Source organism: Arthrobacter terricola, assembly GCF_004354015.1.
GTDB classification, from domain to species: Bacteria; Actinomycetota; Actinomycetes; order Actinomycetales; family Micrococcaceae; genus Arthrobacter; species Arthrobacter terricola.
The window spans coordinates 170,245-278,878 of the sequence record NZ_SMRU01000002.1 but is presented as its reverse complement, the minus strand read 5'-3'; the positions used below and the strand labels follow the sequence as shown (position 1 = coordinate 278,878).

Annotated in this window: 91 protein-coding genes, 7 tRNA genes, 2 pseudogenes and 1 riboswitch (1 of these 101 cut by a window edge); of the genes and pseudogenes, 56 read left to right on the top strand and 44 right to left on the bottom strand. The window is 64.3% G+C overall.

Features of this window, described 5'->3' with window-relative positions; all coding sequences use genetic code 11:
* Positions 1-300, bottom strand: a pseudogene (locus E1809_RS02975) (lipoyl synthase); the annotation flags it as partial.
* Entirely contained in the window at positions 297-965 is a 669-nt protein-coding gene (gene lipB / locus E1809_RS02970; RefSeq protein WP_133202723.1) for a lipoyl(octanoyl) transferase LipB, read from the bottom strand. The gene lipB and the pseudogene E1809_RS02975, both read right to left, overlap by 4 nt.
* Positions 966-1,160: 195 nt before the next feature.
* Between lipB and E1809_RS02965 the strand changes: the two genes are divergently transcribed.
* Positions 1,161-2,849, top strand: coding sequence for a serine/threonine-protein kinase (locus E1809_RS02965; protein ID WP_165962192.1), 1,689 nt, complete (start codon positions 1,161-1,163; stop codon positions 2,847-2,849).
* A 16-nt stretch (positions 2,850-2,865) separates the two neighbouring features.
* Here the strand turns inward: E1809_RS02965 and E1809_RS02960 are convergent, their stop codons facing one another.
* Positions 2,866-3,765, bottom strand: coding sequence for a TIGR01777 family oxidoreductase (locus E1809_RS02960; protein WP_133202721.1), 900 nt, complete (start codon positions 3,763-3,765; stop codon positions 2,866-2,868).
* Between the two features lie 83 nt (positions 3,766-3,848).
* On the opposite strand from E1809_RS02960, the gene E1809_RS02955 reads away from it, so the two are divergent.
* The gene (locus tag E1809_RS02955) at positions 3,849-7,367 is read left to right on the top strand and encodes a S41 family peptidase (RefSeq protein WP_133202720.1); all 3,519 of its coding nucleotides are present in this window, start codon (positions 3,849-3,851) and stop codon (positions 7,365-7,367) included.
* Positions 7,368-7,442: 75 nt separating this feature from the next.
* Here E1809_RS02955 and E1809_RS02950 read toward each other — a convergent pair whose 3' ends face one another.
* The 5 genes from E1809_RS02950 to E1809_RS02930 all read right to left on the bottom strand — a co-directional run bounded on the left by E1809_RS02950 (position 7,443) and on the right by E1809_RS02930 (position 13,498).
* Positions 7,443-7,871 (bottom strand): OsmC family peroxiredoxin, encoded by a 429-nt coding sequence (locus tag E1809_RS02950; RefSeq protein WP_133202719.1) that lies wholly within the window; start codon positions 7,869-7,871, stop codon positions 7,443-7,445.
* A 140-nt stretch (positions 7,872-8,011) separates the two neighbouring features.
* Positions 8,012-8,383: a hypothetical protein gene (locus E1809_RS02945; RefSeq protein ID WP_133202718.1), complete on the bottom strand. Its 372-nt coding sequence runs from the start codon at positions 8,381-8,383 to the stop codon at positions 8,012-8,014.
* A gap of 123 nt (positions 8,384-8,506) precedes the next feature.
* On the bottom strand, positions 8,507-10,252 hold the full coding sequence (sucB, locus tag E1809_RS02940) for a 2-oxoglutarate dehydrogenase, E2 component, dihydrolipoamide succinyltransferase (protein ID WP_133202717.1): 1,746 nt from the start codon (positions 10,250-10,252) through the stop codon (positions 8,507-8,509).
* Between the two features lie 108 nt (positions 10,253-10,360).
* The gene (lpdA, locus tag E1809_RS02935) at positions 10,361-11,743 is read right to left on the bottom strand and encodes a dihydrolipoyl dehydrogenase (RefSeq protein WP_133202716.1); all 1,383 of its coding nucleotides are present in this window, start codon (positions 11,741-11,743) and stop codon (positions 10,361-10,363) included.
* Positions 11,744-11,977: 234 nt separating this feature from the next.
* Positions 11,978-13,498, bottom strand: coding sequence for a leucyl aminopeptidase (locus E1809_RS02930; protein ID WP_133202715.1), 1,521 nt, complete (start codon positions 13,496-13,498; stop codon positions 11,978-11,980).
* Between the two features lie 319 nt (positions 13,499-13,817).
* On the opposite strand from E1809_RS02930, the gene E1809_RS02925 reads away from it, so the two are divergent.
* The 4 genes from E1809_RS02925 to E1809_RS02910 all read left to right on the top strand — a co-directional run bounded on the left by E1809_RS02925 (position 13,818) and on the right by E1809_RS02910 (position 19,181).
* Positions 13,818-14,756 carry a proteasome assembly chaperone family protein gene (locus E1809_RS02925; RefSeq protein WP_133202714.1) on the top strand — a complete coding sequence of 313 codons (939 nt, stop codon included), beginning with the start codon at positions 13,818-13,820 and terminating at the stop codon, positions 14,754-14,756.
* 35 nt (positions 14,757-14,791) lie between these two features.
* Entirely contained in the window at positions 14,792-16,150 is a 1,359-nt protein-coding gene (locus E1809_RS02920) for an MFS transporter (RefSeq protein WP_133202713.1), read from the top strand.
* Between the two features lie 145 nt (positions 16,151-16,295).
* Positions 16,296-17,564, top strand: coding sequence for a DUF4192 domain-containing protein (locus E1809_RS02915; protein WP_133202712.1), 1,269 nt, complete (start codon positions 16,296-16,298; stop codon positions 17,562-17,564).
* Between the two features lie 300 nt (positions 17,565-17,864).
* On the top strand, positions 17,865-19,181 hold the full coding sequence (locus tag E1809_RS02910; protein ID WP_133202711.1) for an RNA polymerase sigma factor: 1,317 nt from the start codon (positions 17,865-17,867) through the stop codon (positions 19,179-19,181).
* Positions 19,182-19,520: 339 nt separating this feature from the next.
* Here the strand turns inward: E1809_RS02910 and E1809_RS02905 are convergent, their stop codons facing one another.
* A complete protein-coding gene (locus tag E1809_RS02905; protein WP_133202710.1) occupies positions 19,521-19,742 on the bottom strand; it encodes a DUF7455 domain-containing protein in 222 nt (73 codons plus the stop codon).
* Positions 19,743-19,964: 222 nt separating this feature from the next.
* Between E1809_RS02905 and E1809_RS02900 the strand changes: the two genes are divergently transcribed.
* Positions 19,965-22,073, top strand: a complete 2,109-nt coding sequence (locus tag E1809_RS02900) for a DNA gyrase/topoisomerase IV subunit B (protein WP_133202709.1) — start codon at positions 19,965-19,967, stop codon at positions 22,071-22,073.
* Positions 22,074-22,163: 90 nt separating this feature from the next.
* On the opposite strand, the gene E1809_RS02895 is transcribed toward E1809_RS02900, so the two are convergent.
* Together E1809_RS02895 and E1809_RS02890 are read right to left on the bottom strand one after the other, a co-directional pair.
* Entirely contained in the window at positions 22,164-23,153 is a 990-nt protein-coding gene (locus E1809_RS02895; protein WP_133202708.1) for a M56 family metallopeptidase, read from the bottom strand.
* Positions 23,154-23,159: 6 nt separating this feature from the next.
* Positions 23,160-23,546, bottom strand: a complete 387-nt coding sequence (locus E1809_RS02890) for a BlaI/MecI/CopY family transcriptional regulator (protein ID WP_133202707.1) — start codon at positions 23,544-23,546, stop codon at positions 23,160-23,162.
* Between the two features lie 274 nt (positions 23,547-23,820).
* Here E1809_RS02890 and E1809_RS02885 point away from each other — a divergent pair, with 274 nt between their 5' ends.
* Genes E1809_RS02885 through cydD form a run of 3 tightly spaced genes read left to right on the top strand, consistent with a single transcriptional unit; the run spans position 23,821 to position 30,026 of the window.
* Positions 23,821-25,422 (top strand): cytochrome ubiquinol oxidase subunit I, encoded by a 1,602-nt coding sequence (locus E1809_RS02885; protein WP_133202706.1) that lies wholly within the window; start codon positions 23,821-23,823, stop codon positions 25,420-25,422.
* A 20-nt stretch (positions 25,423-25,442) separates the two neighbouring features.
* Positions 25,443-26,534 carry a cytochrome d ubiquinol oxidase subunit II gene (cydB, locus tag E1809_RS02880; protein WP_133202705.1) on the top strand — a complete coding sequence of 364 codons (1,092 nt, stop codon included), beginning with the start codon at positions 25,443-25,445 and terminating at the stop codon, positions 26,532-26,534.
* Positions 26,535-26,537: 3 nt separating this feature from the next.
* Complete coding sequence (gene cydD / locus E1809_RS02875) at positions 26,538-30,026, top strand: thiol reductant ABC exporter subunit CydD (protein WP_133202704.1); 3,489 nt, start codon at positions 26,538-26,540, stop codon at positions 30,024-30,026.
* A 58-nt stretch (positions 30,027-30,084) separates the two neighbouring features.
* Here cydD and E1809_RS02870 read toward each other — a convergent pair whose 3' ends face one another.
* Genes E1809_RS02870 through E1809_RS02865 form a run of 3 tightly spaced genes read right to left on the bottom strand, consistent with a single transcriptional unit; the run spans position 30,085 to position 31,693 of the window.
* The gene (locus tag E1809_RS02870) at positions 30,085-30,927 is read right to left on the bottom strand and encodes an NAD(P)H-dependent flavin oxidoreductase (RefSeq protein WP_308166748.1); all 843 of its coding nucleotides are present in this window, start codon (positions 30,925-30,927) and stop codon (positions 30,085-30,087) included.
* Between the two features lie 26 nt (positions 30,928-30,953).
* Positions 30,954-31,166, bottom strand: coding sequence for a hypothetical protein (locus E1809_RS27860; protein ID WP_308166749.1), 213 nt, complete (start codon positions 31,164-31,166; stop codon positions 30,954-30,956).
* A gap of 8 nt (positions 31,167-31,174) precedes the next feature.
* Positions 31,175-31,693 carry a DinB family protein gene (locus tag E1809_RS02865; protein ID WP_133202703.1) on the bottom strand — a complete coding sequence of 173 codons (519 nt, stop codon included), beginning with the start codon at positions 31,691-31,693 and terminating at the stop codon, positions 31,175-31,177.
* A 125-nt stretch (positions 31,694-31,818) separates the two neighbouring features.
* Here E1809_RS02865 and E1809_RS02860 point away from each other — a divergent pair, with 125 nt between their 5' ends.
* A complete protein-coding gene (locus tag E1809_RS02860) occupies positions 31,819-32,199 on the top strand; it encodes a VOC family protein (RefSeq protein WP_133202702.1) in 381 nt (126 codons plus the stop codon).
* Between the two features lie 15 nt (positions 32,200-32,214).
* On the opposite strand, the gene E1809_RS02855 is transcribed toward E1809_RS02860, so the two are convergent.
* Entirely contained in the window at positions 32,215-34,761 is a 2,547-nt protein-coding gene (locus E1809_RS02855; protein ID WP_133202701.1) for a DNA gyrase/topoisomerase IV subunit A, read from the bottom strand.
* Positions 34,762-34,815: 54 nt separating this feature from the next.
* Between E1809_RS02855 and E1809_RS02850 the strand changes: the two genes are divergently transcribed.
* Genes E1809_RS02850 through E1809_RS02835 form a run of 4 tightly spaced genes read left to right on the top strand, consistent with a single transcriptional unit; the run spans position 34,816 to position 40,211 of the window.
* Positions 34,816-37,509 carry a bifunctional acetate--CoA ligase family protein/GNAT family N-acetyltransferase gene (locus E1809_RS02850; protein WP_133202700.1) on the top strand — a complete coding sequence of 898 codons (2,694 nt, stop codon included), beginning with the start codon at positions 34,816-34,818 and terminating at the stop codon, positions 37,507-37,509.
* A gap of 44 nt (positions 37,510-37,553) precedes the next feature.
* Positions 37,554-38,282, top strand: a complete 729-nt coding sequence (locus tag E1809_RS02845) for a DUF5998 family protein (RefSeq protein ID WP_133202699.1) — start codon at positions 37,554-37,556, stop codon at positions 38,280-38,282.
* Positions 38,282-39,508, top strand: coding sequence for an alkaline phosphatase family protein (locus E1809_RS02840; RefSeq protein ID WP_133202698.1), 1,227 nt, complete (start codon positions 38,282-38,284; stop codon positions 39,506-39,508). Before E1809_RS02845 ends, E1809_RS02840 begins: the two co-directional genes overlap by 1 nt.
* Positions 39,501-40,211, top strand: coding sequence for a thymidine kinase (locus E1809_RS02835; protein ID WP_133202697.1), 711 nt, complete (start codon positions 39,501-39,503; stop codon positions 40,209-40,211). Before E1809_RS02840 ends, E1809_RS02835 begins: the two co-directional genes overlap by 8 nt.
* Before the next feature lie 7 nt (positions 40,212-40,218).
* Here the strand turns inward: E1809_RS02835 and sepH are convergent, their stop codons facing one another.
* Entirely contained in the window at positions 40,219-41,757 is a 1,539-nt protein-coding gene (sepH, locus tag E1809_RS02830; RefSeq protein WP_165962191.1) for a septation protein SepH, read from the bottom strand.
* 296 nt (positions 41,758-42,053) lie between these two features.
* Between sepH and E1809_RS02825 the strand changes: the two genes are divergently transcribed.
* Entirely contained in the window at positions 42,054-42,353 is a 300-nt protein-coding gene (locus tag E1809_RS02825) for a DUF4193 domain-containing protein (protein ID WP_133202696.1), read from the top strand.
* Between the two features lie 14 nt (positions 42,354-42,367).
* On the opposite strand, the gene E1809_RS02820 is transcribed toward E1809_RS02825, so the two are convergent.
* Positions 42,368-42,865: a DUF3093 domain-containing protein gene (locus E1809_RS02820; RefSeq protein ID WP_133202695.1), complete on the bottom strand. Its 498-nt coding sequence runs from the start codon at positions 42,863-42,865 to the stop codon at positions 42,368-42,370.
* Positions 42,866-42,960: 95 nt separating this feature from the next.
* Here E1809_RS02820 and dut point away from each other — a divergent pair, with 95 nt between their 5' ends.
* The 4 genes from dut to E1809_RS02800 all read left to right on the top strand — a co-directional run bounded on the left by dut (position 42,961) and on the right by E1809_RS02800 (position 45,448).
* On the top strand, positions 42,961-43,473 hold the full coding sequence (gene dut / locus E1809_RS02815; protein WP_133202694.1) for a dUTP diphosphatase: 513 nt from the start codon (positions 42,961-42,963) through the stop codon (positions 43,471-43,473).
* A gap of 109 nt (positions 43,474-43,582) precedes the next feature.
* A complete protein-coding gene (locus E1809_RS02810) occupies positions 43,583-44,326 on the top strand; it encodes a DUF3710 domain-containing protein (RefSeq protein ID WP_133202693.1) in 744 nt (247 codons plus the stop codon).
* Entirely contained in the window at positions 44,319-44,672 is a 354-nt protein-coding gene (locus E1809_RS02805; RefSeq protein WP_235835403.1) for a single stranded DNA-binding domain-containing protein, read from the top strand. Before E1809_RS02810 ends, E1809_RS02805 begins: the two co-directional genes overlap by 8 nt.
* Positions 44,669-45,448 carry a DUF3159 domain-containing protein gene (locus E1809_RS02800; RefSeq protein ID WP_133202692.1) on the top strand — a complete coding sequence of 260 codons (780 nt, stop codon included), beginning with the start codon at positions 44,669-44,671 and terminating at the stop codon, positions 45,446-45,448. The genes E1809_RS02805 and E1809_RS02800 overlap by 4 nt, the downstream gene beginning before the upstream one ends.
* Here E1809_RS02800 and E1809_RS02795 read toward each other — a convergent pair.
* Together E1809_RS02795 and E1809_RS02790 are read right to left on the bottom strand one after the other, a co-directional pair.
* A complete protein-coding gene (locus E1809_RS02795; protein WP_133202691.1) occupies positions 45,421-46,149 on the bottom strand; it encodes a potassium channel family protein in 729 nt (242 codons plus the stop codon). The two genes, E1809_RS02800 and E1809_RS02795, sit on opposite strands and share 28 nt — an antisense overlap.
* On the bottom strand, positions 46,146-46,820 hold the full coding sequence (locus E1809_RS02790) for a potassium channel family protein (RefSeq protein WP_133202690.1): 675 nt from the start codon (positions 46,818-46,820) through the stop codon (positions 46,146-46,148). The genes E1809_RS02795 and E1809_RS02790 overlap by 4 nt, the downstream gene beginning before the upstream one ends.
* A 109-nt stretch (positions 46,821-46,929) precedes the next feature.
* On the opposite strand from E1809_RS02790, the gene E1809_RS02785 reads away from it, so the two are divergent.
* From E1809_RS02785 to E1809_RS02750, 8 genes are all read left to right on the top strand, one after another.
* Positions 46,930-48,906, top strand: a complete 1,977-nt coding sequence (locus E1809_RS02785) for an APC family permease (RefSeq protein ID WP_133202689.1) — start codon at positions 46,930-46,932, stop codon at positions 48,904-48,906.
* The gene (locus E1809_RS02780) at positions 48,903-50,291 is read left to right on the top strand and encodes a class I SAM-dependent RNA methyltransferase (protein ID WP_133202688.1); all 1,389 of its coding nucleotides are present in this window, start codon (positions 48,903-48,905) and stop codon (positions 50,289-50,291) included. Before E1809_RS02785 ends, E1809_RS02780 begins: the two co-directional genes overlap by 4 nt.
* A gap of 142 nt (positions 50,292-50,433) precedes the next feature.
* The gene (locus E1809_RS02775) at positions 50,434-53,247 is read left to right on the top strand and encodes an aconitate hydratase (protein WP_133202687.1); all 2,814 of its coding nucleotides are present in this window, start codon (positions 50,434-50,436) and stop codon (positions 53,245-53,247) included.
* 148 nt (positions 53,248-53,395) lie between these two features.
* A complete protein-coding gene (dxs, locus tag E1809_RS02770) occupies positions 53,396-55,369 on the top strand; it encodes a 1-deoxy-D-xylulose-5-phosphate synthase (RefSeq protein WP_133202686.1) in 1,974 nt (657 codons plus the stop codon).
* A 32-nt stretch (positions 55,370-55,401) separates the two neighbouring features.
* Positions 55,402-55,962 (top strand): hypothetical protein, encoded by a 561-nt coding sequence (locus E1809_RS02765; protein ID WP_133202685.1) that lies wholly within the window; start codon positions 55,402-55,404, stop codon positions 55,960-55,962.
* Positions 55,963-55,992: 30 nt separating this feature from the next.
* Positions 55,993-56,208 carry a helix-hairpin-helix domain-containing protein gene (locus E1809_RS02760; RefSeq protein ID WP_133202684.1) on the top strand — a complete coding sequence of 72 codons (216 nt, stop codon included), beginning with the start codon at positions 55,993-55,995 and terminating at the stop codon, positions 56,206-56,208.
* Positions 56,209-56,247: 39 nt separating this feature from the next.
* Positions 56,248-57,225, top strand: coding sequence for an aldo/keto reductase (locus tag E1809_RS02755; RefSeq protein ID WP_133202683.1), 978 nt, complete (start codon positions 56,248-56,250; stop codon positions 57,223-57,225).
* Positions 57,222-58,292: a nucleoside hydrolase gene (locus E1809_RS02750; protein WP_235835402.1), complete on the top strand. Its 1,071-nt coding sequence runs from the start codon at positions 57,222-57,224 to the stop codon at positions 58,290-58,292. Before E1809_RS02755 ends, E1809_RS02750 begins: the two co-directional genes overlap by 4 nt.
* 42 nt (positions 58,293-58,334) lie before the next feature.
* Here the strand turns inward: E1809_RS02750 and E1809_RS02745 are convergent, their stop codons facing one another.
* The 9 genes from E1809_RS02745 to E1809_RS02705 all read right to left on the bottom strand — a co-directional run bounded on the left by E1809_RS02745 (position 58,335) and on the right by E1809_RS02705 (position 68,394).
* Positions 58,335-60,485, bottom strand: coding sequence for a 3-hydroxyacyl-CoA dehydrogenase NAD-binding domain-containing protein (locus E1809_RS02745; RefSeq protein ID WP_133202682.1), 2,151 nt, complete (start codon positions 60,483-60,485; stop codon positions 58,335-58,337).
* Complete coding sequence (locus E1809_RS02740) at positions 60,482-61,726, bottom strand: thiolase family protein (RefSeq protein WP_133202681.1); 1,245 nt, start codon at positions 61,724-61,726, stop codon at positions 60,482-60,484. The genes E1809_RS02745 and E1809_RS02740 overlap by 4 nt, the downstream gene beginning before the upstream one ends.
* A 138-nt stretch (positions 61,727-61,864) precedes the next feature.
* The gene (locus tag E1809_RS02735; protein ID WP_133202680.1) at positions 61,865-63,193 is read right to left on the bottom strand and encodes an HRDC domain-containing protein; all 1,329 of its coding nucleotides are present in this window, start codon (positions 63,191-63,193) and stop codon (positions 61,865-61,867) included.
* 69 nt (positions 63,194-63,262) lie between these two features.
* Positions 63,263-63,931 carry a DUF3000 domain-containing protein gene (locus E1809_RS02730; RefSeq protein ID WP_133202679.1) on the bottom strand — a complete coding sequence of 223 codons (669 nt, stop codon included), beginning with the start codon at positions 63,929-63,931 and terminating at the stop codon, positions 63,263-63,265.
* A 58-nt stretch (positions 63,932-63,989) separates the two neighbouring features.
* Entirely contained in the window at positions 63,990-65,102 is a 1,113-nt protein-coding gene (locus tag E1809_RS02725; RefSeq protein ID WP_133202678.1) for a threonine aldolase family protein, read from the bottom strand.
* 9 nt (positions 65,103-65,111) lie between these two features.
* Complete coding sequence (locus E1809_RS02720) at positions 65,112-65,855, bottom strand: SDR family NAD(P)-dependent oxidoreductase (RefSeq protein ID WP_133202677.1); 744 nt, start codon at positions 65,853-65,855, stop codon at positions 65,112-65,114.
* A gap of 2 nt (positions 65,856-65,857) precedes the next feature.
* Entirely contained in the window at positions 65,858-67,222 is a 1,365-nt protein-coding gene (locus tag E1809_RS02715) for a DUF6421 family protein (protein ID WP_133202676.1), read from the bottom strand.
* A 175-nt stretch (positions 67,223-67,397) separates the two neighbouring features.
* Positions 67,398-67,889 carry a peptide-methionine (R)-S-oxide reductase MsrB gene (gene msrB, locus E1809_RS02710; RefSeq protein WP_235835401.1) on the bottom strand — a complete coding sequence of 164 codons (492 nt, stop codon included), beginning with the start codon at positions 67,887-67,889 and terminating at the stop codon, positions 67,398-67,400.
* Positions 67,890-67,902: 13 nt separating this feature from the next.
* Positions 67,903-68,394 (bottom strand): hypothetical protein, encoded by a 492-nt coding sequence (locus E1809_RS02705; RefSeq protein WP_133202675.1) that lies wholly within the window; start codon positions 68,392-68,394, stop codon positions 67,903-67,905.
* 80 nt (positions 68,395-68,474) lie between these two features.
* Between E1809_RS02705 and E1809_RS02700 the strand changes: the two genes are divergently transcribed.
* Positions 68,475-69,764, top strand: a complete 1,290-nt coding sequence (locus E1809_RS02700) for an alpha/beta hydrolase family protein (protein WP_133202674.1) — start codon at positions 68,475-68,477, stop codon at positions 69,762-69,764.
* A gap of 60 nt (positions 69,765-69,824) precedes the next feature.
* Here the strand turns inward: E1809_RS02700 and ybaK are convergent, their stop codons facing one another.
* From ybaK to E1809_RS02685, 3 genes are all read right to left on the bottom strand, one after another.
* Entirely contained in the window at positions 69,825-70,319 is a 495-nt protein-coding gene (ybaK, locus tag E1809_RS02695) for a Cys-tRNA(Pro) deacylase (RefSeq protein ID WP_133202673.1), read from the bottom strand.
* A gap of 16 nt (positions 70,320-70,335) precedes the next feature.
* Positions 70,336-70,791 carry a SufE family protein gene (locus tag E1809_RS02690; protein WP_205754078.1) on the bottom strand — a complete coding sequence of 152 codons (456 nt, stop codon included), beginning with the start codon at positions 70,789-70,791 and terminating at the stop codon, positions 70,336-70,338.
* A gap of 75 nt (positions 70,792-70,866) precedes the next feature.
* Entirely contained in the window at positions 70,867-71,790 is a 924-nt protein-coding gene (locus E1809_RS02685) for a sulfurtransferase (protein ID WP_133202671.1), read from the bottom strand.
* Positions 71,791-71,994: 204 nt separating this feature from the next.
* Between E1809_RS02685 and zapE the strand changes: the two genes are divergently transcribed.
* Entirely contained in the window at positions 71,995-73,032 is a 1,038-nt protein-coding gene (zapE, locus tag E1809_RS02680) for a cell division protein ZapE (RefSeq protein WP_133202670.1), read from the top strand.
* 29 nt (positions 73,033-73,061) lie between these two features.
* On the opposite strand, the gene E1809_RS02675 is transcribed toward zapE, so the two are convergent.
* The 8 genes and pseudogenes from E1809_RS02675 to E1809_RS02640 form a co-directional block, all read right to left on the bottom strand.
* A complete protein-coding gene (locus E1809_RS02675; protein ID WP_133202669.1) occupies positions 73,062-74,276 on the bottom strand; it encodes a benzoate/H(+) symporter BenE family transporter in 1,215 nt (404 codons plus the stop codon).
* 172 nt (positions 74,277-74,448) lie between these two features.
* Positions 74,449-74,661, bottom strand: a pseudogene (locus E1809_RS27955) (antitoxin).
* A gap of 272 nt (positions 74,662-74,933) precedes the next feature.
* Positions 74,934-75,009, bottom strand: a tRNA-Gly gene (locus E1809_RS02665).
* 54 nt (positions 75,010-75,063) lie between these two features.
* A tRNA-Val gene (locus E1809_RS02660) sits at positions 75,064-75,138 on the bottom strand.
* 85 nt (positions 75,139-75,223) lie between these two features.
* Positions 75,224-75,296, bottom strand: a tRNA-Gly gene (locus E1809_RS02655).
* A 54-nt stretch (positions 75,297-75,350) separates the two neighbouring features.
* Positions 75,351-75,425, bottom strand: a tRNA-Val gene (locus E1809_RS02650).
* Positions 75,426-75,465: 40 nt separating this feature from the next.
* Positions 75,466-75,536: transfer RNA gene (locus E1809_RS02645), tRNA-Cys, on the bottom strand.
* 56 nt (positions 75,537-75,592) lie between these two features.
* Positions 75,593-75,665, bottom strand: a tRNA-Gly gene (locus E1809_RS02640).
* A gap of 262 nt (positions 75,666-75,927) precedes the next feature.
* On the opposite strand from E1809_RS02640, the gene E1809_RS02635 reads away from it, so the two are divergent.
* Positions 75,928-75,999 (top strand) — tRNA-Val (locus E1809_RS02635).
* 71 nt (positions 76,000-76,070) lie between these two features.
* Here the strand turns inward: E1809_RS02635 and acs are convergent.
* From acs to E1809_RS02620, 3 genes are all read right to left on the bottom strand, one after another.
* Positions 76,071-78,050, bottom strand: coding sequence for an acetate--CoA ligase (gene acs / locus E1809_RS02630; protein WP_133202668.1), 1,980 nt, complete (start codon positions 78,048-78,050; stop codon positions 76,071-76,073).
* 6 nt (positions 78,051-78,056) lie between these two features.
* A complete protein-coding gene (locus E1809_RS02625) occupies positions 78,057-78,779 on the bottom strand; it encodes an acetate uptake transporter (protein ID WP_133202667.1) in 723 nt (240 codons plus the stop codon).
* A 172-nt stretch (positions 78,780-78,951) separates the two neighbouring features.
* Positions 78,952-80,100, bottom strand: a complete 1,149-nt coding sequence (locus E1809_RS02620) for a GGDEF domain-containing protein (protein ID WP_133202666.1) — start codon at positions 80,098-80,100, stop codon at positions 78,952-78,954.
* Positions 80,101-80,252: 152 nt separating this feature from the next.
* On the opposite strand from E1809_RS02620, the gene E1809_RS02615 reads away from it, so the two are divergent.
* The 14 genes from E1809_RS02615 (at position 80,253) to hisF (ending at position 91,930) form a co-directional block, all read left to right on the top strand.
* Complete coding sequence (locus tag E1809_RS02615; protein ID WP_133202665.1) at positions 80,253-81,134, top strand: cytochrome; 882 nt, start codon at positions 80,253-80,255, stop codon at positions 81,132-81,134.
* A 51-nt stretch (positions 81,135-81,185) separates the two neighbouring features.
* Positions 81,186-81,752: a peptide deformylase gene (gene def / locus E1809_RS02610; RefSeq protein ID WP_133202664.1), complete on the top strand. Its 567-nt coding sequence runs from the start codon at positions 81,186-81,188 to the stop codon at positions 81,750-81,752.
* Positions 81,749-82,669, top strand: a complete 921-nt coding sequence (fmt, locus tag E1809_RS02605) for a methionyl-tRNA formyltransferase (protein WP_133202663.1) — start codon at positions 81,749-81,751, stop codon at positions 82,667-82,669. Before def ends, fmt begins: the two co-directional genes overlap by 4 nt.
* Complete coding sequence (locus E1809_RS02600) at positions 82,666-84,213, top strand: RsmB/NOP family class I SAM-dependent RNA methyltransferase (RefSeq protein ID WP_133202662.1); 1,548 nt, start codon at positions 82,666-82,668, stop codon at positions 84,211-84,213. Before fmt ends, E1809_RS02600 begins: the two co-directional genes overlap by 4 nt.
* A gap of 82 nt (positions 84,214-84,295) precedes the next feature.
* Positions 84,296-84,958: a ribulose-phosphate 3-epimerase gene (gene rpe / locus E1809_RS02595; protein WP_133202661.1), complete on the top strand. Its 663-nt coding sequence runs from the start codon at positions 84,296-84,298 to the stop codon at positions 84,956-84,958.
* Between the two features lie 81 nt (positions 84,959-85,039).
* A riboswitch (FMN riboswitch) is annotated at positions 85,040-85,194 on the top strand.
* Between the two features lie 84 nt (positions 85,195-85,278).
* A complete protein-coding gene (gene pnuC / locus E1809_RS02590; protein ID WP_133202660.1) occupies positions 85,279-85,977 on the top strand; it encodes a nicotinamide riboside transporter PnuC in 699 nt (232 codons plus the stop codon).
* On the top strand, positions 85,974-87,122 hold the full coding sequence (gene ribD / locus E1809_RS02585; RefSeq protein ID WP_133202659.1) for a bifunctional diaminohydroxyphosphoribosylaminopyrimidine deaminase/5-amino-6-(5-phosphoribosylamino)uracil reductase RibD: 1,149 nt from the start codon (positions 85,974-85,976) through the stop codon (positions 87,120-87,122). Before pnuC ends, ribD begins: the two co-directional genes overlap by 4 nt.
* Positions 87,122-87,760: a riboflavin synthase gene (locus tag E1809_RS02580; RefSeq protein WP_133202658.1), complete on the top strand. Its 639-nt coding sequence runs from the start codon at positions 87,122-87,124 to the stop codon at positions 87,758-87,760. Before ribD ends, E1809_RS02580 begins: the two co-directional genes overlap by 1 nt.
* On the top strand, positions 87,757-88,452 hold the full coding sequence (gene ribB / locus E1809_RS02575) for a 3,4-dihydroxy-2-butanone-4-phosphate synthase (RefSeq protein ID WP_133202657.1): 696 nt from the start codon (positions 87,757-87,759) through the stop codon (positions 88,450-88,452). The genes E1809_RS02580 and ribB overlap by 4 nt, the downstream gene beginning before the upstream one ends.
* Positions 88,449-89,150, top strand: a complete 702-nt coding sequence (ribA, locus tag E1809_RS02570; RefSeq protein ID WP_133202656.1) for a GTP cyclohydrolase II — start codon at positions 88,449-88,451, stop codon at positions 89,148-89,150. The genes ribB and ribA overlap by 4 nt, the downstream gene beginning before the upstream one ends.
* 55 nt (positions 89,151-89,205) lie before the next feature.
* A complete protein-coding gene (ribH, locus tag E1809_RS02565) occupies positions 89,206-89,691 on the top strand; it encodes a 6,7-dimethyl-8-ribityllumazine synthase (protein WP_133202655.1) in 486 nt (161 codons plus the stop codon).
* A 157-nt stretch (positions 89,692-89,848) separates the two neighbouring features.
* Positions 89,849-90,112, top strand: a complete 264-nt coding sequence (locus E1809_RS02560; RefSeq protein ID WP_018778638.1) for a phosphoribosyl-ATP diphosphatase — start codon at positions 89,849-89,851, stop codon at positions 90,110-90,112.
* Positions 90,113-90,229: 117 nt separating this feature from the next.
* Positions 90,230-91,090 carry an ATP phosphoribosyltransferase gene (hisG, locus tag E1809_RS02555; RefSeq protein ID WP_133202654.1) on the top strand — a complete coding sequence of 287 codons (861 nt, stop codon included), beginning with the start codon at positions 90,230-90,232 and terminating at the stop codon, positions 91,088-91,090.
* Between the two features lie 63 nt (positions 91,091-91,153).
* Positions 91,154-91,930, top strand: coding sequence for an imidazole glycerol phosphate synthase subunit HisF (gene hisF, locus E1809_RS02550; RefSeq protein ID WP_133202653.1), 777 nt, complete (start codon positions 91,154-91,156; stop codon positions 91,928-91,930).
* Between the two features lie 124 nt (positions 91,931-92,054).
* Here the strand turns inward: hisF and E1809_RS02545 are convergent, their stop codons facing one another.
* A complete protein-coding gene (locus tag E1809_RS02545; RefSeq protein WP_133202743.1) occupies positions 92,055-92,699 on the bottom strand; it encodes a TIGR03085 family metal-binding protein in 645 nt (214 codons plus the stop codon).
* Between the two features lie 89 nt (positions 92,700-92,788).
* Between E1809_RS02545 and hisI the strand changes: the two genes are divergently transcribed.
* The 11 genes from hisI (at position 92,789) to pyk (ending at position 108,096) form a co-directional block, all read left to right on the top strand.
* Entirely contained in the window at positions 92,789-93,229 is a 441-nt protein-coding gene (gene hisI / locus E1809_RS02540; protein ID WP_235835400.1) for a phosphoribosyl-AMP cyclohydrolase, read from the top strand.
* Between the two features lie 60 nt (positions 93,230-93,289).
* Positions 93,290-94,870 carry an anthranilate synthase component I gene (locus tag E1809_RS02535; RefSeq protein WP_133202652.1) on the top strand — a complete coding sequence of 527 codons (1,581 nt, stop codon included), beginning with the start codon at positions 93,290-93,292 and terminating at the stop codon, positions 94,868-94,870.
* Positions 94,867-95,472, top strand: coding sequence for a Trp biosynthesis-associated membrane protein (locus tag E1809_RS02530; protein ID WP_133202651.1), 606 nt, complete (start codon positions 94,867-94,869; stop codon positions 95,470-95,472). The genes E1809_RS02535 and E1809_RS02530 overlap by 4 nt, the downstream gene beginning before the upstream one ends.
* A 90-nt stretch (positions 95,473-95,562) precedes the next feature.
* Positions 95,563-95,835, top strand: a complete 273-nt coding sequence (locus E1809_RS02525) for an HGxxPAAW family protein (protein WP_133202650.1) — start codon at positions 95,563-95,565, stop codon at positions 95,833-95,835.
* Between the two features lie 2 nt (positions 95,836-95,837).
* Positions 95,838-96,656 (top strand): indole-3-glycerol phosphate synthase TrpC, encoded by an 819-nt coding sequence (gene trpC, locus E1809_RS02520; RefSeq protein WP_133202649.1) that lies wholly within the window; start codon positions 95,838-95,840, stop codon positions 96,654-96,656.
* A gap of 111 nt (positions 96,657-96,767) precedes the next feature.
* Entirely contained in the window at positions 96,768-98,180 is a 1,413-nt protein-coding gene (trpB, locus tag E1809_RS02515) for a tryptophan synthase subunit beta (RefSeq protein WP_133202648.1), read from the top strand.
* Entirely contained in the window at positions 98,180-99,004 is an 825-nt protein-coding gene (trpA, locus tag E1809_RS02510) for a tryptophan synthase subunit alpha (protein ID WP_133202647.1), read from the top strand. Before trpB ends, trpA begins: the two co-directional genes overlap by 1 nt.
* 19 nt (positions 99,005-99,023) lie before the next feature.
* Positions 99,024-100,211: a prolipoprotein diacylglyceryl transferase gene (lgt, locus tag E1809_RS02505; protein ID WP_133202646.1), complete on the top strand. Its 1,188-nt coding sequence runs from the start codon at positions 99,024-99,026 to the stop codon at positions 100,209-100,211.
* A gap of 261 nt (positions 100,212-100,472) precedes the next feature.
* Positions 100,473-105,086 carry a glutamate synthase large subunit gene (gltB, locus tag E1809_RS02500; protein ID WP_133202645.1) on the top strand — a complete coding sequence of 1,538 codons (4,614 nt, stop codon included), beginning with the start codon at positions 100,473-100,475 and terminating at the stop codon, positions 105,084-105,086.
* Complete coding sequence (locus E1809_RS02495) at positions 105,079-106,536, top strand: glutamate synthase subunit beta (RefSeq protein ID WP_133202644.1); 1,458 nt, start codon at positions 105,079-105,081, stop codon at positions 106,534-106,536. The genes gltB and E1809_RS02495 overlap by 8 nt, the downstream gene beginning before the upstream one ends.
* A gap of 57 nt (positions 106,537-106,593) precedes the next feature.
* Positions 106,594-108,096: a pyruvate kinase gene (gene pyk / locus E1809_RS02490; protein ID WP_133202643.1), complete on the top strand. Its 1,503-nt coding sequence runs from the start codon at positions 106,594-106,596 to the stop codon at positions 108,094-108,096.
* Between the two features lie 173 nt (positions 108,097-108,269).
* On the opposite strand, the gene E1809_RS02485 is transcribed toward pyk, so the two are convergent.
* Positions 108,270-108,634: the 3' portion of an ANTAR domain-containing response regulator gene (locus tag E1809_RS02485; protein WP_133202642.1), read on the bottom strand. The gene runs 241 nt beyond the window's last position; the window shows 365 of its 606 coding nt (coding positions 242-606); its start codon lies beyond the right edge, outside the window; it ends in the stop codon at positions 108,270-108,272.

The window sequence follows — 108,634 nt, the reverse complement described above, 5'->3', positions numbered from 1 at the left end:
GCGGTCCAGGGGGGAGGGTTTGCCGGTGTCGATCTGGCAGAAGTCGCAGCGGCGGGTGCATTCGGAGCCGCCGATCAGGAAGGTCGCTTCCTTGTCTTCCCAGCATTCGAAGATGTTCGGGCAGCCGGCTTCCTCGCACACGGTGTGCAGGCCTTCTTTTTTCACCAGGTTCTTCAGGCCCACGAATTCCGGGCCCATCTGGACCTTGGCCTTGATCCACTCGGGCTTGCGTTCAACCGGGACGGCCTTGTTGCGCTGCTCAACACGCAGCAACTTACGGCCTTCAGGTGCCAGGGTCACTGGATTGCTCCTTCGGGGCTGGAGACGAGTGCTTCTTCGTGCTTGTTGAACTCCTCTTTGAAGCGTTCAACAATATCGGCCGGGTTGATGGTCCGGCCGGTTTCGATGGACATGGTGGTGACGCTCGCGTCGGTAATGCCGCACGCGATGATCTGCGCGTAGGGGGCGAGGTCGTTGCTGCAGTTGATTGCCACTCCGTGCATCGTGACGCCGTCCAGGACGCGGATGCCGATCGCGGCGATCTTGCGGTCCGGGCCTTTCTCGTCGGCAAGGACCCATACGCCGGCCCGGCCCTTGACCCTCGTGGCCTTGATTCCGTAGTCCTCCATGATGGCGATCATGACGGCTTCGAGGCGCTCGACGTAGTCGCGGATTCCGGCGCGGTTCTTCAGCTTGACGATGGGATAGGCGATCAACTGCCCAGGCCCGTGCCATGTCAGCTTGCCGCCCCGGTCCACGGGCACCACGGGCGTGCCGTCAAACGGGCGCTCGTGGTCTTCCGTGAGCTTGCCGGCAGTGTAGACCGCAGCGTGCTCGAGGAGCAGGACAGTGCTGGGTTTCTCGCCGGCAACAACCTTGTTGCGGAGTTCGCGCTGGATGTCCCAGCCCTGCATGTAATCAACGAAATCCGGGGCAAGACCCAGCTGTGAAAACTCAAGAGTCATGGGGACAAGCTTAGACCCCGGCGGACGCAGGCCATGATTTTGTGGTCAAGCTCTCAGTCGTACTCGGCTGGATGGCGGCCCCCGATCACGGCCTGTGGATAACTTCTGCGCCAATTCGGGAATTCCGGTATCTCTTGAGGCATGGATACTCTTTCGCCGGGTCCGAATGGTCACGACCACGCAGGAAGCTCCTCAATGCCAGGGGAGACGCCCCAGCCTGAAATACCAGGCTTTGTCCTGGTTCGGGAACTTGGGCGGGGAGGCCATGCCACCGTATGGCTCGCTACCCGGCAGCGCACGGGAAAGAACTTCGCTGTGAAGTGCCCATCCAGCGGAGGGATCGAACGCATGGATGGTCCGGACCTGCCGGAAACCGAATCGCCGATGTTGCGGGAAGTCGGACTTCTGTCCCGGCTGGACCACGAGCACCTCGTGAAAGTGCATGGCACAGTGCAGCTGGCCGGGGCCTTCGACGGCGCTTTGGGCTTGGTCATGGACTACGCCGGTGGGGGTTCGCTGGGTCAGCTGGTGTCCAGCAGGGGACACTTGACCGTGGGGGAGACAGTGACGATCCTGACTCCGATAGCGCAGGCCTTGTCATACCTTCATCGCCAGGGTTTGACCCATTCCGATGTCGCACCCGGGAACGTCCTCTTTACTGCCCAAGGCAAGCCGCTCCTGGCGGACCTGGGACTGTCCCGCATGTTGGGTGACGCCACCGGCATTCCGGACGCGGGCACGCCTGGATTTTCAGATCCAGCCCCCTCTGCCGAAGGACGCCCCGAGCTGGAACCCGAAAGGGATACCTACGCCCTCGCCGCGCTTGGCTGGTATTGCCTTACGGGCTCCGCCCCTGATGTTGCCGACAAGCGGCCACCGCTGACCCTGCTCGTGCCGGAGGTGCCCGCAGCGCTCTCGGCGGCTTTGGAGGCCGGCCTGCATCCGGACCGGCAGCAACGTCCCACAGCCGCAGAGCTGGCCGTCGCGGTCTACAGGAGCGCTGCCGCGATGCCGGTGGACTTATCCAACTCGGTACACGAGACCGTGATTCCGGATCTGATAACGCGCCGGGCGACGTCGAACCGCGAGGGAGCGTGCCGCACGATGCTCCGCCGGATGCGGATCCCGCTACGAAGAAGACAAAGGAATCCTGCCCGAAGCCCGTTGACCCGTAGATCCCGGGACTCAGCCCCCGGCCGCCGACGGTTCGGTCCTGCGGCATTGGGTCATGGGGCGATGGGTCGTGGGTTACTGGGTCGCGGGGTGCTTGGCCTTGGGGTGCTCGTCGCGCTCGGGACTGCGATCCTGTGGTGGACCGCGGAAGAGGGAACTGAGGCGGGGAATCCAGGGCAAGGCCCGACGTCGGCCCCCGCCTCTGCGGGGCGACCGGCGGAGAAGCCGCTACCGGACCATGGTTCGGAGAACAGCGACGGCCCGGCAGCAAGCGCCGAGCCGCCACCAGGCATCATCGAACGGATTCGAGGGGAGGACCCCGTGGAAGCCCTCCGCGCCCTGTCTGAGGCCCGCGATGCGGCGTTCAGCACCGGAAGGCCTGATCTGCTCGAACACGTCAATGTGGAGGGATCTGCCGCTGCCGCCGCGGACCGGAAGATCGCGGACGGGTTGGAAGGCGCGGGCCTGGTCCTTGCAGGGTTCTCGTCGACTCTGCTGTCCATCCAGGCGGAAAATTCTCCAGTCCCGGATCGCGCAAGCCTTGCCGTGACCGTTGAAACCTCCGCCTACGAAGAACGGGACGCGGCAGGAAAAGCCATGCGCTCGGTTCCGCCCGGCAAACGGCAAGAGCTCAAAGTGGTGTTGGTCCGTGTCTCGGGCGCGTGGCGCATCAGCGAGATCCTGGCCAGCGAGATCCTGGACAAGCACTGACAGCCGTCGGCGGCGTTTACTTGCTATTGCCAACCACCCAGCGTGCAGCGTCCGCCAGTGCCGGATGCTCCCAGGTGAACCCGGAATCGGCCAGCCGCGCCGGTTCCATGCGCTGGTTGGCAAGGACCAGTTCTTCGGCCAGATGGGCACCCAAGGCAAGCTTGAGGGCGGGCGCGGGAACCCGCAGGAAAGCCGGGCGGTGGAAGGCCGCGGCAAGCTGGGCGACGATCGCATTTACGTCCGCGCTTTCGGGAGCGCAGACATTGACCGGTCCTTCGATCGACGAGACGAGCAGGTGTTCGAGGGCGGCGACTTCATCCACGAGGGAGATCCACGGCCAGTATTGGCGGCCGTTGCCCAACGGCCCGCCCACGCCCCACTTGAGGAGGGGCAGGAGCGGTCCCAATGCTCCGCCGTCGGCGCTCAGTACGACGCCCGTCCGGGGAGTTACCACCCGGACCCCCGCGGGGGCCGTGTGGGCGGCGGCCTCCCAGTCGACGCACAATGCCGCCAGCATCCCCTTGCCGGCTCCGGAATCCTCGCGAAGTTGAGTGGTGCGTGAGCCGCCGTAATATCCGGAAGCGGACTGGCTCAGGAATGTGCTGGGCGGAGTATCGAGGCGTCCCATGGCGGCGGTCAGGGTCTTGGTGGCCATCAAACGCGAATCCTTGATTTCCCGGATGCGCTCTTTCGTCCAGCGGCGGTCGCCTATGCCCGCGCCGGAGAGGTTGATGACGGCGTCGGCTCCGTCCAACACGGCCTCATCCAATCGTCCGGCAGCAGGATCCCAACTCGCTTCTCCCGGGTCCGCCGCCGGACGGCGAACCAGCCGGACGACGTCGTGCCCGCGCGCAAGCAGGTGTCCTGACAATGCGGTCCCGATAAATCCCGAAGCACCCGACATCACGATTCGCATGCCTCATCTCATCATGGCAAGAGTCACTTCGGCACTCCGGCAGGCCTCAAAAGCCTTGCTTCTCGTTTGGTTATGATCAATCAATGACCTCCTCCAGCTACTTCCGTTTCCCGCACGTGCACGGTGATTTGATCACTTTCGTTGCCGAAGACGACGTTTGGATCGCACCCGTGGCCGGAGGCCGCGCGTGGCGGATTTCAGCCCAGCAGTTGCCTGCCCGCAATCCGCGGTTCAGCCCGGACGGTACGAAGCTCGTCTGGACCACCGTTGTCGGCGCGGCGCCCGAAGTGGTGGTGGCAGACGTCGACGGCGGCGGGTACCGGCAGTTGAGCTACTTCGGCCACAGCACCACTCGCGTCAAGGGATTCACCGCATCGGGGGACGTGGTAGTCACAACGGCGTTCGAACAGGCCGAAAGCCGCCACACGCACGCCTACGCTTTGCCCCTCGAGGGAGGTCCCGCCGTCGAACTTCCCTTCGGGCCCGTGGAGTCAGTGGCGTTCGGCCCGGAAGTGGGGGACGAGCGCCCGGTTGTCCTGGCAAGCGTCCTGTCCCGCGAACCTGCCTGGTGGAAGCGCTACCGTGGCGGTACGGCCGGAAAACTGTGGATCGATGCCGATGGCAATGGCGAATTTGCGCGCCTCCTTGCCGATGTCGACGGGAATCTCGCGGACCCGATGTGGGTGGGTGACCGTATCGCGTTCCTTTCGGACCACGAGGGCCATGGGAACCTTTACTCGGTTCGCCCGGACGGACAAGTGCTGCGCCGTCACACCGACCACGAAGATTTCTATGTACGCCATGCCGCGAGCGACGGTAAACGGGTCATTTTCGAATCCGCCGGCGAGCTGTGGATGCTTCCCTCGCTGGATGCCGACGCCGAAGCGGTTCGTGTGGAGGTCACGCTCGGATCAGCGTCGCAGTCGCGCCGCCCGACCCCGCTGAAGGTGGCAACCCACCTCGGGGACGTAATCCCCAACGCTGCCGGCTCGGCCAGCGCCGTGGAGTCCCACGGAACGATCCACTGGCTGCGTCACAAGGACGGCCCGTCGCGGGTCGTTGAAGCGACTCCCGGCGTGCGTGCACGGTTGCCGCGGCCTCTTGGTGACGGCAGGATCGCCTACGTGGCCGACCAGGACGGCGTCGAGTCCATCTATGTCAAGAGGATCGTGCCGGGCGCCGCGCAAACCGCGGCCCCTGCTGCTCCCCGGAAGCCCGTCGACGGGCCCGTCGATGGTGCACAGCAGGAAGCGGACGAGGCTTCCGCGAACCCCCTGCCCCGCCCCGTCTCGGCCTCGGCGATCGCGGGCCACGCGGCAAGCACTGCACTCCCGGAGACGCAGTCGGGGCCCGAGTCGCGGCCCGACGACTCCACGGAGGCTCCGGCAGCACCTGTGACCCCGGAACCGGCTGCAGCCGCAGCGGTTCCCGCGGATGAGGTGCGGATCGGCTTCCCTAAGCCCGTCCGAGCGAGCACCCTCGAGGCCAGCCCCGACGGTCGATGGCTCGCTGTGGGAACCGCCTTCGGGGATGTCTACCTGGCGGACACGGTCGAAGGTACCTTGGTGCCCGTTGTCAGCGTCGGGGACGGCAGCATCGAGAACGTAGCGTGGTCGCCCGATTCGCAATGGCTTGCCTGGTCCGAGCCCGTGACATCCTTTGGTTCGCGCAGCAAACTGCGCCTGGCGAATGCGGCCCGGCCCAGCGACGTCGTCGATGTCACCGACGGCAGGTTCTGCGATGAATCGCCGGCCTTCACTCCGGACGGGAAGTTCCTCGCGTTCTTGTCGAACCGCAGCTTTGACCCCGTCTATGACGGTCATGCCTTCGACTTGTCCTTCCCCAGCCCCATCAAGCCGTACCTCGTGGCCCTCGCGGCAGATACGCCGTCTCCGTTCGGTCCCGCGGTGGACCGCTTGGAAGAGGACGACGCCGGAGCTTCCGCCGACGCGAACGCCGATACTAGCGCTGTGGCACCGGTCCGGGTGGACCTGGACGGATTGTCCTTGCGGGTAGTCAGCGTACCGGTGCCGCAAGGAAATTACTCGGCGCTTTCGGCGACGCCGGGCGCGCTGTTGTGGCTCGACACCCCGCTCTCCGGAGTCACTGGCGATGGGCGGGGTACAGTGCAGGACAAGGCGCCGGCTCCGTCCTTGGTCCGCTACGACCTTTCGAAGCTGAAGCAGTCCACCTTGGTCACGGCACTCGAACGCTACCGTGTCTCCGGAGACGGCAAGAAGCTCGTCTATGTCAACGACAAGCAGGTAGTGGCGGTGCCCGCAGCCGCGAAGGCCGACGAGGATTCGGGCGAGCTCATCAAGGTTGAACTGAACCGGATCAGGGTCATCATGGATCCGCTGGCCGTCTGGGGCCAGGCATTCGACGAGGCGTGGCGGCTGCAGCGGGACTTCTTCTGGACCGCGGACATGGCAGGGCAGGACTGGGAATCGGTCTACCGGCGGTACCGTCCCGTCGTCGAACGCCTCGGCTCGCACGACGACCTGGTTGACCTCCTGTGGGAGCTCCACGGCGAACTGGGCACCTCGCACGCCTACGTGCGGCCGAAGGCCGTGGGTGAGCCGGGCAGCAACGGCCAGGGCCGCCTCGGTGCCGACCTCACGTTCACGGACGCAGGATGGGAGATATCGCGGGTCCTGGCCGGAGATACTTCGGACCCGCTGGCCAACTCACCCCTCACGCGGCCTGGAGCCGACGCGAAGGTGGGCGACGTCATCCTGGCGATCGACGGCGTCGGGCTCTCTGCGGAACGGACACCCGCCAAGCAGTTGGTGGGGGCCGCCGGCCGCACGGTGGAACTCACCATCCTGAACGGAACCGGACACGGCGCGGCGGCAGGCAAGCAGCGCCGGATCGCCGTGGTTCCCGTGAAGGACGAAGAACGCCTGCGCTACCAGGAATGGGTCCACGCGAATCGACGCACCGTGCGGGAAGCCTCGGACGGAAAGTTCGGATACCTGCACGTGCCGGACATGATGGCCAATGGTTGGGCGCAGCTCCACCGGGACCTCGATACAGAGACCGCCCTGGACGGGTTGATCGTGGACGTACGCCGCAACCGGGGTGGACACACGTCCCAACTGGTGGCCGAATTGATCGGGCGCAAAGTGACCGGATGGAGCATGCCGCGCGGCGAAAAGCCGCGCACTTATCCGCATCACGCGCCACGAGGACCGGTCATCGTCCTTGCCGACGAATTCGCCGGTTCGGACGGAGACATCATTACCCAGGTGTCCAAGCTGCGGGGGATCGGTCCCGTGATCGGCACGCGCACCTGGGGCGGCGTCGTGGGCATTGACAACCGCTTCTCGCTGGCCGACGGCACCGGCGTGACCCAGCCGCGGTACGCCACCTGGTTCTCCGGCGGTATCGGCTGGAGCGTCGAGAACTTCGGGGTCGAGCCCGATATTGAAGTAGTGTTCCCGCCCCACGCCTATGCGGCAGGCACCGATCCCCAGCTTGAATACGGCATCGGCGCGCTCAAGGAGATGGTCCAGGAACTGCCCACCGACCGGCCGCCCCTGAGGCAGGGCTACCGCACGGTGCGCCCGGACGCCTTGCCGGCCCGGCCGCAAAACCGCTGATTCTGCGGTCCACGTAAAAAGTCCCCGCCATTCCGGAAGGAATGGCGGGGACTTCGTGCTTCTGGAGTTGTGTCGCTAGGAAGCGAGCGTTGCGTCCAGGGTGATCGGAGTTGCCTTCAAGGCTGCGGAAACCGGGCAGTTGACCTTCGCGTCGGCAGCAAGTGCCTGGAACTCTTCCTCGGTGACGCCGGCAATCTTGGCGACGAGGGTCAGGTGGATGCCGGTGATGCCTTCGCCGGGCTGGAAGGTGACGTCGGCCTTGGTGTTGACCTCTTCAGGGGTGAAGCCAGCGCCCGCGACGCCGTTGCTGAAGGCCATCGAGAAGCATGCGGAGTGTGCTGCCGCAATCAGTTCTTCCGGGCTGGTCTTGCCTTCTGCCGACTCTGCGCGAGCCTTCCAGGTGACGTCGAAGGTTCCGAGGCCCGAGCTGTCCAGCGTCGTGTTGCCGGCGCCTTCGATCAGGTTGCCGTTCCATACGGTGTGTGCGGTGCGTGTTGTAGCCATGTCCACTCCTCAGCGTCGTTGCGAATCGGCATCCGGATGCCGGATGCCACCGGGTTCAATCCTAGGGATTAGACGGCGGCCCTGCACGGCTTGTCCGCTCTCAGAGGATTATGACCGTCGGCTCGCCGGGTTGCCCGAAATTACTGCCAGATCGTGGCGATGGCGATGTTGATGAGGGCCAGCCCGCCGACGCCGTGGGCCAAGCCGGTGGAGACTGCTTCGCCCTTCTTGACCTTGCGGGAGCCGATGATGGCCAGGATGGCTACGACGACGCCAATGAGGAACTTGATGCCCAGTTTGACGTAGTTGGGTTCGCCAAAATCGCTCGGGTCTTGGTTGTGCAGTACGGGCAGGACACCCATCATGGCAATACCGGTGATCAGCTGGACGAATGCGCCGTCGCGCTGGCGGGGATGGACGGTGGGTTGCTTCATCGTGGCGATCCAGTAACCCACGATCATGGCCGCGCCAACGATGTGCAGGAACAGCAGGACGCTAAAGAGAATACTCATGGCTTTAGCTTAGCCAGAATCTTCTACGTGCTGTAGCAAAGCCACGGTTGAACATGCGCAGACGAAAGGGGCGCGCCTCGGCGGTTACCCACCGAGGCGCGCCCCTCGTCGTTGTCAAGCGGACTAGAGACCCAGGTCCGCTTCGAAAGCACCTTCCTCCAGGCGGGCCCGGAGGGTCTGCAGGAAGCGGCCTGCGTCGGCGCCATCGACCAAGCGGTGGTCGTAGGTCAGCGAGAGGTACATCATGGAGCGGATGGCGATCGAGTCGTCACCGTTCGCGTCGGAGACCACGACCGGGCGCTTGACGATCGCACCCGTGCCCAGGATGCCCACCTGCGGCTGGTTGATGATCGGAGTGTCGAACAGCGCGCCTACGGAGCCGATGTTCGTGATGCTGAACGTTCCGCCGGACAGCTCGTCGGGACCGATCTTGCCCTGGCGGGTGCGGCCCGCGACGTCGGCAATCTTGCCGGCGAGGCCCGCGAGGTTCAGGTTTCCGGCGTCGGAGATGACGGGAACCAGAAGGCCCTTGTCGGTATCAACCGCAATCGCGAGGTGTTCCGCGTTGTGGTAGGTGATTTCCTGCTTGTCCTCGTCGTAGGCCGCGTTCAGCTTGGGGTGCTGCTTCAGCGCTTCGGCAACAGCCTTGGCGATGAACGGCAGGAACGTGAGCTTGACGCCGTTCTGGGCTTCGAAGGTGCCCTTCGCCTTGAGGCGAAGCTTGGCGATCTTGGTCATGTCGACCTCGTGCACCTGGGTCAGCTGCGTCGAGGTTTCGAGGGATTCGCGCATGCGGCGGGCGATTACCTGGCGGATGCGCGGAGCCTTCTCCACGGTTCCGCGCAACGAGGAAGCTGCGACGGGGGCGGCAGCCTTAGCCTGGGTTGCCTGGCCGGCGGGAGCTGCGGCAGGGGCCGCTGCTGCCTTCTTTGCCTCAGCGGCAGCCAGAACGTCCTGCTTGCGGATTCGGCCGCCGACGCCGGTGCCGGTCACGGTGCTGATGTCCACACCGTTTTGGTTGGCGAGCTTGCGGACAATCGGAGTGACGTAACCGGACTCGGAGGAGGTCGAAGCAGCGGCAGGCGCGGCTGCGGGAGCCGGGGCTGCTGCTGCCGGAGCCGCGGCGGGGGCCGGTGCAGCGGGGGCCGGTGCAGCAGGAGCTGGTGCCGGTGCGGCCGGGGCTGCCGGCGCAGGAGCGGCTGCTGCCGGTGCTGCGGGAGCCGCTTCTGGTGCCGGTGCCGCAGCGGGGGAGCTCGAGCCGATGACCGCGAGAACGGAGCCAACCTCGGCGGTATCGTCTTCGTTGACGCGGATTTCCAGGAGCGTTCCGGCGACGGGGGAAGGAATCTCGGTGTCTACCTTGTCGGTGGACACTTCGAGGAGCGGCTCGTCAACTTCGACGGTGTCGCCGACGGCCTTGAGCCAGCGGGTGACCGTGCCTTCGGTGACGCTTTCGCCGAGTGCCGGGAGAGTTACGTCGTGGCCCTCGGCCGGAGCGGAAGCTGCGGCGGGAGCAGGGGCTGCCTCAGGTGCGGGAGCGGCTTCGGGTGCAGGCGCTGCTTCCGGTGCCGGTGCGGGGGCCGCAGGTGCTGCTTCAGCCGGTGCGGCTGCTGGAGCCGCAGCGCCGTTGCTGCCGCTGCCGATTCGAACCAAGGGAGCGCCGACCTCAGCGGTCTCGTCTTCGGCTACGAGGATTTCCTCGATGATGCCGGCGATCGGAGACGGGATTTCGGTGTCTACTTTGTCGGTGGAAACTTCGAGCAGGGGCTCGTCGACTTCCACTCGATCACCAACCTGCTTGAGCCAGCGAGTGACGGTGCCTTCGGTGACGCTTTCACCGAGGGCGGGCAAGTTAACGGATTCAGACATGTCGTCCCCGTTCTCCTTATTGATCTTTAGTGCGGATGAGTATTGCCTGCTGGGTCCTGTGCCCGCAGTTCGTGCGGGCACAGGACAGGTGTATCGAGTGCGGGAACCTTAGCCGTGCAGCGGCTTGCCCGCGAGGGCAAGGTGGACTTCGCCGAGGGTCTCGTTCTGGGTCGGGTGCGCGTGGATGAACTGCGCGACGTCCTCCGGGTGTGCTTCCCAGTTGACGATGAGCTGCGCTTCACCGATCTGCTCGCCCATGCGGGACCCGATCATGTGGATGCCGACGACGGGGCCGTCCTTCTGACGGACAACCTTGACGATGCCGCCGGTGCCCAGGATGGAGCTCTTGCCGTTTCCGGCGAGGTTGTATTCCTGCGTCTGGACCTGGTCCTCGCCGAACTTTTCCTTGGCACCCTTTTCGGTGTAGCCGACCGTGGCGATTTCAGGCTCGCAGAAAGTCACCTTCGGGATGTTGACGTCTTCGACGACCACAGGCTTCAGGCCGGCGATCTCTTCGGCGACGAAAATGCCCTGCTGGTATCCGCGGTGGGCCAGCTGGACGCCGGGAACGATGTCGCCCACTGCGTAGATGTTGCCGACGCCGGTGTGCAGGCGCTCGTTGGTGATGACGAAGCCGCGGTCGATGGTGATGCCGGCTTCTTCGTAGCCGAGGTTCGCGGTGACCGGGCCGCGGCCGACGGCGACCAGGAGGAGGTCGGCTTCGAACGTCTGGCCGTCAACCAGGGTGACCTTGACGCCGTTCTCGTTCTGCTCGACGCCCTGGAAGAAGACGCCAGTGCTGAACTTGATGCCGCGCTTCTTGAAGGCGCGCTCCAGGTTCTTGACGATTGCTGCGTCTTCGTTGGGGACGAGGGAAGGCAATCCCTCGACGATGGTGACGTCAACGCCAAAGGACTTCCAGACTGAAGCGAATTCGACGCCGATCACGCCGCCGCCGAGGACGATGACGCTCTTGGGAATGTAGTCCATGGTGAGGGCTTCGTCGGAGGTGATCACGCGGCCGCCGATCTCCAGGCCAGGCAGGGAGCGCGAGTACGAGCCGGTGGCCAGGACGATGTTCTTGCCCTTGTATGCAGTGCCGTTCACGACGACAGTGTCAGTGCCCTGCAGCTTGCCTTCGCCTTCGATGACCGTGATGCCCTTGGACTTGATGAGTCCCTGCAGGCCCTTGTACTTGCCGGCGACGATTCCGTCTTTGTAAGTGTTGACAGCGTTGATGTCGATGCTGTCGAGCGTGATGTTCACGCCGTACTTCGAGGCGTCACGTGCGTGGTCGGCCAGCTCTGCCGAGTGCAGGAGTGCCTTGGTGGGGATACACCCGTTGTGCAGGCAGGTACCGCCAAGCTTGGCCTTCTCAACGAGGCCGACGGTGAAGCCAAGCTGAACGGCACGCAGAGCTGTGGCGTAGCCGCCGCTGCCGCCGCCGAGTACCAGGATGTCGAATTCTTGCGCAGTTGCCTGATCGGCCACTAGGACGCTCCCTCGCGTGAGCGATGACACGCGATTACGCGTCATCTGGTCTTGAAACTTGTACTGCCGCGATTATGTCAGCACCCAAGTTCCCTTGCATTTGTGACTACCGTGGTTCACCTTAGCGAACCACCTATCCATGCTCCACCCTGCCGAGGCTTTTGTGGGGCGCTTGTGGCCAGACTCACGTCGGACCGTGGGGCCGGTCATGGAACGGCCCCTTGGCAGGCCGGTTCAGGCCGTCGCCAGGACGTCTTCGACGTACGCGAGCAGTGTCCTGACCGTGCAGCCGGTCCCTTGCTTCGGCGTGTAGCCATACGCGCTGCCGTTGTTGAACGACGGACCGGCGATGTCCACGTGGGCCCAGGGGATTTGCTTGCCTTCGTTGTCCTTACCCACGAACTCGCGCAGGAAGACCGCGGCGGTCATCATGCCGCCGTGCCGTTCGCCGATGTTGGCGATGTCGGCAACCTGGGAGTCGAGGCTCGCGCGCAACTCTTCAGGTAGCGGCATCGGCCATACGAGTTCGCCTGCACGGTCGGCGGCGGACTTGAGGGCGGCGGTCAGGGAGTCCGAACCCATGACGCCCGCAGTGCGGTTGCCGAGTGCGATCAGCTGGGCACCCGTAAGCGTGGCGACGTCGATGATGGCGTCGGGTTGCTCGAGGCTCGCCGCCACAATCCCGTCGGCCATGACCAGGCGGCCTTCCGCGTCGGTGTTGAGGACTTCGACGGTCTTGCCGCCGTAGACGGTGAGGACGTCAGCGGGGCGCTGGGCCGCGCCGGACGGCATGTTTTCCGCGATGCAGAGCCATGCGGTCACCTTGGCCGGCAGGCCAAGTCCCGCGACGGCCAGCACCGTATTAAGTACGACGGCGGCGCCCGCCATATCGCTCTTCATGTCGCCCATGCCAAGGGCCGGCTTGATCGAAATGCCGCCGGTGTCAAAGGTGATGCCCTTGCCCACGAGCGCAATCTTCTTCGTGGCCTTCGCGGGCGCATATTCCACTTTGACCAGTCGCGGCTGGCGTGACGAACCCTTTCCGACGCCGAGGATGCCGCCGAAGCCCTCCTTTTCGAGGCGCTTTTCGTCCCAGACGGTCACCTTGACCGGAAGGCCTTTGGCGAGTTCTTTGGCTGCATCGGCAAAGGACTCGGGGTACAGGTGGCTCGGCGGCTGGTTGACGAGGGTGCGCGTCGCGTTGACGGCGCGTCCAACGAGGAGCGCCCGGTCCAGGACGGGCTGGACCGCGCTGCCATCGAACTCGGTGTAAATCCGGACTTTCCCGACCGGGTCCTTGAGGCCGTCCTTGCTCGAACGGTGCTCAGTGTAGGAATAGGAACCAAGGGTGGCACCCTCGGCGACTGCCGCGACGTCGGCGAGGGACGCCGTCGGGAGCGCGAGCGTCACGGAGTCCAAGCCGGCCAGTTGGCGGACCGCGGATCCTGCCGCCCGCCGGAGGGCCTCTTCGGAGAGGGGCGCGTCGTCGGCGACCTTGCCGACGCCGGCCAGTACCAGTACGCCCGCGCCGGTCTCCGGAAGGCCCGGGAGGCGGTGCACCTGGTCGGCCGCGCCCGTGATGCCGAGGATCGACAGCGACGCCGAGAGGGACTCCGCGGTTTTCGCGCTCAGCGGGTTCCTCAGCAGGACCGGCCCGTCAGCGCCCTGTCCGACGCCCACTACTAGTGCGTCGCTCGGCGACTTTTTCAGGTCCCGGGCAATCGTGCCAAGGGTAATATCTGTAGTCTTCACCACGAGGATCCGTCCTCATTTCTCTCTGCATGGCTTTGCCGGGCTGCATGTTCGGCGCCCGGCCCGGTACCCCGCCGCCTGTCCGCTTGCGACAACGACGGCGGTTGCTTGGGTCCGCACACGGCGGCACGTCTCGATCGTAGTCTGTCCGCCGCCGCGGAAAGCAATTAAATGAGAGTTGCAGCACATAAGCGGCAGGAATGTGCGGCTGGCTTCCCGCGTTGTACCAATACATGGACCGTAGCCGGCCGCCCATGGCGCCTGCCGTGGCGTGCAGCCCCGCGATCCTCCTGGAATTTTGCAACTGCGAAAGGAACATGCCGTGTTTGAACGGATTTCCGGCTCACTCCTTGACCCCGAGTCGCTCTACGCGAGCAACATCGAGCTCTTCCACAGTCCCGACACCAAGGGACTCAACATGCTCATGGGGTTCACCGGGTTCGCCGATGCGGGCCATGTCGTCCAGCAGATCAACCGGGAGCTGCTCGATACCCTCGACGTCGAAACCGTGGCTGTATTCGATGCCGACCAACTCATCGACTACCGGACTCGGCGGCCGCACATCACCTTCGTCGAAGACCACCTGGAGGATTACAAAGCTCCCCAGTTGGCACTTTACAAATTGAGGGACGGCCTGGGTGAACCGTTCCTGCTGCTCGCCGGATTCGAACCCGACCTCCAGTGGGAGCGCTTCGCGCGGGCCGTCGTCGGGATCGTGGAAGAACTCGACGTCAACCTCGTCGCGTGGATCCACTCCATCCCCATGCCGGTTCCGCACACACGTCCCGTCGGCGTCACTGTCCACGGCAACCGCCCGGAACTGATCGAAGGCATTTCAACCTGGAAACCCACGGTCCAGGTTCCCTCGGCCATCGGCCACATCCTCGAATTGCGTCTCAGCGAAGCCCAGCGCAAGGTAGCCGGATACGTCATCCACGTTCCGCATTACCTCGCCGACGCCGAGTACCCGCAGGCAGCCGTAGCTGGCCTCGAATACCTCGGCGCCGCAACATCCCTGATGCTGCCGACGGACCGCCTCCGGGAGGCGGGCAGGGAAGTCGGCCGGCAGATCGCCGAACAGGTCGAGGCGTCCGAGGACGTCCAGGAAGTGGTGTCGAAGCTGGAATCGCGGTACGACGACAAGGCAGAAGGGACAGTCCGCCGCTCGTTGCTCGCCGACGAAAACGATGAACTTCCCAACGCCGAGGACCTCGGAGCGGCCGTTGAGGCGTATCTCGCACGAAAAGATGCGCGTCCATAAAGCAGCTTTAATCGTGCGCCGGGCATAATGGAGGGGTGAACGCACCCCGCGCCTGGCTTATTTGGACGATTGGGGTGCTCGCCTATCTGGTGGCGGTCGCCCAGCGCACATCCTTTGGTGTTTCAGGACTTGAAGCAACCGAACGGTTCCATGCCAGCGCCGCCGCGATCTCCTTCTTCACGGTGCTGCAGTTGCTCGTTTACGCGGGGCTCCAGATTCCTGTCGGCCTCCTCGTGGACCGCCTCGGCTCACGTGTGATGATTTCCTGCGGTGCGGTGCTGATGGGCCTCGGCCAGCTCCAATTGGCCTTCGCCGATGCCGTCCCAGGCGGCGTACTCGGCAGGGTCCTCGTCGGGGCCGGCGACGCCATGACCTTCGTCTCGGTGATCCGGCTCGTGCCGATCTGGTTCGCTCCCGGCCGGGTCCCGCTCGTCACCCAGCTGACCGGTATGTCGGGCCAACTCGGCCAGCTCATCAGTGTGGTGCCGTTCGCGCTGGTCCTTCACACCGCCGGATGGACTACCGCCTTCCTCTCGTTGAGCTCCTTGTCCGCGCTCGCCGTCGTGCTCGTAGTCGCCCTGCTGAGGGACGCTCCGCCGGGCCACCCGCCGCGTGAGAGTGCACAAGGACTAAGGGCGACCGGCGTGACCTTGGCGCGCGCTTGGCAGCAGCCCGGCACGCGGCTTGGCCTCTGGAGCCACTTCACTGTGCAGTTCAGCGGAAACGTCTTCGCCATGTCATGGGGATACCCGTTCCTTGTCTCGGCACAGGGCCTGAACGCAACCACGGTTTCCGCCCTGATGGGTTTGTTCGTCGTGACGAGCATTTTAGTGGGACCGCTCTTCGGTACTTTCGTCGCACGGCACCCCATGCGGCGATCGGCCATGGTCCTCCTGATTGCGGCAGCGACCGCCATCGCGTGGGCGGCCGTTTTGCTGTTGCCCACCCGGGCTCCTTTGTGGCTGTTGGCTCTGCTTGTGGTGGTCCTGGCGGTCGGCGGTCCGGGATCGATGATCGGCTTTGACTTCGCCCGGACCTTCAACCCCTCGCATCGGATCGGCACCGCGACCGGGATCGTCAACGTGGGTGGTTTTCTCGCAGCGCTCCTGACGATCTATTTGGTTGGCGTGATCCTCGACGTCCTCCACACGAGCGGTTTCTCTGGCGGGGAACTGTATGGACTGGCGCCGTTCCGCGTTGCCCTGAGCGTGCAGTTCCTGTTCCTGCTGGTAGGTGCCGTCCTGATTTTGGTGACACGTCGAAAGGTCCGCCGGCAGATGGCGGCCCAAGGCGTCCATGTACCTCCTCTGCTCGTTTCCTTGGCACAGCAGCGACGACGCCGCATCGAACTGCGTCGGGAACGCCTGGCAAAGCAGCGAAGCACTACTCCGTAGCGCGGACCAGGCGGATTCCGCCGTTGCCGTTCGGCCGCGCGCGGCTGGCTTGCGCTTTTCCTCCACACCACCGCGTTTTCTGACTTTGTCCACATAGGGCAATCGGGGACTGACGGCAGCGGTGTTCGTTTCGGATGCTGGAACCATGACAACAGACAACCGCGTGACTATTGCCCGGGCAGAGGACATCCTGGGCTTCATTCCACACGTTCTGGGGCGCTGGCCCAAGGAGAGCCTCGTGGCTCTTACTTTGCGCGGCCGGATACTCGGTGCCACGCTTCGCGTGGACCTTCCGAGCGACACTTCCGACGACGTACTCCAGGCCTACACGCGGAAGATCACTGAGTACCTTGAAACCGACCACGAAGCTGACGGCGCACTCCTTGCGGTCTTTACAGATGATGGCTGGGACGAGGGTACGGTCGTCCGCCGACATCGTCCAGTACTGGAAGCCCTTGAGCTGAGCCTTGCCCGCCACGGCCTGCCCTTGCGGGATGCCTGGCTGATCGGTGCCGAATTCTGGCGCAGCGCATTCTGCAATGACGAGGAATGCTGTCCCTCTCCCGGACGCCCGATAGACGAGATCCGCGACAGCAGGCTCAACGCGGAGATGGTCTTCCGAGGCAGCAACGTGAACACGCCCCCTCTCCACGGACCGGGGGAGCAGCCAGCAAATAATCCGGAGTTCATGGCGTTGGAAGAGGAAGCGCTTGAGGCCATGATGAAAATCTGGCAGGACGAGAAAGCTTTCGAAGATGTCCTGGATGCCTGGACGCTTGTCCTCGATGCCGGCGTATCCGAACATTTGGAAGCCGATATTGCGGTGTTCCTTCGTGCGTCCCTTCGCGTTCCTGCCTGGCGTGACGCAGTAGTTGTCCTGGCCGCTGCCGGTCGGAGTGCGGCCCGCGGGGGTGCCCAGGCCTTCAGGTTCTTCCAGAACCAAGGCGAAGACGGCGAGCCGCTGGCCATTCCTCCGGCACTGCGTCCCTTGCCGGCGTCGACCGGGAATGCCCCTCGCACACCCGGATTGCCGCACACCTCGACGGCCGCCCGCGGTCCGAAGCGCTCCCGGACGGTTGATATAGACGCATTGCGTTACGGAGAGGTGCTTCTGGGGACATATCCCGAGAGTCCCTTGTGGCACCGTTTGACTACCCTGGACCAGGCTCTCGCGGTCCTAGCCAGGCATGGTGGCGGTGAGGCGCGGGCAGCTGCACTCACTCTTCGGGGATGGATCCAGTGGTGCCGGGGCAGCGGCTCGTTCGCGGTCGAGTTCCTGTCGCAGGCTGACCTCGAACATCCCGGCTACCGTTTGGCCGAGCTTCTCAATGAGGTGGTGCGGCGTGGAACTGTATGCGGGTGGGCCAAGAAACAGGCATCCGCATGGCCGAAGTTTGGTGGGGCCGTCGCGTGACTGGCGGGTTGGCCCGCCGTTCCCGACGACGAATCCAACGCGACACCATGGCCCGCAAGGCGACCGCTAACGACGCCGGGAAGGCAAAACCGTGAGACAATGGATGCCGAGACCCGGTTGGGTCCGCGTTTTAAGTGTTCGAAGTGTCCTCTGTTTCAGGGAACAATAAGGCGTCACCGGGAGTTTTACCTAAAGACTCTGCGGTCGGCGATGGCACTTGATGGTGATCGCGGACTTGACAGGGTCATAGTGGTGTTACCCCCATGGTGATTCCACAGACCGCCGCTAGAAAGGTTTTCTGTGACCCCGTCTCCCGCCGAGAAGGAACCCGCCGCCCAGGCTGAATTGACCGCCGAAGAGAAGCAGGCGGCGACCACTGCAAAGCGTGCGGCAACACGTGTTGCCGGAACTTCGTCTGCAGGTGCAGACAAGCCGGCACCCAAGAAGCGCGGGCCCAAGCCCGGCGCCAAGGCCGCTGCCGAAGCCGCCAACAAGTCGGCCGGCGTCGACGACGACTCCGAAGATGATGAGGACGTCGAGGAGGATTTCGACTCCGTCACTCCGGACGAAGCGGAACTCACCGAGGAAGTCGAAGAGGCGGACGAAAGCGAAGAAACCAAGAAGCCGGCTGCCAGCGGTTCCGGTTTCGTCTACTCCGACGCCGACGACGACGACGCTCCCGTCCAGCAGGTCATGTCGGCTGGCGCCACGGCGGACCCCGTCAAGGACTATCTGAAGCAGATCGGCAAGGTCGCCTTGTTGAACGCGGAGCAGGAAGTCGACCTCGCCCTCCGCATCGAAGCCGGTCTCTTCGCTGAAGAGAAGATCAACGCCGACGACGGATCGATGGATGCCAAGCTCAAGCGCGAGCTGGAATTCATCATCCACGACGGCAAGCGGGCCAAGAACCACCTCCTCGAAGCCAACCTGCGCCTCGTGGTGTCCCTGGCCAAGCGCTACACCGGACGCGGAATGCTGTTCCTGGACCTCATCCAGGAAGGCAACCTGGGCCTGATCCGTGCGGTCGAGAAGTTCGACTACACCAAGGGCTTCAAGTTCTCCACCTACGCCACGTGGTGGATCCGCCAGGCCATTACCCGTGCCATGGCAGACCAAGCCCGCACCATCCGCATCCCCGTGCACATGGTGGAAGTCATCAACAAGCTGGCCCGCGTCCAGCGGCAGATGCTTCAGGACCTTGGCCGCGAACCTACGCCTGAAGAGCTCGCCCTCGAGCTGGACATGACGCCTGAAAAGGTCGTCGAAGTCCAGAAGTACGGACGTGAGCCCATCTCCCTGCACACCCCGCTTGGTGAAGACGGCGACTCCGAGTTCGGTGACCTCATCGAAGACTCCGAGGCCGTCGTTCCTGCCGACGCGGTGAGCTTCACCTTGCTGCAGGAGCAGTTGCACTCCGTTCTGGACACGCTCTCCGAGCGCGAAGCGGGCGTGGTTGCGATGCGCTTCGGCCTCACGGACGGCCAGCCGAAGACTTTAGACGAAATCGGCAAGGTCTACGGAGTCACCCGCGAACGTATTCGTCAGATCGAATCGAAGACGATGTCCAAGCTGCGCCACCCCTCGCGGTCGCAGGTTCTGCGGGACTACCTCGACTAAAGCAACACCGGCGCGTCCCCATGGGCATGCGTAGGTGATCCGGGCCCCCGGACGAACTGAGAGCAATCCAGATCGTCCGGGGGTTCTTTGCGTCCAAGCGTTTATTGTTTCCAGGGTCTCTTTGGTTTCAGGGCCCCTTTGCGCTGTGCCCGGCCCGGGGGCGGTGCATCTAGCCATGGCCTGCTGCTTGCCTATGAAAACGGCTTGCCTGCGCAAATGGCTTGCCTATACAAAAGCGGCTGGACCCTCTCCATCCGGAGGGGGTCCAGCCGCATTGCTGCAAACTTGTCGCTGTGAGGTTGTGTCAGCCAGACAATCGTCCTGGCAAGCCGCGAACGGCTAGTCTGCCAGGACGGCTTCCTTCTCCTGAAGGCGGCTGGTTTCGTCGTGCCAGTCCGAGGCCAGGGGACGCAGTTTGGCTTCAACTGCACGGGCGTGGTGGCCACAGAAAAGCAGCTCGCCGCCGGAGGACTCGAGTACAACGCGGACATATGCCTGGGCCCCGCAACGGTCGCACCGGTCGAGTGCATTGAGTGTGCGGTCTGCAACTGCTGTTGTCATGTTCGGCCTCCTTAGTAGTTCTGTGTACCCATATAACCAGCATTCGAACCAAAACCATGGCAAAGACGGGTCACGTTCGCTGTCCGCGTATCACATCTAGGTAACACGGGGAAGTGGCGTCCAGCACGGTTGGGAGTGGCAGCACGCCTCATGGTCTTCATGCCACTAACCTAGGAGGAGCTTTGTTTTACCCGTGTTACACCCCGAAGGAGCGCCCAGCCCGTGGCACCGAGTTCTGAATACAACGCCCGGCACCTTTCAGTCCTGGAAGGCCTGGAAGCGGTCCGCAAGCGCCCGGGCATGTATATCGGATCCACCGACTCCCGTGGACTCATGCATTGCCTTTGGGAAATCATCGACAACTCGGTGGACGAAGCGCTTGCGGGGTTCGGGCACGATATCCAGATCATCCTGCACGCGGACAACTCGGTGGAAATCCACGACGACGGCCGCGGCATTCCCGTGGACGTCGAACCGAAAACGGGACTCACCGGCGTCGAAGTGGTCTTCACCAAGCTGCACGCCGGCGGTAAGTTCGGCGGCGGGTCCTACACCGCGTCGGGCGGCCTCCACGGCGTCGGCGCTTCAGTGGTCAATGCACTCTCGTCCCGGCTCGATGTGCAGGTGGACCGTGGAGGCAAGACCTACCAAATGTCGTTCCGGCGTGGCGAGCCGGGCCGGTTCAAGGACACGTCACCCAAGCCGAGCCCAAGTTCCGTGTTCGAACCGTTCGTCGAGAACTCTGTCCTGGACGTCGTCGGAAAGGCCAAGCGGGGCGTGACCGGAACCCGGATCCGGTACTGGGCGGACCGCCAGATCTTCACTCCCGACGCGAAGTTCTCCTACGAGGATCTGACAGCGCGTGCACGCCAGACATCGTTCCTGGTGCCCGGCCTCAAGCTCACAGTGCGCGATGAGCGCCGGCTTCACGGCACGCCCGGTGAAGCCGGGCCGCACGAAGAGGTTTTCCACCACGACGGCGGCATTTCCGAGTTCGTCGACTTCCTTGCGGTCGACGCCGGAGTCACCGATGTCTGGCGGCTCCATGGGGCCGGCAAATTCAAGGAAACAGTACCGGTGCTGGACGAAAACGGCCATAGCAAGATCGCCGACGTCGAACGCGACTGCGAAGTGGACATCGCCCTCCGGTGGGGGATCGGCTACGAAACCACCACGCGCAGCTTCGTCAACATCATCGCCACGCCCAAAGGCGGAACCCACCAGTCCGGCTTCGAACAAGCGCTCCTGAAAACGTTCCGCAAAGCAGTGGAAACCAATGCCCGTAAGCTCAAGGCCGGCAACGACAAGATCGAAAAGGACGACATCCTCGCCGGCTTGACTGCGGTCTTGACGGTCCGCTTGGCCGAACCCCAGTTCGAAGGCCAGACCAAGGAAATCCTGGGCACATCCGCGGTCAGGGGAATTGTCGCCAAGGTGGTCGAGGAAGAAATCACCGCCCGACTGAACTCGGCCAACCGCAACGACAAAGCCCAGTCCACCCTCCTGCTCGAAAAAATGGTCAGCGAGATGAAGTCGCGCATCTCGGCCCGCGTCCACAAGGAGACGCAGCGCCGGAAGAATGCGCTCGAAACCTCGTCCATGCCGACCAAGCTGGCCGATTGCCGCACCGACGACGTCAAGCGCTCCGAACTGTTCATCGTGGAAGGCGACTCGGCCCTCGGCACGGCCAAGCTGGCACGCTCGTCGGACTTCCAGGCGCTGTTGCCGATCCGAGGGAAAATCCTGAACGTGCAGAAGGCTTCCGTGGGGGACATGCTCTCCAACGCGGAGTGCGCTGCGCTCATCCAGGTGGTGGGCGCAGGTTCGGGTCGAAGCTTCGACATCGACGCTGCACGCTACGGCAAGGTCATCCTGATGACGGACGCAGACGTCGACGGCGCGCACATCCGCACGCTGCTGCTCACCCTGTTTTTCCGGTACATGCGCCCGATGATCGATGAGGGCCGGGTATACGCGGCCGTCCCGCCATTGCACCGTGTCGAGGTCATCAATGCCGGCCAGAAGGCCAACGAGATGATCTACACCTACTCCGAGGCCGAACTCCATGTCCTGCTTGCACGGCTTGCGAAGGAAGGCAAGCGGTACAAGGAACCCATCCAGAGGTACAAGGGCCTCGGCGAAATGGACGCCGAGCAGTTGGCTGAAACCACGATGGATCCGCGGCACCGGACGCTTCGCAAGGTGGGGATCGAAAACGCGAAGCAAGCGGAGGAGATCTTCGACTTGCTCATGGGGTCCGATGTGGCGCCCCGCAAGGACTTCATCATCGCCGGAGCCTCGGAGCTCGACAGGGAACGCATCGACGCCTGACCCCGCGGACCCTGAGCCCGGAGGCCCGGAGGTCCGCAGTCCGGGACGCCCGGAGTCCGGGGATTCTGGCCGCGGGACGCTGGGCAGGCCTCAGCCCAGCAGGCCAGGCACGATCAGTAGTCCGGTCGGTACCGCCAGCAGCAGGGCCGAAGCTGCGAGCACCACGGCGCGCAGCCCGGACGGAAGCGGGGGCTTGGGTGAGAGCAGGCGGCTGACGCGTGACGCCGTCGTGCGCGGCGAGTCGGCACCGCCGGTTCCGCTCATGTTGCGGTCCTCGGACGCCATGCCGGCGGCCCTGGATCCGGGCAAGGCGGCCTCCGCCGGACGGGCAGAGCCGCTGGCAACGATCGCGATCGCCTTGATGAGGGTTACTTTGCTCTCGGTGCGCAGGGCGGCGTCGTCGGCGAGCATCTCGATCAAGGAGTTCACGGCGACCTGGGCGAGCCGGGTGGTGGGGAACCACGGGAGTGCTTGGCGCCAAGCGGCGAACGCCCACAGCAAGAGGTCGTGCCGTTGGCTCAGATGGGCGTTTTCGTGGATCAGGACAGCCCGCAGTTCGTCGGGTTCCAGGGCCGCCATCAAGCCGTCGGACAGCACGGTGACGGAGCGAGCACCACCGGGAAGACAGTACGCCACGGGGGAGTCGTGATTGATGACCACTGTGCCCGGGCCGTCGTCGGACGGCGAGGCGAGAAGCATGAGGAGTTCCCGGTGGCGCCGCCGTTGCCGTTCGATCTTCACATACGTCAGGAGAAGGGTGAAGACGAGGTGGGCGCCAAGGAGCGCCGCCGCGGACAAGGCGAACAAGTGCCAGAAGCCAAGGGCCGTGGTGGGCTCATTGTGGAGCACGATGCCGGTGAGGGCACGCACGCCAGCAATGAGGTTGTCTCCGATCGGCTCAAGTCCGTAGACAAGCATTGCCCCGATCATCGAAAGGCCACCGGCAAGCGCGATCGCCTGCCACAGGACCATTGCCATGAATGGGGCCCGCGCCGGCCATTCCGCGCGCGACAACAGGACTGGAACCGGCCACGCCAGTACCAATGCAAGGACCGCCAAAAAATATGAGGTCCAGAACATGGGTGGTTAGTTTTTACCGAGCAGTTTGCGTAACGTGGCGGCTTCGCTTTCGCTGACGGAACCAATGAACCTGGCCAGCACCGCTTCGCGGTCCGGCGCGGATCCGAGTGCCTCATGCATGAGGTCGGCTGTGTGGTCCGCGCGGCTCGAAACGGCTTGGTAGCGGTGCGGGCGGGTGCCGCGCTCGCGCTCCACGAGGCCCTTCTTCTCGAGGCGGGACAGGACGGTCAGGACCGTGGTGACCGCGAGGTCCTTGCCTTGGTGTCCTGCAATGCCGTCGGTGGCAGCAGAATCCTGTGCCAGGAGGTCGCGAAGTGTATTGGCTGTAGCAGCCCCCTGGCCTGCCCAGAGCAAGTCCATGACTGCCCGTTCCAGTTCACCAAGACTTGCCATCAATGCATCCCTTACTTTCCGCAAGTCCCGCTTTCTCCGCGGGCTGGAGGGAGTGCGACGATCCAACATTCCACGTTCAATCTACCGCTTTTCCGCCCGTGATTCTACGTGAGGTAGAACAAGGCGCGCGGCGTGTCGTTGCGGGTTTGCTACGCCGCTGGAAGAGTGGGGAAAACACTGCCCGGGGTTTGTTCTACACTGTGTAGAACAAATAGTTTCTACGCAGCGTAGAAAATGGACGCCGCGAGCGGGCGGCGGAATGACGAGGACAGCCATGGACGCCTTGGAAATCGCACGTTGGCAATTTGGAATAACGACGGTCTACCACTTCATGATGGTGCCGTTGACAATCGGGCTGGGACTTGTTGTCGCGGTCATCCAGACCCTCTGGTACCGGACTGGCAAGGAGGAGTACCTCCGGATGACCAAGTTCTGGGGCAAGCTCTTCCTCATCAACTTCATCATGGGCGTCGCCACCGGCATCGTGCAGGAATTCCAGTTCGGCATGGCCTGGAGCGAGTACAGCCGCTTCGTTGGCGATGTCTTCGGGGCCCCCTTGGCGTTGGAGGCGCTCCTGGCGTTCTTCGTGGAGTCAACATTCCTTGGGCTCTGGATTTTTGGTTGGAAGCAGCTCAAGCGCGGCGTCCACCTCGCGTGTCTTTGGATCGCAGTGGTCGGTTCCTTCCTCTCCGCCTACTTCATCATCGTGGCCAACTCCTGGATGCAACACCCGGTGGGCGTGCAGATGGTCAACGGACGTCCCGTCATGACCGATGCATGGGCGGTCTTCACAAACAACACAGCCCTGGTTGCCGTGCCCCACACCCTCTTCGGAGCCTTGGCGGTGGCCGGCGGGTTCCTGCTGGGAATCGCCTGGTACCACTTGTGGCGGCGCCGCCACGACGGCATCGACACGGTGGACGCTGACGGACGGGCGGTTGCGGGCGGAGCGAACATTCCCGGCCGGGACAAAGTGGATTACAAAGTGTGGATCCGCTCGCTCCGGATTGGCGCGGTGGTTGCCATGATCTCCTTCGCCGGAACCGCTGTCACCGGCGACCTGCAGGGAAAACTGATGTTCCAACAGCAACCGATGAAAATGGCCGCGGCCGAAGCTGCTTGCCATGACGGCACCGGCTTCTCCGTCCTGAGCGTAGGCAACCTTGGTTCCAAGAACTGCAACGACATCGTCGCCGTCATCGAGGTTCCGGGCCTCCTGTCATTCCTGGCCAAGGGTGACTTCACCACCGAGGTCAAGGGCGTTAATAGCCTGCTGGACGAATACAAAGCCAAGTACGGCACGCACGTGCCGAACGATCCCATCTACGGCGACCGCGCCGGACAGCAAATCCAGTATGTACCCGTCATGGAAGTGACCTACTGGGGCTTCCGGATGATGATCGGATTCGGTGGTCTTGCCGCCTTCGCCGCTTTGCTTGCCTTGTGGGTGACCCGCAAGGGCGTGGTGCCGCAGTCCCGCTGGATCATGCGGCTGGCGGTCTTCGGGATCCTCGCCCCCTTCGGTGCCAACGCGGCCGGGTGGATCTTCACTGAAATGGGACGGCAACCGTTCGTGGTGGCCCCCAACCCGGACGCCAGCGGCATCGACCAGGTCTTCATGTTCACCGCAGCTGCGGTTTCGCCGGGCGTCTCCGCGGGCGAAATCATCACCTCGCTGGTGGTCCTCGGTTCCATCTACGCAGTTCTGCTGGTGGTCGAAGTCCGGCTCTTGGTCAAGTACACAAGGGGCGGCGTAGTCTCCGCGATGCCCGAACTCGCCCAAGCGCATGAAAGCAAGAAGAGGGACGACGACGGCACACCGGGTGCCCCGGGCGAGCCCGGCGGTACCGACGACGTCCTGGCATTCGCCTACTAGGAAGCAGAGGGATCTTTCGAATGGAACTGTTGCCTACTATTTGGTTCATCGCCATCGCCGTCCTCTGGACGGGCTACCTCTTCCTTGAAGGCTTCGACCTCGGCGTCGGAATGCTGATGAAGCTGTTCGCCCGGAACAACACGGACCGGCGTGTGCTCCTCAACACGATCGGTCCCGTGTGGGACGGGAACGAAGTCTGGCTGCTGACCGCCGGTGGCGCTACCTTCGCCGCGTTCCCGCGCTGGTACGCCTCGCTGTTCTCAACCCTTTATCTGCCCCTCCTGCTTGTCCTGGTGGCTTTGATCTTCCGGGCAGTAGCCTTCGAATACCGCGGCAAGGTGGACACCGAGCGCTGGCGCACAGTGTGGGACTGGGCCATCGCCCTGGGCTCGTTCGTCGCGTCCTTCGGTGTGGGCGCGGCCCTCGCGTTGACCACCACCGGCCTTCCGATCAACGCGAACGGCGACCGCCAAGGCGGTCCCTTCTCTTGGTTCAACGGTTACGCCGTGCTTGGCGGCCTCGCTGTTGCGGCGTTCGCGCTGGTGCACTCATTGGCGTTCCTGGCACTCAAGACCGACGGCGAGGTGCGGCACCGCGCGCGCCGCTGGTTCGTCCGCCTGGTACCGTTCGCCCTCCTCCCGTTCCTTGCCTGGATGGTGGCAGTCCAACTGCTTTCGGGCAAGCCATGGACCTGGCTCCTCGTTGTCCTGGGAATCGTGGCCGCCGGCGCTGCCTGGGTCCTTGCCCGCCAAGGATCCGAGGGCAAGGCCTTCGGAGCCCTCGGTGCGTTCCTGGTGTGCGGAACGGCGTCCATCTTTGGAGCGGCTTTCCCGGTGGTCATTCCCTCGGCCGTTGACCCGGCCTTCGACCTCACCGTTTCCAATGCTTCGTCTTCCGCCTACACCCTGGGGCTGATGAGCGTCGTCGCGGCGATCGGCTTGCCGCTCGTGATCGCCTACCAGGCCTGGACCTACTGGGTGTTCCGGCGGCGGGTCAGCGCTGCGCACATTCCGGCCGCGCACGGCTTCCTTCCGGCGATTGCCGCCAAGGTACTGGTCGACAAGGGCGCACCGGGGGCTGCTGGCGGCGCCTCGGCTGGCTCCGGCGAGTAAATCATGAAACCCGAACTGCCCGCCGGTCCGGCCAACCGATCCGCGCTGTACCTCCTCGGCCTGCTCTCGACGCTGAAGGCCCTGTCCCTGATCCTGATCGCCCAGTCCATCGCAGGCATGCTGACCGGACTGGCAGCTGGCTCTACCGGCTGGCGGGAGGGCCTTATCTGGGGCGCTGCGGGTGCGGTCCTGCGATCCTTGACGGTGTGGGGCCAGGGCGTGGCGGCTCGACGGGCGGCGCTGGGAGTCAAGGAGGAGCTGCGCTCGCGGCTTCTTCAGCGCGCCCTCGGCACGGGCGCTGCGGGCAGGGTCGGAGACGTGAACGACGGCGGCCTCGCGGTCCTTGCGACCCGCGGACTTGATGCGCTCGACAACTATTACACCCAGTACCTGCCGGCCTTGGTCAATTGCGCGGCCATACCCCTGCTGCTGGGCGTGCGGATCCTCTTCGCGGACTGGGTCAGCGCAGTGGTGGTGGTCTTGACGCTTCCCTTGGTCCCGTTGTTCATGGTCCTGATCGGCCGCCACACCGAGGACCGCGTCCATGAAGCCCAAGCAACGCTGAGGAGGCTGTCGGGACACATCCTGGAGTTGGCCAAGGGGCTTCCCGTGCTGGTGGGACTGGGTAGGGCACGCGAACAGCGGCAAGCCCTCGAGGACCTCTCTGAGGAATACCGTTCACGGACCATGGGAACCCTGAGGATTGCCTTCATGTCGGCCCTCGCGTTGGAGCTGATCGCCACGATCTCCGTGGCCGTGGTGGCCGTCTTCATCGGCGTCCGCCTCGTCGCTGGCGACATGGGGCTCGAAGCCGGAATGCTGGCCCTCATCCTGGCACCGGATTGCTACCTTCCGCTGCGCGAGTTGGGGACCGCCCATCACGCCAGCGACGACGGACGTGAGGCACTGAGCGCCGCCAACTCTGTCTTGGACGCGCCGGCGGGACGGGAACTCAGCGCTTCGGACAGTGGAAGCACGAACCGGACGGACGGCGTCGTGGTCAGTGGACTATCGGTGACATACGCAGGGAGGGAAGTTGCCGCCGTCGGGCCCGTGGACTTCCACGCGCCGGCGGGGGAGATCACCGCCCTGGACGGCCGGAGCGGTTCCGGTAAGAGCACGATCCTGGGCGTCCTGGCGGGCACGATCGCCGACGGGCCGCAGGCCGGCATCAGCGGTTCCGTTGCGGGACTCGGTATCGGCGCCGTCGCGTGGGTTCCGCAGCATCCGGTCATGGTGGCCGACACGGTGCTCGATGAAGTCACCCTGTACCTCAACGGCGGCAGGACGGCGTTTTCGTCCGAGGACGGGCCGTCGACGCAGGCGCCGGGGACGGCCGTCGCGATGGATTGCCTGCGGCGCGCAGCGGCGGACCACTTGGCGTCCAAGCATCCTGCCGAGCTGAGTCCCGGCGAATTGCGAAGAGTGGCCATCGCCCGTGCTTTGGCGCGCCTCAACGCGGGCGCGACGATCCTGCTCCTTGATGAACCGACCGCGCACCTTGATGCCGCCTCCGCCGAGGCGATCCGGGAAACGCTCGCAGGGCTCCGCGGAGCGGCTACCGTCATTCTGGTCGCGCACGACGCCGGCACGAGGAGACTTGCCGACCACATCGTGGAGCTCGACGGCGGTACGGCGAAGGCCGCAGGCGTTCGGGCTGCGGCAGCCAGCGGCCCGCCGGGCACAAGCGATGACGCCGGCACATCCGCGAGCCCGGACGGTAACGCAGCCGAGGAAACGCACCAGCACGGTTCCCGGGAACGGCAAGGAGTCCCTTCGGCACACGGCACCCTCGCCAGCGTGCTCTCTCCCGTCCGGTACAAGTTCGTCGGGGCCGTACTGATCGCGGCGCTCGCGTCCATGTTCGCTGTCGCCTTGTCCGGCCTCTCCGGCTGGCTGATCATCAGAGCAAGCGAGCAACCACCCATCCTGTACTTGCTCGCCGCCATGGTGGGCGTGCGCTTCTTCGGCATCGGCCGGGCGGCACTGCGGTACTGTGAGCGCCTGCTCGTCCATGACGCGGCCTTTGCCGCGATGACGAGGCTGCGCGGCGCACTGTGGGCGGCCCTGAGCGCGCGGGCACTGTCGGTCCGGAGGCTCCTGCAAGGGGGCAATGTGCTCGGGGCGATAGTTGACGACGTCGACACCCTGCGCGATCTCCTGCCCCGCGTTGTGGTGCCGCCGCTCACCGCGCTCGCCGTCGCTGTCTCGGGCGTCGTAGCCACTGCGCTGCTGGTTCCGGAGGCGGTTCCGGCCGTAGTCGCGGCCGCGCTGGTCGGGCTTGTCGTGGCCCCGGCGCTCGCCGTCCTGGCCGACCGGAATTCGGCCCGGGCAGAGCAGGAATTGCGGTCTCTGGTCCTTCATGATGTCGCGTCAGCCCTCGACGCGCGAGCCGAGCTGAGCGCCAACGGAGTGGGCGGTGCGGTTCTGTCGTCGGTGACCCGGCGTGACAACGCCGCAACCGCGGCGGCGCAGCGTTCCGCCTGGGCGGAGGGAGTCGGCCAGGGGGCGACGGTGCTCGCTTGCACTCTCGCGGCCTTGGCGGCGGGCATGCTCGGCGCTTCCCCGGTGCAGTCCGGCACCATCGCACCCGCGGTGCTCGCCGTCGTCGTGCTCTTGCAGTTGGCGCTCGTTGAGCCCTACGGCGCCGTGGTGTCGGCAGTCCGCCAGGCGCCCGCCCTGGCTTCGGTGCTGCGGCGCGTGGCTATCGTCGACACTCCGGCGCAGCCGGCTAGCGCCTCAGACCCCGACGGCGGTGTGCCCGGCGACGGCCTGATCGCCCTGCCCGACCGCCCGGACGGCGCGCCGGGGCTGTTGCTGGATTCCCTCGAAGCGTCGTGGCCGGGAACCGGGCCGGTGTTCAGCGGGCTGAGCGCCGAGGCGGTTCCCGGACGCTGGCTTTCCGTCACCGGTCCGTCCGGCTCGGGCAAGACCACGCTCTTGTCGGTTCTGCTTGGGTTCCTGCCGGCTTCTTCCGGGGCTGCGTACTTGAGCGGGAACGCTGCGTGGTGTCCGCAAGAAGCCCATCTCTTCGACTCCACGATCCGCGGCAATTTGCTGCTCGCCCGCCCGGCCGGCCGCAAGCCGAACGAGGAGGACATGTGGCAGGTCCTTGATGCGGTGGGTCTTTCCGGATTGGTGAAGGGCCTTCCCGCCGGGCTCGATAGCCGTATCGGTCCTTCCGGTTCGTTCCTCAGCGGGGGCGAGCGCCAACGGTTGGCCATGGCCCGCACGCTCCTGAGCGGGGCGACCGTGCTGCTCCTTGATGAGCCCACGGCGCATCTCGACGCCGAAGCCGCGAGCCTCCTCATGGCGGAACTTCGCCAAGGACTTCGGCACGTCACGGTGGTCCTCGTGACGCACAACCCGGCGGACATCAGCCCTGACGACAACCGGCTCGACCTTGCCATGTACAAGCCCGCGGCTGGCGAAAAAACCGCCGACGGCGATGCTCACGTTCACGAGCTCACGGCTCCGGCGCGCTTGCCATAAGCAAGGAACTGCCTGGCGCAGCAGCGTTCCCGGCACGGCAGCTACCCGAACGCCGCGATCAGCTGCCGAGCCGCCCGAACACTTCGTCCACGGAGGCGACCAGGGTGTCCATCAACCCGCGTGCGTCGTCCTCCCGTATGAGCGGCGACGACTGACCAGCCCAGAGCGACATCAGTTCAGGCATGCCCGCCGCCGTCGCGGCTGCCCGGAATTTGCCGGTGAGCCAATTCTGGACCGGGAAGGGGGCGTGCGCCCGGGGATCGGTGAGTTCGGACGTGACCCGGTTGGGAACACCGCGAGCCAGGCGGCCACTGAAGGCCCGGGTCAAAACTGTATGGCCGGCGTCGGGACCGCGAAGTGCCTCACGGTGCACGGGACTCGCCGCGGACTGTTGCGTCGCGAGGAAAGCAGAACCGATCTGGACAGCATCCGCGCCCAAAGTCAACGCGGCGGCCACACCGCGGCCATCGGAAATACCCCCGGCGGCGATCACCGGAACAGACACGGCATCCACAACCTGTGGCACAAGTGCCATCGTCCCCACGAGGGAGTCCTCCGGCGCACGCAGGAAGGAAACCCGGTGACCGCCGGCTTCCAGGCCGGTAGCAACGATGGCATCGACTCCGCCGGCGTCAAGCGCGACCGCCTCCTCCACCGTCGTCGCTGTTCCGACCACCACGATGCCATTCCGCCGCGCCTCTTCAATGACGGAGGCGGCTGGAACACCGAAGACGAAGCTCAACACGGCCGGTTCGGCGTCTATCGCGGCCTGGATCTGTTCAGCCGGGTCCGGAAGGTAGGTGGCCGGCTGGGCGGGAGGCTCCACGCCCACGAGCTCGAAGTACGGCCGGAGGACGTCCACGTAGGCAGCGAAAGCAGCGGCGTCCACTGCCGGCGGCACTTCGCCCTCGATCGGAAGCCAGACGTTCAGTCCGAACGGCTTCCCTGTGGCCCCCTGAGCTCTCGGGCCGTTTCGCTGATCCGTTCGGGCTCATATCCGTAGAGGCCATAGGAACCGAGTCCGCCGGAATTGCTGACAGTAGCCGTGAGCTCTATGGATGACAGGCCGCCGAACGGGCCAAGGACAATCGGCAGTTCGACGTTGAAAAGGCGGGTTGCCCGCGTGTTCTTCCAAGGCATCGGTGCTCCTAACCGTCGACGTCGTGCAGGTGGTGCACGACGTCGTGCAGGAAGTACTGCGAAAACGTCAAGACGGTGAACGTGGAACCGTTGCTCCGGACACCGGTCCGGGGCCACTCGCTTTCCGAAACTCTCGCGAACGATGCCGCGATTTGTTCGCCCTCTGCAAGCAATTGGGTAGAAACTTCCGCGGGATCCGCGGTGGAGTAGTTGCCGTCGATCGCGGCCTTGTCCTGGTCCCAATCCGCGAAACGGGCGTCCTCCTCGCACAGCATGAGGCCCAAGCGCTGGTCGAAGAGGGTGAAGACGTCCCGCACGTGGCACGCGTACTCCAACGGAGACCATGTGTGCTCGTTCGGGCGGATATCTACGTCTTGCCGGCGGAGCACCGCCCGCCAACGCGGCAGCATGTTCAACACTGATCCCGGCACGGTCGCCGGGGTGACGGTGGCGGCGTCGAAGCCACATTCGGGGCAAGGCGTGGACAGGACCCAGGTCCAGTCTTTGTCATCGGGAATGATCGGCATGGAAGTAGTCTAGGGCCCTCGTTGACGATCCATTCCTGGGACCGACAAGCATCCGCCACCCCATTACCACGCGAGGCATCAGGAGTAAAGTTAGGTGCTGGGGAAGCCTGGAAAGTGGGATTGCCATGATTAAGGATCTAAACGTCGCTGGAGTGCTCCCGGCCAGTGACCTCGCGCGCGCCCGCGATTTCTACCGGGACAAGCTCGGCCTCGAGCCTGAGAACCCGGAGGCCTCGGACAACCTGATGTACAAGTGCGCAAACGGAACTGCCTTCTTGCTCTACGAGACACCCAACGCCGGAACAGCGAAGAACACCCAATTGGGATGGCAGAGCACCGACCTTGACCAGGACATGGCCGACCTCAGGGCACGCGGAGTCGTTTTCGAAGAATATGACTTCCCGGGCCTGAAGACCGAGAACGGCGTGGCCACCATGCCAACCGGCGAAAGGGGAGCCTGGTTCCTCGATACCGAGGGAAATATCCTCAGCATCTCCACGATGTAGCTGGGGAAGTCGTCATCACTCGCTAGCGACGGCTTCGGAGTCCTGTCCTTCGCCCCACGCCATGCTCGGTCCAATGGCTTCCACGGGTTGGGAGAGGGGAACGCCGGAGCCGTCACGACGGCCATGCTCATGCGGGAGGGCCCGCGCCACTCCTGCGCTGGACGCTGCCTTCGCAGGTCCGTGGCCCACCCATCCGAGCAGCAAGGTGTCTTCGCCCTTCAGGAAGCGGTGCGCACGCACTCCACCTGTTGCACGGCCCTTCGCCGGGTACTCGTCGAACGGCGTGACTTTCGCCGTGCCCGGTGCCGTCCCCGGCAACGCCCCGTTGCTGCCTGCTATCGTCACGACGACGGCGGCGGGGTCGTCGGCGCGAACCACGCCGAAGTGGATGACGTCGTCGCCCGCGCCCAGCTTGATTCCCGCCATCCCGCCGGCGGTGCGGCCCTGCGGGCGGACAGCCGAAGCACTGAAGCGCAAAAGCTGGGCCGAGCGGGTCAAGAAGACGAGGTCGACGTCGTCATTCACGGCAGGCTCGACGCCCAGCACGGCGTCGTTGTCCTTGAGCGAAATGATTTCCCAATCCTCGCGGTTCAACGGATAGTCCGGCTGGACGCGCTTGACGACTCCCTGGACTGTCCCGATGCCCAGGATGGTATCCAGCGGGACCAAGGCGACCAGCGCCTCGCCCTTGAGCAACGTGATGAAATCCTTCGCCGCCACGCCACCGGCGAGGTTGGGCAGGCCGGACACCGGCGGCAATACCGGCATGTCCATGACCTGCACGCGCAGCATGCGGCCCAGGGAGGTGACCGCGCCGATCTCGCCCCGGGCGCTCGTCTTGACGACCGAACGGTAGACATCGTGCTTGCTTCGCGGGCCGGATTCGGCGAGCGGCTCCTGGTGCGGAGTGCGGGCGATCTGCCCCGAGGTGCTCAGAATGGCCCAGCAAGGATCATCCGCGATTTCGAGGGGGAGGGCTGCAGTCTTGCCCTTGCCCGCGGGCACAGCGGCAGCCAGCGCCGCCGCAACGGTCGGGGAGACGGCCTCGGACTCGAGCAGGACGGTCCGGCGCGGGGTGCCGTATTTTTCGGCGATCTCTGCCAATTCACCGGAAACAAGTTCGCGCAACAGGACATCGGACGCGAGGATCGCTTCGAGTTCCCCGATTTCGCGGCGCAGTTCTTCCTGCTCTTTTTCAAGTTCGATGCGCGAGTACTTGGTCAGCTGCCGCAGGCGAAGTTCGAGGATGTAGTTCGCCTGGATTTCGGAGAGATCGTAGATGGACATCAGGCGTTCGCGGGCCGCGGACGCTTCGTCCGAGGACCGGATGATCTGGATGACTTCGTCGATGTCCACGATCGCGATGAGCAAGCCCTCCACGAGGTGGAGTCGGTCCTTTTTCTTGCCAAGGCGGAACGCGGTACGCCGGCGCACCACGGACAAGCGGTGGCCGACATAGACCTGGAGGAGCTGGAGCAGGCCCAAAGTCTGCGGCTGGCCGTCCACCAAGGTGACGTTGTTGATGCCGAACGAATCTTCCATCGGCGTGAAGCGGTAGAGCTGTTGCAGGACCGCGTTGGGATTGAAGCCGTTCTTGATCTCGATGACGAGGCGCAAGCCGTGCTTGCGGTCCGTCAGGTCGATGACGTCGCTGATGCCGCTGAGTTTCTTGGCGTTGACGGCATCCTTGATCTTCTCGATCACTTTTTCGGGGCCGACCATGTAGGGCAGTTCAGTGACCACGAGCCCGGTGCGGCGGGCCGTCAGCTGCTCGATCTCCGCTTTGGCCCGGGTCTTGAACGAACCGCGTCCCGTGGCATACGCGTCCCGGATCCCGTCCAAACCGACGATGCGGCCGCCTGTCGGGAGGTCCGGTCCCGGGACAAAACGCATGACGTCTTCCAGCGTGGCGTCGGGATTGGCAATGAGGTGCCGTGCGGCAGCGATGACCTCCACGAGGTTGTGGGGGGCCATGTTCGTGGCCATGCCTACCGCGATTCCGGTTGTTCCATTGACAAGCAGGTTGGGGAACGCTGCAGGAAGGACATCGGGCTGGGTGAGCTGGTTGTCGTAGTTGGGGACAAAGTCCACGACGTCTTCGTCGAGGTGCTCGGTCATCGTCAACGCGGCCGCTGCGAGCCGGGCTTCCGTGTAACGCGGTGCCGCCGGACCGTCGTCGAGCGAACCGAAGTTGCCGTGCCCGTCGATCAAAGGCAAGCGAAGGGAAAAGTCCTGCGCCATGCGCACCATGGCGTCATAGATGGCGGCGTCGCCGTGCGGGTGCAGCTTTCCCATGACTTCGCCCACCACGCGTGCACTCTTCACGTGCCCGCGGTCCGGACGCAGGCCCATGTCGCTCATCATGTAAAGGATGCGCCGCTGCACGGGCTTCAGGCCGTCGCGCGCATCGGGAAGCGCCCGCGAATAGATCACCGAATACGCGTACTCCAGGAAGGAGCCTTCCATTTCGGAGGTGACGTCGATATCGATGATGTTCTCAGTGAAGTCCCCGTCCACGGCTGGAGCCGTGCTTGTACGGGAAGGACTTTGGCTGCGTGCCATGGAGTCGGTGGATCCTTAAAACGTGTACTGCGGAAGTCTTAGTAGGCTAAGCCTATGGTGGATCAGCCTGGCGCCAGTGTATATCCGGAATATTGGGAGGCCGATGTCGTTCTGCGCGATGGCGGAACTGCCCACCTGCGGCCCATCTCCCCGGACGACTCCGACGCCCTCCAAGCATTCCATACCGCGCAGTCCGAGACGTCCATCTACATGCGCTTCTTCACTTTCAAGTCCAAGCTGACAAGCAAGGAGCTACGCCGGTTCACCGAGGTGGACCATAGGGACCGCGTCGCATTCGTCATCACCGTGGGTGGCGAAATCATCGGCGTCGGCCGCTACGACCGCTTGGACAATCCCACCGAAGCCGAAGTGGCTTTCAACATTTCGGACAACCAGCAGGGCCGGGGCATCGGCTCCATCCTCCTTGAACACCTCGCGGCGGCCGCGCGGGAGAACGGCATCCGCCGCTTCACGGCGGAGGTCCTGCCGGAAAACCGCAAAATGCTCAGGGTCTTCGCCGACGCCGGCTACGAACTCGCCCGCAAGTTCGACGACGGCGTCGTCAGCGTCGACTTCAACATCGACCCAACCGAAAAATCCCTGGCGGTCATGGAATCGCGGGAACACCGCGCCGAGGCGCGCAGCGTGCGGGACTTGCTGGCGCCGTCGTCGATCGCTGTTGTGGGGGCGAGCCGCCGGTGGGGGACAATCGGGCACCAACTGCTCGAGCACATCCTCGAATGCGGGTTCAAAGGCGCCGTCTACGCGGTCAACCCCGAGGCATTCGAGCTGGGCGGAATGAAGTCCTTTGCCAAGATTGCCGACGTCCCGGGTCCGGTCCAGCTTGCCGTCATCGCCGTCCCGTACGAGGAAGTGCCGATCGTCGTTGACGAGTGCGGTGCTGCCGGCGTCAAGGGCGTTGTGGTCGCGACCGCGGGATACGCAGACGACGGCGAACAAGGCTTGCAGAGGCAACGCGCCTTGGTGCGCCGCGCCCGGTCCTTCGGGATGAGGGTGATCGGTCCGGAATCGCTCGGCATAGTCAACACAAATCCGGACGTGTCGCTCAACGCTTCCATGGCGCCCGGGCTTCCCCGCCGCGGGGGATTGGGCCTGTTTTCGCAATCCGCGGCAATCGGCGTCTCCGTGTATGCCTCCGCGATCCGCAGGGGCCTGGGCCTCTCCTCCTTCCTGTCGGCCGGAAACCGGGCCGACGTTTCCGGCAACGACGCCATGCAGTTCTGGGAAGATGATCCGGACACGGCCGCGGTGGGCCTGTATTTGGAGTCGATCGGCAACCCGCGCAAGTTCTCGCGGCTGGCGCGGCGGCTATCACGCAGCAAGCCCGTCATTGTCGCCAAATCGGACGTCACGGGCCTCAGGCTTCCTCCGGGACACGTGGTCAGGACAACGCAAGCGCCGGCCGCGGCCCTGGACTCGATGCTGCGCCAAGCCGGCGTCATCGCGGTCGAAACCATCGAACAACTCATGGACGTGGCCCAGATCGTTTCCAGCCAACCCCTGCCGAAAGGCCCGGCGCTCGCGGTCTACAGCAACTCTGCGGCATTCGGGAAAGTGGTGGCGGACAACGCAGCCCCTCATGGCCTCGTCGTCGACCGGATCGTGACTGACGGCGGGCTCTACTCCGGAAAATCCGTAGCCCGCGAGCGGTTGCGGCGAAGCCTCCAGGAGAATCTGGGCGAGAAATCGGTTGACGCGGTCGTGGCGGCGATGGTGCCTTCCCGCAGCCTCACCATGGAGGAGATCGCGGATGTCCTCGTCGAGTGCGCAGCGGAGGCAGGAAAGCCCGTGGTGGCGGCTTTCACCGGAATCCTCGAGCCTTCGGTGCAGCTTGATTGCTTGCTTGCGCCCGCGGGAGGCTCCGGGCCGCCGCTCCCGTGCTATTCGAGTGCCGGCAGTGCCGTGGCCGCCTTGGCTGCCGTGGTGCGCTACGCGAAGTGGCTGGACCGCGACCAAGGCATGTTCGTGGAACCGCGCGGCTGCGACCGCGAGGGAACGCGGGCGCAAATCGAGAGGCTCCTCGCTTCGGTGCGGGGAGAACAACTGGTGCGGCTCGACGACGGCGAGTCGGCCGAACTGCTGGCCCGCTACGGCATAGCGGTGGTGCCGTCGGTCGTGTTCGGCGACGACGATGACGCCGTGGCTGCCGCCGAGCGGCTCGGTTGGCCGGTGGTGCTCAAGACAACCGATCCAGCACTGCGGCATCGCCTGGACTTGGGAGGCGTGCGCCTCGACATTGAAGACGCCGATTCCCTGCGGCGGGGGATCGCGCAGATGCGGAGGGCCCTTGAACCCTATGGCTCTCCGGCCATGGAAGTGCAGGCCATGGCGCCGGTAGGGCAGGCGTGCACCTTCCGTGCCATCGAGGATCCGCTCTTGGGCCCCGTGGTCTCGTTCGGCCTCGCGGGGGATGCGGTGAACCTGCTGGACGACTGGGCCCACTGGGTTCCGCCGCTGTCCGTGACCGACCTCCACGACTTCATCCGAGCACCCCGCGCGTCGCTGAAACTGTTCGGTTACCAGGGCCTTCCCGCCGTCGACGTCGCGGCCCTCGAGGACCTCGCGGCGCGACTCGTCAAGCTCAAGGACGAACACCCCGAAATCGCGCTGGCGGAATTCAACCCGGTCCTGGCCGGCCCCCAGGGCGCCAAAATCCTCGCTACGGAGGTGTGGATCGGAAACGCCGCCCAGCGCACTGACAGCGCCCGCCGGGCAATGCTTGGCTGACCACACAGTTATGAAGTGCCCGGCCGATCTGTGAAAATGGGGTAATGAGCTCGAAGTCCCCGACGCCTCCGTCCGGCCCGGCTGCCACCGGGCACCATGCAGCACACAACCACAGCTCGCAGGGGCAGAGCCTGGACCAGGCACTTCAGCGCGCAGGGTTCTACCCCGTCCTCGTTGCGGACGTGGTCGCCGACGCATTGGACGGGCGGGATTGCCTCGCCCACCTTGTGCACCTGGAAACCCATTTCGACCGCGCCGAGGTCAGGCGCCACATCACGGTCCTGGTCCTCACCGAGGACATGCTGGTGATCACGCACGTCGACGACCAGCAACTGGACGAGGCCGGCGAGCAGATCGTCGCCCAGATCTCCACCGAATCCGTGCCTGTCGCACAGATCCGCTCGGTTGTCTTGAGCTACATGTACGCGCAGCCGCAAAACTACACGCCGAGCGACCCCGTCAGGGAACTGACCCTCTCCATCGCATGGTCCGGCGGCCAGCGCGTCGACGTCGGCCCGGCCAGTTGCGGCGACCCGCAATGCGAAGCCGACCACGGCTACACCGGCACTATTTCCCAGGAAGACATCGTGCTGCGGATCAGCTCGGAGGCCGATGGTCCCCGGGCTGTCCAGGACGCCAAGATCTTCGCCAGGGCTTTGCGGGCCGTCAACACCGGCACTCCCGCTCCTTCAGCCCACACAGGCACCATCTCCGCGCCGCGACTCCGTTCAGGCGTGTTCGGCAACCGGCAGAACCGGGGACACCAGCGCTGATGGCGAATCCGCACGCGGCACAGGAAGCCGCGCCAGTCGACGCTGCCCTTTCCGAACTTCCAGCCGCGCCGCTGTACGGCAGCAGGACAATTGCCGAGGTCCTGGGCAGTGCCGCAGCAAGCATGGGTGTGCAAGGCTTCCAAAACACGTTGGATCTGCCCTCTTCGCAGCGCGTCTGCGTCGTTCTGGCCGATGGACTGGGCCGTAACCTCCTCAAACAAAAGGCCGCGCACACGCCGTTCCTGAGGTCCATCGTGAATTCGGGGCAGGGGTCCGTCCCAGTGTGGCTCGACTCGGCGTTCCCCTCCACTACGGCGTCTTCCCTTGCCAGCCTCGGAACGGGGCGCACGCCCGGTGAACACGGAATGGTGGGGTACGACGTCCTGGATCCGGCCCAGGACAAGGTGGTCAATCTCCTCGGCAATTGGGATGCCGGCGTGGATCCCCTTGAGTGGCAGCCGTTCCCGACGATCTTCGAACGGGTGGCCGCGGAAGCCGACGCAATCACTGTCAGCTTGCCGCAATTCGGCGATTCGCCCATGACGCGGGCGGCGCTTCGGGGAAGCCGTTTCGTGGGCGGCAACTCCTTGCATGCCCGGACTGCCGCGGCCGGGGAAGCCATGGCCGCCGGCTCGCGTTCCCTCATGTACTTCTACGTCAATGAGCTCGACAAGGCCGGACACCGTTACGGGTGCCAGTCCGAGCGGTGGGAACACCAGCTCGAGGAAGTCGATTCAACCGTCAAGAGGCTCTCATCCTCGCTCCCTGCGGGCACCACCATCCTCCTCACCGGCGACCACGGAATGCTCGACGTTCCGGAGTCCCAGCGGATTGATTACTCGGCTGATGCCTCACTCATCGCGGGAGTACGGCACACGGCGGGCGAACCGCGCATGGTCCACCTTTATTTGGAACCCGATGCCGGCGAAGCGCACAGGTCGGCACTGATCGAAGCCTGGCGTGGCCGATTCGGTGAGCGCATTTGGGCCTTCACCCGGGAGCAGGCAGTGGCCGCGGGATTGTTCGGGGCCTTGCGCCCGGAAGTCTTCCCACGGATCGGTGACGTGATGATCGCCACCAGGGACACCCTGGCGCTCTACGACGTCCGCCGCGTCCGCCCCACAGCCATGGAGGTCGTCGGCCAGCACGGATCGTTGACGAAGGCCGAGCGGGAGGTACCGCTGATCTGCTTCCAGGCGGGAGGACGCAAAGGCCGCCGTGGCTGAACTGATCTTCTTTTCCGGAACCATGGACTGCGGAAAGTCCACGCTCGCGCTCCAGATGGACCACAACCACAAAGCCCGGGGCCGGGGCGGAGTCCGCTTCAGCCGCAACGACAGGGCCGGAGATTCCGTGATCTCGAGCCGGCTTGGCCTCCAGACGGACGCCGTGGAAGTCGATGACACTACCGATTTCTGGGATGAGGTGGTCCGGCGCCGTACGAAGGGCCTCCGCGTGGACTACCTCATTTGTGACGAGGCACAGTTCTATTCGCCGGTCCAGGTTGACCAGCTGGCCCGCGTGGTCGACGAGATGGACGTCGATGTGTTCGCCTTCGGAATCACCTCGGACTTCCGGACCAGGTTGTTCCCCGGCTCGCAGCGCCTCGTCGAGCTCGCCGACAGGGTGCAGGTCCTGCAGGTCGAAGCTCTCTGCTGGTGCGGCCGCCGTGCCACCCACAACGCGCGCACCGTGGACGGCATCATGGTGGTTGAAGGCGAACAGGTAGTGGTGGGCGACGTCGCAATGGATGGAAGCCCGAGCGAGGAGCCATCGTTGGAAACGACGGCTCCCGTGGTGGGGTATGAAACGCTGTGCCGCCGCCACTACATGCGGCGCGTGACGGCGCACGGGGCGAACCTCATGGCGAGCCGGGACCAGTTGCTGCCGTTCGACGTCGACGCCTGCCTATGGCGCGGGACGCACTGAAAGCCGCTTAGTCTCCGCGGGTTCCGAAAACGATCTCGTCCCAGCTGGGGATGCTCGAGCGCTTTGGGCGTGACGGCTGGCGTTCTGCAGCAGGGGCATCGGAAGGCTCGTCGCCGTGGCTTGCGCCCGGCGTAGATTGTTCCGCGGTGTTGTGGCTAGTGGCAGGGGAGGCTTTCAGCCAGGAATCGCCAAGACCGCTACGGGCAGGCCGGGCATCGTCACGCTCGCGACGGGGGGCGCCGCCCAGCAGTTCGTCCAGCCCTGCCCGCTGCGACGATTCCGGAGCTTCGTCGGCGTCGTGGTCGGCGTCGTGCGAAGGGGCGTCGTTGGCTGGCGTTTCCTGGGCAGGCTTTTCGTGGGCGGATCGTCCGGCGGCGGCTTGGGCTGCGTCCTCCCGCTTTCCCCGCAAGACGGTCACGGGACGCAGGGGACCCGGAATGACGGTGACTTCCCGGGTGTCGGTGCTAACGCCGTCGTGCAGGTGCAAGGAATTGCCGTCATTGTCCTGATGCCGGGGCGCCAGGCTCAGCCTCGATAACATGGCTGCCCGTGCGTCGCGGCGGGTCTGCGCGGGGTCCGCTTGTGCGGGTTTGGTCTTCCCTGCATCGACAGGGCCCTCATCGGCAGCATCCTTGTCCGCGGCCGAGGTCTCCAGGGCCGGCTTTTCCGAGGGTGCCTCGTCGTCGTCGGATCGCGGATGGGCTGCCGGCACGCCGCTGCTCAGGAGCAGGGCCAAAGCGTCATCGCTGTCTTCGTCAAGGCCCAGCCGCTGCCCGCGGCGGGAACGCAGCATGTCGAGGAGCCCGTCAGCTTCCCTCGAGGCCGCCGCGGCGGTTGCAAGCGCGGTGGTCTCGGCGTCGACCTCGAAATCGAACGGACGATCCACGACGGCGGTGAGGCGCCTGGCGGGAACGGGTCCGTCCAGGGGCTCGAGCTCACTGAGCTGCTGCGCCCAGCGGTTGGCGTTCTGGAGGGACTTGCGTGCCGGATTGAAAGTCCACATGGCCGGCGGTTCTTCGCCGATGCTTTCAAGCTCGCCCGGCTTGGTATCAAAGCGCGCGACGACGGTCCACGTGCCGTCCGTGCGACGCCACGAATCCCACTCGACGGATGAGGAATCGATGCCGTGTGCAGTCAGGCGGTGCGCCACCATGGCACCAAGGCTTGCGGGTTCGTCGCCAAAAGCGGCGCGGTACGCATCGTGGCCGGGTGCGGGGGCTGCGACTTCGACTTTGCGGGCTTGCTCGGCGATGTATTCCCGTTCGGCGAGCACGGGGCCTTCATAGCGTTGCACGTTGGCCAGGAGCATCCCGGACATATCCGCGACTTCTGCCGCTGTTGCGCCGCTGCGGATGCGTGATTGGATATCGCGCGGTGACATGGCGACAGGCGTGATGGATGCACGGGCGGCCACCTGGGCAGGTGTACGGCTCGCGGCAACGCGCAGTGCCTCGTCGATCGGAAGCTGGAACATCTCGCCGCCGGTTCCGCTCAACAGGAGATGTCCGCCGTCATCATGGACGCCAACCAGCCGTAGATCCCGCATAAAACCCTCCACCATGGCATATCTGACATTCGAAACTCTGCCACCCGGTGGAGCCTTTTCCTACTAGGACAAAGGGCGTGCCGCGAATTTCCGCGATTTTCCGGTTGCCGGCCGGTAGAGGGGGCTCCGCGGACTATGGACTTTCGCATCGGCCGGGAGGACAATCTGGCCGTTGCCGGGCACAAAAAGACGGCCTGTGACGTTACATCCTTAGATCGGAGCAGGCTCCGGTCTACCCGACTGCGGGCCCCGCAATCAACAGCAGCACCCATCAAGGGAGAACGAAGAAGAGGACCATGGCAACGGACTACGATGCCCCTCGGAAGACGGAAGAGGACGCCAGCGAGGACTCGATCGAGGAACTCAAGACGCGTCGGACCGAGAAGCAGTCATCGGCGGTCGACATCGACGAGACCGATCTCGCCGATGCCTATGAGCTTCCCGGTGCGGACCTGTCGAGCGAAGAGCTCCTGGTCCGCGTCCTGCCGGCACAGGCGGATGAGTTCACCTGTTACAGCTGCTTCCTCGTCAAGCACCGCTCACAGATAGCGCGGGAAAAGGACGGGCACCTTTACTGCAAGGAATGCGAAAGCTGAAGCGGGCGCAAGTCCTAGGCGGATGCCTTGTCCGAGAGGGCCTTCAAGAGTTCATCGGGCCGACGGGTGGAAGCGAGCCAGTAGGGAGTGCGGTCGGCGGGGTCTGTGATTTCGATCCGTACTACGGGGTCGATCCATCCGCGGAGGCAAAGGTAGGCAAGCCCATTCAGCCGGGTGCCGCGCTCTGCCGTGGCTTCGTCTTTGCGGAATACCGCGACGGAGCCCACGAATTCCCGCTGGATGCTGGCGCGGCCTACTTGGACAGTGTCCTTGTCTACCTTGATTAACGGAGTGGACAACACCAGCAGGGAGGTCATGACCGCGAAGAGGACCAGGGCGGCAATGATTCCGGCGGTGATGCTGATGGGCGCAAGGATGAGGATGCCCGCGGAGGACAAGCAAACCACGACGATCCAGATCCAGGCAGACGGCCACAACTTCTCCGTAAATGGCGCGTCCGCTCCATTCGAAGAATGGTTGGAGGCGGGTGCGGCTGGAATCGATTCAGGCATGCATCAAGCTTATCGGGAACGGGAGCCTCCCAATGACGCTTCCCCGCACAGGCGGGAATCCGGACAGCAATCAGCGGACGATAGAATAAGGGACTGTGAGTCACGAGACAGCAGTAGCAAGCCCAGCAGCCCCCGCCGTCGAGTACGGCGCCCCGACCCTTCAGGTCCAACTGAAAATGCTCGACGCCGGACTGGAAGTTCCGTCGTACGCGCACCCGGGCGACGCTGGAGCGGACCTCCGAGCACGAGAGGACGTCACGCTGGCTCCCGGGGAACGGAAGCTTGTCCCGACCGGTGTCTCGATCGCGTTGCCCAACGGATTTGTGGCCTTGATCCATCCGCGTTCGGGACTGGCCACCAAGCACGGACTCACGGTAGTCAACGCCCCCGGGACGGTGGATGCAGGCTATCGAGGTGAAATCTCCGTGACGCTTTTGAACACGGACCAAAACCACGCCATCGAGCTCAAGCGCGGCGATAGAATTGCACAAATGGTGATCCAGCGTGTCGAATATGCGCTGTTCGTCGCCGTGGAGGAACTTTCCGACACGGCGCGCGGCACCGGCGGCTTTGGATCCACAGGCGGCTTCGCGCCGCCCGCGAGTTAACCACGCCCTCGGCAATCGACCCGCAAGGAGCAGGTTGCCATGCTGCCCGCGCGTTACGGGGCGGCCTGCGGTTTACTGGGGGATGGACCACTACTAAGGAGACAAACCGATGCTTTTTGGGCGCGGAAAGAAGTCCAAGGCCAAGCAGCCCGAAGACAACGGTGCCGGAGATAACGGTACTAAGCAGGCGGCCGAAACGGTTGAAAGCGGAGCTACCAAGGGCGATTTCCGCCTGTCGAAGGGACCGCTGGATGCGAGTGAAATCGACAGCCACGACGGCTACGTGGATCTCGGCTCCCTGCTGATCGAACCTTCAGAGGGCCTTCAATTGCGCCTTGAGGTAGAGGAAGCAACCCAACGGGTTGTCGCGGTCACCATGGATCTCGACGGCTCAAGCCTCCAGCTCCAGGCGTTCGCGGCCCCCCGTTCGGAGGGCCTTTGGGACGAGATCCGAGAGCAGATCGGCCAGTCCGTCGCGAGCCAAGGCGGCGAGGTGGAAGAAGTCCCCGGCGCCTTCGGCACGGAACTCGTTGCCAAGCTTCCCACTGAAGCAGCCGACGGCGGCAGGGGCTTCCGGGCCGCCAGGTTCATGGGAGTGGACGGGCCCCGCTGGTTCCTTCGCGGCGTGATCGGTGGCCCGGCAGCCTTGGAGAAGGACGCCGCGCAAAACCTCGAAAGCCTCTTCCGCAAAGTGGTGGTCATCCGCGGTGAGAACCCGATGCCGCCGCGCGAACTCCTCCAGTTGAGGTTGCCGAAGGATGCTGCCGGCCCCGGACAGCACGGCGTCCCGGACGAAGCCCCTGAGGAATTGCGGCGGCCTGAGCGCGGCCCGGAGATCACCCAGATTGGCTGACAAAGCGGCGCGCCCCTTGGCTGGGCAGGGCGGCTCGGTGCCCCGGCCATTGACAGACCTTCCGGCGCGGGGGAGGGTCGCCTGCATCGGCTTCATCGATTCGGTGACGTACGAGCCCGCCAGCGAGCAAGCCCACTTCTCGGCGATCGTCGTCGACCGGGTAGTGCACAGCGGCGAGGGCGGCCCTTTGGCGCGATTGCGGGTCATCTGGCTCGGCCGCCGCAAAGTACCCGGAATCGAACCGGGGACGATACTTCGCCTTGAGGGAATGGTCACCGTCAGGGACGGAATGCCCACCATGTTCAACCCGCGCTATGAAATCCTCTCCAGGCAGGAGCATCAATGACCGTCTCCAACGGACCCGGTCCGCACGAACAACCTGCGCAGGAGCAGCCTGGTCCGGACGAAACGCGCGCGGCAACACCAAGCATTGCCGATCTCGCCGCGGGCTACGCGGAGAAGGCGGGCCTTCAGCGGAATGCCCACGGCCACGTCGATATCCTCAAGTCCGCGGGCGGTGTCCAAGGCATTGCCGAGAGCATCGTGCCGGGACTCGTGTTCCTGGTCGCCTTCATGGTGACGCGCGATCTTCCGGCATCGCTGGTCGCAGCGCTTGTGGGAGCGGCCATCTTCACGGTGGTGAGGCTGGTCCAACGCCGTCCGTTGACCCAGGCTCTTGCCGGGATTGCCGGCGTCGCCATTTCGGCGTGGCTCGCCAACACCACGGGGAAGGCGGAAGACTTCTACGTCCTCGGCTTCTACACGAACGTTGCCTACATCGTGGCGATGGTGGTGTCCATTGCCGTCAAGTGGCCGATTGCCGGCCTGCTGTTCGGCTTTGTACGGAACGAGGGTTTCGACTGGCGCAAGGATCCCGAACGACTCAGGGCTTACAGCATCGGTACCTGGGTGGTCATCGCGGTCCTGGCGTTGCGGCTCGTTGTCCAGGTGCCGCTGTACTTCATGGGTGACGCGGGCCTGGCTGCGCTAGCCACCATGCGGCTGATCATGGGCGCCCCGTTGTACATCCTTGGCCTCTGGATTGCCTGGCTTCTGACCCGGCCAGCGCCGGGCCAGAAGCGGAACCGGGCGGTTCAGCCGTCGAATCCGTCGTCGGACTGATCCGCGTATTCTCCTTCGACCTCAACTGAGCCGTGGTCGGCGGCCGACGGCGCCAGGAGGGCCCTGAGGCTGTCTTCCGCCACGATGGTGGTAACGAAGAACAATTCGTCGCCGCCGTCGATCACGTCGTCGCGGCTGGGCGTGATGGGAGCGTGGTCGCGCAAGATGGCCACGAGCGCAGAGTCGTCGGGCCATTCGATGTCTCCCACGGTGCTGCCGATGATGTGGGAGTCGTGCGGGACAGTGAATTCCACGAGCGAGGAGACGCCGGTCTGCAAGGTCAGTAGGCGGACGAGGTCGCCGATTTCCACGGCTTCCTCCACCAAGGCCGTCATGAGCTGTGGCGTGTTGACTGCGACGTCGACGCCCCAGGAATCGTTGAACATCCAGTCGTTCTTGGGGTTGTTCACGCGGCCCACCGTCCGGCCGACGCCGAACTCGGTCTTTGCGAGCAAGGAGACCACGAGGTTGACTTTGTCGTCACCGCTTGCGGAAACAACGACGTCGGCTTCGTCCAGTTTCGCTTCCTGCAGCGTGCTCAATTCACAGGCGTCGCCGACGAGCCAGCGGGCGCCGCGGAGGCCGCTGCGTCCGATGACCTCGGGCTTGAGGTCGATCAGCATGATTTCGTGGCCGTTGGCGAGCAGTTCCCGCGCGATCGATGAACCGACGCTGCCTGCTCCGACGATGACGACTTTCACTCAGACTCCTTGGCGGGTGCTCCGGCGAGGATGCGGGCCACCTCGTCGCTGCGGTCCAGATTCAACATGGCGTGGACGGTATCGCCTTCCTGGTACGAGGTTCCGGGCTGCGGCAGGACGCCTTCACCGAAACGCGTGAGGAATGCGATCCGGATTCCGGAAGCGGCTTCGATGGCTGCCAGGGACCTGCCGATCCAGCCGTCGTTCAGGTCCACTTCGGAAAGGACCAGTCGGCCCGAGGGCTCACGGTAGTCTCCGGCCAAGTGTTGTTCAGGAAGGATGCGCCGTAGTACCTGGTCCGCGCTCCAGCGGACCGCGGCGACCGTGGGGATGCCAAGGCGCTGGTAGATTTCGGCACGGCCGGGATCGTAGATCCGGGCAACCACGTGCGAAACGTGGAACGTTTCGCGGGCAACGCGCGTTGCGAGGATGTTCGAGTTGTCACCGCTGGAGACCGCGGCGAAAGCGTACGCTTCCTCGCAGCCGGCCTGCTTCAAGGTGTCGCGGTCAAAGCCGACGCCGGTCACCTTCCTGCCGGTGAATCCGCTGCGCAGGCGACGGAAGGCACGATCGTCCTGGTCGATGATTGCCACGGAATGTCCCGCGTCTTCCAAGGTGTGCGCCAATGTTGCGCCCACGCGTCCGCAACCCATGATCACAAAGTGAGCCACGGTCTCTCCTTACACTGTTTATGCATGCCGCTCGGTAAGACTCTACCGGGGGAAGTCGTTGAAGGCAGTCCGCCATGACATCGCGTTCGATTCAGAGTAGCTTTGCGGAGTGCTGACAATTCTCAACGCTGTGAAGCGTGTGTTGGTGGGGCGGCCGTTCCGTAATGACCGGTTGTCCCATACGCTGCTTCCGAAACGCATTGCGCTGCCGATTTTCGCCTCAGACGCCTTGTCGTCGGTGGCATACGCCCCGGACGAAATCCTCTTGACGCTGGCTTTGGCCGGCGTCAGCGCGGTGTCCATCTCACCGCTGGTGGGCCTCGCCGTGATGGTGGTTCTCCTCACAGTCGTTGCATCCTACCGCCAGAACGTCCACGCGTATCCTTCGGGTGGCGGAGACTACGAGATCGCGAACGTCAACCTTGGGAAGTTCGCGGGCCTGACCGTCGCCGCGGCGCTGCTTGTGGACTACGTCCTCACCGTGGCTGTGTCGATGTCTTCCGCGGCCGCCTACCTGACAACGGCCATTCCGGCGCTCCACGGGGAACAAGCGGCCATCGCAACAGTCGGCGTCATCATCCTCGCGCTTGTGAACCTGCGCGGCATCAAGGAAGCCGGCAATGTCTTCGCCGTTCCTACCTATATCTTCATGGTTTCCATCCTGGGCATGACGCTTGTGGGCATCTTCCAGGCCGTCACGGGCAACCTCGGCCAGGCTCCTTCGGCGGCCTTCACCATCGTTCCGCAAGAGGGCTTCGACCAGGGACTTGTCGGTTTGGCGGGAGGGTTCCTGCTGCTTCGGGCGTTTTCTTCGGGCGCGGCCGCCTTGACGGGTGTCGAGGCCATTAGCAATGGCGTGCCCAACTTCAAGAAGCCCAAGAGCAAGAATGCGGCCACAACCTTGCTGCTGCTGGGCGCCATCGCGTCAGCCATGCTCGCCGGCATCATCTACCTCGCCAATGCCACGAAGGTCCACATCGTGATGGACCCGGCAAAGGAATTCCTCCTTAATGGGCAGCCCGTGCCCGAGGACTACATCCAGAACCCCGTCATCAGCCAGATCGCGCAGACCATCTTCGGAGCGGGTTCCATCCCGTTCTATATTGTGGTGGCCGCTACGGGCGTAATCCTCGTTTTCGCCTCCAACACGGCGTTCAACGGTTTCCCTGTGCTCGGCTCGATCCTGGCGCAGGACGGGTACTTGCCGCGCCAGTTGCGCACCCGCGGCGACCGGCTCGCGTTCAGCAACGGTGTCCTGGCACTCGCCGCCGGGGCCCTTGTCCTGATCATTTCCTTCAACGCCGATGTGACCAAGCTGATCCAGCTGTACATCGTGGGCGTCTTCATTTCCTTCACCATGAGCCAGTTGGGCATGGTCCGGCACTGGGGCCGCGAACTCAAGCTTGCCCGGGACAAAGCTGTCCGCCGCAGGATCCTGAAGTCGCGCACCATCAACGGTCTCGGCTTCGGAATGACTGCGCTCGTGCTGACGATCGTGCTGATCACCAAGTTCGAGCAAGGTGCCTGGATCGCGCTCCTGGCCATGTTCGTGCTGTTCCTCATCATGTGGAGCATCCGGGCCCATTACGACAATGTGGCCAAGGAACTCGCAGTGGACGAGGACTCCTCGCCGAGGGCGTTGCCCACCCGGGTCCATGCGGTTCTCCTGGTCTCCCATGTCCGCAAGCCGGTGCTTCGCGCGCTGGCCTACGCGCGGGCGTCGCGGCCTTCCCGGCTCGATGCCATCATCGTGGACATCGACCACGAAGAAACGGCCCACACGGTCGAGTCGTGGGACAAACTGGACATTCCCGTTCCGTTGACGGTCCTCGCCAGCCCATACCGGGAAACTGTCACGCCCATCCTGGACTACGTCAAGAACATGAAGAGCGAGTCCCCGCGGGATTTGATCGTTGTCTACATCCCTGAATATGTCGTGGGCAAGTGGTGGGAACAGCTCGTCCACAACCAGACCGCGCTGCGCATCAAGGCCCGGCTCCACTTCGAGCCCGGCGTCATGGTGGCGAGCGTCCCTTGGCAATTGAAATCCTCCGAAGAAGCAAAGGCACTGCAGGACACCCAATGACCCACCCGAGCAACACGGAATCCAGCCTGCCCGATTCCCAGGCCTCCACCGAACTCGTGGTTGATGTCGGCCCGATCGCCCATGGTGGCCACTTCGTCGCCAGGCACGAGGGCCGGGTGATCTTTGTTCGCCATGCCATTCCGGGGGAGAAGGTCAGGATCCGGCTCACGGATTCCGGCGAGGCGTCGCGTTTCTGGCGTGCCGACGTCGTCGAGGTCCTCGAAGCGTCGCCTGACCGGACGCACCACTTCTGGAGCCTCGCCGATTCCATCGCGGCCTGGCGCAAGGGCGGTCCGCCCGTCGGCGGTGCCGAGCTGGGCCACGTGACGCTGCAACGGCAGCGGCAACTCAAATCAGAGGTCCTCGCCGAACAGCTGAAGCGGCTTGCCGGCGTCGAACTCCACGTCGAGGTTGAAGCCGCCCGCGGCGGCGATCCAGTGCCCGACGACGGCGATCGCCTTGGCGAGTCAGGCCTCGGGTGGCGGACGCGCGCCAGCTTCGCGGTCACCCCCGAAGGCCGGTTGGGGATGCACGCCCACCGTTCCGACGTCCTCATTCCGGTGCACGACATGCCGCTAGCGCTCCCCGCGATCAATGAGCTCCGGTTGTGGGACGTCGACCTGCGGGGGATTTCGAGGGTGGAGGTTGCCGCGCCCTCGAACGGGTCGCGCCCGCTTATCCTGCTCGCGCCGGAGCCGGGAACCGATGCCAAACGGCTCAACTGGATTCTGGCGCAGCTTCCGCATGACTCGTCAGTGGCCAGTTTCGATCCCGTGCGTGGCGAGGTGCTGCAGTTGCGGGGCCGCACCTGGGTCCAGGAATCGGCTGCGGGCCACGAGTACAGGGTTACCGGGGAAGGTTTCTGGCAGATCCACAAGGATGCTCCGGAGGCGTTGGTCGGTGCCGTGACCGGTTTCCTGCACGGTGGCGGGTACCTCGGTCCGGGATCGACAGTGGCGGATCTCTACGCCGGTGCCGGACTGTTTACTGCGCCGCTGGCGGATGCCGTGGGTGTTACCGGCTCGGTCTTGTCGGTGGAAGGCTCGCCCGGCACGAGCCGCGATGCCCGCAAGAACCTGCACGGCGAACCCCACGTGGAAATTGTCCAGGGCAAGGTGGAGCGGGTCCTTCGCCAACGTCCGCGCACCTTCGATTCCCTGGTGATCGACCCGCCGCGGGCCGGGGCCGGCAAAGCGGTTGTCAGCCAGCTCATTGACTCCGGTCCGCGTGCCATCGCGTATGTGTCGTGCGATCCCGCGTCCTTCGCACGTGATTTGGGCTACTTCCGCAACGGCGGCTGGCGGCTCGAATCGCTGCGGGCCTTCGACTTGTACCCGCATACGCATCATCTGGAGACCGTTGCGTTGCTGGTGCCTGCGGCATAGCCCACATACGATGGTGATGAAGTTCCCATGTCGCGTTCCAGTTCTCCACCGACCGGCGGCATTTGCTTAGCTTAGGTATACCTAACTAGCTAGCGGTCACCCGCGCGACAAAGATGAAAGCTGTTGCGAGAGGAGTCCTGCCATGAGCACTGTGGACAGCTTCGGTTCCAAAGGCGTACTGAATGTAGCCGGCACCGATTATGAAATTTTCCGGTTGAACTCCGTTGAAGGCGCAGACAGCCTTCCGTTCAGCCTTAAAGTATTGCTTGAAAACCTCCTGCGGACTGAAGATGGCGCCAATATCACGGCAGACCACGTCCGCGCACTGGCCGGCTGGGACCCGGACGCCCAGCCCGATACGGAGATCCAGTTCACTCCGGCCCGCGTGATCATGCAGGACTTCACCGGCGTTCCCTGCGTTGTTGACCTCGCCACGATGCGCGAAGCCATCAAGGACCTTGGCGGCGACCCTAAGCGCGTCAACCCGTTGGCTCCCGCCGAGATGGTCATCGACCACTCCGTGCAGATCGACGTCTTCGGCAACTCCGGTGCGCTGGAGCGCAACATGGAGATCGAATACCAGCGCAACGGCGAGCGTTACCAGTTCCTCCGCTGGGGCCAGACCGCATTTGACGACTTCAAGGTTGTCCCCCCGGGAACGGGAATTGTCCACCAGGTCAACATCGAATACCTGGCACGCACCATCATGACCCGCGAGGTTGACGGCGTCCTTCGCGCCTACCCGGACACCTGCGTCGGCACCGACTCCCACACCACCATGGTCAACGGCCTGGGTGTCCTCGGTTGGGGCGTTGGCGGCATCGAAGCCGAGGCTGCGATGCTTGGCCAGCCCGTGTCCATGCTGATTCCCCGCGTTGTCGGCTTCAAGCTTTCCGGTTCCATTCCGGCAGGCGCCACCGCCACCGACGTCGTCCTCACCATCACCGAGCAGCTGCGCCAGCACGGCGTGGTCGGCAAGTTCGTGGAATTCTACGGCGAAGGCGTCGCAGCCGTGCCTCTGGCAAACCGCGCGACCATCGGTAACATGAGCCCCGAATTCGGTTCCACTGCCGCCATGTTCCCGATTGACGATGTCACCCTCGAGTACCTGCGCCTGACCGGCCGCTCCGAGCAGAACGTCGCGCTCGTCGAGGCCTACGCAAAGGAACAGGGCCTGTGGCACGATGCTTCGCGCGAGATCAAGTTCTCCGAATACCTTGAGCTTGACCTGTCCACTGTTGTGCCGTCCATTTCCGGCCCGAAGCGTCCGCAGGACCGCATCATCCTGTCCGAGGCCAAGGCCCAGTTCCGCGACGACCTGCGCAACTACGTGAAGGAAGACCTGGCCGACGGCAGCCTGGACGAAGCGATCGACGAGAGCTTCCCGGCCTCCGATTCGCCGTCGTTCACCGCCACCGCGACCCACTTGGCCGACACCGCCCCGCACGCCCACGGGCCGAAGACCAACGGCCGTCCGTCGAACAAGGTCAGCGTCACCACGGCTGATGGCCGCGAGTTCGAGCTCGACCACGGTGCCGTGTCCATCGCATCGATCACCTCGTGCACGAACACGTCCAACCCCTCGGTCATGCTGGCCGCCGCGCTGCTCGCCCGCAACGCCGTAGACAAGGGCCTCACCTCGAAGCCTTGGGTCAAGACCTCGGTGGCTCCCGGTTCCAAGGTGGTGACTGACTACTACGAAAAGTCCGGCCTGACTCCGTACCTGGAGAAGCTCGGTTTCTACATCGTTGGTTACGGTTGCGCCACCTGCATCGGCAACTCCGGTCCGCTCGACGCCGAAATCTCCGAGGCCATCCAGGCCAACGACCTCTCGGTCACCGCGGTCCTCTCCGGAAACCGTAACTTCGAAGGCCGCATCAACCCGGACGTCAAGATGAACTACCTGGCTTCCCCGCCGTTGGTCATCGCCTACGCCCTCGCCGGGACCATGGACTTCGACTTCGACGCGGATGCCCTGGGCCAGGACCAGGACGGCAACGACGTCTTCTTGAAGGACATCTGGCCGAACCCGGTGGAAGTCCAGAAGGTCATCGATTCCTCGATCGACAAGGAAATGTTCGCCCGCGGCTACGAAGGCGTCTTCGACGGCGACGACCGCTGGAAAGCACTCGACACCCCGGCCGGCGATACCTTCGCTTGGGATGACAAGTCCACGTACGTCCGGAAGCCCCCGTACTTCGAAGGCATGAAGGCGCAGCCGGAGCCGGTATCGGACATCACGGGTGCCCGTGTCCTCTTGAAGCTGGGCGACTCCGTCACCACCGACCACATCTCCCCGGCCGGTTCCTTCAAGTCGGACACCCCGGCCGGTCAGTACCTCCTGGCCAACGGCGTGGAGCGCAAGGACTTCAACTCCTATGGCTCGCGCCGTGGCAACCACGAGGTCATGATCCGCGGTACCTTCGCGAACATCCGCATCAAGAACCAGCTGCTCGACGGCGTGGAGGGCGGCTTTACCCGCGACTTCACCCAGGCTGACGGACCCCAGGCGTACGTCTACGACGCCGCGCAGAACTACCAGGCTGCCGGTACTCCGCTCGTTGTCCTCGCGGGCAAGGAGTACGGTTCCGGTTCGTCCCGTGACTGGGCCGCCAAGGGCACCGCGCTTCTTGGCGTGAAGGCCGTCGTCGCCGAGAGCTACGAGCGCATCCACCGCTCCAACCTCATCGGAATGGGCGTCCTGCCGCTGCAGTTCCCGGCCGGCGAGTCTGCCGCGTCCCTCGGCCTGGCTGGCACCGAGACCTTCTCGGTGGAGGGTGTCACCGAGCTGAACAACGGCAACACCCCGCGGACCCTCAAGGTCACGGCAACCGCAGAAGACGGTACCGCCAAGTCCTTCGATGCCGTCCTGCGCATCGACACCCCGGGCGAAGCGGACTACTACCGCAACGGCGGTATCCTGCAGTACGTCCTGCGCCAGATCTCCTCGAAGTAGGGTTCACTAGCGTAGTTTTGCCTGTGACAAGGCGATAGCCACAGCCCCGGCTGGTCTTTGACCGGCCGGGGCTGTAGTTTTGTCCGCGGCTTAGTGCGGCCAAGGCGCTAAAGTTGTATAGCACGTCAACAACCCTAAGGAGGGGCCGTTGGGACTTTTGGAGACAATCCGGAATCCGCAGGACCTGGGCAAACTCACCAACGAACAGTTGGAGCGGCTTGCCGGCGAGATCAGGACTTTCCTCATCACCAACGTCGCTCAAACGGGTGGACACTTGGGCCCGAACCTCGGCGTGGTGGAACTCACCATGGCCATCCACAAGGTTTTCGATTCCCCCCGGGACAGCATTGTTTTTGACACCGGACACCAGTCCTACGTCCACAAGCTGCTGACCGGACGCCAGGACTTCAGCACGCTGCGGCAACAGGGCGGCTTGTCCGGGTACCCGGATCGCGCCGAATCAGAGCATGACATCGTGGAAAGCTCCCACGCCTCGTCATCCCTGTCATGGGCGGACGGTATTTCCCGGGCAAGGCAACTGAAGGGCGAAAACGATCGCTGCGTCGTCGCCGTCGTGGGTGACGGGGCGTTGACGGGCGGTATGGCATGGGAGGCCATCAACAACATCGCGGCGGACAAGCGCCGGCGCGTAGTCATCGTCGTCAACGACAACGGCCGCTCGTATGCGCCCACTGTCGGTGGCCTGGCTGACTACCTCGCGTCGCTGCGGCCCACCATCGACTCCTTCCGTGCGACGCCCGCCTATGAGGTGGTGCTCGACTGGTGGAAGAAGAGGCTGCAGAACGGCGGACCGATCGGCCAGTTCACCTATAAGAGCTTGCATGCCATGAAGAAAGGCATCAAGGACTGGTGGGCGCCGCAAGGGATGTTCGAAGACCTTGGGATGAAGTACATCGGCCCGGTCGACGGCCATAACCTCAAGGCGCTTGAGCATGCCTTGTCCACGGCCCGGAACTATGGCGGCCCGGTGATCGTGCATGCCATGACCGAGAAGGGCCACGGCTACGCACCGGCCCTCGCAAACGAGGCGGACCAGTTCCATGCTGTGGGCGTCATCGATCCGGAGACCGGCGAGCCCACGCAAATTGGCGGCGCACGCTCGTGGACGTCGGTTTTCGCGGAAGAGATTGCCGATATCGCCGACGAACGCGAAGACATCGTGGGCATCACCGGGGCCATGCTGATTCCCGTGGGACTCCACAAGTTCGCGGAACGGCACCCCAAGCGTGTCATCGACGTCGGAATCGCCGAACAACACGCCCTCACTTCAGCAGCGGGCATGGCGTTTGGCGGTCTGCACCCTGTGGTCGCTATCTATGCGACCTTCCTCAACCGGGCGCTCGACCAGCTCCTCATGGATGTTGCCCTCCACAAAGCAGGCGTGACGGTTGTCCTGGACCGCGCCGGCGTCACCGGACCGGACGGCGCCAGCCACCATGGCATGTGGGACATGGCGATGGTCCAGATCGTTCCCGGGCTGCATCTCGCCGCTCCACGCGACGCAAGCCGCTTGCGCGAAGAGCTTCGCGAAGCCGTCGCCATTTCCGATGCTCCCAGCGTTGTCCGCTTCTCGAAGGGCAGCGTCGGAGACGAGGTTGAGGCGATCGAGCGCTTGTCCGACGGCGTCGATGTCCTGGCGCGTCGTCCGGCCGGATCCACGGAGAACGACGTCCTCATCGTCAGTGTCGGCGCGATGTCCGAGCTCGCCTTGGATGTTGCGGCCCGCCTCGGTTCGCAAGGCATCAGCTCCACGGTGGTGGATCCGCGCTGGGTCCTGCCCGTGCGCAAGTCGATCATCGCCCTCGCGGCGCGGCACCGCTTGGTTGTCTGCATCGAAGACGGCGTTCGTGCAGGAGGCGTCGGTTCCCGGATCCGCCAGGAGATGCGCGCGGCCGGCGTCGATACCGCCCTCAACGAGGTGGGACTTCCGGTCGAGTTCCTCGACCACGGAACCAGGAACGAAGTCCTTGAGCGCGTTGGGCTCACGGCGCAGCAAGTAGCGCACGACGTCGTCGCCCAGGTTTTGGGCACGAAGGTACCGTTTGCGCGTCCCCTCCCGGGACAGGAGCACCCGAGCACGGGCAGCCTCCCCAAGCTATGAGCCAGGACGCGAACGTCCAGGAAGGGAACCCGATGAGCGGGATTATCCGCACTTACAAGCGCGACGAGGATGCAGTCCTGCACTTCCGCGAGGCGTGGTATGACGACGAGTTCAATCAGTTCGTCGTCAACCACGGGGTCGTGGGGCACCAGAGCCGCACCGAAGAAGCCGACGTCGAGGACGGGGACTCGGTGGAAAGCCTCATGGCTGCATTCGCGGCCCAGTGCGAAGAAGACGGATACGAAGAGATTCCCGAGGCCGAGCAGTTCTGGGTCGTCGCCCAGATCGCGCTGAAGACCAAAGACGGCACCGAGCGCGACCGCTACCTCGAACGGAAAGCGAAGGCTGCGTTGACTAGTGAACTCGCGTGGCGGGGCCTTGGAGTGGTGGACCGTTCGGAAATCGCCGATTCGAAGCTCAACATCTTCTGCCTCTGCCCCGATGTAAACAAGGCGGTGAACGCCATCAAGGTCTGCATCCGTGGTGAGGACCTGGATTTCACCAAATTAAGCATTGCGGCTTCCCCGCATGGCGCCCCTGGTGAATTCAAAGTCAAGCATTCGCCGAAAACGGGCGCCGGCTTTACTCTCTAAGGACCACCCCAGTTCCTGGAAGGGACAACCATGGCGCCCAAGAGCAATTGGCCCGGCCACACTCCACTTCCGAAGGGCTTGTCCGCTCCCGCCCGTCGTGCGCTTGCCCATGAAGGCTTGGAAACCCTTGAGCAGCTTGCCGAGTTCGGCGAGCAGCGGGTAGCGGCCCTGCATGGCATGGGCCCGAAAGTCATGGCCCAATTGCTGGAAGCGATGGAGGAAGCCGGAATTGCCTTCACCTCATGAGCGGCGGGGCGGTTCCGGCCGGCGTTGTAGGGTGAATTCATGACTGAATATCGCCGCCTTGGACATTCCGGATTGACCGTCTCCGTCGTTGGCTTGGGGTGCAACAACCTCGGCCGCGCCAACACGGCAACAGAATCGCAGGAAGGCACGAACGCGGTAGTGCACGCGGCGCTGGACGCCGGCGTGACGCTTTTCGATGTCGCCGATGTCTATGGCCGCGAACCTGGCTTGAGCGAGGCCATGCTTGGGAAGGCGTTGAAGGGCCGCCGGGACGACGCCATCGTGGCGACAAAATTCGGTATGGACATGCGCGGAGCCAACGGGAACGATTTCGGTGCCCGCGGATCCCGCCGCTACATCATCCAGGCGGTCGAGGCATCGCTGCGGCGCCTCGGGACCGAGTGGATCGACCTCTACCAGTACCACACGCCGGATCCCTTCACGCCGGTGGAAGAGACTCTGGCCGCCCTTGATGAACTCGTGTCCAGCGGGAAGGTCCGGTACATCGGCCATTCGAACCGGGCCGGGTGGCAAATCGCGGAAGCGGAGTACGTGGCGCGCATCCAGGGCGGGCCACGGTTCATTTCGACGCAGAACCATTACAACCTCCTGGATCGCCGCGCGGAGCTTGAGGTACTGCCGGCAGCCCAGGCGTTCGGCCTCGGCGTCCTGCCGTACTTCCCCCTGGCCAACGGACTGCTCACGGGCAAGTACTCGCCCGGCAATGCTCCAGCGGGCTCGCGCTTGAGCCACACGCGCACCAACATGGTGGACGACGCCGACTGGGTTCAGTTGGGCCGTTTCAGCCAGTTCGCGAAGGACCGGGGTTTGAGCGAACTGCAGTTGGCGTTTTCCTGGTTGGCGGCACAGCCCGCGGTGGCCAGTGTGATCGCCGGAGCGACCCGACCGGAACAAATCCAAGAGAACGCGGATGCCGTGCGTTGGGTGCCGACGGCGGAAGAACGCGCCGAACTGGACGATATCTTCCCGGCATCGCCCAAGGTCGCCTTGTTTTGAGCGAAGAGCGGGCGACGGCGGCAGACGGGCAAGCGGAAACGGTCAGCCTGCTGGTGGATTGCGATACCGGCATCGACGACGCCCTCGCGCTGGCTTATTTGTGCAGCCTGCCGAACGTCGACCTGGTTGCGGTCAGCAGTACACCGGGGAACGTGGATGCTGAACAAGTGGCGCGCAATAACCTCGCGCTCCTTGAGCTGTGCGGCCGGCCCGGGGTCCCTGTGGCCATCGGTACCCGGGCGCCCCTGCGGATCCCCTTGGTGACGACGCCGGAAACCCACGGTCCGTTTGGTATCGGCTACGCCGAGTTGCCGGAACCGCACGGACAGATCCAGGCCGTCGACGCCGTCGAACTCTGGATTGAAGCGGCACGGTCGCGGCCGGGGGAGTTGACCGCGCTCCTGACGGCGCCGCTCACCAACTTCGCCCTCGCCCTGCGCGCTGAACCGAGGCTGCCGGAACTGTTGCGCGGCGTCGTGATCATGGGCGGCAGCTACTTCTACCAGGGCAACACCACGCCCACCGCAGAGTGGAACACGCACGTCGACCCGGACGCTGCAGCCGAGGTGTTTGCTGCGTTTTCGGGTCTTCCGGAAGAGCGCCTGCCGGTCGTGTGCGCCTTGGAGAGCACCGAGAGGATCGAGCTGCGGCCGGAACAAGTGGCGGCTTTGGCTGCGCGGGCCGGCTGCGAAGAACCGGAACTCTTGGCGCCGGAGCAAACCGAGGGGCGGCGCAGTACGGCTTCCAACGAGCTCGTCAGGCACCTCAGCGACATGCTCCGGTTCTATTTCGAGTTCCATCGGCGCAACGGGCAAGGCTACGCGGCACATGTCCACGACTACTTCGCCGCGTCGGTCGCCGTCGGCACCGCGACGTACCGGACGCGTACCGCGACGGTGCACGTGGAGACCGCGTCGCCTAGGCTTATCGGTACCACCGTCGCCGATTTCCGCGGACTCTGGGGTGAGCCGCCCAATGCCCGCATAGTCGTGGAAAACCACCCGGCGGAGGCCTTCGACGAGCTGGTCCGATCGGTGGGCGGCCTTGGCCGTCGGCTGGATGCCTAAGGTCAAGGCCGCCGCGTTCCGGACGGTAGCTACTGAGGGCGGCTAAGCAGGAACAGGGCGGGAGGCAACACCCGGTGCGTGGAACCGCTTGCCGTTGATCCTTTCCGAAGCGCCAACCCGGTCCAGGTAAGGGGTGATCCCGCCGAGGAACATCGGCCACCCTGCACCGAGGATGACGCAAAGATCGATATCCTCCGGACCGGCCACCACGCCTTCGGACAACATAAGCCCGATTTCCTGGGCCAAAGCGTCCTGGGTACGGCGCAGGACGTCCTCTGCCGTGGAGGGCGTGGTGCCGAAGGACATGAGGGACAGCGTTTCGGCAGGGATGACGGGCACCCCGTCCGGACCAGGGACCCAGAGTGTCTTCACACCGTTGTCGATGAGTTTCTTCAGGTTCCCGGATACGGGGAACCGATCCCCGAAACCGGCGTGGAGGGACTCCTGGACATGCTGGGCCACGGGCAGCCCCACCATCGCACTCAGCGTGAACGGGCTCATGGGCAGGCCCATCGGGCGCAACGCCGAATCCGCGACGTCGGGCGGGGTCCCTTCATCGAAGGCCGCGATCACTTCGCCCATAAGCCGCAGCAGGATGCGGTTGACCACGAACGCGGGGGCGTCCTTGACCAGGACAGCTGTCTTCTTGAGTGCCTTGGCGAGTTCAAAAGCTGTGGCCAGCACGGCGTCGTCCGTTTGCGGAGCACGCACCACTTCCAGCAGCGGCATGACCGCGACGGGGTTGAAGAAGTGGAAGCCGAGCAACCGCTCTGGATGACGGAGTCCGTCGGCCATCGCGGTGACCGAAAGCGACGAGGTGTTGGTGGCGAGGATGCATTCGGGGGAGACGATGGCTTCCACCTCGGCGAAGACCTGCTTCTTGACCGCGAGTTCTTCGAAGACAGCCTCGATGACGAAATCGGCGTCGGCGAACGCCTGCTTGGAAACAGAACCGGTGACGAGGGCCTTGGCCCGGTTGGCTGCATCCGCGCTGATGCGCTTCTTGCTGAGCAATTTGTCCACTTCGGCACGGACGTAGCCGACGCCCTTGTCCACTCGTTCCTGGTCGATGTCCATCATGACCACAGGGACTTGGAGCCGGCGCGCAAACAGCAAGGCGAGCTGGCTCGCCATGAGGCCCGCCCCGACGACGCCGACCTTCGTGACCGGGCGTGCGAGGTTCCGGTCCGGTGCGCCGGCGGGGCGCTTGGAACGCCTCTGCACGAGGTCCAGGAACGCATAGACCGTGGACCGGAATTCATCGCTTTGCATGAGCACGGCGAGCGTTTCGCATTCCAGTGCCGCGGATTCCGCGCTGTTCATCGTGCGGTTGGCCTCGAGGATGTCCAGGACCTTCCCCGGCGCCGGCGAAGCGTTCGACGTTTTGGCCTCGACGAACGCCCGGCCCTCTGCCACGGCTTGTGCCCACCGCCCCGCGACGGCGGGATCCGAGGGATCCACGGCATTTTTCCGTTCCGGGGCGGTCTCTCCGGCGATTACCTTCGCGGCCCAGGCGATGGATTGCTCGAGAAAGTCCGCGGGCTCGAACATGGCGTCGGCGATTCCAAGATGGAAAGCCTCGGGCCCGCTCAAGGTGCGGTTGTTGCTTAGCGGGTTCTCGATCATGACCTTGACCGCGTTCTCGGGTCCGATGAGCCTCGGAAGAATGTACACGCCGCCCCAGCCTGGCACGAGGCCGAGGAATGCCTCCGGCAATCCGAGGGCTCCGGCGCCGCTGGACACGGTGCGGTAGGTGGATTGCAGTGCGATCTCAAGCCCGCCGCCCAGGGCGAGGCCGTTGATGAAGGCGAAGCTGGGAACGCCCAGCCCGGCGAGCGTCCCATAGACATCGTGGCCAAGTTGCGCCATCCGTAGTCCGTCCTCGCGCTCTTCGAGCCTTTTGACTGCGGACAGATCGGCTCCGGCCACCAGGAAATAGGGCTTGCCCGTCACGCCGACGCCGACGATCTCACCGCGCGTGGCGCGTTCCTTGAGGCCCTCGAGAAGGGTCCCGAGCTCGACGAGGGTGTTTGGTCCCAGCGTGGTGGGCTTTGTGTGGTCCAGGCCGTTATCCAGCGTGATCAAGGCGAACGTGCCTCCACCTCCGGGCAGTTCGATGTGCTGCAGGTAAGAGTGCGTCACGGTCTCGTCAGGGAACAGTCGGGCCAGTTTTTGGAAGTCGGCGGCGCTCATGCTGTGGCTCCTGTGGTTTCGACGGCGGCGTAGTGCGGGTTCTCCCAGATGACCGTGGCGCCCATGCCCAGGCCGACGCACATGGTGGTGATTCCGTAACGCACCGAGGGGTCCTCCTCGAATTGGCGGGCGAGTTGGTTCATGAGCCGGACGCCGGACGACGCGAGGGGGTGCCCGACGGCGATCGCGCCACCGTAGCGGTTCACGCGGGGATCGTCGTCGGCTATTCCGAAGTGGTCCAGGAAGCTTAAGACCTGGACCGCGAACGCCTCGTTGATTTCGATCAGGCCAATGTCCTCGATACCCAGCCCCGCGTTCTTGAGGGCCTTTTCAGTGGCCGGGACCGGTCCGATGCCCATGGCTTCGGGTTCGACGCCGGCGAAGGCATAGGACACCAAACGCATTTTCACGGACAGCCCCAGTTCTTCTGCCGCTTCGGCGGAAGCCAGGAGGGCCGCCGTCGCGCCGTCATTCAAGCCTGCGGAGTTGCCCGCGGTGACGCGGCCATGGGGGCGGAACGGCGTGCGCAACTCCGCGAGGTCGGCCACAGTGGTTCCAGGCCGGGGAGGTTCATCCACAGTGTTGAGGGTCCAGCCCTGGCCGGGCTTCATTGTTGCGACGGGAACCAGGTCTTGCTGGATCCGGCCGTTCCCGTATGCTGCGGCCAGTTTCCCTTGGGAGGCTGCCGCGTAAGCGTCTGAGCGTTGCTTTGTGATGGCCGGGAAGCGGTCATGCAGGTTCTCGGCCGTATTGCCCATGTTCAAGGCAGCGGGGTCCACTATGCGTTCGGACATGAATCGCGGGTTGGGGTCGGCTCCTGCGCCCATGGGGTGGTTTCCCATGTGTTCGACGCCGCCGGCAATGACGACGTCGTACGCGCCGAAGGCGATGCCGCTCGCCGTCGTGGTGACTGCAGTCATGGCCCCGGCACACATGCGGTCGATCGCGAAGCCGGGGACGCTGCGGGGGAGACCCGCGAGAAGGGCTGCGGTGCGTCCGATGGTGAGTCCTTGGTCGCCCGTCTGGGTTGTGGCAGCTATGGCGACTTCGTCGATGCGTTCGGCGGGCAGGGCTGGGTTGCGGCGCAGGAGGTCGCGGATGCACTTGACCACGAGGTCATCGGCCCGGGTGCCTGCGTAGATACCTTTGTCTCCCGCTTTGCCGAACGGAGTCCGGACGCCGTCAACGAAGACGACGTCGCGAACAGTCCGCGGTGGCGCGCTGTTCCGGTTGTGGCTCATGGGCGTGGCTCCTCGTCAGGACAGGGTGACGGCATGCCAATACGGGCAGCCGTTTGTCATGGACGCCATGTTACTCGTGGGTAACTTATGCTGCAAGGATGCGGAGCGTACGGACACGGAGCGCACGAGGCCCGGAAGTCAGCCTTTCGTCGCCTGGCTTCTGGACTCCTTGGGCGGCAGCGGTTGCGGATTCAGCGTTGCCTCGGTGATGATCGGCGCCGTGATGGCGATCTGCCATTCGCGCGCACCCAGCGCGCGCAGTTCCTCGGCCACGGATTCGACCGTGACGTCCAACGGCGGACGCCACAACACACGCCGAAGGTAGTCCGGGGTCAGGAGGTTCTCCACTGGAAGCCTGAGCTCGTCCGCGGCCGCCTGGAGCCGCGGACGCGCCGTTGCCAGGCGGGCTGCGGCGTCGGCATCGCGGTCCGCCCAGACGCGGGGCGGCGGGGGAGCGTTCGTGGCGAGGTGGAGCGGAGGGAGGTCATCGAGGGTTCGGGCAGTTGCGATGCAGCGCAACCAACGCGGCGCTTCCCGCTGGGCTGCCCGCCCGTGAAAGCCCTTCGTGGCGAGGAGCTGCGGAACAGTGGCCGGCATGGCCTTCGCTGCCGCAACCAACGCGGAATCGGGAATGAGCCTGCTTGGTGCGACGTCCCGCTTGCGCGCGAGCTGGTCGCGCTCGAACCATAGTTCCCGCACGGCAGCCAATTGGCGACGATCACGGATCTGGTGCAGGCCGGAGGTCTTCCGCCACGGATCCACCCGTGGTGCAGGGAGTCCGGCTGCGAGGATTCCGGCGAACTCTTGCTCAGCGAACTCAAGCTTTCCGTCCTCTTCCAGGAGTTCGATGAGTTCCTCGCGCAGTTCGGCGAGGACTTCGACGTCGAGGGCCGCGTAGCGTAGCCAGGGTTCGGGAAGGGGGCGCGTCGACCAGTCCGCCGCCGAGTGTTCCTTGGCCAGGCCAAAGCCCAAGAGCTGTTCGATGACGGCCGCGAGCCCGACCCGTGGCAGGCCGGCCAAACGCGCGGCGAGTTCCGTGTCGAAGAGCTTGTCGGGCCACATCCCCAGCTCGGCCAGGCATGGGAGGTCCTGCGTGGCGGCGTGCAGGATCCATTCGACGCCGTCAAGGGCGTCGTTGATGATGTGCAGGTCGTCGAACGGTTCGGGATCGATCAGCCAGGTTCCTGCGCCGTCGCGCCGGATCTGCACCAGAAAGGCGCGTTGGCCGTACCGGAATCCGGAGGCGCGTTCGGCGTCGACCCCGGCGGGGCCGCTGCCGGCGGCGATGGCGGCAGCGCACCGTTCTAGTCCGGGCAAGGTGTCGATCACGAGGGGTACGCCCTCGCGTGGCACATCCAAGTCGATGACCTCGGGAATCCGGCCTTCAAAGCCGTCCACGATGATGTGCGGTGCGGGATCAGCAGCCGGGTCGCCGGCCGTGGTTGGTTCCAGGTTTTCAGGGGTCATGGTGCCTTCAGTTTACCGACTCTGGTACCGGCCGGTCCGTGCGCGGGTTTCGAAGCCCCGCGCGGCGTGTCATGTCAGCCGCCGGTGTGGCAGGGGAGTGACGCCTGGAGGCAGGGGAGGCAGCCCCGCGAACATGCACACCATGTCGCACCACGCCTCCAGGTGGGCCTGCGCATCCGAAGATGCCGGGGTCCAGGAAGCACGGAGTTCGATGTCGATTGTCTCCGGCCGTTCGGCCAACGTCCCGAAGCTCTCGGAGAGGATGCGGGTGGCCGTTCCGCCGGCTGCCCGGTATTGGGCTGAGTGGTTTTCGAGGGCGTCCACCAGCCACGTCCAGGCGACCGAACCAAGCATCGCGTCGTTGCCCATGTCGGCGTCCAATTGCGCGCGGATGTACGTCACGATCCGGAACTCGCCGTCCCAGACGGCCGAGCCATCCGGATCGTGCAGCAGGATGAACCTGCCGGTGGCGAGTTCTTCGTCGTCCTCGTCTCCGGAGCCCGAGGTACCGCGAAGGTTCTCCTTGGAGAACGCCATCGCGGCCGGGCCGTGTACAGGGGTCCGGACATGACGGGTTGAGCTGCTGAAGACTTCCGCGCCCAAGGCCACGGCGAAAGGTGCCAAGCGCGACGGTGCCGGAATTTCAGCAAGCTTCAACTCACTCCGGCACTGGGCTTTTCGTAGCGTTCCCAACGCATGCAAGAACTCCGCGGGAACTTGTGCAAGTCCGTTCACCATCGCAGATTATGTGTCCGGGGCGGCGAAACCATGAAGCCACGCCGCCCCGTCACATGCCCTATGCCGAGGCCAGTTCGCGCTTGATCGCGGCGACGAAAGTGTCAATGTCCTCTTCCGTGGTGTCGAAGGAACACATCCAGCGCACTTCCCGGTTGGCTTCGTTCCAGTCATAGAACTTGAACGAGGAGCGCAGCCGGTCGGCAACCCCGGCCGGCAGCACTGCGAACACGCCGTTCGATTCGGTGGCTTGGGTGGGTTCGACGCCGTCGATGGAATCCACTGCAGCCCGCAAGCGGGCAGCCATGGCATTGGCGTGCTGCGCCGAACTGAGCCACAGGCCCGATTCGAGGAGCGCGATGAACTGGGCCGAAATGAAACGCATCTTGGACGCCAGTTGCATGTTCATCTTGCGGAGGAAATTCAATCCATGGGCGGCTTCCGGGTTGAGTGCAACCACCACTTCACCGAACAGGAGCCCGTTCTTGGTCCCGCCGAAGGACAAAATGTCCACGCCGGCGTCGCGGGTGAAGTTCCGCAGGGGAACGCCGAGGTGGGCGGCCGCGTTCGCGAGCCGGGCACCGTCCATGTGCAGCTTCATGCCCTTGGCATGGATGTGGTCGGCGATCGCCCGCACTTCTTCGGGGGTGTAGCAGGTTCCGAGTTCCGTGGTTTGGGTGATGGACACCGCGAGCGGTTGTGCCCTGTGCTCGTCCCCCCAGCCCCATGCCTCACGGTCGATGAGTTCCGGCGTCAATTTTCCGTCCGGGGCGTGAACTTGCAGGAGCTTGATCCCGCCGATCCGTTCCGGGGCGCCGTTCTCGTCCATGTTGATGTGGGCAGTCGAAGCGCAGATCACGGCTCCCCAGCGCGGCAGCAGCGATTGCAAGGAAAGGACATTGGCCCCGGTGCCGTTGAAAACGGGGAAACACTCAATGCCGGTCCCGAAGTGCTGCTCCATGACTTCCTGGAGCCGTTCCGTGTACTGGTCTTCGCCATAGGAAACCTGGTGGCCGCCGTTTGCCGCTGCCAGGGCGGCGAGGATTTCGGGATGGACGCCCGAATAGTTGTCCGAGGCGAATCCGCGGACGGAAGGATCGTGAAGGCGACCCTTGGGTTCGGAATCGAGGGCGGCAGGGAATTCCTGGGTTGTGCTCGTCACTTGTTCATTCACGCTTTCAGTCTATTTCGCAAGGTGGAGGCGTTGTCCGTTCAGTTCCGCCGCCGGCTGGTCGAATAACCGGAGCGCAGCCGTCGCCAGTTCTTTGACGTCGGTGTACCCGGGGAACTTCCGTTCCGGGTGTTCGCGCCGCATGGCGTCGTCCACCAGCGCTTTGATGACAAACACGACGGCTGCACTGTGTTGTTCGGTACTGCTGTGTTGTTCGGTACCCGGCCGGCCGGACTGCGCGCGGTGGAATCCGTCGGCGACGGCCATGGTCCAGGTTTCCGCGGCTGCCTTGGCCGCAGCGTAATTGGCTGCAGCGGCGGTCGGTGCCGCGACCGTCGTCGAACTCACCATGGCGAGGCGCCCCACGGGCGATGCCTCAAGGTCGCCATAGAAGACCCGCGAGACGTTCCTCAGTGTGGTGACGTTGCTCTGCTCCAGCGCGTACCAGTCCTCGTCCGACTGGTCCTCGATTCCCGAAGCACCCCGCCATCCTCCGACCAAGTGGATGACGCCGTCGACCGGTCCCGCCGAGCCCCTGACGGCCGCGGCCAGTTCACGCACTGAATCCAAGCTGCCCAGGTCGAACGAAAGGGCCTCGACGCCGGGGCCGGCCTGCATGGCTGCCGCCTTGATGCGCACGTCATCCGAACCCACGGTGATGACCCGGTGCCCGGCGCGGGCGAACGCGCGGGCCACGGCGATGCCGGAGGCGGAACTGCCTCCCGTGATGAGGATGTTGAGCTTGTTCGCTGTCATGATCACTCCGTCGTGCCCGTGATGCCGCTGGTGGATTCAATGACCGGCCGCATCTTCTTCTCGAGTGCTTCGTAGAACATGGAAAGGGGAAATTCGTCGTCGAGCACCTGGTCGGTGAGGCCCCGGGGCGGCCCGTCCAGGGGAAGCGCCGCCGGGCCTTTCGCCCACGTCGACGCCGGGTGGGGAGTGACCGTCCCGGAAATGAGTGCGTAGGCCGCAAGCCAGTGCGCCGCCTTCGGGCGGTCGATCGAGCGCCAGTACAGTTCGTCAATCCGGGCGCCGAGTTCAATTACGACGTCGGCCGCTTCGTCCCAGTCGATGCTGAGTTTGCTGTCGGTCCAGTGCAGGACGTGATGCTGGTGCATCCAGGCGAAAAGGAGCTGGCCCCCGAGTCCGTCGTAGTTGCGGACACGGTTGCCGGTGATGGCAAAGCGGAAAATGCGGTCGAAGATCACGGCGTACTGGACGAGCTTGGCGTGGCGTCGTGCATCAGCCGGGGCTTCGTCATCCTTTGAGATGCGAACCGACTCGCGGAATGCCGTCAGGTCACAGCGCAACTCTTCCAGCGAGTAGAGGAAGTACGGCATGCGCTGCTTGATCATGAAGGGATCGAAAGGCAGGTCGCCACGCATGTGCGTGCGGTCATGGATGAGGTCCCACATCACGAAGGTGCGTTCCGTGAGTTCCTGGTCATCAAGGAATTCGGCGGCTTCGGCCGGCAATTCGAGCGAAGTGGTTTCGGCGGCTGCCTTGAGGACGCGCCGGAACCGCGCCGCCTCCCGGTCGGCGAAGATCGCGCCCCACGTGAAGGCGGGCGTCTGTCGCACAGCAACGGTCTCGGGGAACAGTACGGCGGAATTCGTGTCGTATCCCGGAGTGAAATCGAGGAACCGGATGGGAACGAACAGCTTGTTGGAGTAGTCGCCGGCTTCCAGGCCCGCAATGAACTCGGGCCAGATCACCTCGATGAGGACAGCCTCCACGTAGCGGTTCGCGCTGCCGTTCTGCGTGTACATGGGGAACACGACAAGGTGCTGGAGCCCGTCATCGCGGTTCTCCTGCGGTTGGAAGGCGAGCAACGAATCGAGGAAATCCGGGACGCCAAAACCGGAATCGCACCAGCGTCCGAAATCCTTGACCAGGAGATCGAGGTACGTGGCATCGTGCGGGAACGCGGGAGCGAGCCCCTTGATGGATTCCATGATGGTGCCTGCGTGTTCGCGCGCGACCGCGTGGTGCGCCGGATCCTGGATGGAACCGTCCTGGCTTTGGAATTCCTGCAGTGCGGTGGCGGCGGACTTCAGGGCGAGCCAGTCCCGGTTGTCCGACGTGATGTGCGGGCGGGCGATGGTTGCGGTGGTGGTCATCGTCGACGGTGCCTTTCCTCAAATTGTTGTTCTGAGGTGAGCGTAACAAGGGAACAGATGCCCTAATCCAAAAGTGGGCCGAGCATAAGAAACTGTTGCTCATGATGTTCCGGCGACGCCGGAAGGTCCAGTCGGAGGAAGGCTGGACCTTCCGGGCATGTGGCGTCGGGAAGCGCTACTGCCCCGCGGCCGTCTCGATCAACCTGAGGGAAACCGAATTGATGCAATACCGCTGGTCAGTGGGCGTTCCGTAGCCTTCGCCCTCGAACACGTGGCCCAAGTGGGAATCGCAATTGGCACAGCGGACTTCCACCCTTTCCATGCCCAAAGTGCGGTCGTGCAGGTACCGGACCGTGCCTTCGGCGAGAGGCGCCCAGAACGACGGCCAGCCGCAGTGCGAATCGAATTTCTCATTGCTCGTGAAGAGTTCCGCGCCGCATGCCCGGCACTGGTACACACCGGAGGTATGGGTGTCCCAGTATTCCCCGGTGTACGGGCGTTCGGTCCCCGCTTGCCGGAGGACCTTGAACTCCTCCGGGGTAAGCTCCTCACGCCATTCGGCTTCGGTCTTTTCCACGCATTGCTTGTCCCGCGGCAAATCCTGGTGGGGAACGTCGGCCAGTGGATCCGCAGCTTCGAAGTACTTCCTGTTATCTGCAGTGCTCATGCTCTCTCAACGCTTACGAGTCGCCGATAAATCCCGAACCCGCATAAAGATGCAGGACCGGCAAGCCAAGCTGGTCCTGGGCTTTGTTGGCCCAGTCCGTGTGGAAGGTGTCGGCGATCGCATGCGGACGGGTGACCACTACAGCCTGTGCCGCGTCCAAAGCCTTGACCTTCGAGACTAAGCCGGCAACGGCGCCGCCGTCGACGATTTCACCCGTGACGCCGCCACCGAGGCCGCCAAGCGCCGCCAGCGAAAGGGACAGCGCCTCCGCCGCGTGAGTCCGTTCCTTCTGCGGATCCGGCGCCTGGGCAACCAGGTCCCGGAACGCTTTCGCCACGTCAAGCATCGACAGGTTCTCGAGGAAGTCCACTACGAGGTGCCGCTCCGTATTCGCGGGGACCAGGACAACCAAAGGCGCGTCGCCGTCGTCGAGCAGTTTGGCAATGTTGACGCGGTCTTCCGGGCCGAGGGGCTCTTCGGTAAGTATGACGATTGGATCACTCATGGCTACAGAGTAGACCTGAGTACGCCAAGTGGCACGCATGCCTGTACGGAGCATGCACCGGCACCGGGGAGAATGGTCACATGGCATCAATTCCGCGAGTCGCACGGGTCCGGGCAACACCGGGCTTTGCTGCGCCGAACGACGTCGACAGCAAGAAAATGTCGCTGGCCAAGTGGGCTATCGCGGGAGTCGTCGTAGGCGGCGGCATCGCGGGCCTGCTCGGTGCCGGGTCTTCGGCGCTCGCCGCCTATTTCGCGCGGCGCATCATCACCCCCTCCGTGCGCGAGTCCGACCAGGAAGTACTGGCGGTGGTCCGCGGCGATACCGGGCTCCAGGTCATCCTTGCGGCCACTCCGGACACCACGGCAGACGGCATCTTCAGCTTATTCTTCGCCGGCGGCAAGGGATTCGCTCGGATCGGGAGGATTACGTCCTATTCGCCTGCCGAGCGGACCGTGCAGCGGGAAGTCGAGGAGGTCTACAGCGGAGACCTCGCGACGGCGCGGCGAGGCTGGTGGAGCGGGGCGGTTTACGATTCCCCCGCCGCGCTCGGCCTCGAATCGGAAGACGTGCAGATCGACGTCGACGGCGGCAAGGCCCCCGCCTGGCTGGTCCGCTCCGAAGCCGGCAAGACAGCGAAGGTTTGGGCCATCATGGTCCACGGCCGCGGTGCCACGCGCCTTGAAGGCCTCCGCTCTCTGCGGATCGCGCGGGAACTGGGCCTCGATAGCCTGCTGATTTCCTACCGCAACGATGGACTGGCGCCCTCCGCAAGCGACGGCCGCTACGGGCTCGGCTCAACCGAATGGCACGACGTCGATGCCGCCATCGAATATGCCCTCGCCCAGGGTGCCCACGAGATTGTCTTGTTCGGCTGGTCGATGGGCGGGGCGATCTGCCTGCAGACTTCGGACCTGTCACGCAACCGGCACCTCATCCGCGCGATGGTCTTGGACGCACCCGTGATCGATTGGGTGAATGTCCTCGCCCACCACGCGCACATCAACCGGATTCCCTACGCGGTGGGACGCTACGGGCAATTGATGCTCGGGCACCCGCTTGGCCGTCGCCTCACAGGCTTGGCCGCACCCGTCGATTTGAAGGCAATGGACTGGGATACACGGGCGGTGGAGCTCAGGACCCCGACATTGGTGATCCATAGTATGGACGACGAGTACGTTCCCTACGGCCCGTCGGCAAGCCTTGCCGGGAAGAACCCGGAAATGGTCACTTTCGAACCTTTCCACGGGGCCAGGCACACCAAGGAATGGAATGTGGACCCGGAGAAATGGGAGCAAGCGGTGCGATCCTGGCTTGCCCCGCATCTGCAGCCACGGAGCGGTCCGCCATCGGTTGACGACTCCCAATAGTGAGTCCTGTGGCGTCGCGGGATGGAGTGATCGGGCCTGGAGTGATCGGGCCCGCGTACCTTAGTGGCTGCTCCCGATCGGCGCTGTCCGTGCACCGGTGAGCTTGATGAGATCGGCCGGAGCCAGTTCGATGTCCAGGCCGCGCCTTCCGCCGGACACGAGGACCGTGCCGTACGCCAAGGCTGATTCGTCCAGCACCGTAGGGGAGGACTGGCGCTGGCCCAGCGGCGAAATGCCGCCCAGGACGTATCCGGTGCGCCTCTCGGCTGCCTTGGGATCGGCCATGGCCGCCTTCTTCGACCCCAGGGCCGCGGCGATGGCCTTGAGATCCAATGTTCCGCTGACCGGAACGATCCCGACGGCGAGCTTTCCATCGACGTCCACCATCAGGGTCTTGAAGACACGGGCCGGATCGATTCCGAGGACCTCTGCCGCCTCGAGCCCGTAACTCGCTGCCGAAGGGTCATGGGTGTACGGGTGCAGCGTAAAAGGAACGCCGGCCGCAGCCAGGACGGCTGTAGCCGGCGTTCCTTGCGAAGCCTGTTTCTTGGCCATCGTTGACGTACGCCGTTCAGTTGAGCAGTCGGTCCGCCGCGGCGACCTTGCGTTTGATCCGTCCCAACATCGCCGTCATGCCGCGCATCCGCAGCGGAGTGATGGCGCGGGTCAGGCCAAGCAGTTCCGGCATGTCGTCCGGAACCGCCAGGATCTCAGCCGCGGTAAGCCCGTCGAGTCCTTCGTGGAGGACCCCGGCAAAACCGCGGGTGGTGGGTGCCTCCGGTGGTGCCTTGAAGAACAAACGGTAGGCGACGCCGTCGGCGTTCCTTTCCTGTTCGATCGTCAGGAACAGCGGCGATTGGCACTCGACGACCTGCTCGAGGAGCTCGGGGTGGTCCAGCAGGCGCTCGGGCAGGGCCGGGAGGCCCCGCGAGAACTCAAGCAGGAGTTGAAGGCGGTCCGGCTCCGTTAGTGCCTGGAAGTCATCGACAATTTCCGCCAGCGCGGCGGGCAAAGTATTGGTACTCATCACTTCCAGCTTACGCAGATCCGGGGCACGTAGTCCCCGGATCCCGTAATATGGCGGGGCCCAGGAGCGCGGGCCCTACTTTCCGACGAAGGCCGGGACGGAGCCGCGTTCGGCTCCCTTGGCGATCGGTACGCGCACGGCGTTGCCCCATTCGGTCCACGAACCGTCGTAGTTGCGGACGGTGTCGAAACCGAGCAAGTACTTCAGGGCGAACCAGGTGTGGCTGGAACGCTCGCCGATGCGGCAGTACGCCACGACGTCGTCACCTTCGGTGAGGCCTGCTTCGCCAAGGTACAGGGCCTCCAGTTCGGCGCGATTGCGGTACGTGCCGTCCTCAGCCGCGGCGCGGGCCCACGGAATGGATGCCGCGGTGGGGATGTGGCCGCCGCGCAGCGCGCCTTCTTCCGGGTAGGCCGGCATGTGCGTCCGCTGACCCGTGTACTCTTCCGGCGAACGGACGTCGATCAGCGGCTTGCCCAAGTGAGCGAGGACGTCGTCCTTGAAGGCGCGGATCGGGGAGTCGTTGCGCTCGACGACGGGGTACTCGCCGGTCGAGGGCTGCGGGACGTCGGTGGTGATTTCGCGGCCTTCGGCGATCCACTTGTCACGGCCGCCGTCCAGGAGCCGGACGTCCTCGTGGCCGAACAGCGTGAAGACCCAGAGGGCGTAGGCGGCCCACCAGTTGGACTTGTCGCCGTAGATCACCACGGTGGTGTCGCGGGAGATGCCCTTGGCCGATGCCAGCGCCGCGAAAGCCTCGCCGTCCACGTAGTCCCGGGTGACTTCGTCATTCAGGTCCGTGTGCCAGTCGATCTTGACCGCACCGGGAATGTGGCCGGTTTCGTACAGCAGGACATCTTCGTCGGATTCGACAACAACCAGGGTGCCGTCATTGAGGGCGCCGGCTTCAATAGCTGCGGCAAGCCACTCGGTAGACACAAGCCGCTCGGGGTGGGCATAAGCGGCGAACTTCTCGTTCTGTTCAACGGGGTAGGACATTGGTATGGCCTTTCACAGATAACGGTCGGCGCCGGGCCTTGGGCGTGTTCCGTTGCCCGGCATGAACCCCACATTATCGAGGCCGCAAAACTATCGCTTCCTGCGGTTCACATGGTGACATATGTCCTTCATCACGTGTCCGCCGGTGCTGTGGCATTGCCCGGTATTCTTGCTGGGGACTTAAGACACGAAGAACGGACCACCTTGGTACAAATCGAACAGCTCGCAGCGCGAACCCCGGCGATCTCAGTGGATGAGATCCTCAAGGGTTTCCATCCTTCGCCGCGGTTCGGTGACGTTTCTTTCACGAGCTATCGGCCGGATCCGAACCAGCCGAGCCAAGCGGAAGCTGTCAAGGCTCTTGAGGCGTTCGGGGCAACAGTTGGCTCAAGCGACGGCGAAGGGCTGTTCAAGCGTCTGTTCGGAAAGAAGGCCAGCGCGCGGGCGGGGATATACCTCGACGGCGGATTCGGCGTCGGTAAGACCCACCTCCTCGCTTCGCTGTGGCACTCCGCTCCGGGGCCGAAGGCGTTCGGAACGTTCGTCGAGTACACCAACCTCGTGGGCGCGCTGTCCTTCCGCAAGACGGTTGAAGCGTTGAGCAGCTACAAATTGGTGTGCATCGACGAATTCGAGCTTGATGACCCGGGCGATACAGTGCTGATGTCCCGCCTCATGCGCGAACTCGCCGACGCCGGCGTCAAGCTCGCTGCCACGTCCAACACCCTGCCGGGTTCGTTGGGCGAAGGCCGTTTTGCCGCCGTCGATTTCCAGCGGGAAATCCAAGTCCTCGCGGACCAGTTCGACGTCGTCCGGATCGACGGCGAAGACTTCCGCCACCGCGGCTTGCCCGCCGCCCCCGCCCCATTGAAAACAGACGAACTGAAGCACCGCATGCAAGCGGAGTTCGACGGCCAGACCGTTGCCGTGGATGATTTCCGGGGCCTGATCGACCATCTGGCCGGCGTTCACCCCAGCCGTTACCGCAAGCTTATCGACGGGATCGACGGAGTGGTCTGGCGCGACGTCGAAACGATCACCGAGCAGGCCGTCGCCTTGCGGTTCGTGGTCCTCGCGGACCGTTTGTACGACAAAGACGTCCCGATCCTCGCCAGCGGAGTTCCGTTCGACAAGCTCTTTAGCGAGGACATGATGACCGGCGGGTACATGAAGAAGTACTTCCGCGCTGTCTCCCGCCTCACGGCTCTGGCGCGCGAAGGCCAAGTCCACGAACCGTCCTGAACACGAATCATCCTGGGGCGGCGTGGCTCCTACTTCAGTGATTCCCGGGGCTTGAGGACCCAGCGCACCAGGATTCCGGCGGCAAGCGCCCAGAACGCGGCACCGATTCCGCCGAAGCTGAGGCCCGAGGCAGCTACCAGGAAGGTTACGGAGGCGCCGATCCGTTCCTCTGCGACCGCCAATGCTGACGCAATTGCCGAGGCCATTGTGCCCAGGAGGGCCAGACCCGCCACTGCCTCCAAAAGGCCCGGGGGCGCGGCGGCGACGACGGTCACGAGGGCTGCGGAAAACGCCGCGAGCACAAGGTATGCCAAACCCGAGGTGAAGGCTGCGATCCAACGCCGGCTCCGGTCCTCGCCCGCTTCGTCTCCCGCGGCCAGAGCTGCACTCAACGCGGCAAGGTTGATCGCATGCCCGCCGAAGGGAGCCCCAAGAACGGTGCCCGCGCCCGTCACCAGCATGGACGGACGCCACGGGACCGCATAGCCGAACGACTTGAGTACAGCCGTTCCGGGAATGTTCTGGGACGCCATGGTCACCACGAACAGCGGCAATGCGATGCCGGAGGCCGCGCCGAAAGTGAATGACGGCGTCGTCCAGTGCAGTTCCGGCAGGAGCCGGTTGCCAGGGATAGCCACGCCATTGGCTGCGATGTAGATCCCGATGACGCCAAGGGCCACTATGAGGGCCGCAGGCACCGACCAGCGCGGAGCGAACTTCATCATAATGAGCCAGCTCAGGATCACCGGGGCAACCAGCAGGGGAGCGGTGCCAAGCGCCTTGAACGGGGCAAGGCAGAGGGACAACAGCACGCCGGCGAGCATCGCCTGTGCAAGTGCAGTCGGTATCATCTCCATCAGCCTGCCGAGCGGCGGAACAAGGCCGGTCAGGACGATCAGCACCCCGGCAATCAGGAAGGCGCCGACGGCGGCCGGCCACCCGCCGTCGGGCAGCCCCGCGCTGGCGAGCAATGCGGCGCCCGGCGTCGACCACGCGAGCGTGACCGGAAGGCGGGAGCGCCACGAAAGCCAAAGGACGCCGACCCCGAAGGTGAGGGTGAGCGCGAGGAGGCCGCTCGCGGCTTGCTCCTGCGACGCCCCGACAGCCTTGAGCCCGGCGAGGACGACGGCGAAGGAGGAAGTGAATCCGACCAGCGCCGTGACGATCCCGGCGACGAGGGGACGGGAGAGCTGAGGGGAACGCGATTTACGCGGTTGTCGAGTGTCGAGGGGTGACGCTGGCATAATCCCTCACGTTACCGGAGGTGCGGCACCTGCACCGGCCGATTAAACGCCCCGATTAAACGCCGAGGGCACCGGCGTCGCCTCGCGGCGGGACCGGTGCCCCGTTGACGTTACTGTTCCAGGCGCTCAATCCGGAGAGTCCGGATGTGGAGCCTCATCCGTGGAGGGAGCTTCAGGCCGAAGCCTTGCTTGCGTCACCTTCGAGGTTGCCCACGAAATCAGAAGCGGCACCTTGAACTGCACCTACTTGCCCGGCGAATTTCCGCCGGTCTTATGGTCGATGAAATCTCCGACCTTATTCGATGCCGTCCTTGATGGCTTCTTCATTACCACCAATGAGGTCCTGAGCTTTGCCCTTCAGATCGTCAATTAATCCCACGGGCACCTCCCTTCAGTCGCGGAGCCAGTTCGCTCCTCCGTTTTCGATCCTAACTCCGGACCCCGGGGGTGCCAAGGACTTCCCGAACGAAAGGCTTTCGCTATCAGGGAACCTGTTGGCGGGGAGTAGCCGGGCTCGGCCTTGATGGGAAAGACGCCGGCGAGGAAGCGGGCCAGCCGCCCCGATTCTTCCTGGTAACAAAAAGTGGCCCGAAAACGCAGAAAGCGGCCGGAAACACAAAAAGCGGCTCCGAAGAGACGCTGCGTAAAACGTTTTTATGGAGCGGACGACGAGATTCGAACTCGCGACATCCACCTTGGCAAGGTGGTGCTCTACCAGCTGAGCTACGTCCGCATGATGCCCGACCGGTGCTTCCCGGCCTACATCATCAAGCAAGTTGCCTTGCTTTGGTGGGCGATACTGGGATCGAACCAGTGACCTCTTCCGTGTCAGGGAAGCGCGCTACCGCTGCGCCAATCGCCCGGATCCGGCTGCTGGGCCGGTCTGGTTCCGGATACTTAAAGATCCGGACTTGAAAAACGGCCCTGTGGTGGGCCGTGAACAAGCGAGCGGACGACGAGATTCGAACTCGCGACATCCACCTTGGCAAGGTGGTGCTCTACCAGCTGAGCTACGTCCGCATGATGCTTGCCAGCTATTGCCGGGCGTACATCAACAAGCAAGTTGCCTTGCTCTGGTGGGCGATACTGGGATCGAACCAGTGACCTCTTCCGTGTCAGGGAAGCGCGCTACCGCTGCGCCAATCGCCCAAAGCAAACCGGTCTGGACCGGAAACCAAGGTTTTCACCGAGGTGGGTACGGGATTCGAACCCGTGTATACGGCTTTGCAGGCCGCTGCCTCGCCTCTCGGCCAACCCACCGTGCAAGCACGATTCCTGGTGGATCCAAGAAGTCCATGCCGTGACAGTGTCCTGCGAGCGGACGACGAGATTCGAACTCGCGACATCCACCTTGGCAAGGTGGTGCTCTACCAGCTGAGCTACGTCCGCATAGTCTTTGTTCAGCGACCTGCCCGCAGGGGGCATTCCGTCGCTTTCCGACGAGTAAAAACTCTATAGGAGGTTCCGGGAAACTCCAAATCGATTCTTCCCCGCGGGGCGGCGAGGGCTCGAGTTCCTTGCAATTGCGCGGATTTTTTGAGTTACACGCGTGTGATTCGCGGGTAATCGTTGTGTGGTTTGCGCCGGCCGTTGTTCGCGCGTTTTCCCGATTTTTGAATTCCGGCCGGGGTCGGTTAGTCTTCTTGTGCACGGGCGATTGGCGCAGTGGTAGCGCGCTTCGTTCACACCGAAGAGGTCACTGGTTCGAACCCAGTATCGCCCACCGAGAAAAGAACCCCTCCAGCAAGTTTGCTGGAGGGGTTCTTTGGTTCCGGCTAGCTTCGACAGCCCGGGCTAGTGTCGACGCTCCGCATCGCTGGGCATGCCCGCCTTGATGAGGTCCATCACCGAGGAATCGGCGAGGGTGGTGACATCACCGATCGGCCGGTCCTGGGCTACGTCCTTAAGCAGCCGTCGCATGATCTTCCCGGAACGGGTCTTCGGCAGTTCCGGCACCACCATGATCTGGCGCGGTCGAGCGATCTTGCCGATTTCCTTCGCTACATGGTCGCGGAGCTCCTGGACAACCTCAGGTCCTCCGTCGCCCGCTTCGCTGCGCAGGATGACGAAGGCAACGATTGCCTGGCCGGTGGTTTCGTCGGAGGCCCCGATGACGGCGGCTTCCGCGACTTTCGCGTGGGAAACAAGGGCCGACTCGATTTCCGTCGTCGAAAGCCGGTGCCCGGCAACGTTCATCACGTCATCCACCCGGCCCAGGAGCCAAATATCTCCGTCTTCGTCCTTCTTCGCCCCGTCCCCGGCGAAGTAGAGGCCCGGAAAGCGCGACCAGTAGGTATCGACGTAGCGGTCGTCGTCGCCCCATATAGTGCGCAGCATGGAGGGCCACGGTTCCCGCAGGACGAGGTAGCCACCTGCCCCGTCAGGGACGGGGCTTCCGGCGTCGTCCACGACGTCGGCCACGATCCCGGGAAGCGCCTTCATGGCGGCGCCCGGCTTGCCCGCCGTAACTCCGGGCAGGGGACTGACCAAGATGGATCCCGTCTCTGTCTGCCACCACGTGTCCACCACCGGGGTCCGGTTGTGCCCGATGTTCTCGCGGTACCAGATGTATGCAGCGGGGTTGATCGGTTCGCCGACCGTGCCGATCAAGCGCAGGCTGCCGAGGCTGTATTTGGCCGGGATCTGTGCGCCCCACTTCATGAACGTGCGGATGGCGGTCGGCGCGCAGTAGAGGATCGAAACTTTGTATTTGTCGACGATTTCCCACCAGCGGCCCTGGTGGGGAGTGTCCGGCGTTCCCTCGTACAACACGGAAGTGGCTCCGTTGGCCAGGGGGCCGTACACGATGTAACTGTGCCCGGTAACCCAGCCGATGTCCGCGGCGGTCCAGAAAATGTCCGATTCCGCCTTCAGGTCGAAGACAGCCCAGTGGGTATAGGAGCATTGGGTGAGGTAGCCGCCAGTCGTGTGGAGGATGCCTTTGGGCTTGCCCGTGGTCCCCGAGGTGTACATCACGTAGAGGGGATGTTCGGCGTCGAAATCTTCGGCATGGTGTTCGGTCGACGCTTGGTCCACCGAGTCGTGCCACCAGATGTCCCGGCCGGGCGTCCAGTCGATGTCCTGCCCTGTGCGTCGCACCACTAGGACACTGCGGACATCGGGACAGTCCAGCAAGGCTTCGTCGACGGCGGATTTCAGCCCGACAACCTTCCCGCGGCGGTAGGCGCCGTCGGACGTGACCACGATCCGCGCGTCGCAATCGTGGATCCGCGTTCGGAGGGCATCTGCGGAGAATCCGCCGAAGACCACCGTGTGTGGAGCTCCGATCCGCGCGCACGCGAGCATTGCCACCACGGTCTCCGGAATCATGGGCATGTAGATAGCCACACGGTCGCCGGCTTTGACCCCCAGATCAGTCAGGGTGTTCGCGGCCTGGCAGACCATGTCCGTGAGCTGGGCATAGGTGATGGTCCGGGTGTCTCCGCCCTCACCTTCGAAGTAGTAAGCCACTCTGTCGCCGCGCCCGGCCGCGACGTGCCGGTCCAGGCAGTTGGTGGCAGCATTGAGCCTGCCTCCCACGAACCACTTGGCGAACGGTGCGTTCGACCAGTCCAGGACCTGCGTCCATTCGTGCGACCAGTCCAGCCGCCGTGCTTGTTGTGCCCAGAATGCCAGCCTGTCGCTGGCGGACGCTTCATAGTCCGACGACGTGGCGTTGGCTTGCGCTGTGAATCCGGCGTCCGGTGGAAAGCGCCGGTGTTCGTGCAGGAGGTTTGCGAGTGTCTCCTCAGAAGCGTCTGGCTGGGTGGCCATAGCCCGTCACCGACGCCCCACCGAAAGCACGGTCCGCTTGAAGGTGGAGTTTGCCACTACCGCGAGCGAGCAATACCAGGCAATGAGGGCGGTGATGATACCCAGCCAGCCACCCAGCATGGTCAATCCGCTTGCCGCCGTGAATGCGCCGATGAACAGGGCGATGAAAGTAAGCGTCAGGAAGACGAAGACGGCGAAGACGCCCATACTGACGCGCCATGAAGCAATGGTCATGTACGCCGTGAAGATTGCCCAGCCGAGAAGGTAGAGGCCGACTGCCTTGCCGGCGTCGGCGGCAGGAAGGTTTGCCGCCGTGAACTGGCTCAAGAACCAGAAGGACAACCAGAATGCACCGTATGAGCAGAATGCCGTAGCGCCGAAGACGTTGCGGTTTGCGAATTCCCAGATGCCGGCGCCGAATTGGGCGATGCCGCCGTAGAACAGGGCTAGTCCGAGCACTACCGGTTCGTCCGCTTTGGGAATGAGTCCCGCGTTTATTGCGCTCAACACAAATGTGGTCATGGCAAAGGCGCCCAGGCCAAGTGCCGCAGGATCGGCGAATGCAGAACCCGTGGCTGCCTGGGTCGATACTGTGCTTTGCGCAAGTGCCGCAGGATCGGCGCCTGCCTGGGTCGATGCTGTGTTGCTTTGTGTTGGTACGGGCGTTTCAGCCCTGCGACCGCTCCCTGTCGGGAAAGTTCCCGCTGCGGAAGTTGATTCGACACTCATGGTACGACTCCTTGGTCCGCACCAGCACCATCGCTGGTGACGTATACCAGAGTACACCTAGCTTGGCAAGGCAATACTTCTCGGAGATTGTGGCGAAGGTCACTATGCTATGTGATGCAAGTCACATAAATTGCCCCTCTAGTGATGGCTGTTAGCGGCCATTCCGCAGGCATCACGCGCGCCGTCCCGCCCTCACCACGCGGTTCCTTCCCAGCGATTTTGCCTCGTACAAAGCAGCGTCCGCGGCCGCGATCATCGTGGTGAGGTCGACAGCGTCGGCGGGACTTGAAGCGACTCCATAACTGACGGTCGGAAGCTGCATGTCGTCGAGGCTTTCGGTGGCTGCCAGGGCTCGGCTGATGTCGGCCGCGATGCTCTCGGCCCGTTCCTGCGTCGCTCCGGGCAGGAGCAGGATGAACTCTTCGCCGCCGTATCGCCCGACGACGTCGGTGGCCCGCACGGATTCGGTACAGGCATGGGCAAACGCCTTGAGGGCGGCGTCGCCGGCCGCGTGTCCGTAGACGTCGTTGATGGCTTTGAAGTGGTCAAGGTCGGCCAGGATCAAGGAGGCAATGGATCCCGTCGCATGCAGGCGCTTCAATTCCTTGGCGGCTAGGTCCAGGAAAGTGCCGCGGTTAAGCAGGCCCGTGAGGTTGTCGCGGGCGGCGCGTTCGCTGAGCCCGTTGATCAGTTGGTCGTTGCTGAGCGCGGTCATGCTGAAGGAGACAGCGACAAGCAGTACCAATGTGACCAGGCTTGCAATGGACGGGCCGAAGTACAGCCGGAAATCCGGTCCCGATTGTCCTTCCGCGAGAAACAGCACCCAGCGGCCGAAATAGTAGGTGGCGAGGAACCCGGCGGCTATGGCCATGGATTTGTGGACATGGGAGTAACTGGAATCCAGGCGCCAAAGATCCAGCGAAGCAAGGCCGATTCCTACGGTCATGAACCCCAGGTACGCGAGCCCTCCGGACCAGGTGTTGGTGCCCGGTGTGTCCAGGAGCGAAGCGAACACCGTTACGGCGCACGCGGCGGCGAGTCGCCATCGGGGTGCCGGGAGCATCCGCAGGGACCTCGCACCGGCCCAGACGCTGAATGCTCCTCCAACGAGCAAAGCGTTTCCGGACGGGTTCGCCCACACCTGGTGTGGCGTCCCGTTAAGGAGGAACGCGGAATTCCCCGTAAGGAAGAACAGAAGGGCGATGCACCACCAGCCGTTGTAGGCCGATCGTGTTCGGCGGAAGGATGCGTAGAACAGCAAGAGCAAGGTGAGAGCGACCACGCCAAGTGCAACTCGCAGCGTTGTTATATCGAGGACCATTATTCGCTCCCGTAGCCAAAGACGAGACCAATTATGGCATCGCTCGTCGAACAATGCGCCCCATCATTCACGACAGCCCCATTCGTTACACGCGTAGCGGCGGAGCAGTGGCCAGGCCGTTCACTGTCAGGGGTATGTGAAAGAGTTTTCCTATGACAGATCCACTGCTTGCCCATGCCACCGAGTACGGCCGGATGTATGCCCGGTCCACTTCGGAAACCTTCTCGGTGCCGTCCATCACCACGGTGATCGGGCAGCAGGCCCATGACCTGGATGGTTGGTTCGGTTACATGGGGGCCAGCAGCCTCGCGAAGGACCCGGAACTCCCGCAGCATCTCTCCAGCCCGGCGAAGATGCGGCAAGCAGTCAATAGAGCGGCCAAGGCAGCCGAAGTCTATAGGGACGATGCCGCCCGTCGCGGCGACCGGGTCCACGGCTATTGCGAGCAGGTCGCCCTTCGCGCACTCGGACGTCCGCACCGGGTGGACGAAGCACGCGCCGAACTCGTATCGAACGGCGAGGAAGCCTTTGCCGCCCGGTTCGACGAATGGTGGGAGTTGTATCGGGTTGAACCGATCGCTCCGGAGATCACGGTGTGGAACGCGAGCGTCGGCTACGCGGGCACCTTGGACCTCGTCGCCAAGATCGGCGGCCGTGTGTGCCTCATCGATTACAAGACCAAGGGGACAACGCGCGATGGAACCGTGAAGCCCCTCGACAACAAAGTGGTCATGCAATTGGTGGCGGGCATGAAGGCGGAAGAGAGCCTTGTCGATCCCGTGGCAGGGGAGTGGGAACCCTGGCAATACGGAGAGAATCCGATCCTGCTTGCCGTAGCCATCGGCGAAACCGAAGTGCGTCCGCAACGGGCCAATCCGGATGTCCTCAAGCATTACTGGTGGAAGTTCTGCGCCCTGAAGAGGGTGTGGGAAATGTCGGCCGACGTCTCCTCGGCGGGAACAGCCCTGCTCCCGGTTGCTCCGCCGTCGTACCCTGCCGCCGCCGCAGTGGCAGGCTCAACTAAACTGGCTTAGCTCCCTCGTTGCGGGGGTCGAAGTTTTGCCGATCGTGAGGAAAGACAGCAGATGGCCATATTGAGTATCCGTATCATCGGCGACCCCGTGCTCCGCACGGTTGCCGAGCCAGTCACGGAATTCGGACCTGAGCTGGCCAAACTTGTGTCGGACATGACCGAAACCATGGAAGACGTGGACGGCGCGGGCCTCGCGGCCCCCCAGATCGGCGTGAGCCAAAGGGTCTTCACCTACCGTATTGGCGGGGTGGAAGGCCACATCATCAACCCTGTCCTGGAGAACAGCGAAGAATTCCAACCGGACGAGGTGGAGGGCTGCCTCTCCATTCCGGGCCTCGCGTTCCCGGTCCGCCGTCGCCAGACCACTCGCGCCACCGGCGTCGACCTCAACGGCAACCCGGTGTCCATCGAGGCGGAAGGCATGCTCGCGCGGTGCTTCCAGCATGAGACTGACCATCTCGACGGAATCCTCTTCACGGACCGTTTGGAAGGGGAGGACCGGAAAACCGCGTTGAGGGCGATCCGGGCAGCGAACTACCACTCGGTCACCGAACAAACCACGGCCAAGCGCGCCACGACAGTTGCGTCGAGCTTCGGCAGCTTCGGGGTTGCCGAGTGAGGGTGCTCTTCGCCGGCACTCCCGCGGTTGCCGTTCCATCGCTCGAGGCTTTGATCGGGGCCGGTTTTGAGGTTGTTGCCGTGCTGACCAGGCCGGATGCGCCCACCGGTCGAAAGCGGATCATGACACCGTCTCCGGTTGCCGCACGGGCCTCGGAGCTCGGCATCGACCTCATCCATGCCTCAAAGGTGGATGCCGGCGTCACGGAGCGGATCGCCGCTTATCAGCCCGATGTTGCCGCGATAGTCGCATACGGCGGGCTCATTCCGATGGCCGCACTCGGAGTGCCGCGCCATGGCTGGATCAACCTCCACTTTTCCTTGCTTCCGGCTTGGCGGGGCGCGGCACCGGTGCAGCGCTCGGTGATCGCAGGTGACGACGTCACGGGTGCTGCGACCTTCCTCCTGGAAGAGGGGCTGGATACCGGACCTGTCTTCGGGACCCTGACCGAAACCGTGCGTCCGGAAGACACCGCTGGAGATTTGTTGGAGCGGCTTTCGCGTAGTGGCGCTGTCTTGTTGAGCCAGACGCTCTCCGCCATCGACGCCGGCAAGGCGGCTCCCCAGCCCCAGTTCGGTGACGTCTCACTCGCCCCGAAGCTGACGCTCGACGACGGCCGGCTCGACTGGAGGCAACCGGCCCTCGCGATCAACCGACGGTCCCGCGGTGTCACACCGGAGCCGGGGGCATGGACCATGCTGGATGGGCAACGGGTCAAGCTGGAACCCGTGGCCATGCGCCCCGATGTCCGCGACCTCGCGCCGGGCCACGTCAGGGCTGAGGGCCGGAACGTTTTGGTCGGCACAGGATCCCATGCGGTGCAGCTTGGCCGGATCCAGCCTGCGGGCAAGAAAATGATGCCGTCGGCCGATTGGGCCCGTGGTTTGGCAACACCGGAAAATGTGGAGTTTGAATGAATGAGTCAGGCCGGCGCGGCCCGAATACCGGCGGAAACCGTGGGGACGGGCACAACAGCCGCGGTGCCCGCGGCGAAAGCCATCGCAACGCCCAAGGCCGCGAACGCAACCGGGGCCCGCAGCGTGGTTTCTCGGCCAATGCTCCCTCCCAGCGGACCCGCCGGGCCGATCCCGCGAGGTTGGTGGCGTTCGAGGTCCTGCGCGCAGTCGCCTCGGAAGATGCGTACGCGAACCTGGTGTTGCCCGCGCGGATCCGCCACCACCATCTCGACAAACGCGATGCCGGCTTTGCCACTGAACTTAGCTACGGGGCTTTGCGCGGCCAGGGCACTTACGACGCCGTGCTCGCGAAATGCGTCGACCGACCGCTCTCGAAGCTCGATCCCGCGATCCTGGATGCGCTCCGCCTTGGCGCGCATCAGTTGCTTGCCATGCGCGTCCCTGCCCATGCCGCCTTGGACCAGACCGTCGGTTTGGCCCGTGCCGTCATCGGAGCCGGTCCGTCCTCCCTTATCAACGCCGTGCTGAGAAGGGTCAGCGCGAGGTCGTTGCCGGAGTGGCTCGATTACCTCCTGGAGGACGAATCGGACGAGACAAGGATCGCTTCGGTCCGCCACGCGCACCCGGAATGGATTGTCAGGGCGCTGCGCCAGTCGCTCGTCGCTCATGGCCGCCCGGCAAACGAAATCACTGAATTGCTCGACGCCGACAACGCCGCCCCGGTAGTGAACCTCGTGGCTCTGCCGGGAATAGGCAACCTCGACGAAGCTTTCGAAAACGGTGCTACGGCTGGCGAACTCGTCGCAGATTCCGCATTGTCCAGCGGAGGCGACCTCGGCCGTATGTCATCCATCCGCGAGGGCACCACGCGGGTCCAGGATGTCGGATCCCAATTGGTCGCGCGCGCCGTCGTCGGAGTCGAGCTCGGATCCGCGCCTGGGACGGGCGAGAAGTGGCTGGACCTTTGCGCCGGCCCCGGCGGCAAAGCCGCGCTTCTTGCCGCGCTCGCCCGCCAGGAGGGGGCGACCCTCCTGGCCAATGAACCAGCAGAACACCGGGCGAAACTGGTCCGCCAGGCCCTCGGGGCAGTTCCCGGCGACACGTGGACCGTTCGCGTCGGCGACGGGCGCGACGTCGGCAAGGAGCAGCCGGGGACGTTCGACCGGGTCCTTGCAGACGTTCCGTGCAGTGGCCTCGGCGCGCTGCGACGCCGGCCTGAGTCGCGTTGGCGCCGGACGCCCAAGGACCTCGCCGATCTCGGTCCCTTGCAGCGTGAACTACTCAACTCGGCCATCGACGCCGCGAAGCCCGGCGGGGTGGTGGCTTACGTCACCTGTTCGCCGCACCCGGCGGAGACCACCGCCGTCGTGGACGATGTCTTGCGCAAGCGGACCGACGTGGAACAGATCGACGCCGGAGCCGCCTTGGATGCCGTGAGCCTCACCGGAAGCCTCGGCGCCGGGCACGAGTTGACAGCCCAACTTTGGCCGCACGTGCACAGTACGGACGCGATGTTCCTGGCGCTCCTGAGGAAGAAACCGTAACGTTCAGCGGCCATCCCTGGCCGACCGCCGCCCGCGCCTAAGCTGGAACCGCGAGACCGACACCAACCCAGAGGGAACTGCCTTGACCCAGTGCTGCATCAACCCGAGCATCCTTTCCGCGGACTTCGTGAACCTGGAAGCCGAGCTGAAAAGGATCAGCAACGCCGACGCCGTGCACGTGGACGTGATGGACAACCACTTTGTCCCGAACCTGACACTCGGCCTGCCCGTCGTGGAACGGATCCAGGCAGTCAGCCCGGTTCCGCTGGATGCCCACCTGATGATCGCCGACGCCGACCGCTGGGCGCCGTCCTACGCGGACGCTGGCGTGGCTTCAGTGACGTTCCACGCCGAAGCTGCGATCGCTCCCGTCAAGCTCGCCCGCGAACTGCGCGCCCGCGGCTCGAAGGCGGGGATGGCGCTCCGCCCGGCCACGGCCGTGGAACCGTACTTGGACATGCTTGGCGAACTGGACATGCTCCTCATCATGACGGTCGAGCCCGGCTTTGGGGGGCAGTCCTTCCTGGACATCACGTTGCCGAAAATCCGGCGGGCACGGGCTGCCATTGACGGTTCCGGCATCGGCGTCGCCTTGCAGGTTGATGGGGGCGTCACCGAGGAGACCATTGTCCGGGCGGCCGAGGCAGGTGCGAACGTCTTCGTTGCGGGATCCGCCGTCTACGGCCATGACGACCCCGCTGCGGCCATCGACCGGTTGCGTGCAGCCGGTGTTGGTGCAATGTGACGATAATGACGCACGCGGCTGCAGTGAGGCGGGGGAATACATTGTCCATGCCGCCGGTTGTGGCACAATAGCAAACACACATTACGTGCTCCGGGGTCGGTGTAATTCCGAACCGGCGGTCATAGTCCGCGACCCGCGAGCCATTGTGGTTCCTGCAAAGGAGCCGCGAGGGCGGACGGTTGAACTGGTGGAATTCCAGTACCGACAGTTAAAGTCTGGATGGGAGAAGCACGTACAGTCTTGGCTCGGCGCCTTGTGCGCCTGGTCCTAAGCTGTCGTACACCCCCGGAGCCATCGCGGCATTCGAGGGAAGGAACGGCATGGACTTTCTGCGATGGCTCTTCGAAGCACAGATTCCCGTTGGCGGATCTGTTTTGGTTCTTCGTGAAGTGCTAGGCAACATCTTCGGGCTCACCAGCGCCTTGGGCGGCATGCGCCGCAAAGTCTGGGCATGGCCTATTGGCATCGCGGGCAATCTGCTCCTGCTCACGGTATTCCTCGGCAACGTCTTCGGTACGGCTTCTCCGGCAACCCTGTGGGGTCAAGCCGGACGGCAAGTCATGTTCATCGGTGTCGCCGTTTACGGCTGGTACCGCTGGAGGCAGGGCCTTCGATCGGCTTCCCAAAACCGGGCCATCGTGCCGGGCTGGGCGAGTCCGGCTGCTCGAATCCTTTTGGTGGCAGCCATGTTCGCCGGAACTGCGGCACTGACCCCGCTCTTCGCCTCGCTGGGCTCCTATCCGCCAGTGTGGGCGGATGCCTGGACGTTCATGGGGTCGCTACTGGCCACCTACGGAATGGCGCGCGGTTGGACCGAGTTCTGGCTCATCTGGGTTGCCGTGGACATCGTTGGAGTACCGCTCCTATTCAGCGCGGGCTACTTCGCCAGCGCCTTCATGTACCTGTTTTACGGTTTCTTCACGCTGGCTGGATTCTTCGTGTGGTGGCGGGCTGATCGACGTGAGCGCACATCGCGAATCGGTGGCCTCGAGCCTGCACCGGCTGGAGCCTTGCAATGAACGAGTCCTTTAACTTGGCCTTCTCAACAGCCGAATCAGAGGCCATGGAAACCGCGTTGCACGTCGCGCTCAGGGGACACAGGGGTGCCAATCCGTTGGTCGGAGCCGTTGTCCTCGGAGCAGGCGGGAAGCAGTTGGTCACGGGCTACCACCGTGGCGCGGGCAGCGCCCACGCAGAGGCGGACGCCATCAACAACGCGCAAGCAAAGGGGGTTGACCTTCGCGGCACCACCATGGTGGTCACCTTGGAGCCGTGCAACCACACCGGCAGGACCGGCCCTTGCGCGCAGGCCATTATCGACGCCGGAATCTCGCGTGTGGTCTACGCCGTCGACGATCCCCATGACCGTGCCGCAGGCGGTGCCCGCACGTTGCGGGCGGCCGGCGTCGACGTGCAGTCCGGCCTCAGCGCCGAGGATGCTCACGCGCTGAACCGTGAGTGGTTTGCCGCGGTCAGGGCCAGGCGTCCGTTCGTCACGCTCCACATCGCCCAGACCCTTGACAGCAGGATTGCGGCCACGGACGGGACGAGCCAGTGGATCTCAAGCCCGGAATCCCTTGCCGACAACCATGGTTTGCGCAGGTTGATCGACGCGATCCTGGTGGGCACGGAAACAGTCCGGGTGGACAACCCCCGCTTGACGGCCCGGGAGCTCGATGGCCGGGAATCCGAAAGCCAGCCCCTAAGGGCGGTCATGGGATTGAGGGACATTCCCGCCGATGCCGCCATGCGAGGAACGGATGGCAGATTCGTCCATCTGCGCACCCGGGAGCCGGCGGAAGCTCTGGAGCTGCTTTTCGCCGAGGGCGTCCGCCACGTCATGGTGGAGGGTGGATCCCGCATCCTCAGTGCGTTCCTCGCGGCCGGACTTGTGGACGAGATGATCATCTATCTCGCGCCGACCCTTCTCGGTGCAGGCAAAGCTGCCTTGGGGGACCTCGGAATTTCGACCCTGGCCGAAGCCCAGCATTGGACCTGGGACGACGCCGGCGGCGGTTCGGTCCATGCCCTGGGGCGGGACCTTCGCTTGCACCTGCGTTCCGGACCAGCTGACGAAAACAACCCCGCGTGGAGCACGTCCCGCGACCACAACAAGCCACTTCCGGGCAAGGATGCCACGGATTCCACCACAGGAGGACACTGATGTTTACCGGAATCGTCGCTGAACAAGGCACGGTCCTGTCCGTCGAACACGAGGGCGGGACGAGCGCGACCCTGCGCCTGAAGGCACCTACCACCGCGGAAGGCCTCGCACTGGGCGGCTCCATCGCCGTCAACGGAGTATGCCTGACCGCCACGGAAATCGACGGCCAGGAATTCAGCGTCGACGTCATGGGCGAGACCCTCGTACGCACCACTATCGGCGAACTCACTGCCGGCGATGCAGTCAATCTTGAGCGCTGTGTCGAGGCGGGTGGCCGCTTGGACGGCCACGTCGTCCAAGGGCACGTGGACGGTGTGGGCGAGCTTCTCGAGCGTGAATCCCTCGGAAACTGGGATCGTCTCCGGTTCGGCGTCCCGGCCCCGTTGGCCCGGTACATCGCCGAAAAAGGATCGATCGCCGTCGACGGCGTTTCGCTCACCGTTACGGCAGTCAGCCCGGCGGCTGAAGCCAATCCGTGGTTTGAAGTGGGCCTCATTCCCACCACTCTGGATGAAACCGGTCTCGGCGCAAAAGCCGCAGGAGGCCGGGTAAACCTCGAAGTCGACGTGCTCGCCAAGTACACTGAGCGGCTGTTGTCCTTCCGCCCGACCGCACAGGCAGAGGAGGCCGCACTGTGAGTGCCGAACATAACCAGGGCACCACCGCGGTGCGACAAGGCCTGGATCCCGTCGAAGCGGCCGTCCAGGCGATGGCGGCAGGACGACCCGTCATTGTGGTTGACAACGAGGACCGCGAGAACGAAGGCGACATCATCTTTGCCGCGGAGCATGCGACGCCGGCCCTCATGGGCTGGACGATCCGCTACAGCTCCGGTGTCATCTGTGTTCCCCTTGAGGGCGCCCGGGCCGACGCACTCGCACTTCCCCCGATGGTCTCAGTCAACGAGGACGCCAAGGGCACTGCCTACACTGTGTCTTGTGACGCGGCTATCGGAGTGAGCACCGGCATTTCGGCCACCGACCGCGCCTTGACGGCGCGGATCCTTGCCGATCCCAGCAGCACTCCGTCGTCCATTACCCGGCCCGGGCATATTTTTCCGCTCCGGGCCGTTAAAGGGGGAGTGCGTGAACGTCCGGGGCACACGGAAGCGGCGGTTGACCTGTGCCGGCTTGCAGGCCTTGCCCCGGTAGGCGTGATCGCCGAGTTGGTGCATGACGACGGTGAAATGATGCGGCTGGACAGCCTCCGGGAGTTCGCTGCCGAGCACGGGTGTCCTCTGATCTCGATAGAGGACCTCGTAGCTTACGTAGCGGCTTCGGAAGGCGGGGACCAGGCGGCAATTCCGGCAGTAGACGAGGAGCAGCGATGACCACATCGACAAAGCACGACGGCGGCAGCGCGGCACGTGCACCCCATCCGGTGAGCGGTGGCCCGATAGTCCAATTGCCCACCGCTTTCGGCGAGTTCGTGGCCCAAGCTTGGACCGACCTCGTGACCGGCGTCGAGCATTTGGCGGTGAGTTCTCCCGTCGCCCACCGGCCAGGCAGGGCCCCCTTGGTGCGCTTGCATTCCGAATGCCTCACAGGCGACGTTTTCGGCTCCTACCGCTGCGATTGCGGTGAACAGCTCGCGTACGCGTTGGAGCTCATCGCCGAAGAAGGCGGCACCCTGCTCTATCTGCGCGGCCAGGAAGGGCGCGGCATCGGCCTGGCGAACAAGATCAAGGCCTACGCCCTTCAGGAAGCCGGATTCGACACCGTGGAAGCCAACGAACAATTAGGCCTCCCGGTCGATGCGCGCTGCTACAAGGCCGCCGCCCAGATCCTGGCCGAAATGGGCCTTCATGAGATCCGTCTCCTGAGCAACAACCCGGATAAGCAGAACCGGCTGGCCCAGGCAGGCGTGAAGGTTGTCGAGATGGTTCCCACCGAGGTTCCGTCCCGTGAACAGAACCTGCGCTACCTGCAAACCAAGAAGAACCGCATGGACCATCGCCTGACGCTTGGCGAAACCGAGCCCGCGGGCAGCCATGCCATTGCCACGACCTTCGAGCACGAACAAGACTGAAGCGCATCCTCAAGACTGAGCTGCACTCCCACAACGAACGGACTATCGCACACCCATGAGCGGACACGGCGCCCCCACCATCGACTTGACCACCCTCAATCCGGAGGACACCCGAGAACTTAAGCTCGCCATCGTTGCAGCCAGCTGGCACACCCAGATCATGGACGGGCTCCTGGACGGAGCCTTGCGCGCGGCCAAGGAAGCCGGCATCGCCGAGCCGACTGTGCTGCGCGTTCCGGGCTCCTTCGAGCTTCCCGTCGCCGCCGCGCGCCTCGCCCCGCACTTTGACGCTGTGGTGGCGCTGGGCGTGGTCATCCGCGGTGGCACACCGCACTTCGACTATGTGTGTCAGGCTGCGACGTCGGGCCTCACCGACGTGAGCGTTCGCACCGGCGTGCCGGTCGGCTTCGGAGTACTGACCTGCGATACCGAACAGCAGGGCCTGGACCGTGCCGGTCTCGAAGGGTCCTCGGAAGACAAGGGCCACGAGGCCGTCACCGCGGCGCTGGCCACGGCCTTGACCCTCAAGCAATACAGCTAAGCGGTCGACGAAAGGGATGTGGCGGCCTTCGTTGGCGGCATCGCTACCACGTGCGAAGCGTCGAGCCGGGAGCATTATTGTGCGTTCGATCACATCCCTTTCGTCATTCAAAGTCCCGACAGGCGGTCAGCTGCCCGGAGCAAGTAGGCTGTAGGGCGTGAAGAATTTCGAGACGCTGTTCGCCGAACTCAGCGAAAAGGCAGCGACCCGTCCGGCAGGCTCCCGCACCGTCGCCGAATTGGACTCCGGAATCCATGGCATCGGCAAGAAGGTCGTGGAAGAAGCAGCCGAAGTCTGGATGGCGGCAGAATACGAGTCCGATGAAGCCGCAGCCGAGGAAATTTCCCAGTTGCTTTACCACCTTCAGGTCCTGATGCTCGCCAAGGGTCTGAGCCTGGAAGACGTTTACAAGCATCTTTAGCCACGTCCGCCCCGCTGCGATCCACCTCCGAAACAGGACCGTACGCAGGCTTTCAGCGTGGCCCCGAGCCCTTGATTGTTTGAAACTTCCCCTTCCATTCCCAAGAAAGTCCCCATAATGCTGCGAGTAGCCGTCCCCAACAAGGGATCCCTATCAGAAGCCGCCTCCGCAATGCTGTCCGAGGCCGGATACCGCCAACGCCGCGATTCCCGCGAGCTGGTCATGGTGGATCCGGACAACGACATTGAGTTCTTCTTCCTCCGTCCCCGCGACATCGCGGTTTACGTCGGCCAAGGAACCCTCGACGTCGGCATCACGGGCCGCGACCTCCTGCTCGACGCGCAAGTCGAAGCCGAAGAGTTGCTTCCGCTCGGTTTTGCTGCCTCGACGTTCCGCTTCGCCGGCCCGGTCGGTGACTTCAGCGGCGTCGAGCAGCTCGAGGGCAAGCGCTTGGCGACCAGCTACGACGGCCTCCTGCGGGACTACCTCGCCGAGCGCGGTGTCAAAGCCAAGGTCGTCCGGCTCGACGGCGCCGTGGAATCGTCTGTCCGGCTCGGCGTCGCAGACGCGATTGCCGACGTCGTTGAGACCGGAAACACGCTGAAGGCAGCCGGCATGGAAATCTTCGGCGAGCCGATCCTGAAGTCCGAGGCCGTCCTGATCCGCCGCACTGGCGAGGGCGGTGCCGCGAATGGCACGGCGAAGGAAATCGACGTCCTCATCCGGCGCCTGCAAGGCGTTCTTGTGGCCCGCCAGTACGTGCTGATGGACTACGACATCCGCAAGGACCTGGTCGAGGAAGCGGCATCGTTGACCCCTGGCCTCGAGTCGCCCACGGTATCGCCCCTGCGCGACTCCGACTGGGTTGCGGTGCGGTCAATGGTGCCGAAGAAGGAAACCAACCGGATCATGGACGAGCTTTATGACCTCGGCGCACGAGCCATCCTGGTCAGCAGCATCCACGCCTGCCGCATCTGACCTGCCGATTGACGGCGATAAGCCGTACGGCGAAGAACACACGAGACGAATCCAGGAGTAGCAATGGCTGTAGCAGTCCGGGTCATCCCGTGCCTTGACGTCGATGCGGGCCGTGTGGTCAAAGGCATCAATTTCGAGGGCCTCCGTGACGCCGGCGATCCCGTTGAACTGGCCCATCGCTATGACAACGCGGGTGCCGACGAACTCACGTTCCTCGACGTCACCGCATCGTCCGGCAACAGGGAAACCACTTTCGACGTCGTCCGCCGCACGGCCGAAGAGGTCTTCATTCCGCTGACGGTCGGCGGGGGAGTGCGCGGCGTTGCAGAGGTGGACAAGCTCCTTCGCTTCGGCGCGGACAAAGCCTCCATCAACACGGCGGCCGTTGCGCGTCCGGATGTCATTGACGAGATCACCAGGCACTTCGGTTCGCAGGTCCTCGTGTTGTCGGTGGATGCCAGGCGTACGCGGCCGGGCTCGGAGCCCACGGCATCAGGTTTTGAGGTGACCACCCACGGAGGCCGTCAAGGCACCGGAATCGACGCGATCGCCTGGGCCAAGGAAGCCGCTGACCGGGGAGTCGGGGAAATCCTCCTGAACTCGATTGACGCCGACGGCACGAAGGATGGTTTCGATCTCGAGCTCATCCGCCTCGTCCGGGCAGCCGTCCGGATTCCGATCATCGCCTCCGGTGGCGCGGGGGAGCCGGCGCACTTCCCGCCGGCAGTCGAAGCCGGAGCAGATGCAGTCCTGGCGGCCTCCGTGTTCCACTTCGGACCGGACGACATGATGGCCCAGGTCAAGGCCGCGATCCGCGACGCCGGTTTCCTTGTCCGTTAGTAACTGTCCGTTGGTCACTGCCACACGAAACTGACCCGGTGTCCGGAGCCCCACGGGGTTCCGGACACCGGGTCAGTTGACGTTTAAGGTCCAGCTAGGGGCCGGCTCCTGTTTTGAAGGCTGCCTAGAGTCCGACTTCGGCCGACTGGAGCAGCGCGACGGCGTCAGGCTGGCCTTCGAAGGTCACTAGGGCGTGGTGGGTGCGACCGTGGGCATGCATTAACAGCTCACCCGGTTCGCCCACAATGGCGACAGATACGGGAGCGCGTTTGGCGACGTGGCGCGGGCCGGTGGGGCGGACCAGCACGATTCCGAGGTCGACGCCGCGGTAGAGGATGGCGGCGCGCTTGATCAGTTCATCCCACAGGGCGTCGGAGTATTCTTCGTCGAGCGCGCGCGGTGCCCAACGGTCTCCTGCGCGACGGATGTCTTCCGTGTGCACGAAGTACTCGATCAGGTTGGAGGACTCGTCGAGGGCCTTGATTTTCAAGGGGGATAAAGGAGGCGGCCCGGAGCGGAAGGTGTTGACCAACTCGGCGTAGTCTTCCGCTGTCTTGAGCTTGCCCGCCAGTTTTGCCGTGGCTTTGTCTGAGGCCTTCGCGAGGCTCTTGACGAGCAGTCCGATTCCGACTGCGGCCTTGCGCTCGCGCAAGTACAGATGCGCCGCGAGATCCCGTGTGAGCCACCCTTCGCAGAGCGTGGGGGAGTCAGGTCCGGCCGCCAGGAGTGTTTCGGCCAGTACTTCGCGGGAGGGTTCGACGAAATGCATCACTTGTGAAACTAGCACGAGACGCGCTCCGTTGCGCATTGGAACCGCCGCTGAATTTCGGCTCTTGGAGAGGCACTAGACTTGATCTGATGTCTGAGCAGTCAACACCCCCAGTCGGTCACTCCGCCAGTACCCTTGCCGCGCCCGCGGCGGGGTTCGTCGTCGAATCCGGTAGTCCGCTCCCAGAGGAACTGGCCACCGCGCTGAAGCGCGACTCCGCCGGCCTCGTCGCGGCGATCATCCAGCAGTTCGACACCAACGAAGTCCTGATGCTGGGCTGGATGGACGATGAAGCCTTGCACCGGACCCTGACTACCGGGCGCGTTACCTTCTTCTCGCGCTCCCGGCAGGAGTACTGGCGCAAGGGCGATACCTCCGGGCACGTCCAGTACGTCAAGTCGGTGGCACTGGACTGCGACGGCGATGCGCTCCTGGTGCGCGTCGACCAGGTCGGAGCCGCTTGCCACACCGGTACGCGTACTTGCTTCGACGGCCGGAGCCTCGCAGCTGTAACAGGCGAGCGGGACTAGCGCCCAACACCCGAAATTCACTCAGGCAGCACACACAAGAAGAGGCGGAGAACACAAACCATGCAGGACCTTGGAATCATCACCCCGGGCCTGGAGGAGTTCCGCGAACTCGCCGCACACAACCGGGTCATTCCTGTCCGGCTCAGGGTACTGGCCGACGCCGAGACCCCCATCGGTCTTTACCGCAAGCTGGCGCAAGGCCAACCCGGAACGTTCCTCTTGGAATCGGCCGCGGTCGGTGGCGCCTGGTCGCGTTACTCGTTCATCGGAGCCCGTTCACGGGCAACCCTGACCAGCAAGGATGGCCAAGCGCACTGGATCGGTGAGCCGCCCGTCGGCGTGCCGGTGGATGGAAGCCCCGTGGATGCCGTCCGTGACACGGTCGCCGCTTTGCAGACCGACCGCTTCCCGGACCTGCCGCCCTTCACCTCGGGACTTGTCGGTTTCCTTGGGTGGGAAACGGTCCGGCACTGGGAGAAGCTGACGAGTCCGCCCGAGGACGATCTCCACTTGCCGGAGATCGCCTTGAACCTGGTCACGGACATGGCTGTCCACGACAACATGGATGGAACCGTTTTGTTGATCGCCAACGCGATCAATTTCGACAACAGCTCCGAGCGCGTGGACGAAGCCTGGCACGACGCCGTTGCCCGGGTTAAGCGGCTCCTCGACCAAGTCAGCACTCCGGTGAAGCAGCCGGTCTCAGTGCTGCAGTCCGCCGCGCTCGACTTCGCGTCGAGCGTGCAGGAACGTTGGGATGAGCAGGAGTACTTGAACGCGATCGATCGCGGCAAGGAAGCGATCGTCGACGGCGAGGTGTTCCAAGTGGTTATCTCGCGCCGCTTCGAGATGGACTGTTCGGCGGATCCGCTCGACGTTTACCGCGTGCTGCGCAACACCAACCCCAGCCCATATATGTACTTGTTCAGCCTGGAAGATGCCGACGGCCGGGAATACACGATTGTCGGTTCTTCTCCTGAAGCCTTGGTCACTGTCACCGGCAATGAGGTGATCACGCACCCGATCGCAGGATCGCGCCCGCGAGGCAAGACAGTCGAAGCCGACAAGGCTCTGGCTTCCGAGCTGCTTGCCGACCAGAAGGAGCGCGCCGAGCACTTGATGCTGGTTGACCTCTCCCGGAACGATCTGTCCAAGGTCTGCGTTGCCGGCACCGTTGACGTGACGCAATTCATGGAAGTCGAGCGGTTCAGCCACATCATGCATTTGGTGTCCACCGTGGTGGGGGAGCTTGCCCCGGACGCCAAGGCGTACGACGTCTTGAAGGCGACCTTCCCGGCGGGCACCCTTTCAGGTGCGCCGAAGCCGCGCGCATTGCGACTCCTCGACGAACTCGAGCCGCACCGCCGCGGCATCTATGGCGGCGTGGTGGGGTACCTGGACTTCGCGGGCGACATGGACATGGCAATCGCCATCCGCTCGGCGCTGCTGCGCGACGGCCGGGCGTACGTCCAGGCAGGCGGCGGAATTGTGGCTGATTCGCACAAGCCGACTGAGGCGCTGGAATCCGTCAACAAGGCTGCAGCACCCTTGCGTGCCGTACACACCGCGGGATCGCTTCACGATGTCTCACCGGAGGCAGTGTCCGCCGGTCCCGCCGACGACGGAGAACCTGCCTCGTGACTGCTGCCGGCCACCGCTCCACCGCCACCAAGCCCCCGCTGTGGGCACGCAAGGCCAACATTGTCCTGGCCCTGGCGCTTCTCGCCCTCGCGGTCGTCGGGACGACGACGCAAAGTTGGATCGACGTACGCCTCGACCCCGCAGCCGCGGCAAGCGCAGACCTCCACGTCCAAGGCAGTAAGGCAGCTACTGCCGTCACGGCCTTGGCGATCGTGGCCCTGGCCGGTGGCCTCGCATCCTCGATTGCCGGAAAGGTGTCGCGTTGGGTCATAGCCGCGATCGTCGTGCTCGCCTCGGCGGGCATCATTGTGGCCGCCGCCCTCGTGGTCGCCGGGCCCCTTGCCGCGGCCCAAGGAACGATCGCTGCAACCACCGGAATTTCAGGCGGACAGGCAGGGGCGTCTTTCACGGTCTTTCCTGTCCTGGCGCTTGTGGCCGCAGTTCTGCTGGCGTTGTTCGGGTGCCTGCTTCCTTTCGCTGGCCGCTATTGGAAGGGCCGCACCAAATACGACGTCGCGGCCCGGGCAGCCGCCGCGGGTTCCGGACCGGTCGACGAGATCGACAGTTGGGACCGCCTCTCGCGCGGAGAAGATCCTACGTAAGACTCACCCGCCCGTGACGTCGGACGATGTCCCGGGCACCGCCAATAAATGGCAGAATGTAAGCAGTATTCATCCCGAGGAGATTTTCACATGAGCAAAACCACTGTGTCCGCGAGCAATGCCCCGGCGACCGAGGCGAGCCACGGCGACGCAATCGGCCACGGCAACAGCCCGGCAGCGTGGACCTGCGTGATTGTCATGCTGGTTGGCGCACTGGTTTGCGCCATCGCCTTTGTGATTGCCAGTACCCCCATTTTCATCGGCGGAGCGGTGGTCATGGTAATCGGCCTGCTCGCGGGCTGGGCCATGCGCAAGGCCGGCTACGGCGTTGGCGGCAGCAAGCTGAAGAACGCCGGCCACTGACTGTGACTGTTCTGGATGACATCGTCGTCGGTGTCAGGGAGGACATGGAGGCACGCCGCCACCTCGTCGGACTTGACGAACTGAAAGCGCGTGCGGCTGACACCGCTCCCGCGCTGGACGCATGGGCCGCCTTGGGTGGCCCGTCGGCCAGCCGCGCCGATCTGAAGGTCATCGCAGAAATCAAGCGGCGCAGCCCGTCGAAGGGCGACCTCGCCAGCATTGCAGACCCCGCTGAACTTGCGCGGCAGTACGCCGACGGCGGTGCATCCGTGATCAGCGTCCTCACCGAAGAGCGGCGCTTCAATGGCTCCTTGGCGGACCTGGACACAGTGCGTGCCGCCGTCGGGATCCCGCTCCTGCGCAAGGACTTCACAGTCGAGGAGTACCAGATCTGGGAGGCCCGTGCCCACGGTGCCGACCTCATCCTGCTGATCGTCGCCGCGCTTTCCGACGCGCAACTGCAGGAATTCAGCGCACTGAGCCACGAGCTCGGCATGAACGTGCTGGTGGAGACGCACACGCCCGAGGAAATCGAGCGCGCGGCCGCGGCCCAGGCACGGATCATCGGCGTGAACGTCCGCAACCTCAAGACGCTCGACGTCGACCGTTCCCTTTTTGCCTCGCTCGCCGGGAGCATCCCTCCGGGAGCGGTAGTGGTGGCGGAGTCCGGCGTGCGGAACGCCGACGACGTCGCACACTACGCCAGCAACGGCGCCCACGCGATTCTGGTCGGCGAGGCGCTCGTGAGCGACGCCACTCCGCGGGAACGCATCAGCGAATTCAAGGCAGCTGGAGCCGCTGCCATGGCAGTCAGGACCTGAGACTAGCCAGATGATTGCAGCGAGGCCGGGCCGACGATCTACAATGCGGCCCGCTGCTGCCCTGCGGCTCCTGGAAAACTCAACTATCAACTGAACAGGACGGTGAAACTGATGGTGGACGCGCCAACAGCGAACTCGGAAGAGAATGCGGCCGACGCATTCCTGCACGGCGGAGGCTCGCTGCGCAACGCGACTGGGCCGTACTTCGGCTCGTACGGTGGACGCTGGATGCCCGAGTCCCTCATTGCAGCCCTCGATGAAGTGCAGGACACCTTCGAGAAGGCAAAAGCCGATCCCGAGTTCCTCGCCCAGTTGAAGGACCTCAACAAGAACTACTCCGGCCGCCCGTCGCTGCTCACGGAAGCGAAGCGCTTCTCCGAACACGCCGGCGGCGCGCGCATCTTCCTCAAGCGGGAGGACCTGAACCACACGGGATCCCACAAGATCAACAACGTGCTCGGCCAGGCGCTCCTCGCTAAAAGGATGGGCAAGACCCGAGTCATCGCGGAAACCGGCGCCGGACAACATGGCGTGGCCAGCGCAACCGCGGCAGCTTTGCTGGGGCTGGAATGTGTTGTCTACATGGGTGCTGAGGACTGCCGTCGCCAGGCCCTCAACGTAGCCCGGATGCAGCTCCTCGGCGCCACTGTCGTTCCCGTCACCAACGGTTCGCAGACTCTGAAGGACGCCATCAATGACGCCCTTCGGGACTGGGTTTCCAACGTGGACACCACCCACTACCTTCTTGGCACGGCCGCCGGGGCACATCCGTTCCCGGCCATGGTCCGCTTCTTCCACGAGGTCATCGGCGATGAAGCGCGCGTCCAGATCCTTGAGCAGACCGGAAAGCTCCCCGACGCCGTGTGCGCCTGCATCGGCGGTGGTTCCAACGCAATCGGGCTCTTCCACAGCTTCCTGGACGACGCCTCGGTGAAGATCTACGGCTTCGAAGCCGGCGGTGAAGGCGTCGAAACCGGTCGCCACGCCGCAGCCATTACGCTCGGTCGCCCCGGCGTCCTCCATGGTGCCCGCTCGTACCTCATGCAGGACGAAGACGGCCAAACCATTGAATCGCATTCGATTTCCGCGGGTCTCGACTACCCGAGCGTCGGTCCGGAGCACTCGTACCTGGCGGACATAGGTCGAGTCACCTATGAGCCCATCACGGATACCGAGGCCATGGACGCCTTCCGCCTGCTTTGCCGGACGGAAGGCATCATTCCGGCCATCGAGTCCTCGCACGCACTCGCCGGAGCCATCAAGGTGGGCCACCGCCTCACCGAGGGCAAGGAGAACCCGGGTGACACGACCATCATCGTCAACCTCTCCGGTCGCGGCGACAAGGACGTGGAGACAGCGGCGGCCTGGTTCGACATGCTCGACGAGGACGGAAACGTCAAGGGGACTACCCTTTCCACCCGCAAACCCAAGGGGCCGACAGAGCGCGCAACGGGTGAGGCAAGCGCCACCAGCGACGAAGCAATCCCGGCGGAAGCCGAAGCGGCAGGCAAGGACCAGAACTGATGACTGAGCAGATCACAAGCAAGTCCGCGGCCGCCATCGACCGTGCCAAAGCGGAGGGTCGCGCTGCCCTGATCGGCTACTTGCCGGCCGGATACCCCGATGTCCAGTCCAGCATTGACGCTGGCATCGCGATGGCCCGGAACGGTGCGGACCTCATTGAAATCGGCATCCCGTATTCGGATCCGGTCATGGATGGTTCAGTCATCCAGGCCGCGACCACCGAGGCCATCGCCAACGGTTTCCGCGTGGCGAGCGTCTTCGATGTCGTGGCAGGCATCACCGCCGCCACCGACGCCGCCGTGCTTGTCATGACTTACTGGAACCCGGTGATGCGCATGGGTGTCGACGAGTTTTCCCGGAGGCTGGCCGAAGCCGGGGGAGCCGGACTTATCACCCCCGACCTCATCCCGGATGAAGCCGCCGAGTGGTTTGCGGCTTCGGACAAATACGGATTGGACCGCGTCTTCCTCGTTGCCCCGTCGTCCACTCCGGAACGCCTTGCCATGACGGTGAAGGCGAGCCGCGGATTCGTTTATGCCGTTTCCATCATGGGCGTCACCGGTACCCGGGCATCCGTCAGCAGCAGCGCCGAGAAGGTCGTGGCAGACACTCATGCGGCAGGCGCCGAGCGGGTTTGCGTCGGACTTGGGGTGTCCAACGCGAACCATGTCCGTGAGATTGCCGCCTATGCGGATGGCGTGATCGTGGGGACCGCGTTGGTGGCGGCGATCCGCGATGGCGGGGTTGGCGCCGTCGCGCAACTCACCAAGAACCTCAGCGCCGGCCTCGGCCGGGCGGCAGCTCAGAACACGACGCAAGCCTAGAAAAGGAAAAGCGTAGACCATGCAGAGCCTCCTCCACGCCGCGGCACTTGCTCCCATGAGCATTCCGAGCCCCTCATGGTCGGGATTCGATATTCCGCTGCCGTGGGGGAGCCTGCGCATCCACGCCTATGCGTTGTGCATCCTGCTCGGGATTGTTTTGGGGCTCTGGTTGACCGCCGTGCGCTGGAAGCGCCGGGGCACTCCTGAGGGAAGCTTGTGGGACATTGCCATCTGGGCGATTCCTTTCGGCATTGTGGGCGGCCGCCTCTACCACGTGTTTTCGTCTCCGGACGCCTACTTCGGTCCGGGCTTCAACGGCACCGGTGACCTCTCCCTGATTCCGCAGATCTGGCGTGGCGGCCTCGGTATTTGGGGCGCCGTGGTCCTGGGCGTCGTGGGTGCCTGGTTCGGCTGCCGCCGCTCGGGCGTGAAGCTCACTGCATTCCTGGACGCCGCTGCGCCGGGATTGCTGCTTGCCCAAGCGATCGGACGCTGGGGCAACTGGTTCAACCAGGAACTCTTCGGTGGACCTACCACACTGCCTTGGGGCCTCAAGATCGACCCTTCAAGCCCTAATTTTCCGGCCGGCATGCCGAGCGACACCTTGTTCCACCCGACCTTCTTGTATGAATCGCTGTGGGACATCATCGGCGTCGTTATCCTCCTGGTTCTCGACCGCCGTTTCCACTTCCGTCGGAGCCGGCTCTTCTGGCTCTACGCGATCTACTACACGCTTGGACGTGTCTGGATTGAAGCACTCCGTATCGACGACGCTGAACAGATCACCTTTTTCGGCGTCACGGCGCGCCTCAACGTGTGGACGAGCATCATCGTCTTCGTCGGCGCGCTCATCATTTTCATCGCCCTGACCCTGCGGGGCCGGCCGCTACCGGATTCGGCCTACCTGCCGGGTCGGGAACCAGCGGACGCCGCGATCGAAGCGGCACCCTCGAGCCAGGAAGACGATGAGAGAAACAGCACAATTGTGACCGACGAAACAGGCCATGATACGGACCTGCCTGTCTCGAGTAGTGGTGCACATGGTAATCTCCCCAATAACCAAAGCGATCTGGGCCATTCTGCTGAAAGGACCGAAAAGACTGAGGAGTCAGATTCCGGCGATACGTCGGGCACCGACCCCCAATCTGCCGGCACCACCGCAGGCAGTGCCCCCGGATCCGGGCCGGAAGCTGGTACCACCAAGTAGCCAGCGCTACGGCACAGGGGCACCGGGTTACCGCCCAGGGCCCCCGGCCACAGCGTCGTGGCATCCTTGGCAGTTCCCCGGCAGCACACAGAGGCTCCGTGGTCAAGCCTGGGCCAAAGGCATACGTAACTGTTCGTTGGGTCTTGCCTGCTGGCCTACAATTTCAAGTAATTAGCGCTTTGTTGTGCCCGTCACACGGCACGCAAGGTGGGGCCAGCGTTGTCCCTTCCATTCGCACTATCTCGAGGAAGGACGTCTTCAATGACCCGTCTTCATAGCCCAAGTTGGTCCGCCACAGACGAACCGCAGGGCGTTATCTCCCCATTCAAGCGCTTCGCCGCGCTCCCGGAAGGCCAGGGCCTCTACAACCCTGAGCAGGAAAAGGACGCATGCGGACTCGCGATCATTGCCACGCTGCGTGGCGAGCCGGGCTACGACATCGTGGAAGCGGCGCTGATCGCGCTGCGCAACCTTGAACACCGTGGAGCCGTGGGTGCTGACGAAGGCACCGGCGACGGTGCAGGCCTCCTCATGCAGGTTCCGGACGAGTTTTTCCGGGCTGTCACCGAGTTTGAGCTGCCTGCCCCCGGACAGTACGCCGTGGGTACGGCGTTCCTGCCTGCCGAGACCCGCGAAGCAGAAACTGCCAAGGCCGGTATTGAAGCCCTTGCCGCTGACGAGGGCCTGACCGTCCTCGGCTGGCGCGAGGTTCCCGTGGTTGCCGACCTCGTCGGTGCCATGGCGCGCGCCTGCATGCCGTACTTCGCCCAGCCCTTCTTTGCTTCCTCTACTGGTGAAACGCTCGAGCGCAACGAGTTGGATTCCCGCGCTTGGCGCATCCGCAAGCGTGCCCAGAACAAGTTCGGTGTCTACTTCCCGTCACTGTCGTCACGCACGATCGTATACAAGGGCATGCTGACAACCGCGCAGCTGGAGCCGTTCTACCCGGATCTTTCGGACAAGCGCTTCAAGACCAAGCTGGCCATCGTCCACTCGCGCTTCTCTACGAATACCTTCCCTTCGTGGCCGCTCGCCCAGCCTTTCCGCACCATCGCCCACAACGGTGAAATCAACACCGTCAAGGGCAACCGCAACTGGATGCGCGCCCGCCAGTCCCAGCTCGCGAGCCCCCTGCTGGGTGACTCGCCGGAAGAGCTGTACCCGATTTGTACCCCGGGAGCCTCCGACTCTGCGTCCTTCGATGAAGTCGCCGAGTTGCTCTGGCTTTCCGGCCGTCCCATCACCCACTCGATCATGATGATGATCCCCGAGGCCTGGGAAAACCACGCCACGATGGATCCGGCGCGCCGTGCCTTCTACGAGTACCACTCGCTGCTTATGGAACCGTGGGACGGCCCTGCCGCTGTGTCCTTCACCGACGGCAGCCTGGTCGGCGCGACTCTAGACCGCAATGGCCTGCGCCCTGGCCGATACTGGATCACCGAGGACGGCCTGATCGTCTTCGCTTCCGAGGTGGGCGTGATCGACGTCGAACCCGCCAAGGTGGTCAAGAAGGGCCGCGTCTCTCCCGGCAAGATGTTCCTCGTGGACACCGAAGCCGGCCGCATCATTGACGACGCGGAGGTCAAGGCCGAAGTTGCCGCAGCCAACCCTTGGGCCGAGTGGCTCAAGGACAACCTGATTGACCTCAAGGATCTCCCGGAGCGCGAGCACGTGCTCCACACTGCGGCGTCCGTCAACATCCGCCAGCGGACTTTCGGCTACACCACGGAAGAGCTCAAGATCCTCCTCGGCCCGATGGCCCGGACCGGTGCAGAACCGCTTGGCGCCATGGGTTCCGACACCCCGGTGGCGGTGCTGTCCAAGCGTCCGCGCTTGCTGTTCGATTACTTCGTCCAGTCGTTCGCGCAAGTTACCAACCCGCCTCTGGACGCTATCCGGGAAGAGCTCGTGACGTCGCTGACGTGCGCGATCGGGCCGAACGGCAACCTGCTCGACGTCGGACGAGTCCGCCAGCCGCAGGTTTCGCTGCCGTTCCCCGTGATCAACAACGATCAGCTCGCGAAGATCGCAAACATCGAGAACGCCGACGGCGACAAGGTGGCCATGAAGGTCCGTGGCCTGTACCGCCCCGAAGGCGGCGAGTCGGCCCTCCGCAGCCGGCTCACGGAAATCTGCGAGCAGGTTTCGGGTGCAATCAACCGTGGCGTCCAGTACATTGTGCTGTCCGACCGCGACTCCAACGCACAGTGGGCACCCATCCCGTCGCTCCTGCTGGTGAGCGCCGTACACCACCATTTGCTGCGCAGCGCCAACCGCACCAAGACCGCACTCGTGGTCGAGGCCGGCGACGTGCGCGAAACGCACCACGTGGCAGTGTTGATCGGGTTCGGCGCCGCCGCCGTGAACCCGTACCTGGCCATGGAGTCGGTCGAGCAGTTGATCAGCACCGGCGAAGTTGTCGGAGTGACTCCGGAAGACGGCGTCTATAACCTGATCAAGGGCCTCGGCAAGGGCGTCCTGAAGATTATGTCCAAGATGGGCATCTCCACTGTGGCTTCCTACACGGGCGCCCAGACGTTCGAAGCACTCGGCCTGTCCCAGGAATTGGTGGACGAATTCTTCTCCGGCACCCATTCCCAGCTGGGCGGCGTCGGCCTCGATGTCATCGCGGCCGAAGTTTCGGCGCGTCACCAGATGGCCTACCCGGACGGCGGCATCGAGCAGCCGCACCGTCCGTTGCTCGGCGGCGGTGAATACCAGTGGCGCCGCGACGGCGAGCCGCACCTGTTCAACCCGGAGACGGTCTTCCGCCTGCAGCATGCCACGCGGGAACGCCGTTACGACATCTTCAAGTCCTACACCAAGGGCATCGACGACCAGTCCGAGAACCTGATGACCCTTCGCGGCCTCCTCAAGTTCAAGGGCGGCATTCGCCCGGCCGTGCCGCTTGAAGAAGTCGAACCGGTTTCGAGCATCGTCAAGCGCTTCTCCACCGGCGCAATGAGCTACGGCTCCATCTCCAAGGAAGCCCACGAGACCCTCGCCATCGCCATGAACCGACTGGGCGCAAAGTCCAACACCGGTGAAGGCGGCGAGGACGTTGACCGCTTGCTGGACCCTGAGCGCCGCTCCGCCATCAAGCAGATCGCTTCCGGTCGTTTCGGCGTGACCAGCTTGTACCTGACCAACGCCGAGGACATCCAGATCAAGATGGCCCAGGGCGCCAAGCCCGGCGAAGGCGGCCAGCTCATGGCACAGAAGGTCTACCCCTGGGTAGCCCGGACCCGCCACTCCACCCCGGGCGTCGGGCTGATTTCGCCGCCCCCGCACCACGACATCTACTCGATCGAGGACCTCGCCCAGCTCATCTACGATGCCAAGCGGGCCAACCCCTCTGCACGGGTTCACGTCAAGCTCGTATCGGAAGTCGGGATCGGCACGGTGGCGTCCGGCGTCACGAAGGCGAAGGCCGACGTCGTACTCGTTTCGGGTCACGACGGCGGAACCGGCGCCTCGCCGCTGAACTCGCTCAAGCACGCTGGTGTCCCGTGGGAGCTCGGCCTCGCCGAGACCCAGCAGACCCTCATGCTGAACGGGCTCCGCGACCGCGTCGTGGTCCAGGTTGACGGCCAGCTCAAGACCGGCCGCGACGTCGTTATCGCCGCGCTGCTGGGCGCCGAGGAGTACGGTTTCGCGACCGCGCCCCTCGTTGTTTCCGGCTGCATCATGATGCGCGTCTGCCACCTCGACACCTGCCCTGTCGGCGTCGCCACCCAGAACCCCGAACTGCGTGCGCGCTTCAACGGCAAGCCTGAGTTCGTGGTCAACTTCTTCGAGTTCCTCGCGGAGGAAGTACGCGAACTCCTTGCCGAGCTCGGTTTCCGCAGCCTCGAAGAGGCGATCGGCCACGCCGAAGCGCTGGATACCCGCGGTGCGATCGACCACTGGAAGGCCGAAGGACTGGACCTCGATCCGATCCTGCACGGCCTCGAGTTCGACGACGACGTTCCGCTGCGCAACCTCACTGGCCAGAACCACGAGCTCGACAAGCACTTCGACCAGCGCCTCATCGGCATGGCCGCCGAGGCACTGAGCGACCGCACGCCGGTTAAGATCTCCGTTGACGTCATCAACACGGACCGTTCCGTGGGAACAATGCTCGGACACGTCGTCACCAAGACGTTCGGTGTGGATGTGCTCGCGACGGACACGATCGACATCACGCTGAAGGGAACCGCAGGGCAGTCGCTCGGTGCATTCCTTCCGGCCGGCATCACGCTGCGCATGTTCGGCGACTCCAACGACTATGTCGGCAAGGGCCTTTCCGGCGGACGGATCATCGTGCGTCCGGACCGCAGCAATGTTTTCCAGGCGGAGCGCAATGTCATCGCCGGCAACGTGATCGGATACGGCGCGACGAGCGGCGAGATGTTCCTGCGCGGCCAGGTCGGCGAACGATTCCTGGTACGTAACTCAGGTGCGACGGCCGTCGTCGAAGGCATTGGTGACCACGGTTGCGAGTACATGACCGGTGGCCAGACGCTGATCATCGGCCGTACCGGCCGTAACTTCGGCGCCGGAATGTCCGGTGGTACAGCGTACGTGCTGGACCTCCAGCCCGCCCGGGTCAACAAGGAGGCACTGGATTCCGGTGACCTGCAGTTGCTGGAGCTCGACGCCGAAGACCGCGACATCGTCCACGGCCTGCTCGTCAAGCACGTCGAAGAAACCGAATCGGTCCTCGCGGGCCGCTTGCTGGAGAACTTCGATGACACGGCTGCCCGCATCACCAAAGTCCTGCCGCGCGATTACGCCGCAGTCCTGCAAACCCGTCTCGACGCCATCGAAGAGGGCCTTGACCCCGACGGCGAAGAAGTATGGTCTCGAATCCTGGAGGTAACCGGTGGCTGATCCACGCGGATTTCTGAAAGTCCGGCAGCGCGAGACGCAGCCACGCCGTCCCGTTCCCGTCCGCATCATGGACTGGAAGGAAGTCTACGAAGCGCAGGACAAGGGCGTGCTCAAGAGCCAGGCCGGGCGCTGCATGGACTGCGGCGTCCCGTTCTGCCACCAAGGCTGCCCGTTGGGTAACCTCATTCCTGAGTGGAACGACCTCATGTGGCGCGGCAAGGGCGAAGAAGCGATTGAACGCCTTCATGCCACGAACAACTTCCCGGAGTTCACGGGGCGCCTTTGCCCGGCACCCTGTGAAGCGTCCTGCGTCCTTGGCATCAACCAGCCTGCCGTGACCATCAAGCAGGTTGAGGTTTCGATCATTGACGACGCTTTCGAGAACGGCTGGGTCCAGCCGCTTCCGCCGACGCGCCTGTCAGGCAAGACGGTCGCCGTCGTCGGCTCGGGCCCCGCGGGGCTGGCAGCTGCCCAGCAGCTGACGCGCGTCGGCCACACGGTTGCCGTGTACGAGCGCGACGACAAGATCGGTGGATTGCTGCGCTACGGCATCCCCGACTTCAAGATGGAGAAGGAACAGGTCGACCGCCGCGTCGATCAGATGAAGGCCGAGGGCACCAGGTTCCGTACGGGTGTCGCCGTCGGAACCGATGTCACCTGGGAACAGCTGCGCCGCCGCTACGATTCCGTGGTGATCGCCACCGGCGCAACCGTGCCGCGCGACCTCCCCATTCCTGGCCGTGACCTCGACGGCATCCACTTCGCGATGGACTATCTGGTGCCGGCCAACCGCGTGGTTGCGGGCGAAACGGTGGAGGGCCAGATCGACGCGAGGGGCAAGCACGTTGTGATCCTCGGCGGTGGCGACACCGGAGCCGACTGCCTGGGAACCGCCCACCGCCACGGCGCGGCATCGGTGACCACCCTCGCGATCGGCAAGCAGCCGCCGCTTGAGCGTGCCTCCCACCAGCCTTGGCCCACGTTCCCGACGCTGTTCGAAGTGGCCAGCGCCCACGAAGAAGGCGGCGAACGGACCTACCTTGCTTCGACCGTGGAGTTCGTCGGCGAAGACGGCAAATTGACCGGCGTCAAGGTTGCCGAGACGGAGTTCGTGGACGGCAAGCGACTGCCGAAGGCCGGCACGGAGCGCATCATCGCGGCCGACCTCGTGTTCCTGTCACTCGGGTTTACCGGTGCGGAGCCTTCGGGCATAACCGAGCAGGTCAATGCCGAATTCGATGGCCGTGGCAACGTGGCCCGCGACGGCTACTACATGACCAACACCGAGGGTGTGTTCGTGGCCGGCGATGCCGGACGTGGCCAGTCCCTGATTGTGTGGGCGATTGCCGAAGGCCGCGCATGTGCCGCGGCCGTCGATAAGTACCTCATGGGCAGCACCATCCTGCCCGCGCCGGTGGCTCCCACCGACCGGGCAATCGCGGTCCTCTAAGGACCGGCGCACTACGCTTTCCCCACTCCAACAGCAGCACACTACTAGGGTAGGTATATGAGACGCGCAAAAATCGTGGCAACGTTCGGACCGGCTATCTCCAGTTTTGACAACACCCTCGCGGTGCTGGAAGCCGGCGTCGACGTCGCCCGCATGAACATGAGCCACGGCGACTACTCGGTCCACGACAACACGTACGAGAACGTCCGTAAGGCTTCCGCCCAGCTTCACAAGCCCGTTGCCATCATGGCCGACCTCCAGGGCCCCAAGATCCGCTTGGGCCGCTTCGTGGATGGTCCGCACGAGCTGTCCGTCGGCGATACCTTCACGATCACCACCGAGGACGTTCCGGGCACGAAGGACATCTGCTCCACCACACTCAAGAGCTTGACGGAAGACGTCAACATCGGCGACAGCCTGCTGATCGACGACGGCAAGGTCGCCCTGCGCGCCATCGAGGTGGACGACGTCAAGGTGGTCGCCACCGTGACGGTGGGCGGTTTCGTCTCGAACAACAAGGGCATCAACCTGCCCGGCGTCGCAGTCAACGTTCCCGCATTGAGCGAAAAGGACGAGGACGACCTCCGCTGGGCCCTCAAGCGCGGGGTGGACCTGGTTGCGCTGTCCTTCGTCCGTGACGCTGCGGATATCACGCGTGTGCACGAGATCATGGACGAGGAAGGTCGCCGCGTCCCGGTCATCGCTAAGATCGAAAAGCCGCAGGCCGTGGACCAGCTCCACGAAATCATCGATGCCTTCGACGCCATCATGGTTGCCCGTGGCGACCTTGGCGTGGAACTTCCGCTCGAAGAGGTTCCGATCGTCCAGAAGCGCGCCATCGAACTGGCCCGCCGCTGGGCCAAGCCGGTCATCGTTGCCACCCAGGTCCTCGAGTCCATGATCGACAACCCGCGCCCGACCCGTGCAGAGGCATCCGACTGCGCCAACGCCGTGCTCGACGGCGCCGACGCAGTGATGCTGTCCGGCGAGACCAGTGTTGGAAAGTTCCCGATCGAGACGGTCAAGACCATGGCCCGGATCATCGAATCCACGGAAGAGCACGGCCTTGAGCGCGTCCCTCCGCTGGGGACCAAGCCCCGGACCCGCGGTGGCGCGATCACGCGTGCCGCCGTCGAAATCGCGGACCAGCTGGACGCGAAGTACATCTGTACCTTCACCCAGTCCGGTGACTCGGCCCGTCGCTTGTCGCGCCTGCGTCCCGTCAAGCCGGTGTTCGCTTTCACGCCACTTGAGCACGTGTGGAACCAGCTTGCCCTCACTTGGGGCATCCAGCCCGTCCTCGTCCCGATGGTCGGCCACACCGACGCCATGACGGCCCAGGTTGACCGCAGCCTCCTCGAAATGAAGATCGTGGACAACGGCGACCTCGTGGTCATCGCGGCCGGTTCCCCTCCCGGACAGGCCGGCTCCACCAACTCCCTCAAGGTGCACAGGGTTGGCGACCTCGCGGATACCTCCCGCGTGGAAGAAACCGCATCCCGCAGGGAAAAGCTTGGCCCGTGGCCGGAAAAGAAGAAGAAGATCAAGGTCAAGTCCTGATCTCTTTCCTGAGACCATGCATGGAAGGCTCCGCCGTTTTGGCGGGGCCTTCTTTGTTGTTTTGCTTTGTAGACGGCTGGCCGCAGGTCGTGGCCGTAGGCCCAGGTCATGGCCGTAGGCAGCAAGAAGGCGCCCGCTTCCCGTGGAAGCGGACGCCTTTGGCGCAGCGGGTGCTAGTTGACCTGGTTGATGATGGTCTCCGCAACCTCGCGCATGCTGAGTCGACGGTCCATGGAGGTCTTCTGGATCCAGCGGAACGCTTCCGGCTCCGTAAGGCCCATCTTGGTGGTCAGGAGGCTCTTGGCGCGCTCCACAAGCTTGCGGGTGGCAAACTGCTCCTGGAGGTCCGAAACCTCGTTTTCAAGGGCTTTGATTTCCTCGTGGCGGGACAGCGCGATCTCGATGGCCGGGATGAGGTCGGCCGGCGTGAACGGCTTGACGACGTAAGCCATGGCGCCAGCGTCGCGTGCACGTTCCACGAGTTCCTTCTGGCTGAAGGCCGTCAGCAGGACAACCGGAGCAATCCGGGCCTTGACGA

What these genes read in the sequence shown, in the direction of transcription:
- E1809_RS02885 (WP_133202706.1), top strand. Translation starts at nt 23,821, where the DNA reads ATGGACGCCTTGGAAATCGCACGTTGGCAATTTGGAATAACGACGGTC.
- E1809_RS02895 (WP_133202708.1), bottom strand. Translation starts at nt 23,153, where the DNA reads ATGTTCTGGACCTCATATTTTTTGGCGGTCCTTGCATTGGTACTGGCG.
- ybaK (WP_133202673.1), bottom strand. Translation starts at nt 70,319, where the DNA reads ATGGCCAAGAAACAGGCTTCGCAAGGAACGCCGGCTACAGCCGTCCTG.
- hisI (WP_235835400.1), top strand. Translation starts at nt 92,789, where the DNA reads ATGTCTGAGCAGTCAACACCCCCAGTCGGTCACTCCGCCAGTACCCTT.
- E1809_RS02825 (WP_133202696.1), top strand. Translation starts at nt 42,054, where the DNA reads ATGGCAACGGACTACGATGCCCCTCGGAAGACGGAAGAGGACGCCAGC.
- E1809_RS02845 (WP_133202699.1), top strand. Translation starts at nt 37,554, where the DNA reads ATGAGCTCGAAGTCCCCGACGCCTCCGTCCGGCCCGGCTGCCACCGGG.
- acs (WP_133202668.1), bottom strand. Translation starts at nt 78,050, where the DNA reads ATGGCCACCCAGCCAGACGCTTCTGAGGAGACACTCGCAAACCTCCTG.
- E1809_RS02620 (WP_133202666.1), bottom strand. Translation starts at nt 80,100, where the DNA reads ATGGTCCTCGATATAACAACGCTGCGAGTTGCACTTGGCGTGGTCGCT.
- E1809_RS02600 (WP_133202662.1), top strand. Translation starts at nt 82,666, where the DNA reads ATGAATGAGTCAGGCCGGCGCGGCCCGAATACCGGCGGAAACCGTGGG.
- E1809_RS02760 (WP_133202684.1), top strand. Translation starts at nt 55,993, where the DNA reads ATGGCGCCCAAGAGCAATTGGCCCGGCCACACTCCACTTCCGAAGGGC.
- sucB (WP_133202717.1), bottom strand. Translation starts at nt 10,252, where the DNA reads ATGTCTGAATCCGTTAACTTGCCCGCCCTCGGTGAAAGCGTCACCGAA.
- E1809_RS02700 (WP_133202674.1), top strand. Translation starts at nt 68,475, where the DNA reads ATGGCATCAATTCCGCGAGTCGCACGGGTCCGGGCAACACCGGGCTTT.
- hisG (WP_133202654.1), top strand. Translation starts at nt 90,230, where the DNA reads ATGCTGCGAGTAGCCGTCCCCAACAAGGGATCCCTATCAGAAGCCGCC.
- E1809_RS02705 (WP_133202675.1), bottom strand. Translation starts at nt 68,394, where the DNA reads ATGAGTGATCCAATCGTCATACTTACCGAAGAGCCCCTCGGCCCGGAA.
- E1809_RS02950 (WP_133202719.1), bottom strand. Translation starts at nt 7,871, where the DNA reads ATGGCTACAACACGCACCGCACACACCGTATGGAACGGCAACCTGATC.
- E1809_RS02525 (WP_133202650.1), top strand. Translation starts at nt 95,563, where the DNA reads ATGAGCAAAACCACTGTGTCCGCGAGCAATGCCCCGGCGACCGAGGCG.
- msrB (WP_235835401.1), bottom strand. Translation starts at nt 67,889, where the DNA reads ATGAGCACTGCAGATAACAGGAAGTACTTCGAAGCTGCGGATCCACTG.
- E1809_RS02945 (WP_133202718.1), bottom strand. Translation starts at nt 8,383, where the DNA reads ATGAGTATTCTCTTTAGCGTCCTGCTGTTCCTGCACATCGTTGGCGCG.
- E1809_RS02810 (WP_133202693.1), top strand. Translation starts at nt 43,583, where the DNA reads ATGCTTTTTGGGCGCGGAAAGAAGTCCAAGGCCAAGCAGCCCGAAGAC.
- E1809_RS02800 (WP_133202692.1), top strand. Translation starts at nt 44,669, where the DNA reads ATGACCGTCTCCAACGGACCCGGTCCGCACGAACAACCTGCGCAGGAG.
- E1809_RS02820 (WP_133202695.1), bottom strand. Translation starts at nt 42,865, where the DNA reads ATGCCTGAATCGATTCCAGCCGCACCCGCCTCCAACCATTCTTCGAAT.
- ribH (WP_133202655.1), top strand. Translation starts at nt 89,206, where the DNA reads ATGAGCGGACACGGCGCCCCCACCATCGACTTGACCACCCTCAATCCG.
- E1809_RS02745 (WP_133202682.1), bottom strand. Translation starts at nt 60,485, where the DNA reads ATGAGCGCCGCCGACTTCCAAAAACTGGCCCGACTGTTCCCTGACGAG.
- E1809_RS02755 (WP_133202683.1), top strand. Translation starts at nt 56,248, where the DNA reads ATGACTGAATATCGCCGCCTTGGACATTCCGGATTGACCGTCTCCGTC.
- lgt (WP_133202646.1), top strand. Translation starts at nt 99,024, where the DNA reads ATGCAGAGCCTCCTCCACGCCGCGGCACTTGCTCCCATGAGCATTCCG.
- E1809_RS02960 (WP_133202721.1), bottom strand. Translation starts at nt 3,765, where the DNA reads ATGCGAATCGTGATGTCGGGTGCTTCGGGATTTATCGGGACCGCATTG.
- E1809_RS02865 (WP_133202703.1), bottom strand. Translation starts at nt 31,693, where the DNA reads ATGCCGATCATTCCCGATGACAAAGACTGGACCTGGGTCCTGTCCACG.
- trpA (WP_133202647.1), top strand. Translation starts at nt 98,180, where the DNA reads ATGACTGAGCAGATCACAAGCAAGTCCGCGGCCGCCATCGACCGTGCC.
- ribD (WP_133202659.1), top strand. Translation starts at nt 85,974, where the DNA reads ATGAACGAGTCCTTTAACTTGGCCTTCTCAACAGCCGAATCAGAGGCC.
- E1809_RS02715 (WP_133202676.1), bottom strand. Translation starts at nt 67,222, where the DNA reads ATGACCACCACCGCAACCATCGCCCGCCCGCACATCACGTCGGACAAC.
- pnuC (WP_133202660.1), top strand. Translation starts at nt 85,279, where the DNA reads ATGGACTTTCTGCGATGGCTCTTCGAAGCACAGATTCCCGTTGGCGGA.
- E1809_RS02580 (WP_133202658.1), top strand. Translation starts at nt 87,122, where the DNA reads ATGTTTACCGGAATCGTCGCTGAACAAGGCACGGTCCTGTCCGTCGAA.
- E1809_RS02535 (WP_133202652.1), top strand. Translation starts at nt 93,290, where the DNA reads ATGCAGGACCTTGGAATCATCACCCCGGGCCTGGAGGAGTTCCGCGAA.
- E1809_RS02625 (WP_133202667.1), bottom strand. Translation starts at nt 78,779, where the DNA reads ATGAGTGTCGAATCAACTTCCGCAGCGGGAACTTTCCCGACAGGGAGC.
- E1809_RS02780 (WP_133202688.1), top strand. Translation starts at nt 48,903, where the DNA reads ATGACCCACCCGAGCAACACGGAATCCAGCCTGCCCGATTCCCAGGCC.
- cydD (WP_133202704.1), top strand. Translation starts at nt 26,538, where the DNA reads ATGAAACCCGAACTGCCCGCCGGTCCGGCCAACCGATCCGCGCTGTAC.
- E1809_RS02915 (WP_133202712.1), top strand. Translation starts at nt 16,296, where the DNA reads ATGACAACAGACAACCGCGTGACTATTGCCCGGGCAGAGGACATCCTG.
- hisF (WP_133202653.1), top strand. Translation starts at nt 91,154, where the DNA reads ATGGCTGTAGCAGTCCGGGTCATCCCGTGCCTTGACGTCGATGCGGGC.
- gltB (WP_133202645.1), top strand. Translation starts at nt 100,473, where the DNA reads ATGACCCGTCTTCATAGCCCAAGTTGGTCCGCCACAGACGAACCGCAG.
- E1809_RS02720 (WP_133202677.1), bottom strand. Translation starts at nt 65,855, where the DNA reads ATGACAGCGAACAAGCTCAACATCCTCATCACGGGAGGCAGTTCCGCC.
- E1809_RS02765 (WP_133202685.1), top strand. Translation starts at nt 55,402, where the DNA reads ATGAGCGGGATTATCCGCACTTACAAGCGCGACGAGGATGCAGTCCTG.
- E1809_RS02905 (WP_133202710.1), bottom strand. Translation starts at nt 19,742, where the DNA reads ATGACAACAGCAGTTGCAGACCGCACACTCAATGCACTCGACCGGTGC.
- E1809_RS02730 (WP_133202679.1), bottom strand. Translation starts at nt 63,931, where the DNA reads ATGGTGAACGGACTTGCACAAGTTCCCGCGGAGTTCTTGCATGCGTTG.
- E1809_RS02965 (WP_165962192.1), top strand. Translation starts at nt 1,161, where the DNA reads ATGCCAGGGGAGACGCCCCAGCCTGAAATACCAGGCTTTGTCCTGGTT.
- sepH (WP_165962191.1), bottom strand. Translation starts at nt 41,757, where the DNA reads ATGCGGGATCTACGGCTGGTTGGCGTCCATGATGACGGCGGACATCTC.
- E1809_RS02615 (WP_133202665.1), top strand. Translation starts at nt 80,253, where the DNA reads ATGACAGATCCACTGCTTGCCCATGCCACCGAGTACGGCCGGATGTAT.
- E1809_RS02685 (WP_133202671.1), bottom strand. Translation starts at nt 71,790, where the DNA reads ATGTCCTACCCCGTTGAACAGAACGAGAAGTTCGCCGCTTATGCCCAC.
- E1809_RS02890 (WP_133202707.1), bottom strand. Translation starts at nt 23,546, where the DNA reads ATGGCAAGTCTTGGTGAACTGGAACGGGCAGTCATGGACTTGCTCTGG.
- E1809_RS27860 (WP_308166749.1), bottom strand. Translation starts at nt 31,166, where the DNA reads ATGCCTTGGAAGAACACGCGGGCAACCCGCCTTTTCAACGTCGAACTG.
- E1809_RS02740 (WP_133202681.1), bottom strand. Translation starts at nt 61,726, where the DNA reads ATGAGCCACAACCGGAACAGCGCGCCACCGCGGACTGTTCGCGACGTC.
- E1809_RS02955 (WP_133202720.1), top strand. Translation starts at nt 3,849, where the DNA reads ATGACCTCCTCCAGCTACTTCCGTTTCCCGCACGTGCACGGTGATTTG.
- def (WP_133202664.1), top strand. Translation starts at nt 81,186, where the DNA reads ATGGCCATATTGAGTATCCGTATCATCGGCGACCCCGTGCTCCGCACG.
- E1809_RS02735 (WP_133202680.1), bottom strand. Translation starts at nt 63,193, where the DNA reads ATGACCCCTGAAAACCTGGAACCAACCACGGCCGGCGACCCGGCTGCT.
- E1809_RS02855 (WP_133202701.1), bottom strand. Translation starts at nt 34,761, where the DNA reads ATGGCACGCAGCCAAAGTCCTTCCCGTACAAGCACGGCTCCAGCCGTG.
- E1809_RS02545 (WP_133202743.1), bottom strand. Translation starts at nt 92,699, where the DNA reads ATGCATTTCGTCGAACCCTCCCGCGAAGTACTGGCCGAAACACTCCTG.
- E1809_RS02690 (WP_205754078.1), bottom strand. Translation starts at nt 70,791, where the DNA reads ATGAGTACCAATACTTTGCCCGCCGCGCTGGCGGAAATTGTCGATGAC.
- E1809_RS02775 (WP_133202687.1), top strand. Translation starts at nt 50,434, where the DNA reads ATGAGCACTGTGGACAGCTTCGGTTCCAAAGGCGTACTGAATGTAGCC.
- cydB (WP_133202705.1), top strand. Translation starts at nt 25,443, where the DNA reads ATGGAACTGTTGCCTACTATTTGGTTCATCGCCATCGCCGTCCTCTGG.
- lipB (WP_133202723.1), bottom strand. Translation starts at nt 965, where the DNA reads ATGACTCTTGAGTTTTCACAGCTGGGTCTTGCCCCGGATTTCGTTGAT.
- trpB (WP_133202648.1), top strand. Translation starts at nt 96,768, where the DNA reads ATGGTGGACGCGCCAACAGCGAACTCGGAAGAGAATGCGGCCGACGCA.
- E1809_RS02675 (WP_133202669.1), bottom strand. Translation starts at nt 74,276, where the DNA reads ATGCCAGCGTCACCCCTCGACACTCGACAACCGCGTAAATCGCGTTCC.
- E1809_RS02850 (WP_133202700.1), top strand. Translation starts at nt 34,816, where the DNA reads ATGGTGGATCAGCCTGGCGCCAGTGTATATCCGGAATATTGGGAGGCC.
- E1809_RS02840 (WP_133202698.1), top strand. Translation starts at nt 38,282, where the DNA reads ATGGCGAATCCGCACGCGGCACAGGAAGCCGCGCCAGTCGACGCTGCC.
- ribA (WP_133202656.1), top strand. Translation starts at nt 88,449, where the DNA reads ATGACCACATCGACAAAGCACGACGGCGGCAGCGCGGCACGTGCACCC.
- pyk (WP_133202643.1), top strand. Translation starts at nt 106,594, where the DNA reads ATGAGACGCGCAAAAATCGTGGCAACGTTCGGACCGGCTATCTCCAGT.
- E1809_RS02860 (WP_133202702.1), top strand. Translation starts at nt 31,819, where the DNA reads ATGATTAAGGATCTAAACGTCGCTGGAGTGCTCCCGGCCAGTGACCTC.